Annotated in this window: 116 protein-coding genes (2 of these 116 cut by a window edge); 58 read left to right on the top strand and 58 right to left on the bottom strand. The window is 35.9% G+C overall.

Going from position 1 to position 115,343, the window contains the following annotated elements; genetic code table 11:
* The 7 genes from CHSO_RS25150 to CHSO_RS17715 form a co-directional block, all read left to right on the top strand.
* Nucleotides 1-3,178, top strand: partial view of a fibronectin type III domain-containing protein gene (locus tag CHSO_RS25150; protein WP_084221022.1) — the 3' portion only. The gene continues 1,607 nt to the left of window position 1, outside the view; 3,178 of the gene's 4,785 nt are visible here — the last part of the coding sequence; the start codon falls outside the window, past its left edge; the stop codon is at nucleotides 3,176-3,178.
* Nucleotides 3,179-3,324: 146 nt separating this feature from the next.
* Nucleotides 3,325-3,792 (top strand): hypothetical protein, encoded by a 468-nt coding sequence (locus CHSO_RS17740; RefSeq protein WP_045498912.1) that lies wholly within the window; start codon nucleotides 3,325-3,327, stop codon nucleotides 3,790-3,792.
* A gap of 51 nt (nucleotides 3,793-3,843) precedes the next feature.
* The gene (locus CHSO_RS17735) at nucleotides 3,844-4,254 is read left to right on the top strand and encodes a 5-fold beta-flower protein (RefSeq protein WP_045498909.1); all 411 of its coding nucleotides are present in this window, start codon (nucleotides 3,844-3,846) and stop codon (nucleotides 4,252-4,254) included.
* 201 nt (nucleotides 4,255-4,455) lie between these two features.
* Nucleotides 4,456-4,869 (top strand): hypothetical protein, encoded by a 414-nt coding sequence (locus CHSO_RS17730; RefSeq protein ID WP_144428964.1) that lies wholly within the window; start codon nucleotides 4,456-4,458, stop codon nucleotides 4,867-4,869.
* 137 nt (nucleotides 4,870-5,006) lie between these two features.
* Nucleotides 5,007-6,188 (top strand): hypothetical protein, encoded by a 1,182-nt coding sequence (locus CHSO_RS17725; RefSeq protein WP_045498903.1) that lies wholly within the window; start codon nucleotides 5,007-5,009, stop codon nucleotides 6,186-6,188.
* A gap of 46 nt (nucleotides 6,189-6,234) precedes the next feature.
* Nucleotides 6,235-6,492: a hypothetical protein gene (locus tag CHSO_RS17720; RefSeq protein WP_045498901.1), complete on the top strand. Its 258-nt coding sequence runs from the start codon at nucleotides 6,235-6,237 to the stop codon at nucleotides 6,490-6,492.
* A 76-nt stretch (nucleotides 6,493-6,568) separates the two neighbouring features.
* On the top strand, nucleotides 6,569-7,102 hold the full coding sequence (locus CHSO_RS17715; RefSeq protein WP_144428963.1) for a hypothetical protein: 534 nt from the start codon (nucleotides 6,569-6,571) through the stop codon (nucleotides 7,100-7,102).
* Between the two features lie 75 nt (nucleotides 7,103-7,177).
* Here CHSO_RS17715 and CHSO_RS17710 read toward each other — a convergent pair whose 3' ends face one another.
* From CHSO_RS17710 to CHSO_RS17700, 3 genes are read right to left on the bottom strand one after another with little or no spacing between them, the layout of a single operon-like run.
* Nucleotides 7,178-7,540, bottom strand: coding sequence for a hypothetical protein (locus CHSO_RS17710; RefSeq protein ID WP_144428962.1), 363 nt, complete (start codon nucleotides 7,538-7,540; stop codon nucleotides 7,178-7,180).
* Nucleotides 7,541-7,562: 22 nt separating this feature from the next.
* Nucleotides 7,563-8,186, bottom strand: coding sequence for a hypothetical protein (locus CHSO_RS17705; RefSeq protein WP_045498896.1), 624 nt, complete (start codon nucleotides 8,184-8,186; stop codon nucleotides 7,563-7,565).
* Between the two features lie 11 nt (nucleotides 8,187-8,197).
* Nucleotides 8,198-8,758 (bottom strand): pentapeptide repeat-containing protein, encoded by a 561-nt coding sequence (locus CHSO_RS17700; protein ID WP_045498893.1) that lies wholly within the window; start codon nucleotides 8,756-8,758, stop codon nucleotides 8,198-8,200.
* A gap of 605 nt (nucleotides 8,759-9,363) precedes the next feature.
* On the opposite strand from CHSO_RS17700, the gene CHSO_RS17695 reads away from it, so the two are divergent.
* Nucleotides 9,364-9,816: an ankyrin repeat domain-containing protein gene (locus tag CHSO_RS17695; protein WP_045498890.1), complete on the top strand. Its 453-nt coding sequence runs from the start codon at nucleotides 9,364-9,366 to the stop codon at nucleotides 9,814-9,816.
* A 119-nt stretch (nucleotides 9,817-9,935) separates the two neighbouring features.
* Here CHSO_RS17695 and CHSO_RS17690 read toward each other — a convergent pair whose 3' ends face one another.
* The 6 genes from CHSO_RS17690 to CHSO_RS17665 form a co-directional block, all read right to left on the bottom strand.
* Nucleotides 9,936-10,340, bottom strand: a complete 405-nt coding sequence (locus CHSO_RS17690) for a hypothetical protein (RefSeq protein ID WP_045498887.1) — start codon at nucleotides 10,338-10,340, stop codon at nucleotides 9,936-9,938.
* Nucleotides 10,341-10,508: 168 nt separating this feature from the next.
* Nucleotides 10,509-10,946 (bottom strand): hypothetical protein, encoded by a 438-nt coding sequence (locus tag CHSO_RS17685; RefSeq protein ID WP_045498884.1) that lies wholly within the window; start codon nucleotides 10,944-10,946, stop codon nucleotides 10,509-10,511.
* A 281-nt stretch (nucleotides 10,947-11,227) separates the two neighbouring features.
* A complete protein-coding gene (locus CHSO_RS25145) occupies nucleotides 11,228-11,638 on the bottom strand; it encodes an SMI1/KNR4 family protein (RefSeq protein WP_052480643.1) in 411 nt (136 codons plus the stop codon).
* A gap of 27 nt (nucleotides 11,639-11,665) precedes the next feature.
* Nucleotides 11,666-12,367 (bottom strand): hypothetical protein, encoded by a 702-nt coding sequence (locus CHSO_RS17675; protein WP_045498881.1) that lies wholly within the window; start codon nucleotides 12,365-12,367, stop codon nucleotides 11,666-11,668.
* Nucleotides 12,368-12,404: 37 nt separating this feature from the next.
* On the bottom strand, nucleotides 12,405-13,193 hold the full coding sequence (locus CHSO_RS17670) for a hypothetical protein (protein WP_045498878.1): 789 nt from the start codon (nucleotides 13,191-13,193) through the stop codon (nucleotides 12,405-12,407).
* Between the two features lie 87 nt (nucleotides 13,194-13,280).
* The gene (locus CHSO_RS17665; RefSeq protein ID WP_045498875.1) at nucleotides 13,281-13,517 is read right to left on the bottom strand and encodes a hypothetical protein; all 237 of its coding nucleotides are present in this window, start codon (nucleotides 13,515-13,517) and stop codon (nucleotides 13,281-13,283) included.
* Between the two features lie 92 nt (nucleotides 13,518-13,609).
* On the opposite strand from CHSO_RS17665, the gene CHSO_RS26665 reads away from it, so the two are divergent.
* Nucleotides 13,610-13,768, top strand: a complete 159-nt coding sequence (locus CHSO_RS26665; protein WP_410493409.1) for a 5-fold beta-flower protein — start codon at nucleotides 13,610-13,612, stop codon at nucleotides 13,766-13,768.
* A 116-nt stretch (nucleotides 13,769-13,884) separates the two neighbouring features.
* On the opposite strand, the gene CHSO_RS17660 is transcribed toward CHSO_RS26665, so the two are convergent.
* From CHSO_RS17660 to CHSO_RS17650, 3 genes are all read right to left on the bottom strand, one after another.
* Nucleotides 13,885-14,373, bottom strand: coding sequence for a hypothetical protein (locus CHSO_RS17660; protein WP_144428961.1), 489 nt, complete (start codon nucleotides 14,371-14,373; stop codon nucleotides 13,885-13,887).
* 710 nt (nucleotides 14,374-15,083) lie between these two features.
* Entirely contained in the window at nucleotides 15,084-15,554 is a 471-nt protein-coding gene (locus CHSO_RS17655; RefSeq protein WP_045498868.1) for a hypothetical protein, read from the bottom strand.
* A gap of 493 nt (nucleotides 15,555-16,047) precedes the next feature.
* Nucleotides 16,048-18,441, bottom strand: coding sequence for a hypothetical protein (locus CHSO_RS17650; protein ID WP_045498865.1), 2,394 nt, complete (start codon nucleotides 18,439-18,441; stop codon nucleotides 16,048-16,050).
* A 301-nt stretch (nucleotides 18,442-18,742) separates the two neighbouring features.
* On the opposite strand from CHSO_RS17650, the gene CHSO_RS17645 reads away from it, so the two are divergent.
* The 5 genes from CHSO_RS17645 (at nucleotide 18,743) to CHSO_RS17625 (ending at nucleotide 22,050) form a co-directional block, all read left to right on the top strand.
* The gene (locus CHSO_RS17645) at nucleotides 18,743-19,612 is read left to right on the top strand and encodes a nucleoside hydrolase (RefSeq protein WP_084221021.1); all 870 of its coding nucleotides are present in this window, start codon (nucleotides 18,743-18,745) and stop codon (nucleotides 19,610-19,612) included.
* 73 nt (nucleotides 19,613-19,685) lie between these two features.
* The gene (locus CHSO_RS17640; protein WP_045498862.1) at nucleotides 19,686-20,114 is read left to right on the top strand and encodes a hypothetical protein; all 429 of its coding nucleotides are present in this window, start codon (nucleotides 19,686-19,688) and stop codon (nucleotides 20,112-20,114) included.
* Nucleotides 20,111-20,479 carry a hypothetical protein gene (locus tag CHSO_RS17635; protein ID WP_045498859.1) on the top strand — a complete coding sequence of 123 codons (369 nt, stop codon included), beginning with the start codon at nucleotides 20,111-20,113 and terminating at the stop codon, nucleotides 20,477-20,479. Before CHSO_RS17640 ends, CHSO_RS17635 begins: the two co-directional genes overlap by 4 nt.
* 316 nt (nucleotides 20,480-20,795) lie before the next feature.
* A complete protein-coding gene (locus tag CHSO_RS17630) occupies nucleotides 20,796-21,740 on the top strand; it encodes a pentapeptide repeat-containing protein (RefSeq protein WP_045498856.1) in 945 nt (314 codons plus the stop codon).
* Between the two features lie 91 nt (nucleotides 21,741-21,831).
* On the top strand, nucleotides 21,832-22,050 hold the full coding sequence (locus CHSO_RS17625) for a DUF4287 domain-containing protein (protein ID WP_045498853.1): 219 nt from the start codon (nucleotides 21,832-21,834) through the stop codon (nucleotides 22,048-22,050).
* A 133-nt stretch (nucleotides 22,051-22,183) separates the two neighbouring features.
* Here the strand turns inward: CHSO_RS17625 and CHSO_RS17620 are convergent, their stop codons facing one another.
* Nucleotides 22,184-22,972: a PhzF family phenazine biosynthesis protein gene (locus tag CHSO_RS17620; protein ID WP_045498850.1), complete on the bottom strand. Its 789-nt coding sequence runs from the start codon at nucleotides 22,970-22,972 to the stop codon at nucleotides 22,184-22,186.
* A gap of 58 nt (nucleotides 22,973-23,030) precedes the next feature.
* Nucleotides 23,031-23,543, bottom strand: coding sequence for a hypothetical protein (locus tag CHSO_RS25700; RefSeq protein ID WP_144428960.1), 513 nt, complete (start codon nucleotides 23,541-23,543; stop codon nucleotides 23,031-23,033).
* 474 nt (nucleotides 23,544-24,017) lie between these two features.
* On the opposite strand from CHSO_RS25700, the gene gndA reads away from it, so the two are divergent.
* The 3 genes from gndA to pgl are packed head-to-tail and all read left to right on the top strand — an operon-like array spanning nucleotide 24,018 to nucleotide 27,669.
* Nucleotides 24,018-25,415, top strand: coding sequence for an NADP-dependent phosphogluconate dehydrogenase (gene gndA, locus CHSO_RS17610; protein ID WP_045498844.1), 1,398 nt, complete (start codon nucleotides 24,018-24,020; stop codon nucleotides 25,413-25,415).
* Between the two features lie 12 nt (nucleotides 25,416-25,427).
* Complete coding sequence (gene zwf / locus CHSO_RS17605) at nucleotides 25,428-26,948, top strand: glucose-6-phosphate dehydrogenase (protein ID WP_045498831.1); 1,521 nt, start codon at nucleotides 25,428-25,430, stop codon at nucleotides 26,946-26,948.
* A complete protein-coding gene (gene pgl, locus CHSO_RS17600) occupies nucleotides 26,941-27,669 on the top strand; it encodes a 6-phosphogluconolactonase (protein ID WP_045498828.1) in 729 nt (242 codons plus the stop codon). The genes zwf and pgl overlap by 8 nt, the downstream gene beginning before the upstream one ends.
* 362 nt (nucleotides 27,670-28,031) lie before the next feature.
* On the opposite strand, the gene CHSO_RS17595 is transcribed toward pgl, so the two are convergent.
* The gene (locus CHSO_RS17595; RefSeq protein WP_045498825.1) at nucleotides 28,032-28,616 is read right to left on the bottom strand and encodes a ferritin-like domain-containing protein; all 585 of its coding nucleotides are present in this window, start codon (nucleotides 28,614-28,616) and stop codon (nucleotides 28,032-28,034) included.
* Between the two features lie 57 nt (nucleotides 28,617-28,673).
* Nucleotides 28,674-29,624, bottom strand: coding sequence for a beta-1,6-N-acetylglucosaminyltransferase (locus tag CHSO_RS17590; protein ID WP_045498822.1), 951 nt, complete (start codon nucleotides 29,622-29,624; stop codon nucleotides 28,674-28,676).
* 436 nt (nucleotides 29,625-30,060) lie between these two features.
* Between CHSO_RS17590 and CHSO_RS17585 the strand changes: the two genes are divergently transcribed.
* The 3 genes from CHSO_RS17585 (at nucleotide 30,061) to CHSO_RS17575 (ending at nucleotide 32,178) form a co-directional block, all read left to right on the top strand.
* Nucleotides 30,061-31,179: a DEAD/DEAH box helicase gene (locus CHSO_RS17585; RefSeq protein WP_045498819.1), complete on the top strand. Its 1,119-nt coding sequence runs from the start codon at nucleotides 30,061-30,063 to the stop codon at nucleotides 31,177-31,179.
* 50 nt (nucleotides 31,180-31,229) lie between these two features.
* A complete protein-coding gene (locus tag CHSO_RS17580; protein ID WP_045498816.1) occupies nucleotides 31,230-31,424 on the top strand; it encodes a cold-shock protein in 195 nt (64 codons plus the stop codon).
* A 295-nt stretch (nucleotides 31,425-31,719) separates the two neighbouring features.
* Nucleotides 31,720-32,178 (top strand): MaoC family dehydratase, encoded by a 459-nt coding sequence (locus CHSO_RS17575; protein ID WP_045498813.1) that lies wholly within the window; start codon nucleotides 31,720-31,722, stop codon nucleotides 32,176-32,178.
* On the opposite strand, the gene CHSO_RS17570 is transcribed toward CHSO_RS17575, so the two are convergent.
* The 5 genes from CHSO_RS17570 to CHSO_RS17550 all read right to left on the bottom strand — a co-directional run bounded on the left by CHSO_RS17570 (nucleotide 32,171) and on the right by CHSO_RS17550 (nucleotide 34,201).
* Nucleotides 32,171-32,434, bottom strand: coding sequence for a hypothetical protein (locus tag CHSO_RS17570; protein WP_045498810.1), 264 nt, complete (start codon nucleotides 32,432-32,434; stop codon nucleotides 32,171-32,173). The genes CHSO_RS17575 and CHSO_RS17570 overlap by 8 nt on opposite strands.
* 39 nt (nucleotides 32,435-32,473) lie before the next feature.
* Complete coding sequence (locus CHSO_RS17565) at nucleotides 32,474-33,274, bottom strand: hypothetical protein (protein WP_144428959.1); 801 nt, start codon at nucleotides 33,272-33,274, stop codon at nucleotides 32,474-32,476.
* Nucleotides 33,275-33,281: 7 nt separating this feature from the next.
* A complete protein-coding gene (locus tag CHSO_RS17560) occupies nucleotides 33,282-33,512 on the bottom strand; it encodes a hypothetical protein (protein ID WP_045498804.1) in 231 nt (76 codons plus the stop codon).
* A complete protein-coding gene (locus CHSO_RS17555) occupies nucleotides 33,505-33,843 on the bottom strand; it encodes a cupin domain-containing protein (protein WP_045498792.1) in 339 nt (112 codons plus the stop codon). The genes CHSO_RS17560 and CHSO_RS17555 overlap by 8 nt, the downstream gene beginning before the upstream one ends.
* A 139-nt stretch (nucleotides 33,844-33,982) precedes the next feature.
* A complete protein-coding gene (locus CHSO_RS17550; protein WP_045498790.1) occupies nucleotides 33,983-34,201 on the bottom strand; it encodes a hypothetical protein in 219 nt (72 codons plus the stop codon).
* Nucleotides 34,202-34,650: 449 nt separating this feature from the next.
* Here CHSO_RS17550 and CHSO_RS17545 point away from each other — a divergent pair, with 449 nt between their 5' ends.
* Nucleotides 34,651-35,748, top strand: a complete 1,098-nt coding sequence (locus CHSO_RS17545; RefSeq protein ID WP_045498788.1) for a calcium:proton antiporter — start codon at nucleotides 34,651-34,653, stop codon at nucleotides 35,746-35,748.
* Nucleotides 35,749-36,024: 276 nt separating this feature from the next.
* Here CHSO_RS17545 and CHSO_RS17540 read toward each other — a convergent pair whose 3' ends face one another.
* The 3 genes from CHSO_RS17540 to CHSO_RS26445 are packed head-to-tail and all read right to left on the bottom strand — an operon-like array spanning nucleotide 36,025 to nucleotide 39,499.
* Nucleotides 36,025-38,292 (bottom strand): glycosyltransferase, encoded by a 2,268-nt coding sequence (locus CHSO_RS17540; protein WP_084221020.1) that lies wholly within the window; start codon nucleotides 38,290-38,292, stop codon nucleotides 36,025-36,027.
* Nucleotides 38,293-38,338: 46 nt separating this feature from the next.
* Complete coding sequence (locus CHSO_RS17535; RefSeq protein ID WP_045498785.1) at nucleotides 38,339-39,367, bottom strand: pesticidal protein Cry7Aa; 1,029 nt, start codon at nucleotides 39,365-39,367, stop codon at nucleotides 38,339-38,341.
* Nucleotides 39,368-39,499: a hypothetical protein gene (locus CHSO_RS26445; protein WP_260543939.1), complete on the bottom strand. Its 132-nt coding sequence runs from the start codon at nucleotides 39,497-39,499 to the stop codon at nucleotides 39,368-39,370. It lies immediately after the preceding gene.
* Between the two features lie 165 nt (nucleotides 39,500-39,664).
* Between CHSO_RS26445 and CHSO_RS17530 the strand changes: the two genes are divergently transcribed.
* From CHSO_RS17530 to CHSO_RS17520, 3 genes are all read left to right on the top strand, one after another.
* Entirely contained in the window at nucleotides 39,665-40,225 is a 561-nt protein-coding gene (locus CHSO_RS17530; protein WP_198408389.1) for a helix-turn-helix domain-containing protein, read from the top strand.
* 516 nt (nucleotides 40,226-40,741) lie between these two features.
* Nucleotides 40,742-41,011, top strand: coding sequence for a hypothetical protein (locus tag CHSO_RS17525; protein WP_045498780.1), 270 nt, complete (start codon nucleotides 40,742-40,744; stop codon nucleotides 41,009-41,011).
* Nucleotides 41,012-41,066: 55 nt separating this feature from the next.
* Nucleotides 41,067-41,561, top strand: a complete 495-nt coding sequence (locus CHSO_RS17520) for a CinA family protein (RefSeq protein ID WP_045498777.1) — start codon at nucleotides 41,067-41,069, stop codon at nucleotides 41,559-41,561.
* Between the two features lie 235 nt (nucleotides 41,562-41,796).
* Here the strand turns inward: CHSO_RS17520 and CHSO_RS17515 are convergent, their stop codons facing one another.
* The 4 genes from CHSO_RS17515 to CHSO_RS17500 form a co-directional block, all read right to left on the bottom strand.
* On the bottom strand, nucleotides 41,797-43,263 hold the full coding sequence (locus tag CHSO_RS17515) for a helix-turn-helix transcriptional regulator (RefSeq protein ID WP_045498774.1): 1,467 nt from the start codon (nucleotides 43,261-43,263) through the stop codon (nucleotides 41,797-41,799).
* Between the two features lie 421 nt (nucleotides 43,264-43,684).
* Nucleotides 43,685-44,668 carry a hypothetical protein gene (locus CHSO_RS26115; RefSeq protein WP_185114272.1) on the bottom strand — a complete coding sequence of 328 codons (984 nt, stop codon included), beginning with the start codon at nucleotides 44,666-44,668 and terminating at the stop codon, nucleotides 43,685-43,687.
* A gap of 292 nt (nucleotides 44,669-44,960) precedes the next feature.
* Nucleotides 44,961-46,157, bottom strand: coding sequence for a hypothetical protein (locus CHSO_RS17505; RefSeq protein ID WP_144428958.1), 1,197 nt, complete (start codon nucleotides 46,155-46,157; stop codon nucleotides 44,961-44,963).
* 780 nt (nucleotides 46,158-46,937) lie between these two features.
* The gene (locus tag CHSO_RS17500) at nucleotides 46,938-48,128 is read right to left on the bottom strand and encodes a hypothetical protein (RefSeq protein ID WP_045498768.1); all 1,191 of its coding nucleotides are present in this window, start codon (nucleotides 48,126-48,128) and stop codon (nucleotides 46,938-46,940) included.
* Between the two features lie 508 nt (nucleotides 48,129-48,636).
* Here CHSO_RS17500 and CHSO_RS17495 point away from each other — a divergent pair.
* The 5 genes from CHSO_RS17495 (at nucleotide 48,637) to CHSO_RS17475 (ending at nucleotide 51,843) form a co-directional block, all read left to right on the top strand.
* Entirely contained in the window at nucleotides 48,637-49,062 is a 426-nt protein-coding gene (locus CHSO_RS17495) for a transposase (protein WP_045498765.1), read from the top strand.
* Nucleotides 49,052-49,378, top strand: coding sequence for a hypothetical protein (locus CHSO_RS17490; RefSeq protein WP_045498762.1), 327 nt, complete (start codon nucleotides 49,052-49,054; stop codon nucleotides 49,376-49,378). Before CHSO_RS17495 ends, CHSO_RS17490 begins: the two co-directional genes overlap by 11 nt.
* Before the next feature lie 202 nt (nucleotides 49,379-49,580).
* A complete protein-coding gene (locus CHSO_RS17485; RefSeq protein ID WP_045498752.1) occupies nucleotides 49,581-50,072 on the top strand; it encodes a GNAT family N-acetyltransferase in 492 nt (163 codons plus the stop codon).
* 64 nt (nucleotides 50,073-50,136) lie between these two features.
* Nucleotides 50,137-50,598, top strand: coding sequence for a hypothetical protein (locus tag CHSO_RS17480; RefSeq protein WP_045498750.1), 462 nt, complete (start codon nucleotides 50,137-50,139; stop codon nucleotides 50,596-50,598).
* 90 nt (nucleotides 50,599-50,688) lie between these two features.
* On the top strand, nucleotides 50,689-51,843 hold the full coding sequence (locus CHSO_RS17475; RefSeq protein ID WP_052480640.1) for a serine hydrolase domain-containing protein: 1,155 nt from the start codon (nucleotides 50,689-50,691) through the stop codon (nucleotides 51,841-51,843).
* 370 nt (nucleotides 51,844-52,213) lie between these two features.
* On the opposite strand, the gene CHSO_RS17470 is transcribed toward CHSO_RS17475, so the two are convergent.
* The 3 genes from CHSO_RS17470 to CHSO_RS17460 all read right to left on the bottom strand — a co-directional run bounded on the left by CHSO_RS17470 (nucleotide 52,214) and on the right by CHSO_RS17460 (nucleotide 54,941).
* Complete coding sequence (locus tag CHSO_RS17470; protein ID WP_045498747.1) at nucleotides 52,214-52,750, bottom strand: DUF3575 domain-containing protein; 537 nt, start codon at nucleotides 52,748-52,750, stop codon at nucleotides 52,214-52,216.
* Between the two features lie 90 nt (nucleotides 52,751-52,840).
* Entirely contained in the window at nucleotides 52,841-53,995 is a 1,155-nt protein-coding gene (locus CHSO_RS17465) for a helix-turn-helix domain-containing protein (protein WP_045498744.1), read from the bottom strand.
* 253 nt (nucleotides 53,996-54,248) lie between these two features.
* Nucleotides 54,249-54,941 carry a DUF1003 domain-containing protein gene (locus CHSO_RS17460; protein WP_045498741.1) on the bottom strand — a complete coding sequence of 231 codons (693 nt, stop codon included), beginning with the start codon at nucleotides 54,939-54,941 and terminating at the stop codon, nucleotides 54,249-54,251.
* A gap of 413 nt (nucleotides 54,942-55,354) precedes the next feature.
* Between CHSO_RS17460 and CHSO_RS17455 the strand changes: the two genes are divergently transcribed.
* The 5 genes from CHSO_RS17455 to CHSO_RS17435 all read left to right on the top strand — a co-directional run bounded on the left by CHSO_RS17455 (nucleotide 55,355) and on the right by CHSO_RS17435 (nucleotide 60,834).
* The gene (locus tag CHSO_RS17455) at nucleotides 55,355-57,529 is read left to right on the top strand and encodes a fibrinogen-like YCDxxxxGGGW domain-containing protein (protein ID WP_144428957.1); all 2,175 of its coding nucleotides are present in this window, start codon (nucleotides 55,355-55,357) and stop codon (nucleotides 57,527-57,529) included.
* Between the two features lie 555 nt (nucleotides 57,530-58,084).
* Complete coding sequence (locus CHSO_RS17450; RefSeq protein ID WP_045498735.1) at nucleotides 58,085-58,486, top strand: GlcG/HbpS family heme-binding protein; 402 nt, start codon at nucleotides 58,085-58,087, stop codon at nucleotides 58,484-58,486.
* A gap of 15 nt (nucleotides 58,487-58,501) precedes the next feature.
* Complete coding sequence (locus CHSO_RS17445; protein WP_045498732.1) at nucleotides 58,502-59,308, top strand: helix-turn-helix domain-containing protein; 807 nt, start codon at nucleotides 58,502-58,504, stop codon at nucleotides 59,306-59,308.
* A 17-nt stretch (nucleotides 59,309-59,325) separates the two neighbouring features.
* Nucleotides 59,326-59,835 carry a hypothetical protein gene (locus CHSO_RS17440; protein WP_045498729.1) on the top strand — a complete coding sequence of 170 codons (510 nt, stop codon included), beginning with the start codon at nucleotides 59,326-59,328 and terminating at the stop codon, nucleotides 59,833-59,835.
* A gap of 207 nt (nucleotides 59,836-60,042) precedes the next feature.
* Nucleotides 60,043-60,834, top strand: a complete 792-nt coding sequence (locus CHSO_RS17435; RefSeq protein WP_045498726.1) for an SDR family oxidoreductase — start codon at nucleotides 60,043-60,045, stop codon at nucleotides 60,832-60,834.
* Between the two features lie 559 nt (nucleotides 60,835-61,393).
* Here the strand turns inward: CHSO_RS17435 and CHSO_RS17430 are convergent.
* Nucleotides 61,394-62,452, bottom strand: a complete 1,059-nt coding sequence (locus tag CHSO_RS17430; RefSeq protein WP_045498723.1) for a class I fructose-bisphosphate aldolase — start codon at nucleotides 62,450-62,452, stop codon at nucleotides 61,394-61,396.
* A 356-nt stretch (nucleotides 62,453-62,808) separates the two neighbouring features.
* A complete protein-coding gene (locus CHSO_RS17425; protein ID WP_084221019.1) occupies nucleotides 62,809-63,387 on the bottom strand; it encodes a divalent metal cation transporter in 579 nt (192 codons plus the stop codon).
* A gap of 160 nt (nucleotides 63,388-63,547) precedes the next feature.
* Between CHSO_RS17425 and CHSO_RS17420 the strand changes: the two genes are divergently transcribed.
* The 4 genes from CHSO_RS17420 to CHSO_RS17405 all read left to right on the top strand — a co-directional run bounded on the left by CHSO_RS17420 (nucleotide 63,548) and on the right by CHSO_RS17405 (nucleotide 66,529).
* Nucleotides 63,548-64,423 carry a universal stress protein gene (locus CHSO_RS17420; protein ID WP_045498720.1) on the top strand — a complete coding sequence of 292 codons (876 nt, stop codon included), beginning with the start codon at nucleotides 63,548-63,550 and terminating at the stop codon, nucleotides 64,421-64,423.
* A gap of 164 nt (nucleotides 64,424-64,587) precedes the next feature.
* Nucleotides 64,588-64,788 carry a hypothetical protein gene (locus CHSO_RS17415; RefSeq protein ID WP_045498718.1) on the top strand — a complete coding sequence of 67 codons (201 nt, stop codon included), beginning with the start codon at nucleotides 64,588-64,590 and terminating at the stop codon, nucleotides 64,786-64,788.
* A gap of 175 nt (nucleotides 64,789-64,963) precedes the next feature.
* Nucleotides 64,964-66,115 (top strand): hypothetical protein, encoded by a 1,152-nt coding sequence (locus CHSO_RS25135; RefSeq protein WP_052480639.1) that lies wholly within the window; start codon nucleotides 64,964-64,966, stop codon nucleotides 66,113-66,115.
* 189 nt (nucleotides 66,116-66,304) lie between these two features.
* Complete coding sequence (locus CHSO_RS17405; protein ID WP_045498716.1) at nucleotides 66,305-66,529, top strand: hypothetical protein; 225 nt, start codon at nucleotides 66,305-66,307, stop codon at nucleotides 66,527-66,529.
* Between the two features lie 504 nt (nucleotides 66,530-67,033).
* Here the strand turns inward: CHSO_RS17405 and CHSO_RS17400 are convergent.
* Nucleotides 67,034-67,699 (bottom strand): BON domain-containing protein, encoded by a 666-nt coding sequence (locus CHSO_RS17400; protein ID WP_045498713.1) that lies wholly within the window; start codon nucleotides 67,697-67,699, stop codon nucleotides 67,034-67,036.
* Between the two features lie 182 nt (nucleotides 67,700-67,881).
* Complete coding sequence (locus CHSO_RS17395) at nucleotides 67,882-68,133, bottom strand: hypothetical protein (RefSeq protein WP_045498711.1); 252 nt, start codon at nucleotides 68,131-68,133, stop codon at nucleotides 67,882-67,884.
* A gap of 267 nt (nucleotides 68,134-68,400) precedes the next feature.
* Here CHSO_RS17395 and CHSO_RS17390 point away from each other — a divergent pair, with 267 nt between their 5' ends.
* Nucleotides 68,401-68,961, top strand: a complete 561-nt coding sequence (locus CHSO_RS17390; protein WP_045498709.1) for an inorganic diphosphatase — start codon at nucleotides 68,401-68,403, stop codon at nucleotides 68,959-68,961.
* Nucleotides 68,962-68,999: 38 nt separating this feature from the next.
* Here the strand turns inward: CHSO_RS17390 and CHSO_RS17380 are convergent, their stop codons facing one another.
* From CHSO_RS17380 to CHSO_RS17365, 4 genes are all read right to left on the bottom strand, one after another.
* Nucleotides 69,000-70,058, bottom strand: a complete 1,059-nt coding sequence (locus CHSO_RS17380; RefSeq protein WP_084221018.1) for an MlaD family protein — start codon at nucleotides 70,056-70,058, stop codon at nucleotides 69,000-69,002.
* An 11-nt stretch (nucleotides 70,059-70,069) separates the two neighbouring features.
* Nucleotides 70,070-70,849, bottom strand: coding sequence for an ABC transporter ATP-binding protein (locus CHSO_RS17375; RefSeq protein ID WP_045498707.1), 780 nt, complete (start codon nucleotides 70,847-70,849; stop codon nucleotides 70,070-70,072).
* On the bottom strand, nucleotides 70,849-71,613 hold the full coding sequence (locus tag CHSO_RS17370; protein WP_045502822.1) for an MlaE family ABC transporter permease: 765 nt from the start codon (nucleotides 71,611-71,613) through the stop codon (nucleotides 70,849-70,851). The genes CHSO_RS17375 and CHSO_RS17370 overlap by 1 nt, the downstream gene beginning before the upstream one ends.
* A gap of 102 nt (nucleotides 71,614-71,715) precedes the next feature.
* Nucleotides 71,716-72,378 (bottom strand): BON domain-containing protein, encoded by a 663-nt coding sequence (locus CHSO_RS17365; RefSeq protein WP_045502819.1) that lies wholly within the window; start codon nucleotides 72,376-72,378, stop codon nucleotides 71,716-71,718.
* Nucleotides 72,379-72,606: 228 nt separating this feature from the next.
* Between CHSO_RS17365 and CHSO_RS17360 the strand changes: the two genes are divergently transcribed.
* Nucleotides 72,607-73,548, top strand: coding sequence for a 1-phosphofructokinase family hexose kinase (locus tag CHSO_RS17360; protein WP_045498704.1), 942 nt, complete (start codon nucleotides 72,607-72,609; stop codon nucleotides 73,546-73,548).
* Between the two features lie 28 nt (nucleotides 73,549-73,576).
* On the opposite strand, the gene CHSO_RS17355 is transcribed toward CHSO_RS17360, so the two are convergent.
* Nucleotides 73,577-74,053, bottom strand: coding sequence for a Dps family protein (locus CHSO_RS17355; RefSeq protein WP_045498701.1), 477 nt, complete (start codon nucleotides 74,051-74,053; stop codon nucleotides 73,577-73,579).
* A gap of 299 nt (nucleotides 74,054-74,352) precedes the next feature.
* Nucleotides 74,353-75,018, bottom strand: a complete 666-nt coding sequence (locus CHSO_RS17350) for a BON domain-containing protein (protein ID WP_045498698.1) — start codon at nucleotides 75,016-75,018, stop codon at nucleotides 74,353-74,355.
* A 570-nt stretch (nucleotides 75,019-75,588) separates the two neighbouring features.
* Between CHSO_RS17350 and CHSO_RS17345 the strand changes: the two genes are divergently transcribed.
* From CHSO_RS17345 to CHSO_RS17310, 8 genes are all read left to right on the top strand, one after another.
* The gene (locus CHSO_RS17345; RefSeq protein WP_045498695.1) at nucleotides 75,589-76,959 is read left to right on the top strand and encodes a L,D-transpeptidase family protein; all 1,371 of its coding nucleotides are present in this window, start codon (nucleotides 75,589-75,591) and stop codon (nucleotides 76,957-76,959) included.
* Between the two features lie 7 nt (nucleotides 76,960-76,966).
* The gene (locus CHSO_RS17340; RefSeq protein WP_045498693.1) at nucleotides 76,967-77,842 is read left to right on the top strand and encodes a universal stress protein; all 876 of its coding nucleotides are present in this window, start codon (nucleotides 76,967-76,969) and stop codon (nucleotides 77,840-77,842) included.
* A 133-nt stretch (nucleotides 77,843-77,975) separates the two neighbouring features.
* Entirely contained in the window at nucleotides 77,976-79,166 is a 1,191-nt protein-coding gene (locus CHSO_RS17335) for a PAS domain-containing sensor histidine kinase (RefSeq protein ID WP_045498690.1), read from the top strand.
* A 21-nt stretch (nucleotides 79,167-79,187) separates the two neighbouring features.
* The gene (locus CHSO_RS17330) at nucleotides 79,188-80,240 is read left to right on the top strand and encodes a response regulator (RefSeq protein ID WP_045498687.1); all 1,053 of its coding nucleotides are present in this window, start codon (nucleotides 79,188-79,190) and stop codon (nucleotides 80,238-80,240) included.
* A gap of 79 nt (nucleotides 80,241-80,319) precedes the next feature.
* On the top strand, nucleotides 80,320-80,700 hold the full coding sequence (locus tag CHSO_RS17325) for a hypothetical protein (RefSeq protein WP_052480638.1): 381 nt from the start codon (nucleotides 80,320-80,322) through the stop codon (nucleotides 80,698-80,700).
* Between the two features lie 67 nt (nucleotides 80,701-80,767).
* On the top strand, nucleotides 80,768-81,187 hold the full coding sequence (locus CHSO_RS17320) for an Hsp20/alpha crystallin family protein (RefSeq protein WP_045498684.1): 420 nt from the start codon (nucleotides 80,768-80,770) through the stop codon (nucleotides 81,185-81,187).
* A gap of 111 nt (nucleotides 81,188-81,298) precedes the next feature.
* Entirely contained in the window at nucleotides 81,299-82,666 is a 1,368-nt protein-coding gene (locus tag CHSO_RS17315; RefSeq protein WP_045498682.1) for an MBL fold metallo-hydrolase RNA specificity domain-containing protein, read from the top strand.
* A 41-nt stretch (nucleotides 82,667-82,707) separates the two neighbouring features.
* Nucleotides 82,708-84,420 carry an adenosylcobalamin-dependent ribonucleoside-diphosphate reductase gene (locus tag CHSO_RS17310; RefSeq protein WP_045498680.1) on the top strand — a complete coding sequence of 571 codons (1,713 nt, stop codon included), beginning with the start codon at nucleotides 82,708-82,710 and terminating at the stop codon, nucleotides 84,418-84,420.
* Between the two features lie 188 nt (nucleotides 84,421-84,608).
* Here CHSO_RS17310 and CHSO_RS17305 read toward each other — a convergent pair whose 3' ends face one another.
* Nucleotides 84,609-84,788: a hypothetical protein gene (locus tag CHSO_RS17305; protein WP_045498678.1), complete on the bottom strand. Its 180-nt coding sequence runs from the start codon at nucleotides 84,786-84,788 to the stop codon at nucleotides 84,609-84,611.
* 459 nt (nucleotides 84,789-85,247) lie between these two features.
* Between CHSO_RS17305 and CHSO_RS17300 the strand changes: the two genes are divergently transcribed.
* On the top strand, nucleotides 85,248-86,288 hold the full coding sequence (locus CHSO_RS17300; protein WP_045498676.1) for a terpene synthase family protein: 1,041 nt from the start codon (nucleotides 85,248-85,250) through the stop codon (nucleotides 86,286-86,288).
* Nucleotides 86,289-86,493: 205 nt separating this feature from the next.
* On the opposite strand, the gene CHSO_RS17295 is transcribed toward CHSO_RS17300, so the two are convergent.
* From CHSO_RS17295 to CHSO_RS17235, 12 genes are all read right to left on the bottom strand, one after another.
* Entirely contained in the window at nucleotides 86,494-87,315 is an 822-nt protein-coding gene (locus tag CHSO_RS17295; RefSeq protein WP_045498674.1) for an alpha/beta fold hydrolase, read from the bottom strand.
* Nucleotides 87,316-87,659: 344 nt separating this feature from the next.
* Complete coding sequence (locus CHSO_RS17290) at nucleotides 87,660-88,178, bottom strand: DsbA family protein (protein WP_045498671.1); 519 nt, start codon at nucleotides 88,176-88,178, stop codon at nucleotides 87,660-87,662.
* Between the two features lie 3 nt (nucleotides 88,179-88,181).
* Nucleotides 88,182-88,643, bottom strand: coding sequence for a redoxin domain-containing protein (locus CHSO_RS17285; protein WP_045498668.1), 462 nt, complete (start codon nucleotides 88,641-88,643; stop codon nucleotides 88,182-88,184).
* Between the two features lie 4 nt (nucleotides 88,644-88,647).
* Nucleotides 88,648-89,349 (bottom strand): YoaK family protein, encoded by a 702-nt coding sequence (locus tag CHSO_RS25130; RefSeq protein WP_052480637.1) that lies wholly within the window; start codon nucleotides 89,347-89,349, stop codon nucleotides 88,648-88,650.
* Between the two features lie 25 nt (nucleotides 89,350-89,374).
* Complete coding sequence (locus CHSO_RS17275; RefSeq protein WP_045498665.1) at nucleotides 89,375-90,421, bottom strand: cupin domain-containing protein; 1,047 nt, start codon at nucleotides 90,419-90,421, stop codon at nucleotides 89,375-89,377.
* A gap of 291 nt (nucleotides 90,422-90,712) precedes the next feature.
* A complete protein-coding gene (locus tag CHSO_RS17270; protein WP_045498662.1) occupies nucleotides 90,713-91,681 on the bottom strand; it encodes an NAD(P)H-quinone oxidoreductase in 969 nt (322 codons plus the stop codon).
* Nucleotides 91,682-91,708: 27 nt separating this feature from the next.
* Complete coding sequence (locus CHSO_RS17265) at nucleotides 91,709-92,152, bottom strand: lipocalin-like domain-containing protein (RefSeq protein ID WP_045498660.1); 444 nt, start codon at nucleotides 92,150-92,152, stop codon at nucleotides 91,709-91,711.
* Nucleotides 92,153-92,205: 53 nt separating this feature from the next.
* The gene (locus tag CHSO_RS17260) at nucleotides 92,206-92,763 is read right to left on the bottom strand and encodes a hypothetical protein (protein ID WP_034974811.1); all 558 of its coding nucleotides are present in this window, start codon (nucleotides 92,761-92,763) and stop codon (nucleotides 92,206-92,208) included.
* 269 nt (nucleotides 92,764-93,032) lie between these two features.
* Nucleotides 93,033-93,584, bottom strand: coding sequence for an antibiotic biosynthesis monooxygenase (locus CHSO_RS17255; RefSeq protein WP_045498653.1), 552 nt, complete (start codon nucleotides 93,582-93,584; stop codon nucleotides 93,033-93,035).
* Between the two features lie 24 nt (nucleotides 93,585-93,608).
* Nucleotides 93,609-95,816, bottom strand: a complete 2,208-nt coding sequence (locus CHSO_RS17250; protein ID WP_045498650.1) for an ATP-binding protein — start codon at nucleotides 95,814-95,816, stop codon at nucleotides 93,609-93,611.
* A gap of 296 nt (nucleotides 95,817-96,112) precedes the next feature.
* Nucleotides 96,113-96,808, bottom strand: coding sequence for a LytR/AlgR family response regulator transcription factor (locus CHSO_RS17240; RefSeq protein WP_045498644.1), 696 nt, complete (start codon nucleotides 96,806-96,808; stop codon nucleotides 96,113-96,115).
* A gap of 57 nt (nucleotides 96,809-96,865) precedes the next feature.
* A complete protein-coding gene (locus CHSO_RS17235) occupies nucleotides 96,866-97,339 on the bottom strand; it encodes a Dps family protein (protein WP_045502810.1) in 474 nt (157 codons plus the stop codon).
* A gap of 635 nt (nucleotides 97,340-97,974) precedes the next feature.
* On the opposite strand from CHSO_RS17235, the gene CHSO_RS17230 reads away from it, so the two are divergent.
* On the top strand, nucleotides 97,975-100,725 hold the full coding sequence (locus CHSO_RS17230; RefSeq protein WP_045498642.1) for a substrate-binding domain-containing protein: 2,751 nt from the start codon (nucleotides 97,975-97,977) through the stop codon (nucleotides 100,723-100,725).
* An 80-nt stretch (nucleotides 100,726-100,805) separates the two neighbouring features.
* Here CHSO_RS17230 and CHSO_RS26440 read toward each other — a convergent pair whose 3' ends face one another.
* Entirely contained in the window at nucleotides 100,806-100,940 is a 135-nt protein-coding gene (locus tag CHSO_RS26440; RefSeq protein ID WP_262483753.1) for a hypothetical protein, read from the bottom strand.
* Nucleotides 100,941-101,270: 330 nt separating this feature from the next.
* On the opposite strand from CHSO_RS26440, the gene CHSO_RS17225 reads away from it, so the two are divergent.
* The 8 genes from CHSO_RS17225 (at nucleotide 101,271) to CHSO_RS17195 (ending at nucleotide 112,937) form a co-directional block, all read left to right on the top strand.
* A complete protein-coding gene (locus tag CHSO_RS17225; RefSeq protein WP_045498639.1) occupies nucleotides 101,271-102,581 on the top strand; it encodes a sugar porter family MFS transporter in 1,311 nt (436 codons plus the stop codon).
* A 95-nt stretch (nucleotides 102,582-102,676) separates the two neighbouring features.
* Nucleotides 102,677-104,239 (top strand): glycoside hydrolase family 32 protein, encoded by a 1,563-nt coding sequence (locus CHSO_RS17220; RefSeq protein WP_045498637.1) that lies wholly within the window; start codon nucleotides 102,677-102,679, stop codon nucleotides 104,237-104,239.
* Nucleotides 104,240-104,249: 10 nt separating this feature from the next.
* Complete coding sequence (locus CHSO_RS26310; RefSeq protein ID WP_232509091.1) at nucleotides 104,250-104,948, top strand: TonB-dependent receptor plug domain-containing protein; 699 nt, start codon at nucleotides 104,250-104,252, stop codon at nucleotides 104,946-104,948.
* Nucleotides 104,945-107,350: a SusC/RagA family TonB-linked outer membrane protein gene (locus CHSO_RS17215; protein WP_232509090.1), complete on the top strand. Its 2,406-nt coding sequence runs from the start codon at nucleotides 104,945-104,947 to the stop codon at nucleotides 107,348-107,350. The genes CHSO_RS26310 and CHSO_RS17215 overlap by 4 nt, the downstream gene beginning before the upstream one ends.
* 17 nt (nucleotides 107,351-107,367) lie before the next feature.
* Nucleotides 107,368-109,065, top strand: a complete 1,698-nt coding sequence (locus CHSO_RS17210) for a RagB/SusD family nutrient uptake outer membrane protein (RefSeq protein ID WP_045498634.1) — start codon at nucleotides 107,368-107,370, stop codon at nucleotides 109,063-109,065.
* Between the two features lie 13 nt (nucleotides 109,066-109,078).
* The gene (locus tag CHSO_RS17205) at nucleotides 109,079-110,473 is read left to right on the top strand and encodes a DUF4960 domain-containing protein (RefSeq protein WP_084221016.1); all 1,395 of its coding nucleotides are present in this window, start codon (nucleotides 109,079-109,081) and stop codon (nucleotides 110,471-110,473) included.
* Nucleotides 110,474-110,484: 11 nt separating this feature from the next.
* Complete coding sequence (locus tag CHSO_RS17200; protein WP_045498631.1) at nucleotides 110,485-112,026, top strand: glycoside hydrolase family 32 protein; 1,542 nt, start codon at nucleotides 110,485-110,487, stop codon at nucleotides 112,024-112,026.
* Nucleotides 112,026-112,937, top strand: coding sequence for a carbohydrate kinase family protein (locus CHSO_RS17195; RefSeq protein WP_045498628.1), 912 nt, complete (start codon nucleotides 112,026-112,028; stop codon nucleotides 112,935-112,937). Before CHSO_RS17200 ends, CHSO_RS17195 begins: the two co-directional genes overlap by 1 nt.
* Nucleotides 112,938-113,367: 430 nt before the next feature.
* On the opposite strand, the gene CHSO_RS25690 is transcribed toward CHSO_RS17195, so the two are convergent.
* The 3 genes from CHSO_RS25690 to CHSO_RS17185 form a co-directional block, all read right to left on the bottom strand.
* Complete coding sequence (locus CHSO_RS25690; RefSeq protein WP_185114271.1) at nucleotides 113,368-113,544, bottom strand: hypothetical protein; 177 nt, start codon at nucleotides 113,542-113,544, stop codon at nucleotides 113,368-113,370.
* Nucleotides 113,537-114,499, bottom strand: coding sequence for an alpha/beta fold hydrolase (locus tag CHSO_RS17190; protein WP_045498625.1), 963 nt, complete (start codon nucleotides 114,497-114,499; stop codon nucleotides 113,537-113,539). The genes CHSO_RS25690 and CHSO_RS17190 overlap by 8 nt, the downstream gene beginning before the upstream one ends.
* Before the next feature lie 238 nt (nucleotides 114,500-114,737).
* Nucleotides 114,738-115,343, bottom strand: the 3' end of a protein-coding gene (locus CHSO_RS17185; protein ID WP_045498623.1) for an AAA family ATPase. The gene runs 1,773 nt beyond the window's last position; only the last 606 of its 2,379 coding nucleotides appear in the window; its start codon lies off the right edge, out of view — the gene reads right to left on this strand; its stop codon occupies nucleotides 114,738-114,740.

Here is a 115,343-nt window from a genome sequence, read left to right as displayed (position 1 = left end):
TGTAAATGGAACATTAGGACAAATTCCAGGATCCCAATCCCCTGTACAAGTAGGTTCTTTGTCAGCAAGTAAATTGATCGCTGCGGGGACTTATCATGTTCTGGAAACAAATACAAGTGGTGCTTTAAGAGTTTGTGGACGAAATGCTTCTGGAGAATTAGGAGACGGAACAATTGCTCATAAAAGTACCTTTATTTCTATTGAATGTCCTTCAAACTGTGCTCCTCCAACACAATTTTCAACCACTAATATTACCTCTTCAGCAGCTACTATTAATTGGATAGGATCAACGCCAGCTCCCAATGGAGGATATTTGTATTTTTATAGTACAAATCCAATTGTTGGAGGTATAGATGGATCCACTACTTCTTCTACGACGGTCAATTTATCTAATTTATTACCTAATACCACTTATTATTGGTGGGTGGCTTCTCATTGTGGAACCAGTAGAGGAAGCTGGATATCCGGAGGGTCCTTCAAAACACTTCCTGCAACTTCTACGGGATGCTGGAAAACAGTGTTAGCAGGAGATATTCATTCAGTAGGAATCAAGACGGATGGAACATTATGGACTTGGGGAGGTAACAATTCTGGCCAGCTAGGAGATGGAACCAGAATCGATAGAGTTACTCCAAACCAAATTGGTACTGACAAAGACTGGGCAATTATTGGTACTGGAGAAAACACAACATTCGCCATAAAATCAAACGGAACTCTTTGGGCCTGGGGAACAAATTCAGAGGGAGAATTTGGTGATGGCACTAAAATTAGTAAAATTGTTCCAACACAAATAGGAACTGCAACAGATTGGGTAAGTGTTACAGGTGGTTTTGTTCATACCGTAGCTTTAAAGTCTAACGGGACCCTTTGGGCTTGGGGGAATAATAGTGATGGTCAGCTGGGAGATGGAACTACCGTTTCAAAAATAATCCCAACACAAGTTGGAACAGACAATAACTGGCAGAGTGTTGTCAGTGGACAGTATCATAATATTGCAATCAAAACAGATGGAACATTGTGGACTTGGGGACTTAATGATAAAAGCCAGCTGGGAGATGGAACCAAAATAAATAGAAATATTCCGGTACAAATAGGTACTGCAACTGATTGGAAAAGTGCTGGCGGAGGATGGCGCCATACTGTTGCATTAAAAACAAATGGAACACTATGGGCATGGGGACTGAATGATAGTGGACAATTGGGAGATGGAACTAATACCAGTAGAAGCACTCCAATCCAAATAGGAACGGCTACTGATTGGAGGACTATTACGGCAGACAAATCTCAATCTTCAGCAGGAATTAAAACAGATGGTACCTTTTGGGCATGGGGTGATAATTACTTTGGACAATTAGGTGATGGAACTAAAGTTGATAAATGGAGCCCAACTCAAATAGGAACAGCTACTGACAGAAATATCATTTCAGCAAAGAGACTTAATCGACTTATTCTAAGTAATGATGGACTTCTATCAGCCTGTGGTGCCAATTTCTTTGGCCAGCTAGGAGATGGTACATTGATTGACAGAAAGATTTTTATTCCCGTTGCTTGTCCTACAACTTGCAACCCTCCAGGCCAACTGCAGTCTTCTAATATTACTTCTACAACAGCTGCCCTTAGCTGGACGGGAGCAGATCCTATTCCTAGTGGTGGCTATTCATATCTTTATAGTACAAACCCAGTTGTTGGGGGAATAGAGGGAAATACATCTAATACGACAGCCAATCTGACCAATTTACTGCCTAATACCACTTACTATTGGTGGGTGGCATCTAGTTGTGGATACAGCCAGGCTAATTGGATACAGGGTGGTTCTTTTACTACACTTCCTACCACTGCAACAGGTTGTTGGGAGAGTGTGAGTTCAGGTTCTTTCTATTCGGTAGGAATAAAATCAGATGGTACATTATGGACATGGGGATCTAATGGCAGTGGTCAGCTGGGTGACGGAACTACAGTTCCCAAAAATACCCCAACACAAATCGGACCTGGAAATAATTGGCTGAAAGTATCTGCGGGAGATAGTCATATTGCAGCCCTCAAAACAGATGGGACGTTATGGACATGGGGAGATAATCAGCAAGGGCAATTAGGTAATGGAACTACAGTTCTAAAAAATACCCCAACACAAATAGGAACGGCAACGGATTGGGTAAACATTTCTGGTGGAGATTCTTTTACATTAGGAATAAAGTCAGATGGTACACTATGGGCTTGGGGATATAACGGAAATGGTCAATTAGGAGATGGTACCACCATTCGTAGAACTGTGCCTGTACAAGTTGGAACAGCAAATGATTGGAAAATGGTCTCAGCAGGTTCTGCGCATACTCTTGCCATCAAAGCAAATGGAACACTATGGGGTTGGGGAAGCAACGGTTATGGACGATTAGGTGATGGAAATTCAACTTCAACTTCAGTTGTAATATCAACTCCTACTCAAATCGGAACTGCTGCAGATTGGAAAACAGCGAGTGCAGGAAATTTTCACTCTATAGCCCTAAAAACAGATGGAACGGCATGGAGCTGGGGAGATAATTTTGAAGGACAATTAGGTGATGGAACTACAATCCTAAAGAGTACTCCAACACAAATTGGAACTGCAACAGACTGGAAGGATGTAGCTACTAACCATTTTAATTCTTCTGTAGGAATTAAAGCAAATGGAACCCATTGGGCATGGGGTAGAAATACTTATGGACAGTTGGGTGATGGGACTAAAATAGCCAGACTTATCCCAACTCAGATTGGAAAAGCTACTGATAGAAAGATGATTGGTGCAGGGCCATATACAACATTTGCTATAGATAACAATGGATTTTTATCAGCCACTGGTCGTAATGATTATGGACAGATAGGAGACGGAACAATTGTTGATAAACCAATTTTTGTCCCTATTGTATGTCCTACAAGTACTTTAGCGGTTGCAGAAGTTTCAGCAAAAGAAGATAAGCTGAAAGTCTATCCAAACCCGGTGCAGGATATTCTTACAATCTCTTATGATCAAAAGATTCTTTTTGTAATGGTTTACAATGCAGCAGGACAGCTGGTTCTTACAAAAGCAATTAATGATACAAAAGGAACAATAGATGCTTCCGGATTCGTATCAGGGGTTTATTTGGTTAAAATAAATGCTGTTAATGACTTTGTAAAAACAGTAAAAGTTATCAAGCGATAAATTCAACGATTAGGAGTGTTGAGGTTTTAAACCTTGGTAACCTTAATCTTTTCTGAATAGATAGCGTCACTTATTTTTAAGTGGCGCTATTTTTTATAGATCCTTGTATTTGTATAAATTGTATATTTAATCTTTAAAATCACAGAATGAACAAGGTTGATACTCTGAAAAAATATATCGAAACTGAAAGTTTTGAAGAACTGAATGCACTTAATAATCAACATATCTTTTGGGTAGATTGGCGGGAAGAAGATGATGCCATTGTAGAATATTGCGAAAAATGCCTTCAAACAGATGCTTTAAAGGCTGAAATGGCCTACAGCGGCGAGGATATTTTCCTTACGATCCAATACAAAGACCAGACTTTTAGAGAGAAAGTTATTGACCGGGATCCTACATTGATCTTCTTAAATAGAGTATTGCAGCCTGACTATGAAATCAGATTCTGCAAGGGGAGCGATGGTTCTGATACATTAGCCTTTTTACCATTATCAAAAGAAGAATGGGAAGAATTAGAAAGGAATCACGGCAAAGAAAAATTGGATCGTTTATTTGAAGTCATTCATCAGGATACCCAGATGTTCAGTAAAGAATGGGATTTTGAGTTTGAATAGTATAGTCTACCAAATAATTTCCGAGTAACAATTCATTACAATTTTAAAACCATGAAAAAAATACTATTCATTGGTCTTCTTTTATTTAGCTTTTCTATTATAAGTGCACAAACTTTAGAGTCAGGAAGCCGTAGTACAACAGGTTATATCAAACCGGATGGAACTATTGAAAACAGCAGTCATTCTACAGTTGGTTATATTAGGTCGGACGGAACTATTGAAAATAAGAACCATTCAACAATCGGTTACATCAAAAGTGATGGAACTATAGAAAACAAAAGTCGTTCTACAGTTGGCTACGTTAAAAAAGACGGTACTATAGAAAATAGCAGTCGTTCAACCCTTGGTTACATTAAAGATGATGGAACAGTGGAAAATAGCAGCCGAAGTACCATTGGCTATGCTAAAGGCATCAAAAAAGAATGGGCGGCGGTAGTGTATTTCTTTTTTAAGTTAGATTAAAAATGAATTCCATAAACTGCTGAAATAAATATTCTCAATTTAAATATGGAAATTATCCATAAGGAGAGTGAATTATCATCATTCGACCAGGATGACTTTTTTATTTGAATGAAATAGCATTGAATAATCTTGATTGATTAGCCGATACTTTGATACCTGCAATTGGTAATAATTGCATCACTATTTTAAACATATAGCACAATGAAAGCGATAAACATGAAACATGATATTTCTTATCATCTTGAGAACGATCGTTTCCTACTTTATTTAGACATCACCAACCACAGCGGGGGAGAAAGACGGTTTTACTTCTCCAATGATACCGGAAGATTAGCCAGGAATGGGATAAGGCTCTTCAATACCAATGATGAGGAAATAGCAGTATATGGAAGATCTTTTATTTCACCTTCATATAATGCTGAGCAGGTTCCTGAAAATATACTGCCTCCCAATGAGATGCAGCGGTTCGAATTCCCCGCCAGGCTTGAAGAAGAAGACGGTGAGCTGGTCTTATCCTTCAAAGGAATCTCATTCAAGATTCCTAGAGGTGAAAGATTTTATATCACCTTTGAATTTTCCGAGATAACCTCCAATAAGCTGGAAGTAATGGTCTGATTGGGAGGATTCACATTGAAAGTAACACCCTAAGTATCAGAGATCATGTTGCCGTCATAAAGGCCAGGTCTTTAGACTTGATAACGGAAGATGTTTATGCTGTAGGGTAATCTTCACTGTAAAAATAAAAATACAAAATGTCTTTCTATATTAAAAATATAACCCGGTGTTCTCTTTGTGAAAAATTGATCGCCAATTTCAAAGAATCTCTACTGTTACCTTACCTGGCGGATCCGGATTCACCACTTGCTTCTTTTGTGAGAAACTATGTTCACCGCACGTGCTTTGATGCCTGGGAGGAGCATGATAACTTTGTTCAAGGTTCATTTGAGCTGGAAGAGAGAATGATAGAAAAAGGATACTATGAGAAGGTAATTCTATATGACCGGTATTGTATAATTGACTATAAAAAACAGGAAGATGTTTACCACATCATAGATTGTTATTCAATATTAGAAATAAGGATTACTATTGGACAGGCGAGAAAGCTAGGTGCTTTTTTTGAAAAAATAAAAACGGGTGAACATCCTCGACTGGAGGTTGAAACGTTGGTATTCACTGTAAAAGATAAGGATGTCCTGGTTGCTGATCATGATGAGGGTAGAATGAAAGATGAAATTAAAATACCTCACTCCCGAATCAATGACTATATCTTCATTCTCAATTATATTAAGCGGTATAATGAAAGCCATGACCTGTTATATCATTATAATGAAGAAGGATACGAAGGGTATGATCTGAGTGAAGTACAGCTTCTTGAGGAAAAGAATGCTGACAGGATAGAAGGACTGAAAGCGCTTCTTCATAGTTATGATCGGTATATTGCTTATCAGGCCATGCTTATTTTAGTGTCATGGGCCATACCGGAGGGATTTGAAACGCTTGATCGGTTCATGACTGAAAAATGGGAAGAGAAAGAAGATTTTGAACCCCACAGACTTTATGGTGAAGACAATGTATTTGATGTAATGGCAAATGCTTTACATATTGCGACCTTTAATGGGAAAACCGAGCAGGAATTATATCCTTATATCAAAAGATTTTTAGATCTATATGGTGAGAAGTTCTTTGAATCCAACCTCAAGATGTTTCTGTTGAAGGCAGATTGCAGACCAATTTTCAGAGAAATAGAACAGGCCATGAAAAGCGCTTTACAACATGAAAGGTATTATCAGGCCAGTCAGTTATTTCCGGTCCTTGTTCATTATGACAGGAATACCTTCAATGAATATAAGGATGTTTTTATCCCCTTAATAAGCTTTGATAACCGAATTACTTGCAATATGGAAGAAGCAGGAAAAATAGGGGGAAAGGATTAAAATCACTTAAAATTCCAACCTGCAAAAAAATAAATTTACTTAAAAGATGAATGAGAAAGATACCATAGAATCGGTTTTATTTTATCACTTTGAAATAGACATTATAGACAATAAGGAAGATTACTCCTTAATAAGAGTGGTAACCTATAAAAATAGAGGCCAACAAGGCGAAGAATACTATAACGGAGAATGGCATTCTTACAAGGGTGCATTTAGCTACTATCCGGATCCAACGCCGGGAGAGTTTATAGATGAAGCCAGAGCAAAGGAAATCATGAAAATAATCGATCAGGAAATAATATGATCTGGACAATGATAACGGCTAAAGTTATTTTCCTGATGTAGTGATAATAAAGTATAAAAAGAAAAGAAGTGAAAAAATGAGTTATTTTGATGAAACATTAATCCTGTTAAAAGAAAAAAAAGATCCTAAATCATTTATGATGGAATTTAATGAAAAATTAAGATCCATAGACGTTTTATTGAGAAGATATGGATCTGTGGTTGTTATTTTTCATGATACCCGAAATGAAGAAGAAAAAGAATATATTGAACTGGATGAACCCGTGATAGATGAGTATGTAATAGATTTGCTTTGTTCCTGGAAAGGGTTAGGGTTTCTTTCTTACAGGCATCCTGATTTTAAACTTGGATTGGGAATCAGTTATTTAACATGGGATGATGAGCATATTGATGGCCTTCTGATTTCCTTTGCAGGAAAAGATGTGATGTTTGAAGGTGCTGATAAACAGAAAGAACTTATCTTAAAAATATCTCAATGTATAGACTATGAATACATTGTAGGAGATGTTGGCGATACTTCTGAAAAATATATCAGTATGGAAGGAAGTTTAGAGAAAATAAAAGAACATATAATGAATAATTCTTTTACTATTGACAGCAGAACCTGGTGATTCGATTTTTTGACACTGTCCCATTAAGGGTGTAAGTTAAAAAGATTTGGGCAGTTGAGGGGGATAAGGTTCTCTTTATTCCTCTTTATCCCATGGTTCGTAATACCAAAGTCCTTCTAAAAACAGCATATATCTTCCTGGCTGATATTCCCCATAGGAAAACAGGTAGATCAATTCATTTCTTATCAGATAATAAACTTCTAATCCTTCTTCAGATAGGTACTTTTCATTAAAACTGTTGATCAGATTAAAGTTACCTTCCTTAATAACGGTATAATAGGTTTCATCATCTATTGATTTTTGTAATGCTCTTAGCGGATTATTATATAAATCAGTTAAAGTAATGATTTGATTTTTAATTTCAAAAACTTCTTTTAAACATTTTTCTTCATCACCATCAAATAATTTTTGTCGGGCAATTTCAGCTTTTTTAACCATATTGTATAAGTTTGCAGGTAGATTATTGATTGTTTTCTTTCGGAATGATATTTCCATGAGGGTCAATGGTATACTTTTCATAAAAGCTTTTAATGGTTTCTGGTTTTCCGGTAAAAGGATCTATTCCATATCGTAATACATATTGATCTGCATTGTCAGGTTCCCCCATATTACCCATGAAACGTGGAGTGGGGTCTGCATCATACTTATCCCACCATTCTTTTTCTTTCCTTTTTTCCTCTTCAGACATCATGGCTTTTCTTTTTGCTTCCTTCTCATTCCATACTTTCCAATTATACCGTGCAATTTGTCCTTTATGATCTTCCGATAACCAATCATATATGGCTCTTCTTGTCTCACCGTCTTTTTGATAGAGCATGATTTTCTGTAATAATTTGTCATCAAAGATTTCGGGTAAATTGCTGAAGTTTACATAAGGAAGTTGAGCATTTCGCTCTTTTCTATATTTTCCGGCTTCTTCAGAAGTTCTAAAAACAATGTACTGTTCCTGCTGCTGCGGGGTGAGTATGGTAAATACCTCATCAAAAATAATATTGTTTAAATCTTCAATATTGAGCAGTAATTTTAGATTGAACTCAGGTAGTTCATTTTTAAAAGGGGTAAAGTCGTATATGGCGAAAATCATATTTTAAATCATTATTTTAACATTGAATTTTTCAGCTGATCAATATGGGTAATATTCATATGATTGTTAATCTTCACAGGATAATTGGTATTAAATTGAGCTCCTTTAAAGGTAACGGCACTAAACTTACAATCCATAAAGCTTAAACTGTCTAATTCCACCGAATCAAAAGTTGTATCTGAAATAGAGCAGTTTCCAAAATAAGCCCAACCTAGTTTTACTGTATTGAATGTACAAAATGTTATGGAAACATCGTAAAATTCAGCTTTTGTTATTTCATTTTCTAAAAACGTACAATTGATGAACTGGCACTGGTGAAACTCACTTTTCCGCAAAGAAGAACTTTCAAAATTTACAGAAGAAAAAATGCAGTTGAAGAATGCACTGCCAGCTAAATTGAGATGACTGAGAGTAGTGGATATAAACTGGGTGTTACAAAATATAGCGGTATTTAAATCCTCATCTTTGAACACGATCGTATTGAATTCCTCATCTTTTATATCCGGTTGTTTTCCTCCGGCTTTGTTGAGCCATTTTTTATGAAGTTGTATTTTGGTCTCTATACTTTCCATAAGTGTTTAGGTTGATTTGGCTTGGTTTCTGATGACTGGCAGATGGTCAGTTCTAATCATCTCCTGTGAGAAGGGTTGGAGTAAGAAATACAGTAATTATTTTTATCAGGCTGACAGCAGCTGTTTTTGTATCTTTTTTTGTGCACTAACACTCATTGTAGAGAACAGCATCGAAGTTGCTGCTATAATTGATGTTGAGTTTTTCATGTTTTTTTTGCAATGTTAGATAAATTTATGATATAAATAAGGAAATAAGGATAAAAACTTTATAGAAAGAGCTTGTGTAAAGTAAAAATTATATTTCTATATTTAGCTTTTCCATCATAAGCGAGAAATAAAACAGGTTATTTTAAAACCTACCGGTTGTGATCTGGAATAAAAATACCCATAGAGCTTAGGCTGATTGGGTTGTGCATTATTAAAACAAAGACCATGACAAACCATGATGAAATTATAAAAATCATTTTAAACCAGGACATTAAATCTTTAAAAGTGTGGATTGATAAAGGAGGAATACAAAAACTATAATTCCTGGTTATGAAGAAAGTTTAATACAATATATCATAGATGAAACTGACGACAGAGACGAGGATATTGATGTAGAAATGATAGATATTTTGATAGAGAATGGGGCGGATGTTAATTATTTTGATGAAGAATATTATGCGCCAGTTTTTCAGACCATCTACTTAAATAAACCTAAAGTCCTGAAGTTAATTCTGGAAAAAGGAGCAAATGTACCTCTTGTTGGGGAAGAGAGAGATACGCCTTTAACAAGGGCTGCTTTAGATAACAATCTGGAGATCATAAGATTAATCCTGCCTTATTCAAATAATGATTTTATTAATAGATCGGGAACCTTTCACGCAAAAACACCTCTAGGATTGGCCTTTCATTATGGAAATTTAGAAATGATAGAACTACTGTTGCAATACAAGGCTGACCCTTTTGTAAATGATGGAGAAGGGTATTTAACCATTGAAAATATTCCGAAAGAAACTGATGAGAATCTGAAAAAGGAGATTTTTGATCTTATAGAAAAATATAAGCATCATTGATGGATCAAGATCCTTCACTGCGCATTCCCGCCTTTGAGTCGATGCATAAAATAATTCTTTTAAGTGACTCAGAAGGCGAGAGACTTAGGAGAGCAGAGGGTAGATAAGGTGCGTACTGCCTATAAATCCAATCTGTTTGTGTTGAAATTTCCTAGTCTTTTTGTAATCCATACTTTTTCGGCTTGTTTTTGGGTTAATCCGGTAAACAGGCTGGCTAGCTTTAATACTTCCTCTTTATCAAAAAAAATGCCTGATATAGCAAACCAAGGTTCACCATTTAAGAGATTAATTTTTAAGCGAAAATATTTTTCTTTTCCTTCTCTTTTGGTTATGCCATCTGTTATTCTGGCACAGGGAATTATAGTTACCTGTACGTAATCTGATGTTTCCATATATTTTCTCATGATAGCATGGCTGCCTGAATTTGATATCAAATCTTTTGGGTGTTCATGATCAGCAGTGTTGGCAAATATTTCCCATACTTCACCATTTTCCGAATGATATTCTCTCCATTCTTTTCTCATATGTAATAATTTTAATAGTCTAAGTGTATATTATCTGTATGTTTTTTCTTTAATAGTCTAAGTGTATATTATCTGTATGTTTTTTCCATGCATTATCAAGAACTTTTTCCTGCAATGATGGAATACCGGATGATAAATACAAAAGTCGTTTTCCCAAGCTAGAAGGTCTTAGCTGATTAGATCTATGATACTCTTAGGAATATAATCCGTTGGATTTCCATATCTTCCATTCCATGTTTCATCTGGTAAATATGTTTCTGCTTCGATGTAGTCAAATGCACTGATGAATATTTTTTTATCAAAATCTATAAAAAATGTAATTGCAGAATATTCTTCTGTGAAATTTTCAATCATGCTTTTTACTTCAGGTATTGAAATCTGATCTTCAGAAATAGATATGAAAAACGGATCTATTTTATCATCAGTTATATTGAATGCCCCATTTCTGAAATTTTGACGGGAAATATCCTGTAATATGGAGGGGCTGTATTGGGCATAATTTAATATCCACCATGCAATAGGCATGAGGTAGAATTGATATTCATCTTTATGTTTGATGCAGCCTGGGATATAATTTTCATCCAGTCTTTGTTGTATACTTTTCATATCATTAAATTGATAACTGTTTAACTTTCTAATTTTCCTTACAGGAGTGTTTCTTTTATTTAGCTGCTGGCAAAGTCTCCTGACTTTGAGCCGATGCATAAAATAATTCTTTTAAGTGGCTCCGAAGTCGGAAGACTTCGGAGAGTAGAGGAGGAGTCTCTTTTCAAATTCTTTCATAATTTCTTCTGCCAATGAGGCATTAAAAAATTCATCTATCTCAAATCGTTTTTTATCTATCGCATTTAAAAGTTTGAAAAGTTCCGCTAAGTATCTGGTATTACTTATAGAAATAGATCAGGATAATCAACCAGGCCTTCTAAAAATTCTGTAAAAGAAGGAGCCAATAATGCTAATTCTGCCTCTGAGTAATAAATAAAAATATTTCCATATTCTTTTTCATCCAGCGACATTGCTAAATAACCCGTTTCTGTATAACCAATGCTAAGATATTTCGGAGGCAAATAGTCTTTTTGCTCAACAAGAGAAGTCCCATATTTAATAGATTTAAAACCGGACAAGAGTATGCCCTCATCAGGCTCTCCAAAATAAAGGTCATAGCTCAGTGGAGATCCACCATTATATTTCAACATATGTTCTTTATAATCCTGAGGTAAAGATATCCCGGTTTTAACTTCAAATTCATGTAATTCATCTGAGGTAATGAGCTTATTTTCTATTTCAAAATCAATCATATGTTGTATTTCTATGTTAAAGTTCTTTTATGAATGCTGTGGAATAACAAAAGAATTGATTCTATTTTTTTTATTAAACTCTTCAAGAAACTTTGTATATACTTTTAATTGTTCTGGATTAAAAACATTTGTTGTTTCTTTATTTTCTATGATTGACATTGCCCAACAATAAGGAGGAGTATCTATGAACTGGCTAATATTTTTATACTGTCCACTGGCAGGTAAAGTATTTAATTTACCAATAAGTGTAGTATTGATCAAATTATTCTCAAGAGGCTTTCCTAAAAAATCTGTAACCAGACTGCAGACAAATTCATAATATTTTCCTCTTAAAAACAGACTTTTACCACCTTCATTATCATTGAAAATATAGGTTTTCTCATTTATTTCTTCTATAATAAATGTAACAAAATCATTTGCTGTACGGTACTTAGTATGCCATTTTTTATAATCTTCATTGGTTTTGTTTTTTATTAAATGATTATGGGTCCTTCTGTTTTCGATGATGCAGATTGCCCAGTAAAAAGGCATTTCGCTTGTTATATAATAGATATCATCGTAATCTTCAAGGGTATTTAAGACATTCAGAAAATGGGTATGAAAATCATTATCAGGTAATGGCTCTTCAAAAAAGTCTGTAATTAAGTCAGATATGTATTTATAATACTTTCCCCTAAGGAATTGACAGTCATTATTATATTCATCTTTGTATGCGTATATTTCTTTCATTTATGTTATTGGCTGGGTTCAAATTACTTTTGAAATGTCAGTGAAAGAACTTCATTTGTTCCTGAGAGTAGAAATTATCTGCAAAATCAAATAGTTTTTCTGCTAAGGTTTTCATTCCGCTATTATTTTCAGATGTGCTGTGAATATTTTTGTATAGAGATAATAATTCATGAAATGTAGGAATGTCTTCTTCTTCCATGAGACTTATTTTTTCCTGATTTATAAATTGAAAAACATCCCAAAAACTTTTCTTTAAAAGAGGAGTAATCGGGTATTTTTCAATAGGTGCTATTTTATTCACTAAAAATTGTTCAGGATGCTTTATAAGCCACGCACAATACAAATGATTCTCATTGAACAGTAAAGAAATATGTTCTGTTATTTGTAACTCTGTACATTGATTTTGACTCTTTAAAAAAATAGCTCCATATCCTAACAGAATGTTGCTTGAGGGTACACAATACCTATACTCAAATGGTTCCAGATCGAATGATGATGGTTGTACCAGTTTAGGAATGCCCACTATCTTTTTTGCATTCATTATCAAATCGAGCTTATGATCAGGTTCTTTTTCCTGTTCGCTGTAATCGAAGTAAATAGAGGTAAGCAAATGATCATTGGTATTAAATCTGAATGTATCATTATTTTCTGTAAACAGCCAGCCTTTATCGCTTCCATAAGTAGTCAATATTTCATGATCCATTTCTTTAGTACTGTTTGAGGTTGTCAGTACAATTTTCACATCATAGATTAGCATTCTGGGAATGGCAGATAATTGTTGGCCGGCAATAATTTCTATATCAACATGGTCTGTGAGTTTATACATCAGTTTATTTTTTTAGAAAGTGAACTTTTCTTCATTGTTCAAAGTCTCATAATTTTTGAGAATGGTTTTTCTGTGAATGATAGCGTATTATCTCCATGAATTCATTCTATAATTTGAAAAATTAACTTTCATATCCTGTATTCTTTCTTCAAGGGCTTTAATTCCGATGTGTAAGTACTGTTCTTTCTCAAACCCGTTCAGGATATGGATAATATCAAATCTGGGGCTTGGTTTAGGAATGGGGACAGACAATTCAATAGTACCGTTTTCCTCAAAAACATAATATTCCCATTCTTTTTTCTCAAATATTTTTCTTTTATTCATGGATAAGGTTAAAAATCAGATACATTAATTTTCTCATTTCCCACCAAACGAGGCTTCTGATGGAGAATGATTTGTTTCAAATATAATTAAATATTGTAATCAAAAAAACAAATTTCAAATACTGCATTTTTTTTGGTAATATTAAAGATGATGGAACGGTAGAAAACAGTAGCCTCAGTACTATTGGCTATGCGAAAGGCATCAAAAAAGAATGGGCGGCGGTAGTGTATTTCTTTTTTAAGCTAGATTAAGCCAATAAATTAAAACTATTAGGTAAAATAAACTCCAAAGCCAGAAGACTTCGGAGCATGGAAAAATCCGGTTAAATATCTTTTAAATGATGGACTGTATATAAGCCTGTCTGATTTTATTTTTTTTGTGTCAATGAAAAATTATCCAGGTAAACTGCCTGATGAACCCCGTTCAATAAAACTTTCAGACCCAAATGGGTATCTTTTTTTATTGAAATATTGAATGATTTTTTATCTCCTGTTATTTTGGAAGGCTTAGCGATTGAAACATATGATTTAGGATCAGAAGTATTGTTGATCGAGAAAATTTCCAAAGTGGTTTCTCCTCCATTATCAGAAATATCAAGAGTAAGCGTATAGTTTCCTTCTTTAATTTTTGGAGTCACTAAATACATATTTTCTCCCGGGCTGTTCATAGAATAAAATATAATCTTTTTGTCACTGGCATAAAGCATGGTCTTTCCACTTGCCTGAGCAGTCCAGCATTTGTTGATATCCTTCCATGTATCAAAATTTTCTACAATTGTAGATTCGGTTTTACATTGTGCTTTTGCAGTTAGAAATCCTCCCATAGTTATTAGCCCTGCTAATACGACTCTTTTCACGTGTTATTTTTATTTATTTTATGTAAAAATAAGCAAAAAAGATTACGCCTAAAACATCCGAGCCAATAGAAGATAAGAGAATTTTAGAAAATAAAGGGAATAGGGATGCCGAGAGTCATTTTGAGTTATATTAATTACAAAAACAAATTGCTTTAAAAACGCAAAGATTTTATACTGTAATTGTAATATTTTAAGGGAGCAAAGATGGAATCAATTTCATTGATTCTATCTAAGCGTACGCACAACCACATCGCTTCATCAGCGACATTGTCGCCTTCTTTTGCTTCCTTAAGATAAAACAGTTGAACCACTCATTCTTTGCGTTTCAAAAAAGAGTTATTCAATAAAGGTTGGGAGCTAGAAGAGGAAAGCTGGAGGTTGCTTTAAGTTAAAGTTAAAGTAATTGGATAGCTATTACAAAAACAAATTGCTTTAAAAACGCAAAGATTTTATACTGTAATTGTAATATTTTAAGGGAGCAAAGATGGAATCAATTTTATTGATTCTATCTAAGCGTACACATAACCACATCGCTTCATCAGCGACATTGTCGCCCTCTTTTGCTTCCTTAAGATAAAACAGTAAAATCACTCATCCTTTGCATTTCAAAAAAAGCTATACAAAGTTTCCTGATTTTGGGGCAATGCAATAAAAACAATTCCGTAAAAATACTCCAAAGCCAAAAGATTTTAATGGATACGTTTTAAAAATTAGCGAACAAGAAAATATATTCCGGCAGCAATTCCGGCATAAGCAACAACGGTAATAATATCAGCTATGGGTTGTGAAAAGCGTTTTTCCGCAATTTTATCACCATTGATCTGGTTCTTGTGGAACTTCAATGTTTTTTTAGCGTTATGAACCGGATGTGCCACGAGGCTGTCGCCTTCCCATTTGTCAACAATTATTTTATAGCTCCTGCCATCAACGTCAATTTTAACATTCTTATTAGAGGTAAGTTTCTCCTGAATATTGATGGGCATAGGTGCTTGTTGAGAATTCATACTTTTAAATTCAGTTGTTGTACTTTCCACTGGTGAAGAAGTCATATTAGCAGAAACTGCGGCCCTTTTAGGTTCTTGCCTGTTGTTGGTTGCTGCATTTGCTTGTTTTTTTACCTGGTAAGTATAGCAACTGGTAAGAGAAAATAATATGATGATGAGATAAAGATTCTTTTGCATTGGTTAAATTTAAGAATTAAACGGAATATTTAGTGTTTTCTTTTGAAATATCCTGTTTTTTTGAGAATAGAGTAGCTGTTTATTGATGTTTTAGGGCATACATTATGGCAATTTGCTTTCTTAGTTTTTTGCTTATATCACTGCTTAAATATAACGCAAAGTTTTTATAATTTAATTGTAATATTTTGAGGAGGCAAAGCAAAGAATCAACTTCATTGATTTTTTTCTAAGTGAACGCATAGCCATATCGCTTCATCAGCGACATTGTCGCTCTCTTTTGCCGCCTTAAGATAAAACGGTAGAATCACTCATTCTTTGCATCTCAAAAAACTGTTCTTTCGTGGCTAAAATATCTCATATTCTTATTCTATGAAATTGAATCATTTAAATAAAAAGATAATCAACCATTTTTTTTGACCAGCATAACTTTCTTCTTCCAGCGCCCAGCTTCAATACAAAAAAGCCTTTCAGTTTTTCTGAAAGGCTTTTTGTATTATTTAAAAATCTCGCTCTGATAAAGGAGGTTATCACTTTCATCAAAGCTTATAATGGTTACCTTATATTGTTTTGCGCTGTCGTTATTGAAGAATTTAATTCTCGGTGGAACATAATCGCTGTCAAATAAATTAGGATTCCAGTAAAGGGTTTCGCGGGTATCATTTTCAATTTTTGCACTCTCATCTATCATTTCAACAAGAAATTCTGAAGGCTTATCATAGCCTTTTATAATGGCTGAATTGTTCTTGGGAGCTTCTTTTCCTTTATTTTTAGACTTCATATTGCCTTTCATGGTATAAATGGCTACGGCATCACCTATTAATCCTGCTCCTTTAAGAATTTTTACCATAGCAATATTGTTGATGGGCAGGGTAGAAATCATACTAGGATCTGTAAGAATTTCATCTAAATAAAGTTTAGCCTGCTGTCCACGAATATAAGGTACGCTTACCCCTGAATTATTTTTTTGGAATGTTAAACCGGCAGCTCTTCCTTGTAGCCAGTCTAATATATTGATGGATCCGTCGGTATGCTGATCTTCATTCACAAAATCAAATATAGTAGAGTTCATAGAACTGAACATTCCGGTGGAAAGTTGTTGGTCCAGTTCTTCTTTGGGATCTTTCTTTTTTCCTACTAATTCAACTTCTTTAATTTGAATATCGGTACTCTCTGTTTTTTTGATATTCTTTTGAGTATTAATTGCTTTGGCAATGGCTGGCGGAAGGGTTTTATTTCCACTGGCTTTTACCAATTTATATTTTGTTTCCGGAAAATTACCGGTAAATGGTGTAGGATTTACTAATGGCTCTGCCGTTACGAATAAATTATCAGCCGTTGATTCTTTATCATCTTTTGAATTAGCAAATAAGGAGACCGTCAAAGGTTCATCATTGCTAAGATTATTTAAATAGACATAGCCGCTTTGATCGGTTTGAAACGGACTGATAATGGGTTCACTTTTCCCTGACTTCAATAATAAAATTACACTAGAATTGAGCATCATAGCATTATTTTTAACAGGCTTTACCTTATACGAAAGGAACTTCTGTGATTTGGTCTTAATGGTTGGTACAGATCCGCTCAATACAGAGTTCCAGTCAAACCTGTTCCATTTTTCAGAAATAAGTAAAGCATCTAGAGCTTCGCTATTGGCTGTTTTAGAAAAATATTGAGCCGGGTTGTCTATTTTGGTAGTAAAATCTCCTGTTAACCAAAGTCCGCTCAGAATATTGTCCTCTTCAGGTTTCTGAGTTCCATCATCCTCACTTACCAAAACCGTATAGTTTTTAAAATAGGATTCCGGAGAAAGATCAATACTATTGAAAGATCTTGGAGTCTGTTTAATGCTCTGGCCTATAATTTCAGCTTTCTCAAGCTTTAAATCGTTGGGTTTAATGAAACACAGCCTTTGGGCAACCAGATTATCCTGATCGTCAAAAATAGCTAATTGAAAAACTCCGTTAGCTCCATTGCTGATTTTAGTAGGAATAAGACTGGAAGCTTCATTGTTTAGCTGTTTAATAGTGGCTTTGTAAGCAAGATGGTTATTGATAGTGCCTACAATTTTATAATTCTGAAGCTGTTGTTTTAAATTAACGCCTTTTAAAGTATATTTAATTCCCTCTTTTGAACTGTTAACCTCTAAATGAAGACCGCTGTCTGCAACCTGTGGAAGATCTATTGTTTTACTTTTCCCGGCATTATCCTGAATGATAACCTGGTATTTTTTTCCTGAAGCAGGAGTTAGCGTAAAAGAGGCCACATTTTTATCAAAAGACTTAAAGGTCGTGATGGAAACATTGGGATTTTGTGCATCTACTATTTTTCCGGACCAGTTTTCCGGCAAAGAAGTATTGCTTGAAAGTCTTACAGCAAATTTTGTAGGCATACCATTAATGAAATTTCCTCCTTCGGGAAAGGCTTTCGCAGACCAGTCGGAACTTTTAGAAACCACTAATGATTCTGTGGAATTGGGGTTGTACACCGGAAAAGATTTAACAATCTGGAATTCTTCGCTAAAGTTGGTCATGTAAGGCGTATAAGCTCTTACAAAATACACCTGTTCCGGAAGGTCTTCTTTCAGCTGAAAGTCTCCGCTGCCTTCACCATTGGTGAGAAGTACAGTTTTCCAGTCTATTAATTTTTTATCAGAATTGTACAATTCTACAAATAGGGTAGTAGATAGTGCAGAACGGTTATATCCATCAAATACAAAGCTTTTGAACCAGATTTTGTCACCTGCAGCATATTGTGATTTGTCGGTAAGGACATATACTTTTTCTTGTTCGTAATTATCCTCAAGACTTGTAATTGCTTTTTCCAGTTTCGTTTGGGCCAATATAGGTTGCACCATGGAAAGAAGCAATACACCGAATATATTTTTCATAGAAATCTTAACGCATTTTAATTCAGCGCTAATTTAATCATTTAAAGATTTGAAAATTGATATTTAGCGGGTTATTTCAAAAGAAAGGAATTAATAATAAATATCTTCAGGATAGGGTTTGTGAACAAGAGAACATTGTTATAATAAAATGACAAATAAAAGTAGCCTATAAAATTTAATAAATATTGAGTCTTTTTATTCTTCCCTCTGTTGGAGGCGGTGCGACGATGTTGTTAGGTGTATTTTTAAATTTCCATATCTTTGACCCTGAAAACTAATATACTAAACAAAAACTCATTACATGCAACCTAAATTACCTTTCCATTTTGATATGGAAACTGCAGATCCCGACGATTCTATGACCCTGGCTATTTTAGCAACCCACCCAAAGGTTTACCTGGCAAGTGTTTCCGTACATCCGGGAGGAACAGACCAGGTTGGCTTTGTACGCCATATTTTACAAATTCTTGATAGGGAAGATGTCCGCATCGGAGCCGGAACTCCCAAGTCCTCTGCCAGCCGCGTTTCTGCGTTTCACCGGGAATGGGTTGGGAGTTTTGAACATTCAGAAGCCGACGATACTGCAGCAAACGTTATGGCAGAAACCCTTCGTCAATTTCCCGGCTGTACTTTGCTAACAGGGGCAGCCCTTACGAATCCGTACGCTTTATTTGAAACCGGGATTTTCTTTGACCGTTGGTTTTGTCAGGGAGGTTTTGCAGGAGATAATATTGTCCCAAAAGAATATCGACTGGAAAAATTTGATGGAAAGAATACTTGTGCAACTTTTAATCTTAATGGTAACCCACTTGCTGCTGAAGCACTCTTTTCGATCCCAATAAGTGAGAGGCGCATGATCAGTAAAAATGTATGCCATGGTGCCATCTTTACCAAAGCAGATGCCGAACTGCTTATTCCTTTTCGCAACCATAACAAAGGTCTTGATCTGTTTCTGGATGCGATAGAACTCAAAGAAAAGGCACTTCACGATACTGTAGCAGCTTTGCTGGCAATTGATCCTTCAAAAGCACTTTGGAAAGAAGTAATTCCCTATAGAAAACGTGGCGAATGGGGTTGTATGGACGCAAAAGAGTATCCGGAGCAGCCGTCGTCATTAATAACGATGTACATTCCGGATTTAACAGATCTTTGGATGGTCATCAAGCCTTAACTTAAGATATACGCTGCAGGAAAAACCAACTAGAGATACAGAATAGAGAAGAAATATAAAAATTATTTATACAATGAAAAATAAAGTATTGGAAGAATTTGATTCCATCATTTTAGATAGTTCTCAAATTAAATATCTTGACGACAGTATTGAGGATGGCCCTTTTTTATTGAATCAATTTCATATAAGAGCCTTTATCAACGGGTTGGAAAAAGAATATCTTTTTTATGATGTTTTGGAAGTGACACAAAATACCCATCCAAAAAACAAGTCCACAACCAACCAGCTGGCTGTAGTGGAGAATAATGATTGGATCTATTCATACAGGCAAATCCGAAGAAGGGGGTATTTAATACCAATTAAGGACTTCTCAGTGTTCAAACACTATATTTTCAATATTGAGGAGTATGAGTTCAATATATTGGCGGAGGGATACCGGATCATCGATAAGTTTTTTGAAATATTCAGAAAATACGAGAACATGAAAAAAATAATTTTATGAAAGCACAACCCGTATTTCCTTTTCTAACGGAAGGGAGTAGAATGCATAGAAACAAGACCGTAGAGTATTATCATAGTTCAAAAAAAGCTTTTACTGCATTAAGTGTATATGATACCAACCAAAAGAGAGCCGTAGAGGTGGGCTTTCTCTTTTATCAAGTTGAAGAATTAAGTCAAAGATTAAAGACCGATCTTCTGTATGATGAGTTGGGGTTGGAACATGATAATCCCATGTTTGAATGTCTGTACTATATTAAACATAGAGAAGGAATCCAAACGTTCATCTTAAGTATGGGAGATAATGTTGCCATCATAAAAGCCCGGTCCGTAGATTTGATAACGGAAGACGTGTATGCTGTAGGATAATCTTGAGTGATTAATACCAATTTCGATTTAAAAATAAATAAAGAGCTTGAAAATTTTATATTCACTGTAAAATATTAATTGGCACTAATAAAAACAGGTATAAAAAAGGGATTAATATTATTCCTCAGATTGTATGGAAGAGAAACTTTATCCTTGAAGATGAAGAATATTTGCTTTATCTCACCCAATACTACCGTAGGGTGCCAAATACAACTACAAGTAGTGTAATTACAACTAAGAGTATCTATAATTCTGATTGGTGTGGATGGAGCGGTAGCTATCTTTGTCTTGTCAAAAAAACTAAAAATACAAGAATATGGATATAAAGAAACTAGGCGATAAAATCGTTCAGGCAAGAAAAGAGAACAGAATGTCCCAGGCACAGCTGGCGCAACTCCTGTTTATCAGTCCACAGGCGGTTGGAAAATGGGAACGCGGAGAATCTGTACCTGATTTTATTACCATTAACCGTCTCTCTGAAATTTTTAATTTGGACCTTAACTATTTTTCAGAGAATACACCCGTTCAAAAAGAAGAATTGGCTATTAAAAATATGGCTAATAGTACTGACGAAACTAAGCAGAAAAATAATGCAGAGGTTGAGTCTTCACATTCTGTAAGTGAACCATTACTCACTGATTTTAGTGGTGGAGCCTTCGTAGGGACAGATTTTGCAGGGGTAAACGCTCCGGAGAGAAAATTTTGGGGAAGTGATCTGAAGGGTGTAGATTTTTCTGAAGCTGATTTAAAGGGTAGTTCTTTTAAGAATAGTGATGTGAGTAATGGTAATTTTGAAAGTGCAGATCTTACAGATTGTGTGCTGTCTAATAATAACCTCTCTGGAACAAACTTTAGCAAAGCTGTTTTGCTTCGAACAGAGTTTTCCTCATCTGATCTTACTCACGCAAGATTTACCGATAACAACTTAATTGATGTAAAGATGACGGGGGGTGATCTGAGAAAAACAATTTTTGAAAACTGCGAATTTGACGGGGTAGATTTTAGCTCTTCAGATATGAGTGGGCTTTGTCTTGATAGACAGCTTTTCATTAATGTAAAGTTTGATAATGCCTGTCTAAAAGGGGTTTCTTTTAAAGGAGCTGCGTTAAAAAATGTTTCTTTCCGATCAACATTTGCCCTTACCAATAGATATTATAAAACCCTTAAAAGTATTGATTTTGAAGGAGCAATGATGGATAAATTAACCTATGCAGCCCTCAAAGGAGCTGGCGTAGATTTGCCTAATGTAATAAAAGTATAAGGCTGTTTACTTCGCGCGATACAGAAAATGCTGATGGCATCTTTAAAAAATATACATTAGAGTAAAAAGATTAACCCAAAAATAAAAGAGTATGTCATTTCAAACCTATATTAAAAACATTGAAGAAAAAACCGGAAAGTCCCGTTCTGATTTTGAAAATTTAGCTGCGGAAAAAGGATTTACTGAAGAAGGGAAAATAAAAAAGGGAGTAAAAGCAACAGAAATAATCAATTGGTTAAAAGAGGATTTTGAACTAGGGCATGGGCATGCTACTGCTATGTATGCCTATATTAACGGAAAGCGTGAATAAAAAAATCTATTTCTATAAAAAATCATAGGCACCTATTTTCCGAAATAAGTGCCTATGATAGTTGATGAACCTGAAAAGATTATTTTCAGATCACTTTTTTATAAGATTGGATTGAAGCTGTATCAATATAATGTTATTCTATCCAAAAATGTCCTGTAGAATAGGTTCTGGCTTTCCCAGCCACAATCACTCTTTCATTTTTGTTTTCACAATAGAGCTGGCCGCCTCTTTCTGATAACTGGCGGGCAAAAAGCTTATCTTTTCCTAATCTTGAAGACCAGAACGGGATAAGAGAACAATGTGCCGAGCCGGTTACAGGATCTTCAAGAATTGAAGCCTGTGGTGTAAAATATCTTGAAACAAAATCACTATCAGTACCTGCAGCAGTTACTACAACCCCTCCCGGATCCAGATTGATAAGGTCTAAAATAGATCTTTCAACTTTAATATTTTTGATGTCTTCTTCAGACTCGTATACCAGAACGTAATCTCTTGATTTGAAAACCTCTTTAGGTTGTATATTCAAGGACTTGGCTATCGTATCCGGAAGAGTAGATGCTTCAGGCATTCTTGACGGAAAATCCATATAATAAAATCCATCTTTTACATCCACTGTCAATTCACCACTTTGGGTTTCAAAAACAATTCTGCTGTTCGGATACTTTAGGATGGAAGCTAAGCAATGTGCGGTAGCAAGGGTAGCATGTCCACATAGATCCATCTCTATTTCAGGGGTAAACCATCTCAGGTGAATGGTATCACCATTATCAATAAAGAACGCTGTTTCTGCCACAGCATTTTCACGGGCTATTTTTAAAAGGGTTTCATCGGGTAACCAATTTTTCAAGGGAACAACACATGCAGGATTTCCATGGAAAATCTCTTCTGTAAACGCATCTATTTGATATAATTCTAACTTCATAATTGAGAAATTTTAGGTTTGTATTAAAGATAATTTATTTTTCGGTGAGTGCCTGGGTCTATGATAGTTTTTGCTTTTTAAACGCTGAAAAACCCTCTGAAGATTCGCTTTTTTCTTTTGTTTTTAAAGAGAATAAGGGATGTTTATTCAATACTTTAATGGTAGGTGATTCAAAATTCCAGCCCATATTTTTCTCAAGAAAATAAAAAACGGCCCCATCATGGCTTGTAATTTCAACAAAATATGTCGGAAATTTGTTCAAAGCATGTCTTACAGGCATAAAGGCAACTTCTTCTATTTGTTCAGCAGGATAAGGCTTTTCGTTAATGATAAGGCCTTCATTGGTTAGAAAAACATGGGCAAGAGGAAGGTTTTTTCTCAGCATGCGATAGTCTGACGAACATACAAATACTAGAAATAAAAAGCATAGAACAGCTGTCATAGCCAAATAAGCAGTATCTTTTTCTTCAGTGAAAAAATAAAGTGATATCGAAACTATTTGAACAAAAATAACAATGAATCCATACCTGAAAAAGAAGAATTCGAAATAACTGGGATTTAATTTTTTCATGAATAAGAGTGTTGGATTTCTACTGCTATGATATTTACTGAGCAGAAAATATATTCCATACTATAAAAATACAAATTTTAGAGGAATTTTTAATCTGAGATTTCTCAGTAATTATACCGCTTAAAATCTTGTTAAGCTATTTGAAAGTAAACATAGGAGTTGGAAGAGGAACGTTTTGAAGTTTATAAAATATAACTGTAATATTGTCAGTGCTTTAATGGAGCTGTATAATGAGACTATGAGGAATGATATGACTAAAAGTAACTTCCAGCCTCCCGCTTCCCTTTTCAAACCTTCTCCAAGTTTTCTTTTTCTGCTATTGATTCTATAAATATCTCTTTTTTTATCTCAGACATGTCGAAAATAAGAATTAATTTTAATAAAGTATTTTAAATACAGGATTGCTGCTATTTCAATGAACTAAATTTCTTGGTAGCAATTGATATAAATTGACATTCATAAAACATTTTGAAAATGATTACATACAATTTTGGTATAGTTGGCTTAGGCGTTATGGGCCGGAATTTATTGCTTAACATGGCTGATAACGGATATGCTGTTGCAGGTTTGGATTTAGATCAGGAAAAAGCAGATTCATTACAGGCGGAAGCTCAAAAAGACCATCATATTTATGCTACTGTTCAGCCGGAAGCCTTTGTAAAATCCCTTGAACAGCCCAGAGCTATTATGCTATTGGTTCCCGCCGGAGCTCCTGTAGATGGTGCTATACAAACTTTGCTTCCATTTTTAGCTCAGGGAGATATTATTATAGATGGCGGAAACACTTATTTTACAGATACAGACAGAAGATATCAGGAACTTTCTTCAAAAGGAATCCATTTTTTCGGGATGGGAATATCAGGAGGAGAAAGTGGTGCGAGAAGAGGGCCAAGCATGATGCCTGGTGGTGATAAAATAGCGTATGAACGTTTGAGACCAATTTTCGAAGCTATTGCGGCTAAGGTAGATGGTGAGCCTTGTGTAGAGTTTTTAGGCAACGGATCTGCCGGGAACTATGTGAAAATGGTACATAATGGGATAGAATATGGAATTATGCAGCTTATTGCAGAGACCTACGATATCATGAAGAATGTTTATCATTTGGATCATGAAACCATACAGCAGTCATTTGAACAATGGAATCAAGAGGAATTAAATTCCTTCCTTATAGAGATTACGGCAGATATCTTAAAGCAAAAAGAAGGAGATAAATATTTGGTAGACCTTATTTCAGATTGGGCAAAATCCAAAGGAACAGGAAAATGGACCTCACAAAATGCTATGGATCTGCAGGTTCCGGTGCCAGTCATTGATGCAGCCGTAAACATGAGAGATATGTCCAAATATAAGCCGGAAAGAATTCAGGCTTCAAAGCTCCTGACCTGGAATAATGATAAGGAAATTAATAATGTTAGTTTAGATCAGCTGAAAAAAGCTCTTTACTTTGCTATTATAACAACCTATGCTCAGGGACTTTCCCAGCTTAAAATAGCTTCAGAGACTTATGGTTATAACCTGCATTTAGAAACGGTGTGCAAAATCTGGAGAGGAGGTTGTATCATTAGAGCTACTTTGCTCGAAGATTTTAGAAAAGCATTCGCAGCACAATCAGATTTACCAAATGTATTGCTTGATAAACAGATTGCTGAAAAGCTAAATACAACACAAAGCAGTATCCGCTATGTTCTGAAAGAGGCCATTCAAAATGGGACACCAGTTTCTGCCTGGATGAATGCATTATCCTATTTTGATGCTTATCGTTCTGAAAACTTACCTACTAACCTTATTCAGGCCCAACGCGATTTCTTTGGGGCACATACTTATGAAAGAATAGATAAAGAAGGCGTTTTCCATACTCGTTGGGAATCATAAAAAATAAATCAAATGAAAAATAATGATAAAAAGCCAACCTCTATCGTCGTTTTTGGAGGAACAGGGGATCTGGCAAAAAGAAAATTATTTCCTGCATTTTTCAATCTGTTTCTGGAAGGCTGGATGCCGGATGATTTTGAGCTTCTTTCGTTGGGAAGAACTGAGCATACACAGGAAGAATTCAGGGCCTATATCTTAGAAAATATCAAAGCTTTTTCGAGGATCAAAAACTTCTCTGAAGACAAATGGAATGCATTCAAAGAAAAAATCAAATTCATAAAGTTTGATATTACACAGGAAGAATCTTTTATCCAATTGAAAAATCAACTCGATTATATTGATACCAATTTAGGAATCAGAGCTAATCGTCTTTTTTACTTATCGGTAGCTCCTAGTTTTATTGAAAAGGTATCGAATAGCCTTAAGAAAAATGGCCTGGCAGAAAATGTAGATCAGGATCGGATGATTATTGAGAAACCTTTTGGGTACGACAAAGAATCGGCGGTGGCTCTTAATACCATGTTAGCACAAACCTTCAAAGAAGAACAGATTTATAGGATAGACCATTATTTGGGAAAAGAAAACGTACAGAATATCCTGGCTTTCCGATTTGGAAACACTATTTTTGAGCCCCTGTGGAATAATAAATATATTGATTCTGTACAGATTACCGTTGCAGAAACAGTAGGCGTTGAAGATAGAGGAGGTTATTATGACGGTTCAGGAGCTTTGCGGGATATGATCCAGAACCATTTAATGCAGATTCTTTGTATGGTAGCCATGGAAGCCCCTACAGAATTTGAATCTACAGAGATCAGAAACCGAAAAGTAGACGTACTGAAAAGTGTAAGAAGAATAAATCCGGAAGATATCAATCACTATACAGTCAGAGCACAATACACGCAGGGAGAAATTGAAGGACAACCTAAACGGGGATATCTGCAGGAACCGGGAGTTAATCCAAACTCAAACACGGAAACGTATGTTGCCATGAAGTTTTATGTTGATAATGAGAGATGGAATGGGGTTCCGTTTTATATGCGTACCGGTAAATCGATGTCAGAAAAAGCATCTTCTGTAATCATCAGTTTTAAAGAAGTTCCTTGTACCACCTTTATGAGTAAGATAAATACATTGCAGCCCAATAAATTAACGATTGATATTCAGCCTGAAATGGATATCAAATTATCATTTATGACCAAAAAATCAGGTCTTGAGATGGAGTTAAAACCTGCTGAAATGGTATTCGATTATTTTGAATGCTCACCAGATACACCGGAAGCTTACGAGACTTTATTATTGGATGCGCTTGATGGGGATTCTACTCTGTTTATGCGTTCAGATCAGGTAGAAGAGGCCTGGGATGTTATCACCAATATCCAGACAGCATGGGAAAAAGGAAACGTTTCAAAAATGTTTACTTATCCTGCGGGAAGTTCAGGGCCGGAAGCAGCAGATGAATTACTGAAGAGACAAGGTCATTACTGGCTTGCTAATTCCCAAGAAATATTGAAAAGTGAAAAAAATGCTTAATATACTACCATCAACAGACGAAATTTTTAAAGAAGCGGCAAGGCTATTTGTAGATGCTGCTAATGAAGCAATAGATCAGAAAGGTTATTTTACAGTTGCCCTAACAGGTGGCTCTTCACCGGAAGGCTTATACAGGCTGTTGTCAGAAGATCAATATAAAAGTCAAATTGATTGGGCTAAAGTTCTGGTTTTTTGGGGTGACGAAAGATGGGTACCTCTGGATAATGAGCTGAGTAATGCTAAAATGTCACAGGAAACTCTTTTGAAAAACGTCCCTGTTCTCTCATCTAATATCTTTCCAATGTTTAAGGAAGGGGTAAAACCTGAGGATTTTGCCTCAGCGTACAATGTTCTTTTGAAAGAAAAACTAGGAGATGGCGGAGTAATGGATCTAGTCCTTCTGGGAATGGGAGGCGATGGGCATACTGCTTCACTGTTTCCAGGTACTGCAGTTCTGGAGGAGAAAGAAAAATGGGTGGCTGCTTATTATCTGGATGCTCAGCAAATGTATAGGATTACCCTTACGGCTCCTTTTTTAAATAAAGCCAGGAAGATCATTGTTCTTACTTTTGGTGATGCGAAAGCTGAAGCTTTGAAGGAAGTTCTGAAAGGAGCATATAACCCTTCATTATATCCTTCACAATTATTAGCACCTGCTCAAGGTGAACTTTTATTTTTGGTTGATGGAAAAGCTGCAAAATATTTGAATGGTACTATTTAATTTTCATAAATAGCAGAGAATATAATTAATCTGAGTTTGGGTTAAGGAAACTAGAATTAAATGCCGGAAGCTGGAAGTTAGTTTCGGGTATAATAACTACATTCACAGTTATCATTAAATACCTTTAAAAAGAGAAAGAAGCTAGTATTGATGGCTTTCATTACTTCCATTTTCTGCCTTCAAACCAGTAATTCTTATTCCGAACGGAGGTTAATTATATACCGTCTAAAAGAAATATCGCAAAAATATGAAAGGGCATAATTGCCCTTTCATATTTTTATTTTGAGCAAAGAGGCATTAGAACAGTCTAGTCTAGACTTAATTTTGTGGTGAATCACCTCAAAAATAACCAATTGAAATTATTATAAGGATTTAGTATTTAGCGCTGTATCTGCAATCTTTGTAAGGAGCTTATCGCATTTTTTTTCCTCACTCAGGGTTGCCAGAAGGTTTTTGAGGGAAACATTCTCTTTTAGAACTTTTGCATAAGCAGCAAGGGTTCCATAGGTTGCAATTTCATAGTGTTCTACCTTTTGTGCAGCAGCGATGATTCCTGTATCTCTTACAGGTCCGGATTGGGTTTCTTTCATGATGTTTTTGCCCTCGTCAAGAAGACCTTGCATGGCATCGCATTTTTTGGCTTGTGCTCTTTTCTTCAGAGATTTAAAACATTCTTCAAGCCTTTTTACATGAATTTCTGTTTCTCTGAGGTGATTTTCAATAGCCATTTTAAGCTTTTTGTCTGTTGCATTCTTATACATTTTAGGTAATGCTCTTACCAATGCTTTTTCTGCCCAGTAAATGTTTTTCAGTCCATCTTCAAACAGGTCTTTCAATCCTTTGGCTGCATTTTTCTTTGCTGGGGTTTTCACTGTTTTTTTTGCAGAAACCGATTTAGCAGGTGCTTTTTTTGCTGCTGTTTTCTTTGTTACATTTTTTGTTGCCATAATACTTAGATTTAGTGTGATTGCTTTAGCAGCTATACTGCTAGACCGTTTAATAAACTAATTATTTTGCCGGTCATCTCTTTTTAATTCCCTTTCCACTTCATCAACCTCAGTTAAAGGAAGAAGAAAAGTATTTTCAATATAGCTGCGGATGCTTTCATCCGTTTTATTATTTATCTTTCTGATAAAAAGCTGATTGCTGGATTTCAGAGATTCTATATATTTCAGTATATCCTGTTTATTCTGAAAAATTGACTTCTCAAATAATAGTGCCCTTTTATCATCATTTACAATAATATCATTAAATGATGTATTCATAAGAACGGTCTGGAAAAATGATTCGGCAGGCAAAAAGGTATGAAGATAATAATCTTCAAAATCCATTACTTTTTTATTGTTTGTTAAGAAAGCACAGGTTTCTCTTGTAAATATAAACCATTTTCCTCCAATATAGGGAGTTACCCCTTTCATAAATTCTCTTTTATAAATGAATGAGGAGATGATATAGGCTAATTCGGTGAAATGATTTTGTATTCTTTTCAGGGTATCCGGTCTGTAAAATTTCTGGTCGTAATAGAACAGATAATTCCGGCCTTTATTCACTGTAAGGAATTTACGTATAATGGATTGGGATTTAAGAGGATAATCTTCACCACTAAGATTGATGAAATAATCCCATTCCCGACTTACATTTAAAAGGAATTCCATGGCATTAAGCTCTGCCTGGATCATACTGAAGCCTCCTGAAACAATATTCAGGCTATCTAAAATAAAAACATTGGGAAATTGTACTATGTAGAGCTGTATCTCTTCCGTGAAGGCCGGTTGAGCCTTTCTGTCAATATGAATAAGATAGAACTGGTCTTTTGTGTAAATTTTCTGAAACATCTCCTTGAATACATGAGGTTTATGATGTATCATAATAAAATAGGCAATCTTTATATGCGGTGTTGCATATGATTCCAGGGTTTGGGTTTGGGTCTGAGGTAGGGGAAAAGCTGTTTGCATTTTGGGAAGCTTAAAATCATCCGCATCTGCAAACAATTCGATTGACGTGCGGAAGATATGAATAATTTTTTGATAATCAGCTAATTAAATGTGGTTTTGTTTGTTTTTTTTATCGTAGGTTTGCATTTATAAAACAGGTCACTGCCTTTGCTATTCTGTAATAGTTTAAAATCACAATTTTCTTTTCCAGTTTTGCTTTTTCAGCTACCATTTATAATCTTGATTTCATGATTGAAACGCAGAAGATTATAAAAGTCCTACCATCAATAGGAGCGATATGTTATTGCTGGTCATAAACAATATTGGATAATATTGCTACAGATAAAGCAAGCAAAACGATAAACCGGAAAAGTACTCTTTATTTGTTTATCCTGATACCAACTCAAATTCTGATAAACAGATTTGCTTACCAACTACCGGAAGACCGGAATTTATAATGAGCTTTAAAAACTTAAACTTAATCAATCCCATTGTTCGTGCTGTAACGGAAGCTGGATATTCCAAGCCTACGGAAATACAGAGTGCTGCAATTCCACATATTCTGGCAGGAAGGGATATCATAGCATGTGCACAAACCGGAACCGGGAAAACTGCAGCATTTGCTATGCCTATACTACAGTTACTGAAAAGACATAATCCTGAACATCAAGAAATCCGTACCCTAATTCTCACTCCAACCCGAGAATTGGCCATACAAATAGAAGAAAATTTTAGCATTTACAGCAAATATCTGCCCTTATCCCAACTTTCTGTTTTTGGAGGAGTTTCAATAGGGGGACAGCTTGCTGCTCTGAGAAAAAGAGTAGATATTCTTGTAGCAACTCCCGGAAGATTACTGGATTTGGTGAATCAAAGACATATTGATCTTTCTAAACTTGAAATATTGGTTTTGGATGAAGCAGACAGAATGCTTGATATGGGGTTCATAAATGATGTGAAAAAAGTTTTAAATTTAATTCCCCGTAAAAGACAAACACTGTTTTTTTCTGCAACCATGCCGGTAAGTATAAAGAAATTTGCAGAAACCATTCTGAATAATCCTGTAGGGGTTACTGTAACACCAGTTTCTTCAACAGCACAAACAGTAAAGCAATCTGTATATTTTGTAGAGAAAAAAGATAAAACAGATCTGTTGATAGATATCCTGCAGGAAAAAAATACTACTAGATCATTAGTTTTCACCCGTACTAAACATGTTGCAAATAAACTTGTTCAACAGTTAGAGGATGTGGGGATTTTTGCAGCAGCTATTCATGGAAATAAATCGCAGGCAGCAAGGCAAAATGCACTGGATGATTTTAAAAGCAGCAGAATTAATGTATTGGTGGCTACAGATATTGCCGCCAGAGGAATTGATATAGATGATCTTCCTAATGTTGTTAATTATGAACTTCCTAATATCCCGGAAACCTATGTTCACCGGATTGGAAGAACAGGAAGGGCAGGAGCAGAAGGTACTGCCATTTCGTTTTGCGATACAGATGAGCGTGTGGATCTTAAAAATATTCAAAAGCTGATCGGATTTACAGTGCCGGTCAGATCATTTTATAAATAAAGTCTGTAGCGTTTACAGAACATAATATTCAAATTTTAATAATAATTACAATGCAACAAGGCACCGTAAAATTTTTCAATGAAGCAAAAGGCTTCGGATTTATTACTCCTTCAGATGGAAGTAAGGACATATTTGTACATTCTTCAGGGTTGAGCATAAGTTCAATTCGTGAAAACGATAAAGTCGTTTTTGATGTACAAAAAAGTGACAAGGGCTTAAATGCTGTCAACGTAAAATTGGCATAATTTAAACTTGATTGTAGATATTTCAAAAGATAATTTTTTGCAATTCCAGTTTCATAATTTTATATTTTTTAACAAATAATATATCCAGACAAATAGGTATGGATATATTATTTGAACGGACATTACTATAAATACATTACTTTTTATTTCCATAATGTTCATTGACCTCTTACTTGTTTGTAAGAGGTTTTTAAAGATTTTGAAAAGAAGAGATCTCATGAGTTTGGTATTGAGTTATTCAGTAACAAGATAATTAAACACCAACATATACGTTTATAAGGAAGAAGAACACCATATGATTATTATCAACAATTTTATTGAATATAAAGCTCTTGAAGGCAAAATGATTGGGGTTTCTGCCTGGCATACGATAGATCAGACTCAGATTAACAGATTTGCAGAAGCCACCTTAGATTATCAGTGGATTCACACAGATAAAGAAAAAGCAGAAAAGGAAGGCCCTTTTAAATCCACTATAGCTCATGGTTATTTAACATTATCACTGATTCCTTATCTCTGGAAACAAATTGCAGAGGTGAGAAATGTAAAAATGGAAATCAATTACGGAATTGAGAATCTTAAATTTGGACAGGCAGTTCCTGTGAATAGTGAGGTGAGACTACAAGCTACAGTAAAATCTGTGACAGATCTCAGAGGAACCGTAAAAGTAGTGGTGGAAGCAAAACTTCTAATAAAAGGCCATGCTAAACCGGCCTATGCAGGAGATGTTATTTTTCTTTACCATTTCATATAGAATCATAATGATCTAATCTTACCACAAAATAATGTTCGATTGTTTTTTGTGCTTCTTTGCACAGTAATGAAAGGTCATTCTTGGAGGTGTTCTCGAAACTAAAATCATCATGAGTTTCCACGATATATTCGGTGACGATTTCAATATTCATTATATCGAGTTCTGTTACATCGGTTTCCAGTCTATGTTCCTCTTTAAAAAAAGGAATTTTATGGAAAATAGTATCGTTAAACCGAAAAAGATGTATTGTTTTCACTGCAAAAATATTTAATAAGATGAAAATTTAGTTTGAGGTTTATTTTGGAAGCTTATCTTTCATTTTCCTACTGATCCATCTTTTAGACAAGGTACGTTTTGATGGCAGTGGGTACATACCGCCTGAAAGGATATATAATAAACTGTTCCAAAAATTATTTTTTCTGTAGAATTCATGACTATAGTTGGTTAATACTTTTAAGTATTCATGTTCATATTCCTTTGCTTCCTGTAATGTGTAATTTTTCGGAATATCTTTAATAATATCCATCGTAGTTTGGTTAAAGATTTTTGGCGAGTATTTTTCTATAAAGTCCAATTCAAGTCTGCATATACTAATAAGTGGAATCAGTAAAGAAAAAATTTCATCATAAAAATGGCAAATAGTTACTTTCCATGATAATCTTTCTTCTTTTGGTAAAACCTGAGTAGCCAGTTGGATGAGTTTTTTATGGCTCACCTCCAGCTCATGCATATAGATTTTGTTTTGCTGCCAGAATATAGATGCATTGATTTTATCTTTTTTAAGAATGTTCTCCAGTATATATTCAAACTGCATTCTAATATATTTTATGTTCTCGCTCAGGTTCTCTAAAACAGACTGCCACAGATTATGCTGGCTTAAGCTGCAATATGTACTGAATACCAATCTTGATCTGTTAGTAAGCTGCTGTAATTCTTTTAACATCCTAAGAATTTCCGTAGCATCCCTTTCTAGGGTGATATTGGTATTTCTAATATAGAATAAAACAACAAACTGTGAGTAATAGGCTCTTCTTGAAATATTTTTTTTATTTCTGAGCCCCAATTTGCTCTTTGGATGCTTAGTTAGTGTTTTCATCAGAGTTTTATTGTAAATCATTTTTTTTGATAATCCCTTTTTCAAAAGATTTTTGTTGTATGATAAGAGAAATAAGATATTGTCTTAAATCTTTGATCGTGATATTTTTTTCTGCAAAAGAAAAAAATAGTGGAGTTTCATCTAAAAGGTCATACAGTTCAGGAAATTCTTTTTGAATTTCAACTGTTTTTTTAAATATCTTTTTTGTTAGAATTGATATGGTATCTACATTATTCATAGCCGCTTTTTATTATTGTTACTATCATCTTAAAGCGTTTATTTCCTTTTACAGAGTGAGATTTATGGGCGGGAATGATAATGCATTCACCTTCTTCCATAAAATAAGAAGCTCCGTCTATAATGATTTCTGCTTTACCTTCAATGATCTGTACAACAGTATCAAAAGGAGAAATTTTTTCGGGTAATCCTTCTTTGTCATCAAACGATAAAGCACTGATATTGCCGGTTAGCTTTTCCAGTATGGTCTTGCTGACTACAGAATTCGGAATGTATTCTACAATCTGACTGGTAATATATACTTTTGATTTTTCAAGTTCTTTATGATTCATCGCAACTTTTTAAGTATAAAGACTAGACAGGTATTGTAAATAAAAGGGACAGAACTGTCTAATATCCCATCCCTTTTTCCAGTTAAAGCCTGTAATAAATATGTCTTTATCATAGATTTTAACTGTCTTTGAAAACAATTTATGAAAGATTAATTTCTTTGATAATATTGAGAACCTCTTCACGGTTTTTTCTTAATCTGTTTCCGATTCTTTCAATCATTTCCTTTTCTTTACCTTCTTCAAACTTCAGATCATAGTCCGTTAATGTTGAGAATTTTTCTTTCAGCTGTTTAGACTGTTCATTCCAGTCTCCGGGAATTTTGAAAGATTTATCGCCTTTATTGTGGTTTGTGTCCATAAGGTGGATTTTAATGTAACGTCATTGCTACAGTACAAAGTTGGGTGTTTCATCATCTATTGTATTACAGATTGTTTCTTTTATGTTGCACATATCACACTTTTACAAAATACCAGCTTGTTTTGAGCATCTGAAATACGGTTGTTCTGTTTGATGGTTCTGATGAAGTAGTGGAAGTTATTGAGCCCTAGGAAAAAAACTAACTTAAAATACTGCTATATAATTCTAAATAAGTGATTGATTATTTGTATCTTGCTGAACAACTACATTGAGCTGGTGATCCGGACTTTCAGTTCCTGCATGTTCTCTTCTTTTCATTATTTAATATTTCCGGTATATTATTATTTCTAATCTGCTTCAAATCATTAATAAGACTGTTTTGAAAAGGAAAATATAGAACTCTTGATTTCCTCCAAAGGACAATTCAATTGTAAATTATTAATGTTTTTATGAATATAAAAAAATATTTATGGATGTGGACGTTTTTGGTTCCTATCCTGGCGTGGCTCTCTTATGTTGGAAATTCTGTTTTTTCTTCAGGGTATTACTCTGTGATTCTTGCTTTATTTTTGATAGGAAGTGTGTTGGCTGCAGTATATCATTCTGAAGTCATTGCCCATCGTTTGGGGGAGCCATTCGGAACTTTACTTCTGGCATTTGCCATTACAGTTATAGAAGTAGGACTTATTATTTCTATCATGATGGGAGCAAAAGGTTTAGAAACCATCACCCTCGCCAGAGATACGGTTTTTGCAGCAGTAATGATAATTCTTACCGGAATCATTGGAAGCTGCATTATAATAGGCTCTTTAAGATATAGGGAACAAAGCTTTACACTACAAGGAGTAAGTACTGCATTGATTACACTTACCTCTGTTATTATTTTTGTACTTATTCTGCCCAATTATACGGTAAGTCATCTTGGAGGTGAATATACGTCCTTCCAATTGCTTTTTATCGCCTTAATTTCTTTAGGACTTTATCTCGGATTTACCATGATCCAAACGTTTAGACACCGAAGCTTTTTCATTTCTCCACAAAACAAACTATCTAAAAATGAGCCTGCACAAAATAGTCATGAAATGATTTCCCGAAAACAATTGTATATCAGCTGTATATTATTAATCTTGTCTCTGGGAATAGTCGTTTTACTGGCAAAGCTTCTTTCAAAGGATGTGGAACATATCGTTGTTTCGGTTGGTGCTCCAAGGTCTCTTGTAGGTATCATTATTGCTGGTATTGTTCTCCTTCCGGAAGGGTTGGCTGCATTCAGAGCTGCAAAAAGTGATGAAATTCAAACTTCATTAAATCTGGCTTTTGGTTCTGCTTTAGCAAGTATAGGGCTAAGTATTCCTGCGATTGCCATTATATCTGTAATAACCGGCATAAGAATGTCATTAGGGATAGATATCAAATCAACAATACTTTTAGGACTATCGCTTTTTATTATTACCGTCTCACTGGCAACGGGCAGAACCAATATCATGCAGGGAATTGTACTGATCGCTATTTTTTTAATTTACCTTTTTATTACGATCGTTCCATAAACTACTGTGTATTAATGTATAAATAACCCGAGTTCGGGATCATAAAATTAAGGATAATAGGCTGGAAGTTACTATCGGAGCTATAATTTCTGACGTTGCGGTAAAATTTGATGAAGCAGTCTTTAAAAAAATCATAAATTACAGGGTTGTAAGTGTTTTTTTTAACCCCGGCTCACTTCCCTCTCCCTGCTCCAGGCTTCCTTCCTTACTAAAAACAGAAATGTCTTATCCCGAACTCAGGTTAAATAATATAAAAATAACGGTAATTAAGGGTTGTTATTTTGGAAAACAGAGCCTTGCCATGAGGTAGCTTACCGTTGATTCGGCTCCCTGGTTGAGATTAACATTTTTCTCTTCAAGTCCGTCATAACATCCACCTGTTGCAGGGTTATAAATGATCTGATGTAAATGATTTTTCCCTAAAAACCAACTAAAAGCATTCGTCATCATCTGCAAATATTTTTCATCCTTAAAAACCTTGTAGAATGTAGACAAGGCCAGTATGGTGTAAGCAACATCAATAGGTTGTTCACCACCAATTGATTCTGGACTTTTCATTGTTTCTTTCTGCAGCCACCCTTTGTTGGAGATTACTTTGATGCCTCCTTTAATAAATATTTTAGAAAGTAAAAACTTGAATGATTCATTGGCAATCTGTTTATACATTTCGTCTTTGGTTGTAATCCATGCACACAATAAAGCTTCAGGGAGTACACTGTTTCCATAGGTCAGATAGCTTTCAAACCAATGCCAGTCTCTATGTTTTTCATGCTGATACATTTTTACCAGCCGATTGGCGAGCTTTTTCAATAATGGTATGTTGTTTTCAGAGTTTTGATAATGCAATCCCTTAATGATGAAAGCCATTGCTCGGGTAGAATGAATATTCTCAATAGATGAAAGACTATTTTCAATAATGGACTCCGCTTCATTAGAAAACTGTGGAGGTAAGATTGTTTTTATTGAAAGAAGATATCCCAGTGCCCAGATAGCCCTTCCATTGGAATCTTCGAGATTGGTCTCAAAATTCTGCTGGACAAATTCCTTATCTTGGTTTATATAATTGAGGAAACTTCCATCTGGCTGTTGGCAGAACTTAATAAGCTTCAGATAAGTGGAGATTAAATCAAGGTCAGATTCATCTTTGCTCAGTTCATAATGCCTGCAGGCCACAATCATCGCACGGGCATTATCATCCAAAGTATACCCTGAATTGATATCAGGTTTGTTGATTTTAGAAAACTGGATCATCCCAAAATCCGTTGTCATATTTTTGATATGGCTTAGGTTGATGATGGGGAATGTATAATGTAATGTCATTTTATCTTTGCTGTATTGTTGAAATAATAAGGCGTGCGAAATTGAAGAATTTTCCCAGGCTGTGGGAGCCATTTTTTCCAAACTATTTGATCGTAATTTTTCTTGTGCGGTTTCATTTTTTAGTAATGTATTCACGGCAGCAGCAAGCTGTTTTGGAGCTTCAAAATCAATAATAATTCCCAGGTCTTCATTTAATACTTCCAGAGCATGGGGAATAGGGGTGGACACAATAGGGCAGCCACAACTGATGGCATAGGAAAAGGTTCCACTTACTGCCTGGTTTCTGTCTTTTGAAGTGAAAAGATAGATATTGGTAAGCTGAAGATAATCTAACAACTCATCCAAAGGCAGGTATTGGTTGATAAAGTAAGTGTGTTTTTCCAAATGGAGTCTCTTAACAGTATCCTGCAAAAAATCACGATATTTTTCCCCTTCATACTTAATGATACCGGGATGCGTTTTTCCAATAATCAGAAACATTACATCCGGGTTTTGGGAAATAATTTCAGGCAGAGCTTCTAAGGTGGTTTCAATATTTTTCCCTGAACCCAGTAAACCAAATGTTGAAAGAACTTTTTTATCTTTAAATCCGTATTTCGATTTCAGTGAAGTTTTATCGATAAATGGCAGTAAATGAGTGCCGTGGGGGATCATTTTAATTTTATGAGATGGAATATCATAATCATTGGTCAGGATATCTGCCGAAATACCGGTCATCACAATAATAGATTTTACAAAACTGCTGATTTCTTTTACCTTTTCTTTTAATTCCCGATCCGGTTTCGGCAGAACGGTGTGAAAAGTAATAATGATATCTTTCTCTAGCTTTTGAAGAAAAAGCATCAATCCGTTTTTAGCTTCAGTGAAAAATCCAAACTCATGCTGAAGCATAACAAGTTGAATTTTGTCATTTTTGTTGATTTTATCAGCCAGTTCCAAATAAGAAATAGCATCGGATGTATTGAGTCGATATTGAGGATTTTCTTCGTATCGATAGCTCTCATCTTCAGTTTCCATTGGGCAGATGATGATGGTAAAGGATTCTTTGAACTTTAGCTGAAGAGATTTTATCAAATCCTGACAATATGTTGCAATACCGCACACCTTAGGAGGAAAAGTACTTATAAAGATAATTTCAGGTGTATAATTAATTGTGTTTTTTTTATGTTGGACAGATTGTCTTTTTGTCTTTTCCTCCACGTCTGAGTTTATATTTTTATTCATGATGATATCTGTTTTTAAGGTCTGATATTCTTTATAGAATAGTCAATTATGATGTGTACTGCAGTAATTCCTTCAATAATTCAGGAATGCTTAAAGAAGCAACAGCTATTCTTTTATCTGCAGCTCCGTAATAAATATGGAGTGTGCTTTCTTCTACGATGGTCCCTGTAGGGAAGCAGACATTGTTTACTTCTCCCTTCTGTTCCCATTCTTCTTCGGGTTTGAAGAGAGGGTAAGGAAGTCTTGAAATTTCTTTTTCAGGATTATCAAGATCCAGTAAGGCAGCACATGCGCTGTAAACATACCCTTCAATGGTATCATGTACTCCATGGTATATCAAAAGCCATCCATGTTCGGTTTCTATAGGGGGACATCCACCGCCGATATAGCTTACTTCATGCTCATATTGGGGAGATAATACAATATGCTCTTTAAAGTGAAGGAAATAATCTTCCCAGAAATCAGGATTCAGGTCTTCAATGTTTTCTATACCTGCAATTTGGATATCGGGTCTTATGCGATGAAGAAAATAAAGCTTACCGTTAATTCTTCTTGGGAAAAATATTACATTTTTATCCCAAAGGAAGATATCTTTATCCTTTGTATGAGTAGGAGAGAGTTTGTTGAAACGTCTGTACTTTTCTCCTATTTCACCTTGGGATTCTGATAAAAGTCTAAATTTTTTATATGGAATTTTGGGAACAATAATGCCCTGTTTTTGCCATGATGTAAGGTCCTTAGATACTGCAAGGGTTCCCAATGCATTGATCCCGTCATAACTTGTATAGGTAAGGTAAAATAAATGATCGATTTTTACGATTCTTGGATCTTCAACCCCATGCTTTTCGTATTCAAACTCGGGGATGATAACCGGATTGCTCAACCGGGTTTCTATAGTCTTATAATCTGATAATATACAGTATCCGATACTGGAGAAATTATTCTTTGCAAGGGCTCTGTAAAATAAATGTATTTTTCCGTTATCCTGAATGACTGCAGGATTTAAAACACCTTCACTCTCAAAGTCTAATGTCGTTTTTCTGAGTATAATTCCATTTTTTTTCAGGGATACCATTTAGTTGCTGGTATTTTGGGCTTCGTTTTCCCTGTCTCTCCGTTTATTCATTTTATCTTCCCGTTTCTCTTTTGCAGATTTTGCGGGTGGGGTTTTATCTGATTTCTTTTTTCCGTCTTTTTCTTTTGACATGATGAAATATTTTTTGTTAACTGTAAATTTCAATCATTAAAAAAGGAAAGCTTTGCAATTGTCTTTCAATTTGTTGTATAAATCATAGATATTTCCGATTTAATAGATTAACTTTGGGTAAATAACTGTTAATGAAATAATTGGCAGATATAAACAGTAAGGGAGATGAAGTTGTATATAAAATACATGGTAAGTTTGCGCTGCAAAATGGTTGTCCATCAGGAACTGGAAAGGCTGGGCATTAAAAATGCTATTGTAGATTTGGGAACGGTAGAATTATTGGATGATATCAGTGTCGAACTAAGACAAATTCTGAAAGAAAACTTACTGAAAACAGGACTTGAGATATTAGATGATAAAAAAAGTATCCTGATAGAAAAAATAAAAAATGTAGTCATAGAAATGATTCATTTTTCAGATGAACTTCCAAAAGAAAATTTCTCAGATTATGTAAGTGAAAAATTAGGATATGATTATACCTATCTGGCAAACACCTTTTCAGAAGTGAAAGGAATGACGCTCCAGCATTTTATCATTATTAATAAAGTAGAAAAAGTAAAAGAATTATTGTTGTATGATGAACTCAATCTTACAGAAATATCTTATAAACTCAATTATAGCAGTGTGGCCCATCTCTCTAACCAGTTTAAAAAAATCACAGGGCTTTCCCCTTCATTTTATAAGCAGTTGAAACAAAGACGTCTTGGAAATCTGGAAGACTTATAAATGTGTGATATATGTAAGATTATTCCGGATATATATAGTTTAGTATATATTGAAACAGCCATCTTTGTAGTATAATAATCAGGAATTTATCAAATCCATTAAAGTTTATGTTGCCATAAGGTAGTACAATTTTTATACAGGAAAATATAGCAAGCCGTTGAAAGTATTCATTATACAAATTACGGGTATCCGGTATTTTAAAATATTGTAGTAGTAAAGAAAGACTGGAAAAAGCCAATATACACCATGATAAAAAATTAATAGGCTTAAGGATTCTCAACTTTGATAATGAGTATATTAAAGTCCCGATAAAATAGTAGATCTGTTTTCAGAGGGTTTTAATTAATTAAGGATAGGAATCTCTATGGTTTCTGTCCTTTTTATCCATGTTGATGTGATGTAATAGGTGGATGTAGAGTAAATTCAATCACCTGAACCCACAAAAAAGAGTATGTTTAAACATCGTTTTTTACTTACCAGAGAGGCTGTTATTATAATTAACCCAATATCGGAATCATGAAAACAATACATCTTTTTCAGTTTAAGAATTCTATTTCCAGGAAGCCTCCTTTTTTTAAGGAAGAATGTAGATTAGATAATTTAAATGATTTAATGGCTTACGATCTGATGAACACCGAAAAAGTGACTGAATTCATTATCGAGGTTCATGATGATTTTATTTTTGAAGATATGAACCGAGAAGATCTTTTATTAATGTGCAAGAATGCCAAGGAAATGATTGAGCATTATTTTGCCACAACAATGAATGATTATGACGTTATCTGAGCATTGATTTCAGCAGCGTAAAAAGTTTTTAGATCAACATTAAATATTTGATGCCATGAAATTTCAGCAAAGTTTACTTGATTATATCAGTAACTCACTCATTACAATGAATGAAACGGTTTCTATAGCAGAAAGTGTAACCTCAGGATTAATACAGTTGGCCTTTTCCCAGATGCCTAATGCAAAACTGTTTTACAAAGGAGGGATCACAACGTTTACAATACCTGAAAAAGTTAATTTTTTAGATATCAATAGAATTGAAGTTCAGGAAAATGGTTTTGAAACCCAAAAAATGGCAGATACAATGGCTGTAAAGGTCGCCGAATCATTTGGAACAGATTGGGGAATTGCTTCTACGGGATATGCGGCATCGGTAAGAAATTCAGGATTTAAAGTGTATTCATTCTGTTCATTCAGTTATAAAGGAGAGATTGTGCTTTCCAAACGCATAGAACTTCATGATAAGACTCAGGCATTAGATGCACAGTTATATTATACCGAATTTATTTTAGGGTGTTATAAAAGTGCACTCAATCAGATATTGATTTAATCTCAGTTCCGGATAAAATTATGGGTTTGAAGCCAGGAGATGGAAGAAGGAAGTTATGAAAAACATCAACAATGGCTTTTTCTCTTTTTAAAGGGAGTTTAATGATAGTGGCGAATGGAGTTATTATAGCCAAAAGTAATTTCCAGCTCCCTTCTTCCAGCCTCTCTTTAGTTTCCCTTACTCCAAACCCAGGTTAATTTAATATATCTTATTTTCAGTTCAAAAGAATATATTTTTAATCTTCCAGTTCCATTAACCACTTGTGTAAATCTGTCTGGCCTTCTAGTCCTGTTTTTTTCCTTAATCTGTATTTTTTATTTTCAACACTTCGGAGAGAAAGATGTTCATAATAGGCTATTTCCTTGGTGGTGAAATTTAAATAGATGAAAGCACATAGCCTGATTTCACCAGCGGTTAAATCAGGGTGATTTTTAATTAATTTCTGATAGAAAGAAGGATACACTTCAATGAATCTCGTCAGGAAATTAGAGTCATTAGATTTGGCCAGTTCAATAACCTCAGCAAAAGCATCATTTAACTGTTCCTCCAATTCTTCAATCTTTTTTTCTTTTAAATTCTTGGTATCGCTTTCTTTTTTTAATTTAAGTTTGAAAAATAAAATGACAGCAAGAGCTAAAACAGCCAGACAAAGCAGAATCAGATAATAGATTCTCAAATTCCTTGTCCAACCCTTGTCTTTTTCAATGATCTTATTTTCATTATACTTAAGAGAGCTTACAAGCAACTTTTCATTTTTATTCAATACTCTTTTTTTGTAGGTGTTGTATTGGTCGTTATGAAAAACAAACTGATCAAAATCTTTTAATCCTTTGTAGGCTGCTGCACATCGCTTATGATAGTCTGCCAGATTTTTGTTATTGGATGTGATTTTAGCATCAGTGAGCAATTCTTTCAGTTTATCACAAAAAGGAAGAGATTTTTTGTACTCACCATCTAAATTATGAAGATCAATAAACCCCATGTAGGCATACCACAATGATCTGTAATCATTCTTTTCTAAAGAAATTTTTTCTGATTTCGAAAAATAATAAGCAGCGGAATCATAGTCTTTTTTATAGATGTAAGATTGAGCTGCATTGCTATAGCAGGTGCCCGGATGTGTAATAATACTTTTATCTTTAATTTTTTCAAATTCTTTGATAACAGCGAGTCTTAAATTTAATATTTCATTCACTGGTTTATCTTCATCACCCATAAAAAAGGATTTCATGCTAAACAGAGACATTTTGATGCTTAAAAGCTGGTCATTTTCCGGAATCTCCTTTGAAAGAGCAATTGCTTCATCAAGATACCTGTATCCCTGAGCATAAAGTCTTAATTTTTTACACATTGCAGCCTTGATATATAAGAGATTCAGAATTCCTAATTTGTCATTATTGTTTTTAGCATACTTCTCGGTTTCAACAGAATAATCAGCAAAAGATTTGTAATCGTTGAGTTCATTATATGCCGTTAGTTTTTTCAGCATACAAGTCATAATACCTTTTTTATTATCAGATTTTTTATAAACCTGAATGGTGCTGTCACATAGAAGAATAAGCTTTCTGGGATTTTTAACAACTAGTTTGTTGGCTGCCGTTTCAAATTCTACAAGTTGTATACTGTCAGTCTTACGATTGAACTGCAGAATTACAAGCAAAAAAAAGCAAACAAAAAAAAGCTTTACAATAAATTTCATCATACTTTATTTGTGAACTGTTTATAAACATACTGATATACACCATAATGAATTTCATTGTAATGTATGCTGTATGTACAAAAATGGCTTGAAAAATATATTTCAACTAGGAAGAATCTTGGCCTTTCTTATAGAGGGAGTAAGAAAGATACATTCAAAATAGGGGGAGTCTTATTTTGAGTAAGATTGGTCATCTATATTTAAATGTTCAGATTCTTGTGGAACTTTAAGGCAGTTTTCTTTATTTTTTTTCAAGTCAAATGTTTTTATTACTATTAAGCATAGTAAAGGTACAAATATTATCTTTTCATTAATATAAATAAATTATGGATGAAAATATAATTAATTATTGGGTGTTTAAAATAAAAATCCCCGACAGATTATGTACGGGGATTCTGATTTCAAGTATTTGTGTGTTTAGAATCTATAAGGTTGTAATCTGATCAATAGACATAAAAGCCTTTGTTGTACTGCATGTGCCCTCTAGACAAGTAGTGGCATCACCCACGCCGGTAGGGGAAGTAGAGCCCATCATATAATATAATTTATAAAATGTTTTATCATTTCCATCGCTGGTCATCCAGGAATAGAGGCGTTGCTCCGGCATTCCGCCGGCATACGTACCGGCATCTCCCCAATGAGGGTTGTTACTTGGAGTCTGTATCAGGTCTCCTGTTGTAGCATCTACCAGCCCTGCACTTGAAGTGGAGTTGTCTCCAGCCCATGCACCTGGCGGTAAACGTAATTGATTTTGCATATAACCACCTGCGCCTGCCCACAAATAATGTTCATTAGAAATAATCTCAACCGTTGAGCTGCTGTTGTTTCTTATCTGTAAGTTGACATCTGCAAAAGATCCTCTAGAGGGAATAAAGGTTCTTACAGAAAACTTACCATCAGGAGTAGTAACAGACAAAGCATATCCCATTCTTCCATTATCCATTGTAGCCGTGAGAGGTCCTAATACGGACGTACTTTCCGAATGAGAAGTATTACCGCTATTAGAAGAAGTCGTAAGACATTTCCATTCTGTACCATTCCAGAAGTAATAACCGGGGGTAAGGGTAGCTCCCGTATTGTAAATTAATAATCCGGTAGCATTAGGGCTGCTTCCAAGTTGCATAGTGAGGGAATGTAAGCTTATTCTTGGTCCTAAAATCCCTTTGTCAGATGAATGCACATCCAAAATAGCAGAGGATTCAGGAGTAGTAGTCCCTATACCGGTGTTTCCGTTGGCTGTAATAACGAAGTCGTTTGCTTGTTGAGCTACGGACGGTTCTCCAATCGGAGGGTTGTCTTTTGCTCCGTCTACATGGAAAGAACCCTGTGGATTTGAGGTATTAATGCCTATTTGCGCAAATGAAAGAGTTGAGGTAAGCATACAGACAAATAGTAATCTGTTTTTCATAATAAATAATTTTTAACCTGCTGTGTTATTTGTGTTTCTGCTTTCAAAAAAATTAGCAGTAGCTCAACTTGCTGATGAATGTTAAATTTCAAAAGAAATATTTCAAATTATGATGTTGCTGAATACAGCAAGTTTAAGCCTACTACTAATTATAAAATATACTAAAACATGAAAATTAATACTATAAAATTCCAATATTGGATATTAAAATCTGCTGTTGGAATAAATGTTTAGAGAATTTTTTTTGCAGAGATGAATATAATGGGCATAGCCAGAATATTGTATTCAAATATTACAGTGGCATGTTAGCAATAGGTTCGGGAGCAAATTGGTAAAATTCACATTCAATTTCTTCAACGGTTTCGATATAGCCTATCTGACGATAATTATTTCTTGTTAAGATATCCAGAAGGCTTATTGGTCTTGCAACGATTTCCTGATCTGGTCCTGCTGTTTGAGGCGGAACATATCTGGAAGCAGGAACAGGATATTTAACCCCTATAAACCCACCAAAGGTCACAGGAATCGTATACTTATATTTTTTTACTTTCTTTCTCTGTATAGCTAATACCTTTACTCTTGACATTCCAGGAACAGTTCCTGCATAGGATGACTGTGTGCCGATATTAATGGTTTTAGCCTTTTCAAAGCCTGCAGAAGCACCAAAAGTTACATTTACATGAGTTTCATTGGAACCGAGTACAGTAGTTGTTTTACCCACTGCTACATCTACAACGGGAGATTTTGTGGTAGTTGTGGTAGAATTTTCTTCCTGTTCTGTAACAATTACTTTATCACCAAATGTAACTCCGGTACTGGCTGTTACATTAAATTTTGTAGTGGTGCTCACATCATAATTCAGACTTACATTAAAGGTATTGCTTGCTGTTGAAAGGTTATTAAAAACAGAACTGTTCAGAATCAAAGGAGAAGGCTGGCTGATATCGGTTTCCTCTTCTACTAAAGGAACACCGGCATTTAAGTAAGAATACCATTTTCTTTCGGTGGCGTTAGGAGATATTTCTTCTCCATATCCCTGACTATTTATTGAAATTCCAACAGGGAAATAATCCTGACCGTTATAGGTGTACTTCAAATTAGGTGAAGAAAGTATATCATCAGTAATTCCCAACTCAAGTAAATTCTGATTGGTGATAAGCCGTTTAGTATTGACTTCCAGTCCGTCAGTAGGGGTTTCTCTTGCGTAATTGACCTTATTGCGGCTTATCTTTGTGATTAGCTTAGTGTCAATCTTTTTCCATCCGTTCTTTTCCAAATCATCAATGCTATTTATCCCTAGCTGTTCTAAAGATCTGCCTTTAAGACCTTGAAATTCTTTGTCTGATAATGAATTGATGATGTTGTTTGAAGGTCCCAACTCAGGAGATTCAGAATCGAGTTCTCTTGAACAGGATTGAACAAATAACAAAGTTCCGGCAGTTAGTAGAAAAACTGGAGACAGCATTCTTCTTGTTAATCTTTTTTCCATTTGTTTCATATTTTTAAGTTAAAATTATGTTTCACTTTGTCGTATAAAGTCTGGGGTAAGAAATCTGATTTTTATAGATGTAAAGACTTTTTATACTTGAATAATCTGTGAGCAAATGTATCGGATGATAGTATGAAAATTCAAAAAAAACAGTACTCTAAAAGTACTCCATTATATGTAATTAACTGTTAATCAGTTTGTTTTGTTTTTTTTTATTTGTTGCTGGGTTAATTATTCGCTTTTCTAAAAATAATACCATGAAATGGAAATGTTTAAATAAGCTTCATCATGACCTGGTAAAAATGAAATCAGCTACTTTGCAGTATTTCAAAAATGGTGTTTTCAGAATTAAATTATTTTCGTAAAACCGGAATATCAAAAAACAGAATGATATCATAAATAACAAGCTATAAAGACTTTATAGAAATACATTTTGAAGTTGCTAATTGACGGACAAGGTCAGTAAAATTATTTGATGCAGTATGGAAAAGATCCAATGAATTCCGGATCAAATTTGTTAATTAGAGCATTGGTAAATAGGTCTGAATGATGTTTGTTAAGTGAAATCAAGTATCTGTATTCCTTTGTAATTCAAATGTTTTAAGTCTTATTCTTAATAATTTTGACCTGAATAGGTACTCTCAATCCGGCTTAGTTTTAGTGCTCATCTCCTGAAAACTGGTAAAATATCATTTTAGAAAACAGATGATTTGTATAAAAAATAAAAAGCTGAACAATGGAGTACAAGGTTCAGCTTTTATAAAAGAATATTGTTTAGGATTAATCCATAACATCAGCGTTACAGAATGTTAAGGCAGACAGAATATCATTATAATTGGTTTCGGTAGTAAGGGTAAGCTCAGTAAAATAGTTTTGTGCAGAGAGAATGTATGCCGCTCCGCTTGCATCAGTTCCATAGAGCTGGGCTCTGGATACAAGCTTTGATCCTGACGTTACTTCTGCTAAATTAGAAGGGCTACCCTGAAGGCCTACCATTTTTAAAGTTCCTCCGGTATTGGTAGAAACAAGCTGCGAATCTCTAAGGGTATCAGATACATAGGCATACCACGTAGATTTAATCCCTACGAAATTGATGGGTTTACTGAAGACCAAAACTACTTTACTGTAAGCCCCGGTTCCAAGATCACCGTAGGTTCCGATTCTGTAATAGTTTCTGTTCATCTGGATGGTACCTTGTGTAGCGGAAAGAGCAAAAGCAGCATAGGGATCACTTACGGAAGATAAGCTGCCTTGCGTTACAATAGCATATACATTTACAGTCTTGCCTGAGGGTAATGAAATTGTTGTAGGCTTATCCGGATTAGTACTAATATTAAACCCATATTCAAGGTTCGTACAGATGGCATTCCAGTTGGCTGTTTGGGTTATATTTACAACAAAGCTACAGGATTTTCCTCCAATCTGAATATTAAAATTTGCAAATCCGGTTCCATTGGGAACTCCTTTGATACTTAGGGTTATACTTCCTGAACCATCACTCAGAGTACCTGCAGGAGCCGAAGCTGTAAGCCCTGTGATTCCGGTGGAAGGAATACTTATTGCCGGATATTGAGCTCCATTACCATCCGTATAGTTGATGATCTTGGAACCGGTAGAAAAAGCTGAAGCAGTAAAAGTTCCGCTAAGAGAACCGCTGCAGTCTATACTTAATGCAGCCTGTTGTGGTTGTTCCGACAAACAGCCGGACCATCCGGTAGATCTGTGAACTTTTACGCAGTCTTCCGATAGATCATACATAAGAGTACCCGTTGCTACTGTTCCACCCAAAGGATTGATTATATTTTGAGCGGAAGTATTGGAAGGAAGAACCAACCCCATCGTATTATTTCCGGAGTCCAGATTGATATCAAGAGCTCCTCTTGGATTGGCGTTACCAATACCTACCTGACTATAAAAAAGGCTTAAAAAAAATACACTGAATAAAAAGGAAGAAATAATTTTAATTGTCATCACTTAATAATTTTTTTGTTTTACTTATTGTTGAATATTCCAGCGATGTAAATAGGAAATATTATATGCTGAAATACGAAGCAAAACAATACAAATTGACTCTAAAAGGCAAATTTAGCGCTACTCTTTTTCTACTTCTTTACTTGTATTTAGTTGAATTTCAAATATTTGAATTTTTGATTTGAATTATAGATGATGAGATTGATTATTTATCTATAAAAAGAAATGTATTGGAAAAATAAAGTAAATAATTATTCAGATCATATTCAATTTTTGTTAGAAAATAATACCGTTAAGTTTTAAAATTTTCAACATAAATGTGATGAGAATAGTTTGTTTTTTTATAGTATGCGGTATATATGCAGTACTGAACTTTTCTTTTTTTTTAATAAATATCTTTTTATTTGCTCAATCTATAATCTCTTATTGCTATAAGATTGGCAGCAGATGAAATGGAAGAATTCTTATACATCATATTCTTTACAATACTAAACTTACTATACGTCATATGAATTTTGAGAATATACACATTGGAGAGCTGATTAAACAGCGGGTTAATGAATTAGGCATTCCGGTAGAACGGATCTGTAACTTTATGAATACAAGTGAAATTGAAATTGAACAGATGTATGAAGAGAAGTTTTTGAATTCCGGAGTCATACTCAGATGGAGTAAATTATTGGAATACGACTTTTTCCGAATCTATTCACAACATCTTATACTATATTCGCCTCCATCAGGTAATTATGCAATACAAAAATCAACCGTACTACCGGTTTTCCGAAAAAATATTTACACCAAAGAGATTATTGAATTTATCCTTGAACTTTTAAAAACCGGTAAAAAGACTATCCAACAGGTACTTGATGATTACAAAATTCCCAGATCTACTCTTCATAAATGGATGGCAAAATATAATTCCCATGAAAAATAAAAAGCAACCTGATTATCAACGGATTTTCACTGATATTATTGATTGTAAATATCCTGACAAAAAAGAGATCTGCAGTCGATTATTGAAAAAAGAAATACTTTCAACGCTGGATGTACTGAAACTGAATGAATTAATATTTGGACAGGAGACTAAAGAGGTCGTGAAATTTAATCAAAGTCACAAAGTATATGATAAAAACACCATTCATTATATCCTTAAGTATCAGAAAGAAAATACGTTGAGCGACAGTCATATTGCAATCCGGTTTAAGCTCAGCAGATGTACCATTGCTAAATGGAAAAAAGAAAATAAGTAGTTGTTTATTCCGCATTATAATTACCCTATTTAATATAGAAATTTAAATGGATTTCAGATCCGCCTGCAAAATCACTCTTACAATGTAGCTGGTATATTTGATTATATCATTACCTTTATCAAATCAGAGATCAGATATAGTTGACTGGAAAGATTATATTATGATAAAGTTTATTTTTCAGAAAACTATAATTTAACAAACCATGAACCTATTTGAACACCACAATTTCCCAAATGTAAAGGGTAGCAGAGTATCATTAAGACAAATTCTGGATACGGATCTGGATGATCTTGTCGAGATTTCATTTTACGATGCTATTCCGGCGAAAACTGTTCAGCAGGCAGCTGAAATGCAGGCAAAAATCAATCAGGATTATAGGGATGGAAATTCTATTCATTGGGGAATTGTAGATAATGCAACCCACAAAATTGTTGGAACTTGTGGCTATTACCGTGGGTTGGATAAAGGAGAAGGCGAATTAGGCTGTGTTTTATTATCAAAATATTATGGACAGGGATATATGACAGAGGGAATGTTATTGGCCATTGATTTTGGACTAAATCAAATGAAATTAGAGCGAATCTGGGCTGCAACAAGCCAACAAAACGGAGCTGCCATTAAACTTCTCGAACGGCTTAATTTTGTAAAAGTGAAAGAGACGGATGATGACGAAATTGAATATGAACTAAGGTGATTTTATTCTAACTATTTTGTTTGTAGCTTATAGTAGACGTTTGAAGAAGACAAATATTTACAGTATGGGAGAATTAATCACTGAAGAAGTGTTTGCAGCACCACAATGGCAGAAAATAACCTATCGGATAGTAAGTCTTTTAGTATTTGCATTAGGAATTAACATTCTCATGATAAAAAATGGGGGATGGCTGCCTTTTTTAGCTCCTGTGATTTTCTTCATTGCTGTTTCCATGTTTCTATACACCCGTCAAAAACTTATTATTTCGAATAGTGATATCCGTTTTGTAGGTGGTTTTAAGAGGTATTCTATTTCCTGGAGTGATATTACAAAGGTTGATATGGTAAGACTTGGAAAATATAAAACACCAACAGTTACCATTTATTATTCCGGCGGAAAGCTGAATTTGAACAAAAGTTACTATCTCGAACCTCAATTCACAAGAATCTTATCACTAATGGAAACCAGAATCAATCCGGAATTATATACAAAAGGATACTGGGAAGTTCGTAACCAATTTACTTAGAAATTGTTTTAGAAAAATAACAGAAACTTACTTTACATTCATTACTGCTTGTAGTCTTTTGAAGCTGCAGGTATTATAAATACATAAAAAATGATCAAAAACAGTATACAATGGCTCGTTGTTTTTTCTTTTTCCTTATTTCTTTTTTCCTGCTCAGCCACAAAACAGGGGGTTGAGACTGGTACTGGAAAGGCAGCTGATAAATCTGATTCGCTTTATTTGGAAATCCATCGTGTAGCTTTAGAAGCTACCAAAAATAATCATGTTCCGGGGGTAGCTATAGCAGTTATTCAAAATGGAAAAGTGGCCTGGACTCAATGTATTGGATTGGCTAATGTGGAAAGTAAAAAACCAATTACTACGGAAACTATTTTTAATGTGGGATCAGTATCGAAAATGGTATCTGCATGGGGATTGATGCAGTTGACTGAAAAAAGGCTTGTAACATTGGATGAACCAGTTGCTCCGTTCTTGGTACGCTGGAAGCTGCCGGTATCTCAATATGATATCTCAAAAGTTACGTTGAGACGTATTCTCAGTCATACAGCAGGGCTTTCGGTACATGGATATGGAGGATCGGAGCAAGGAGCTCCATTGTTAAGTTTAGAAGAGTCGCTTTCAGGAAAGACAAAAAGAAATGGAGAAAGTGTACGTTTGATCAGTGAGCCCGGAACAAAATGGGAATATTCAGGTGGAGGTTACACTCTTGCACAATTACTGCTCGAAGAACGAACGAAAGAAAAGTTTGCAGACTACATGAAAAAGAATGTTTTTGAGCCTCTAGGATTGAATAATACCCATTATGAATGGACAGAAGAAATGATGGCAAACTCTGCAACGGCTTATGACACTTCAGGGAAACCCATAAAGAACAGGATATTTACAGAACAGGCTGCAGCCGGCTTACAAACTACAATTTTGGATTTGGCCCATTTTGTTGAGCTATCAATAACCCCTGATTCAAAACCGTTGAATAAAGTTTTGAAATCAACAACCCTACAATTAATGGAGAAACCTGTTTTACCATTTTCTGAGCAGGGAAAAAGTGGTCTAGGCTATCGGTTTATGAATTATGAAGGGTTTGAAACCATTGGGCATACCGGAGAAAATGAGGGTTGGAGTGCAGGTGTGTTTATGCATATGCCCACAAAAAGCGGTATTGTTATACTCTGTAATGGTTCTAATGGAGACCGCGTCTGGTATCCTATTTACCAGAGTTGGGTAAAAAGCATCAAGGTAGATTAAAAGTAGCTGATGCACTACATCATCTAAAAAGTATTTAGAAAGTTAAATAGAGTTGCTGGGATATAGTAATGAAAAGAACTCCCAATACGTGTTTAGTGTTTAGAAATACCCCAATTCATAAAAAATTATCATCCATGATATTATGATTGTAAAAAGAGACAACTATTGGTTGGCTGTCTCTTTAAGTGATAGATAGGATGATTTTCAATACGTTTATAGATAATTTGGTTCGTTTGAGTCCGATTAAAGAAGGACTACAGAGCTCTTTGTTTTGCCCTTAAGGTTCTTTTATGGTATTGATCCTAGACTTTTGCTTCTTTGTAGAAGACGAAAATCCTTACTAGGCTTTATTTTTTTAATATATTCGATATTAAAACCGGTAGCCAATACTCAATCCGTATTTTGCGACCACATCATGATCTGTTTTGTTTGCATTGAACAAAAGTTTTCCGTAGCCTACGTTGGCTTCAACAACAAATCCTTTTTTTGTAATCAACTTCCAGCCAAGACCAGCACCCAATGCAAGATCATAAACATCTTTATTCTCAGTGAATGTCACGTTGTCTGGTGCGTATATTTTTTTTCCATCAATGGAAGTGAACATTCCAAATCCTTCGACAAAAAAACCGGAAGCATATTTTTTTCCAAAATAATATCTGTAATAGGGGGAGACGTTGTAATTCATATCCTCATTTTTTGTCTGATCATAAACAATAAATGTAGAGATCCCCAGTGATGAACGTTTGTTGAGATGTCGTTCAAAAGCTACTTCTACAGAACCGGATAACGGCGCAAATAAATTCAGTTTAATTTCATTGTTTTTCTGATAAGGATCACCCGTTTCACTTTGAGCATTAACAGAATAAAAAGCAAACAAAATGATGAGCAGTAAAAAGTTCTTTTTCATAAAAAAGTTAATTTAAATTATTTAAGGGCAAAACTCAAATAATTCAAATTAGAACAGGTTTCAAAAGCTTAAAAATGGAGAAAATGGTACTTATTTAACAGTGTTTTTATATTCATTGGGAGTCTGACCCGTCACTTTTTTAAAGGCTTTAAAAAAAGTTGTTTTTGAAGTAAACCCAGCTTCTAATCCCATTGTCAGTAGATTATAGTTGTCATATTCCGGATCTGATATCATTTCCTTGACTGCCTCCACCCGATATTGATTGATATAATGAGCAAAATTGTCTCCTGTGATCGTATTGACAATTTGTGAAACATATCCTGCACTTATGCCTAGTTTTTCAGCTACTTTTTCCCTGTTTAATGTACTGTCTGTATAAATGTGCTCGTCTTTGCAAAGAAGTTCCAGTTTTTGAAAATAAAGATTGTCAGCCGTTATAGATTCTCTGGATTCTTCGGCAGTGTTATTTTCTTGCGTTATACTGTTTTCTGCAGCTTGCAGATCGGGATGTATAATAACCAAATCGTTGTTTAGAAAATGGTAGACAGCATCTTTGTTTTTGGCAAGCTTATATTTGTAAATGCCTATATAAGCTGTCCAGTGCATGATAAATGTTGCCGATAAAGCCAGCCCACTCATGGTAGAGGAAATGTCTATCCCAAAAAAGAAGCCGGTCATATACGTAATTAGCCAGGTAGATAATAGTAAATAGAGAGTAGTTAATAAGGTAATTACCCATTTTTTCTCTTGTGGGTCTTTTAAGTGCCTTATCATAAAATAAGAGTAAAACGGTGGAAACAGGATGATGATAAAGGCAAATAAAAGCTGAATCAGCATAAGTATATTGATGATAAAAATGGCTGAATCTGTGATTTTATAAATCCCTAAAATATCATTAAGATGGTATATAATAACAAAAGTAGAGGAATAGACAAACGGAATGTAATACAAATAAGCTCTTTGTCTGTTCTTTACAGTATCATCAATTCGGTTTATTATAAAAAGGAAGATGAAGACGGGTAGTAAAAATATCCACTCAATATAATCCAGAAAACGTAGCAAGGGATAGGACTTAAATGTACCTTCAATTTCAAAAACATAATTCAGTAAAACCATGGAAAGTGCAAATAATAAGTAGGCTAAATACTTATTTGATTGACTATTGAATAGGGAAGATTTTAAAATAACTACGCCTAAGACTATTCCCTGGAAAATTGCAATATTTAAAAGTGTTGTATAGATCAATTTTTTATAAAAGTTGTTGTAACAATTTGCCTTGGTATATCCTGAGAATTATTGTTTAAATATACTTCTTTCATATCAATTGATAAAACAAATTGATATCAATCCTGATGACTGTTTATTTTTTATTTTACATTAAGGTCATCATACAGGTTATCAACTACTTTTTCGATACTGTCCCATTAAGTGTGTAAGTTAAAAAGGTGGGGCTTAAATTTATAATCTGAGCCTATTTTCAAAAATAAACAGAAATGGCTTACTTCGTTTTAAGAGTATTTGTCAGATCCTCAAGATAATCTGTCTGTATTTCTTGTATTTCCAATAGTTTTTTGTTCTGACTTACAAGGAGATGGTCTATTTTTTCACTTAACAGTTTTATTTCCAGTTCGGCTTTTAAATTAATCTTATAGTCATGTTCAGCTCTTATTCGGTCTTTTTGTTCTAGCCGGTTTTGGCTCATCATTATAATAGGAGCCTGAATAGCAGCCAAACAGGAAAGAATTAGATTGAGCAGTATAAATGGGTATGGATCAAATGACTCAAATTTTAAAAACCAGATGTTTACCGCAATCCAAACTAATATGAATGAAAAGAAAATCAGTATAAATGCCCAGCTTCCCCCAAAAGACGCGACATTATCTGCTAGTTTTTGAGAAAAACTAATCTTTGCTTCCATTTCTTCCTGTATATTTTCTGAGAGGATCGAATTATTTTTGATAGCATTTATCACATCAAGATCTATACTTTCAAGTTCTCCTTTTTCCTCAATAATTAAAGAGGTAAGATACAGCCTTCTGTAAAGGTTGAGTTCTGTGACGGATATGTAGTCAGTTTTACTCATATCAGGGAAATTATGCCTTATAAAGGAAAATATCCCTTCTCTTATATCTTCCCCCTTTATTTGTTCTCCTTCCGGTATCGTCTCATGACTGATATGGCTTATTTTCATTTTGCATCTTTTTCAATAAGGTGGATTTAGATAATTTCATAGATATAATACAAAGTTGAGTATTTTAAAATTTATGTAATTGCAAATTGCTTTTTTTATGTTGTACATATCACACTTTTACAAAGGTTCCGGATTATTTTCGGTTTTCAGAACATAGTTGTTCATAAAAAGCATGAAAAGTTCTTGGGATTTGATGAGACAAGGGAAATTGAAAGTTTCCTGTAGATTAAGGGCCAAATAGAAATATTAATTCGGTCTTTTTAATAATATAAAGATAATACAGCAATTCTAAATTTGCTGATTGATTTATAAATAAAGAATTGCCTTATTAACTCCTTCAGTAGAAATAATAAGGTGCTTAGACGTAAAAAGGTAAAAACACAACAAGAGACAATTTTAATTAAACCTCAAATATGAAAAAAAAGACATTTTGTATGGCGCTCATTCTAGGAGTGACAATGCTTTATGGCCAAGTTGGGATAAATACCGCTAATCCTCAGGCGACCCTTGATGTCAAAAAGACAAACAAAGGCAATACCGCTGAAGGGCTATTGATTCCCAGTTTTACGGTCACAGAATTAGCTACAAAAGACAGTGACTATGGGAATAATCAAAATGGTACAATGGTATTTATTACCGAAGGTACCGGAAGTTCTGGGAAAACAGCACAAATCAACGGATCTGGTTATTATTACTATGATTCGCCCAGTCATTTATGGATTCCCACAGGAAGTAAAGAGCCTTGGATATCAAAGGGTACCGGATATGGAGCTACTTTGAGCACAGAAAACATCTATCAAACGGGCCAGATTGGCATAGGTAGTTCCACTATTGATCCCAGTGCACAACTGGATATCACTGCTTCAAACAGAGGTCTACTGGTTCCCCGAATGTCGAAGAATGAACGCTCTGCCATTGTTTCTCCTGCCAATGGTTTATTGATATATAATACTACAACCAACTGTTTTAATTATTACATCACCAGCACTTCCAGATGGCAGAGTTTATGTGGAACCTATGAACCGGCTTCATTTAATATTGTCAGCTGTGCTCCTCCTACTGGTCCTTCTGGAACATTCACAGCAGGGGCCGCACTTAACAGTAATAATACTTATACCATAGTTGTTAACGTAACAGAGATTGGGACTTATCAGATTATTGCAAACACTTCCAATGGATTTTCTTTCAATAAATCAGGCGTGTTTTCTCAAACCGGAACTCAAACTGTAGTTCTGGATGGACAGGGAATTCCTGTGAATGGCCCTCAGAGTACTACTGTGTCGTTAAATTTCAATGGAATAGCGGTTAATCCGGATTGCGTGCTCCCGACAGTGAATGTGGGCGGATCATCAACGAATTTTAATCTTAATTGTAGTGCTGCAACAGTAAACGGAACATATTCTACATCAATCGCCTTAGATGGAACAAATTATATTGATGTACCGGTTACCTCTGTTTCCACACCAGGAACTGCTGTAGTGGAAACTGCTATGATTAACGGAATTAAATTTTCATCAGGCTCCATCAACATTACATCATCCACAACAAGCATTAGATTATTTGGTCAAGGTGTACCCAGCAATCCTGGAACCAACGTTTATTCCTTTACTTCGCCTGGAGGCAGTTCTTCCTGTTCGGTAGCAATTACGGCAAAAACTTCAATAGGAACCTTTGCTAACCCTGCCAACCGATGTACCGATATTTTATCTTCTGCTTCATCTTCTACAGATGGATATTATTGGATAAAAGATGCTTCAGGAAACAAATATAAAACCTATTGCGATATGAGCAACGGCGGCTGGACATTGATAAGGTCACTTTCAGAAAGGCAGATTCTGGTGGTTGAGCAAAGCTATAATCAGCCCATAGGGAATCAACCCTCAAGAAATCTGGTGACAACTCAGACAGGCGTCTTCAATGAATATGCTTTTTCATTACCTTCCGCAGTTGTCAATAATATTGGAAGTACAAGTACAACTAAGCAATACAGGTTTAGCATTAAAGAGAAAGGGCACAATACAGTAGCAGGTGCCACTGCAGTTCAGGTGGAAAATACAACCGTAGCTCCTATAAATGATGTATGGGTTCCTAATAATTATCTAAATGTTGAAATTACAGATGGAAATCCGGCAACAGGAAATTACGGTACAAGGGGGAATACATCCACTGGGAAACTTTTTGGTTTTAATTTTGGAAAGCCTACAAGCGGTGATACATTTTATCAAATCAACAATCAGAACTTTACCTATCTCATACCCGGTTTATACAGTCTTTCCGGAGATTATACCGGAATATGGGGCGGCGTGGGTTACGCAGGAGCCAATACGCCTGCTAATAATTTAACCTACACTTCAATTAATGGAAGCCAGATAACTTTCAATAAGTACGATCTTAATGATACATTTGGAATCTGGATGAGCGTTGAAGCACAGCTTAATCACCACATTGGTACATGTTCAAACAGTACGGATGATTATGGAGGAGCCAGCGCATGTGCTGCCGGGTGGGCCAACTGGAGGCCCCATAGATTTAATCAAAGACCCGATAGCAATTATGAAGGAAGAATCCTTCAATATTGGGCAAAATAATTGATTGATCAATAAATGTTTAGAAGTACCCGAAAGGGCTTATATAATAGTGTTTGTCATTTTTTTTAAAATTAAGTTAACCGTTCAAAAAGAACGGTTAACTTAATTTTATAATAGTTGATACAACCAAAAAGGTCTTCTCATAAAAAACTTTTTGATAGAATCTTATTGAAAATAAAATGACTGGTTGGTCCATAGGGCAATTATGTTTAATAAAGAATTTTTTATTAATCCGGTTATGTATTTGAAAAAATGGACTTTCTGGAAATATAAAATTGAACCAAATGCGAATATAATCTCCTTTTTAAGTGTTGTAATTTTACTTTGTCATTAGGACAAAAAAGAATTGAAGTGGAAATTAGGGCTTCTTAAAATAAATAATTCCCGGCAATTTCAAATATGCAAAGGGTTTCGGCTGAAGCATTAGAAAACGGAAAAGCACAGCATAATGAATCAGGCAGAAGTAGTTTACTTGAGAAGATATATTTGGAAAAATATGCTGTTGTATAAGCTTAATAATAAAGAATAATTCAGAAAAATAAAATATAAATAAAAATGAATATCAATTACGAACAATCAAATTTGATTTTAAATGCAGCAATCGAAAAAGCAAAAAGCTTAAATTTACCTGTAAGTATTGCAGTTGTGGACACAGGAGGTCATTTGGTCGCTTTTGCGAGACTGGACAGTGTGTATGGAGTTATTGATTTTGCGATAAAAAAAGCAAGGACAGCTGTAATGTTTGGTGTGGGCAGTGATATTATGGGGACCATTATTGCAGGAGCAGAACTTCACTCATATGGGATGATTAATTCCAATGATGGGCTTTTGACAATTGCAGGGGGTGTTGTAATTAAAAATAAGGATGGCGTTGTTATCGGTGCCATAGGATGCTCAGGCGGAACGACTGATCAGGATAAAGAAGTTGCAAGTTCCGGAGCTTCTGCAATCGTGTAACTAAAAAAGTTTATTATGGAATCTTCACGAGAAATGATTTTTGACAAGTTGGTGTATTCATGCATTTATGAAACACAGCGCGGGACAGAGGAATTCTATCCTGACCATTTTTTGGGGTTTCAGCTGGCCGGTGAGACGCAGGCATTCCATGAACAGGGCTCAATAACGATCAAGGAAAATACTGTGGTGCTGGTTAGGAAAAACCAGTTGATCCGTACCATTAAATACCCTTCAAAATCTGGGAACTATAAATTTATTGCGATTACATTGGATAAAGAAACTTTACAGCAGTATGCCTTAGAAAATAAGATTGCGATTAAGGAGCGTTATAATGGGAAACAGAAATTATTTTTTGAACCCAATGAATTTTTACATAGTTACTTTATGTCATTGGCTCCGTATATCAATAAAACAAAGCAGGCTACACCCAAATTGGCCGATTTAAAGATCAGGGAAGCCATCGAGTTGCTTTTTGACAGTAATCCAGATTTTAAATATATTCTGTTTGATTTTTCAAAGCCCTATGCAATTGATCTGGAAGAATTTATGACCAATAATTATATGTTCAATGTTCCTCTGGAAACTTTTGCCAAGCTAACAGGAAGGAGTATTTCTGTCTTTAAGCGTGACTTTGCAAAAGTATTCAATTGTCCGCCAAAACAATGGATCAAAGATAAGCGTTTAGAGGAAGCATACCATCTCATTAAATATAAGAAGCAGAAACCAACCCATTTTTACCTTGATCTGGGATTTGAAAATCTATCTCACTTCTATTCTTCGTTCAAGCTGAAATATGGAACTACAACTTCTGAAATTGCTTAAATAAACCCATTACCTTGATGGAAAAAATAGAACTGATTCAGTATTTCCAATTATGGACAAGAGGCGAAATTGAACAGGGTAAATGGATGATTGTGGCAGCTGTACTGCTTATCCCCATTGTAGTGCTGCTTTTCAAAAGTGGCGAGATGGGCCTTGGACAGGGGATGGCTATTCCGATCTCTTTTCTTCTTGCAGTCAACTTATGTTATGGTACCTATCTTCTAGCAGCAAGAGGTACTGGTGCTCAAAAATTGCAGGAGCAGATCAATGAGCATCCGGCACAGGTACTTAAGGTAGAATACAAGAAAGCTCAGAAAGACAACAATATTTATAAAATATTGCGATTAACATGGGTTTCTCTGGGGGCAATCTGTGCCATGGCATCTTTGTTTTTTCTAAAGGAATATTCTAAAGGAATCAGCCTCGGATTTGCGGTCTTATTTATGGGACTGTTGGTTGTCGATACCTTCTTGCATAACAGGAACATCCATTTGTTAAATAGCCTCGAGTATACTATACAACGGTAATTTGAATATTTGACCAGTAGATGAAGATGTTAGATATTTTACATTTTTAAAGTAGACCTAATACTTTCATAAATAGGAATTACTTCTTTCCAAAATTCAAAGTGGACCATCCGGTAATATAAAAATGAGCTTTCCGGCGATATTGGTTGTCATTTGAAATTTTGACCTTTACATATAGATAATTAATCACATTTAAACAATACAGAAATGAGCAAAACTATTTTAATTACAGGGGCAGCCAGTGGATTTGGTAAACTTGTAGCTTTTGATCTAGCAAAAAAAGGACATAAGGTAATTGCAACAGCGCAGGTTTATCCACAGGTAAGTAACCTTAAAAGAGAGGCGGGTGAGCAGGGAATTGATCTTATTGTTGATAAACTGGATGTAACTGATGCGCGTGATCTGGCGTATATTCATCAGAAATATGATATTGATATTTTGGTAAGTAATGCAGGTATTATGCAAGGAGGACCAATAGCAGAACAACCTCTTGATTTGATCCGAGACATGTTTGATGTTAATGTGTTCGGAGGTCTTCAGGTTGCACAAGGCTTTATCAAAAAATGGGTAGAGCAGAAGAAAACTGCAAAGATTGTATTTACAACTTCAATGGGTGAACTATGGACAGTACCATATGTTGCAGCATACTGTTCATCTAAGCATGCTATGGGAGCAATAGCAGAAGGTTTAAAGACAGAGCTGGCACAATTCAATATCAAAATTGCGACGTGTAACCCAGGAGTTTTCGGTACAGGATTTAATGACCGTGGTGTTGATTCTATTTTCCGTTGGTATAACCCTGAATCTAATTTTACCCCACTGTCCGCATTTGATGGTGCTGCAGAATCCTTAGCCAATCAATTAGACCCTCAATCAATGGCTGACCGTATGGTTGAAGTAATTTTAGATGACAACTCCAATTTTAGAAATGTTCATCCAAAAGAAACTGAAGATTTCGTGAAGCAGCTTCAAGCGGAAGCTTGGACTGCAAAAAGCTAATCTAAGTTAACTTTATTGATGCCGGGGTGATTATATATTATCGCCCCGTTTTTTTTATATGGGAAGGACTAATTTTATTTTTTCTTAAAGCATTTCTGAGCTGTATTTATTGTAAATAACCCGAGTTCAGGATAATAAAATTAAGGATAATAGGCTGGAAGTTACTATCGGAGCTACAATTTCTGACGTTGCCGTAAAATTTGATGAAGCAATCTTTAAAGAAATAATACATTACAGGGTTGTAAGTGTTTTTTTAACCTCAACTCACTTTCCTCTCCCAGATCCAGGCTTCCTTCCTTACTAAAAACAAAAATGTCTTATTCAGAACTCAGGTTAAATAATATTTGTTAAGTTTCACAACCAAAATAGGATGAATTTTAGCAGAGAATTTGTAGGAGAAGGCGGAGATAAATACTCTCTCAGCGTATTGACAAAACGATCTACGGAAACGATCTTTAATCCAAATAATCCGAAAAGATGTTTTTAAACGATAAAATTAGCTAATTGGATTATTTAACCATTTTTGCAATAACAGAAGTATTTTTCTAGCTGATACATACTATGCTATTGTAATTGTTTTATCAAGGTAAATATCCTGTATGGCTCTAAGAAGTTCAACACCTTCTTTAAAAGGACGTTGAAAAGCTTTCCTGCCTAATATTAACCCTGTACCTCCTGCTCGTTTGTTTATTAGGGCTGTTCTGATTGATTCTGTAAGATCACTTTTACCTTTTGATTCCCCTCCGGAGTTAATAAGTCCAATTCTGCCCATAAAACAATTTGCAACCTGATAACGGCATAGATCGATCGGATGGATAGAAGAGAGTTCAGTATACATTTTTGGATCACTCTTCGCAAAATTGATTGTTGTAAAACCACCATTATTTTCAGGTAGTTTTTGCTTAATAATATCGGCTTGTATGGTAACACCTAAATAGTTGGCCTGGCCTGTAATGTCGGCAGCAACTTCATAATTAATAGCATCTTTTTTAAAACTATTATTACGGGTATAGCACCATAAAATACAGGGCATTCCCAACTCATGTGCTCTTTCAAACGCTTCAGCTACTTCCACAATTTGTCTATTTGAATTTTCCGAACCAAAGTAAATGGTAGCGCCTACTGCACTAGCTCCCAGATTCCAGGCATCTTTTATACTCCCAAACATAATTTGGTCATATTTTGTTGGATAGGTGAGTAGTTCATTGTGGTTTATTTTTACAATGAAGGGAATTTTATGAGCATATTTCCGGGACATTATAGCCAGGTTCCCAAAGGTTGTAGCAATGGCATTACAACCTCCTTCAATGGCAAGTTTTATAATATTTTCAGGATCAAAATATAGGGGATTCGTAGAAAACGAAGCCCCAGCCGTATGTTCTACTCCTTGGTCTACCGGTAATATGGATAAATAACCGGTATTTTTTAAGTGGCCGTGGTTATAGAGAGCTGCAAGGTTTTTAAGTAGCTGCGGACTACGGTTACTCTGGAGAAATATTTGATCGATAAATTCCGGAGATGGAATATGGAGCTGCTCTTTTACAATTTTAGGGGTACTAAAATTCAGGAGATTTTCAGCTTCAGCCCCTAAGTCTGATAAAATATCTTTGTAGTTCATGGGATGTGTTGTTTTATGTAAAGTTAAACATTATGCTCGCTTACTTGATTCTGATTTTTTCGATATTTTATCCCTATATAAGAAGTCTTCCAAAAAGCTTATGATAGAGCTAAGAGCGGTCTCTATAAATTTCCTGCTTAGCTTTTGATTGGTTTATCATAAGACCATTGCTATTGAATGTTGAGCGTATAAAGATCATTCTTTCAATGGCTTTTGACTATACTTTCCCATCATGTAATTTGTTTGTGTCCGCTGTTCTTTCTGTATTATGTTTTGAAATTTATCACCTTATTAAGAATATTCGGAGTACCTCATAAGTGCTAAGTATTGTTATTTTTGTCATGGATTATTTGATCTTAAATAGTGAAAAACATAGCAATAGAGGCGGAAGCCATGAAGATAAAAGTTGCCCACAGTAACCCTTTAGAAAGCCAGCCTCCTTTGAACTCACCCATGATCTTTTCATTTGTAGATAGTCTTACGATAAGAAACAACAACGGTACTGAAGCAACTCCGTTTAGTACAACATTATAAACAAGAGTCTTTACCTGATCAATACCAATGAAATTTATGGTAAGACCAATAAGGGTAGAAATAATTATAACCATATAAAAACCTTCTGCCTTTTTAAATTTGAACCCTAAGCCTGCATTCCAGTTGAGGGCTTCGGAAACAGCGTATGATGCAGAGGCTGAGAGTGCTGGTACGGCTAGTATATCCAGACCAATTATCCCTGTTACAAATATAATTTTTGAGATGAGTCCGGAATTTGGAAAAGAATATACCAGAGGTTCCAGTGCTTTTGCTGCATCTGCCGCACTGCCAATGTCTGTTATGCCGCTTGTATGCAGTACAGTTCCGCTAACTATCAATGTACCATACTGACTGGGAATATGCCGCTTAATTAAGTCATTTTTTTTTGTGACTTTGATCATTATCTATACTTATTATAATTAGGAAATTTACAGTATTAAATTACAGATCATGAAAGTCTTTCGGACATTTTTAATAAAAAAGGAAATTGTATTTTATAAAAATAGGGATCATTTTGATAATGTTTTGGAAGAGAAAATTAATATAAAATAAGATACAGCAATGAAAACAATTTTGGTGCCCACCGATTTTTCAAAACCATCCAAAAATGCGGCATATTATGCCTTACATTTGGGTAATACTCTGAAAGCGAATATTGAATTATGTCATGCCTTTACGCTGCCGGCAGAAGACCCGATGTTTGGTCAGGTTTCTTGGCCATTAGATGCTTATCCTGAACTTATGGAAGGAAATACCAGAGAACTAAAAAAGCTGGCTAACGCACTGGAAGATAAAGGAAGGGTTTTATGGAGAGAAGATACATTTTCTTTTCATCCTTCAATATCTTATTCATGCAAAGCAGGTGATGCTGTTTATGTAATTAATAATACAGCAGACAATAATAACACTTTACTTATCGTGATGGGCATGCAGGGATCGGGAACAATTACCCGTTTTATCTTTGGCAGCAACAGTGTTAGAATGATTAAAAATACAAAATATCCGCTTCTTTTAATTCCATCAGACCATCAATATAAAGGGTTGAAAAAAATTGCTTTTTCTACGGATATGAATAAAAAAGACGTCAGAACAGCTCAATCATTAATAGAATTTGCCAAGTATTTTAATGCTGAACTTTTGATTACTTATATTTCGTTGAATGCCAATGATAGTATAGAAGACCAATCGTATGAGCATAAAAAAGAATTTTTTTTTAAAAATCTAGACGGGAACATCTGTTATAACTGTATTTACAGTGAGAATATAGATGATGGTTTAGACATATTGAAAGAAAAAGATATTGATATGTTAATAATGGGGCATCAGCACAGAGGTTTTTTTGATCGTTTAATGAATAGCAGCCATGCAGCCAGACAAGCCGATCAGTTGCAAATTCCCTTATTAATAATTCCTGAAAATGGAAACTTGCCTTTTTAAAGATTCAAATCATTGAAATAAAAAGGATTTAGTGGTTACAAGCATTTTAAAATGAAATCACTGCCATAGTCTTAAAATTTATCCTCTTTATGCCTTTGTGGTATTAATTTTAATAATTTTCCTTAGCAAAACTCACCCCTGTTCCATTTCTAAAATTCTTAATTGTGGGAACAAGTAAAGATAGGGAGCAAGCCATTGTATTTGCCTTCCACCGGAAAGTAAAGGCAACCGTTAAAGCGGTCCGGCCTGAAGATCCCAATGCCGTATTTGAAGAGACGAAAGAAGGAGCATATCAACGGAAGAATAGTGCTGGAAATAACAAAACCTTACATGGTTTAGTTTATTATTCATTTCTTGGTGAATAATTGATGGAGATCATGTTCATCAATGATCTGTATCATTTTCTGGTCATCAGCTCACTAATAAATTTGTCATGTATTTAAAATAGAAGCAGTCACTGTATGAACTATTGTATTCGCAATAAGTGATTTAATACTAGTGAATTATGCTGTGTATTAATTTAACCATAAAAAAACAACCATGAAAAGATTTAATTTATTTATCGGGATCATTTTCTCTAGTTTGTATTTTTCCCAAGTTGGAATAAATACAACAACACCAAATCCTAATTCAGATCTTGAATTAGCATCAACCAATAAAGGTCTTCTGTTGAATAGAGTTGCCTTAAACTCTACAAGTTCGGGAGTATTTAATGCCGGAATGCTAGTGTACAACACGGCGACGGCTAATGATGTAACTCCAGGTGTTTATATCAGTAATGGTACTATTTGGACTAAGCTAACAGATTCACAGACATTGAATTCATCCTTATCTCCGGTCTGGAAAACAAACGGGAATTCTATTTCTTCTACAGACTTTATCGGAACTACTAATCTGCAGCCTTTGGTTTTTAAAACAAATGCCACGGAAATAGCGAGAATAGATACTAATGGTAAAATTGGAATAGGAACAACAACGCCGCAAGGTATTCTTGATGTTTCATCTGCTAACTCTACCATTGTATTGCCCAGAAATGCAAACCCTCCGGCTAATGTAAACTCACCTGTGAGCGGAATGATTATTTATGACTCTACCAATAAAACGTTGAGATACTTTAATGGGATTCAGTGGAGTACCGTTATTTCTTCACAAACATTAACAACAGCTAATGAAGGAGTTGTTAAGATGAATAGCGGAGCCGGAGTAAAACCTACATTTGCATTTAAAACCTCTGGTGGGGTTCCTCTGAATACGTATGAAAATATTGCCTATCAGGGCCCTGTAAATATTCTGACGGATTTTTCCTCTTCTCCTACAACCAGCTGGCCAGAAAATATTGGAACTCCTGTTGTAGGAGATATATATAATCAGACGAATGGCCGATTTTTAGAAAATCCTATTGCAGGGCAAGTTCATACATGGCGGGTTATTGCAAGTTACAGCAATAAAAATAATGGTTCTGTAGGATTTGTTACAATTAATTTATTAAACCCGGTTCCTCCTTCAACATTTTCTATTGACCAAACAGCTATTGCGCCAAACGGTGTAACTACGGGAAATCTAGTTTTTTATCTGGTTACTGTTGCTGATTCTTTATCTATAGGCAGTGGATACACTTTTAAAATAAAATCTGATACAGCAATGGATATAACGATAGACAGCATAACGCGGATTTCTCAGGCAAAAGATTAATTCTGCTGCATTGAAGCCTATATTACTCTGTGTATGGTAGTGCGAAATTGTTGATGTACTAGCCTGCAATGGGTAACAATACAGTATGACTTTTTTGGATACCTTTTATTTAATTAATTATACCTTCAGCCAGTTAGTAGTTTGTAAGGGTCTATTTACAGATCTAGTCTGGCTGTCGTTTTTCATATTATGAAGAAAATATATAACCATCTTGCCGGCAAAACCAAAAAAGAGGTTTTAGAAATAGTAAAAAAAGATTTAAAATACGATTTTAATTCTGATGAATGGTTTTTATATCTGGGCAGAAGTTATCGCTGGCAAAGAAAATACCAATATCTGCTTTTTGAAGACAATGTTGTTATACGTTCAAGTATAATTTTTAAAAACTTATGGGATGAAAGAATCCTTTATTAATAGATATCTTGTTCAAAAATCTAAATTGATCTATTCTATCTTGATTTAGAATTCAAGATTTCATAATCGGCCACTCACCAAAAATGTGTTCAAAACCTTTATAGCTGCTATGAATGCCGCTAAGAGGTTGTCTGAAAAGCCTTGCTAGGTTTTAAGAAACCTTTATATGATTGCATTTGTTGGTTATACAATAGATGAGACTTTAAAAAGACTGTCTGAAAAGGACAGTCTTTTGTTTTTATTCGATATTCATGTCACGATTTGTATAAACAGACAAATAAATGAACTATTTAACCTGAGTTCTGGATAAGACATTTCTGTTTTTAGTAAGTAAGCCTGGAGCTGGAAGAGGGAAGTGAGTTGAGGTTAAAAAAACACTTACAACCCTGTAATATATTATTCCTTTAAAGACTGCTTCATCAAATTTTACGGCAACGTCAGAAATTGTAGCTCCGATAGTAACTTCCAGCCTATTATCCTTAATTTTATGATCCCGAACTCGGGTTATTTAGAATATTCATAATCAACAAATAAATTATTTTCCACATGTTGTATTCCCGGAGTTTTCCAGGCAATATGACCAGCTTCTTCTTTCTGATGCCAGGAATTTACAGTTCCTGTTAAAGTAACGGTGGTGCCGGCTACTTTTATATGGATATCACTATCATACACCACCCAGTTCATTTTCATTGCATTTTCAACATCTTTTTGTTTAATAGCATCTATTATTTCTGATTTGATTTTAATATTATTGATGATGGCCTTCACTCCTGGAAGATAGTAGAGTGCGTTTTTTGTCATTTCCCTTTGATAATCCCACAGCACTTCACCCTCTAAAGTTACTTGCCCGTCTTCAACAATTACTTTGATCATATTTTCAGGAATTAATACATTTGATTTAAAAACTTTAACAATTTCATCAGCAATTTCAATATCGGTCTTTGATGAGGAATTTGGAATTTTTACCTTAATATTATCTACTAATACTTTTACTCCAATTACTTTTTTTGCAGCTTTCTCCGCCTCAATTTTTTTGGCATAATTGTCAACAATTCCTGTAAGAGAAACCACACCGTCTTTTGCGGTAACTCCAATTTCTGCAGCGTGTAATAATGGTTCCCATGTAATGGCATCCTGAACACTTTTTTGTAGCTGGGCATTTGTTTTCATAATATGTTATTTCTTATCCAAAATTCCAGAAACTTTGTAGAAAATACTATGATATGCATCACGATGAAATTTGATACTGATCAGATATGAAAATTTAATCTTTATTGGTTTTAGATTCAATGATATAATGTTTATTTTTAATAGTCTATTTACCCTGAGTTCGGGATAAGACATTTCTGTTTTTAGTAAGTAAGGAAGCCTGGAACTGGGAGAGGAAAGTGAGCTGAGGTTAAAAAAACACTTACAACTCTGTAATGTATTATTCCTTTAAAGACTGCTTCATCAAATTTTACGGCAACGTCAGAAATTGTAGTTCCGATAGTAACTTCCAGCCTCTCTCTTCCAGCTTCCAGCCTATTATCCTTAATTTTATGATCCCGAACTCGGGTTATATTAATAAAAAGAAATAGGAGAGTTAAGACATAATTAAGCATCAAATAATTTTACAGAAAAGGGTAGTGGCTGATAACTCATTTTTATCTGATTTAGCAATATCATGTTTTTAAATGATCAAAGTCATTATTTATCAATAAGATATTTTGGAAATTTACAGTAATAAATTCAGAACCAGGAAAACTTCACTGAATATGTAATCTTTGTTTGAAACATTTTTCTTACAAAAAAGGGTACTCTCTTGAGGGGTACCCTTCATTTAACTGAAAAGTAATGAAAGATCAATTTAACCATATAATATAGAAATAATGATTGGAAACCAGCACCCATGGCATGATGTTTCTCCAGGAGACGATATTCCTCGAATAGTAACGGCTGTTATTGAAATACCCAGCGGTAGTCATACGAAATATGAAATTGATAAGGTCTCAGGATTCATCAGATTAGATAGAATTCTTTTTTCTTCCATGTATTATCCTGCCAATTATGGTATTATCCCGCAGACTTATTACACTGATGGAGACCCATTAGATATTCTTGTTTTATGTTCAGAAAGTCTCGTACCGTTAACTGTGGTGAATGCGAGAGTTGTTGGGATCATGGAAATGACCGATGAAGACAAAAAGGATCATAAAATACTGGCGGTGGCCGAAAATGATTCATCCTTGAAGCATATCAAAGATATTGAAAACATTCCTGTTTATACCAGAAATGAGATTCAGAATTTTTTTGAAGAATATAAAAAATTGGAGGGAAAAACCGTAAAGGTATTTGGGATCAAAGGCAAAAAGGAAGCTTTTTCTTGTATTGAAGAAAGTCTATCGATGTATATGAATGAAATTAAGCCTAAAATAAAAAATAACGAGTAAGTTCATTTCGTTTATATAAAATTTATATCTGCTATTAACTATCTTTTTTGTTTTTCGGCTTCTTTTTTCTTTTTATTGAAATAACCTCTCAGTAAAAAATTATTTTTGGCGGCGGCTTCTATTTCTCTCAATTCACCGACCCCTTTTTCAATATTAACGATGGTAGAATCCACAGATTTTCCAAGTTTAGGATTGTTAATGAGTTTAGATAAAACATTCTCGTCATTATTTATTTTTGACGTGAATTTTATGAGCTCATCGGAGCTTTTTTCAAGGTTGCGGATGGTTTTATCCAATGAAATTGCCAGCGTGTCGTTGGATGATAATTGAGAGAGTATATTATTCTTGTTATTGAGTTTTGAAGTGAAAATACTTATCTCACCAGAGCTTTTTTGTAGGTTAGAAATGCTTTTTTCAATATTGTCCGCCCATTTTGTATCGGTAAATATTTTTGCAACAGTTCCGTTTTTATTATTCAATTTTGTGGTGAACTGTACCAGTTCGTTGGAACCCGTTTGCAGATTTTCTATTGTTTTGTCTATTCTTGCCGCAAAATCCTGATCGGTCATTATTTTTGTCAACAGGCTATTTTTGTTATTCATTTTTGCACTGAACTCAACAAGCTGATCGGTAATTGCTTTTGTATTATCAGCACTTTTCTTTACACTGGAAAAGATATCGTCTATTTCAATAGTTTTATAAGAGGCAATCATATCATTATCCTTCACGATGGTAGTGGAAGTGGTACCGGGAGAAATAATAAGAATTTTATCGCCCATTAACCCGTCTGATGCTATACTGGCAACAGCATCAGTTTTTATATATTTCTGAACATCCTTTTCGATTAATAGCTTTACCAGAACCAATGAATCTGAAACAAAATCTATTTTGCTGACTGTTCCGATGTTAATTCCGGATAGACGAACCGTACTGCCTTGCTTTAGCCCGCTGACATTTTTAAACTCTGAACGCAGAACGAAATTAGAGCCAAACAGGTTTCTGTTCACCCCAATAAAATAGACGGTAATTATAAAAAGGAGAACACCTATTGTGACAAAAATTCCCAATTTCCAGTTGTTTGATGATTCATTACTCATGGCTGTTATGTTTATTTTTCAAAAAAAGATTTTACCCAATTATCAGTATTGTTTTCTATGTCATTATAACTGCCTTCAGCTTTAATGATGCCATCTTTCAGTACTATAATCCTGTCACCGGTGTACTTTGCACAAATCAGATCATGGGTTATGATAATAGAGGCAGTATTGTATTTAATTTTGATGTTTCGGATAAGATCAATGATTTCACGAGCTGTAATAGGATCTAATCCTCCTGTAGGCTCATCATAAATGATGATTTCCGGTTTAATAATTAATGCTCTTGCCAATCCTATTCTTTTTCTCATTCCGCCGGACAGTTCTGCCGGCAATTGATCGATAACCTCTTCTAATCCTACATTTTGCAATGCTTCTATAACGGCAGCTTCCATTTCCTGATCTGTGAGATTCTTATTATTATGCTGTAATGTAAAGATTAAATTTTCTCTCACAGTCATGGAGTCATATAAGGCTCCGTTTTGAAATAGGAAGCCAATTTTCATTCGGATCTGGTTAAGCTCATCCTCATTGAGTTTTGTGATATCTTTTCCCTTTATGATTATATTTCCTTTGTCAACTTTAGTGAGTCCTACCAGGCATTTAACAGCTACAGATTTACCCGAACCCGATCTTCCCAATAGGATAAGATTTTCTCCTTTTTCAATCGTAAAACTTATGCCGTTCAAAACCTTATTGTTTCCATAAGATTTATAGACATTTTTAAATTCTATCAGGGGTGCAACAGCTGCCGGCTGATCATTCACGGCAGGCAAATTTTCAGTATTCTTCATTATAATTCAAAAAATAGGTCGGTTATCTGTACTGCTATCAAATCAATGATAAATATCATAAGTGAGGCTAAAACAACTGCTGAATTTGCTGCTTTTCCTACACTTTTTGTCCCGCTTGAAGCATTAAATCCTTCATAGCATCCAATAATCCCGATGAAGAAACCGAAAAAAAAAGTTTTTATAATAGCCGGCAGTATATCTACATATTCGAGGGATTCAAAAACATGAGAAAAATAATGCACTAAATTACTTTCGCTATGCATATTAAGCCCAATAAAACCGCCAATTATTCCGATCAAATCAGTATAAATTACTAAGAGAGGGATCATTAATGTTGTGGCCAGGGTTCTGCTTACCACGAGATAGCGATAGGGATTGATGGCAGATACTTCCATGGCATCAATTTGTTCGGTGACTTTCATAGAACCCAGTTCTGCTCCAATACCTGATGAGACTCTTCCTGCACAGATCAATGCTGTGATTACCGGGGCGATCTCTCTTATTAATGACAAAGAAACCATACTGGGGATTAAGGATTCGGCTCCAAACCTTGCCATAGTAGGGCGTGATTGTATAGTAAGTACCAGTCCCATGATGAATCCTGTTATCGTAACCAGCGGTAAAGACTGGTAGCCAACAGTAAAGCATTGTCTTATAAACTCTTTAAACTCAAACCCCGGCTTAAAAATTTCTTTAAAAAAACGGAGAGAGAATGAAGTTATACTACCTACAAGAGTAAGCTGCTTTTTTAAATATCTTTCCACACTGTGATGTTTTATATAGTTCAACTATCCACTATTTTTTAGAAATATTCACAAAATGATAAGTGAAAATTTATAGCCCGGAACTTTAAAAATTAGTAGCGATTACAGATTGTACTCATAATCTACCTGTAATTCATTTTTCACTTTTTGTATGCCCGGTGTTTTCCAGACAATACGTTCTGCCTCTTCTCTTTGTTGCCAAGTATGTACTGTTCCGGTTAATGTCACTATGGCTCCCGATACTGATACATTAATGTCACTATCATCTATGGCGCTCCTCTTCAGTGCTTTTTTAATATCACTTTTTTCAACGGTGTTTTCGATTTCGGGATTGATGATGATATTATTATAAATACCCTTAACCCCTGGAAGATACTTTACTGCATTTTCTGTAATATCACTCAGATAGTTCCAGGCTACTTCACCATCCAGATCTACCCATCCCTTTTCTACTTTTGCGATTATTTTATCTTCAGGAATAAATGTGTTTGATTTGAATGCGGCAATAATCTCTTGGCCTATTTCAATATCAGTTTTTACCCGGGGATCGGGTAATTTTACTTCGATATTTTCTATCAGTACTCTTACTCCCAAAACATTTTTTGCGGTATGTTCAGCCTGTATTTTTTTTGCGTAACTGTCAACAGTACCCGTTAATGAAACAATCCCATCCTTTACAATAACTCCAATTTCTGCTGATTGTAACATAGGTTCCCACTTGATGGCATCCTGAACATCTTTTTGTAATTCTTCATTTGTTTTCATTTTGCTGTACATTTATATCTCAAAGTTCCAAAAACCATAGAGAATATAATATGATGCATATCACGGTGAAATATGATGTACATCAGAGTGAATATTTGGTAAACTGTCCTTTATTATGGAAATTTGAATAGGTAAGAGTATTGTTTTCGGATTGGAATAAACATAATCTCTAAAACGGGGGTCGGTAAACTTATAATGCTGAAATTTGGTAATTTTAAAATAATAAAAATGAAAAAATCTATTCTAACAATCACATTGAACCCGTCGGTAGATAAAAGCAGCAGTGTTCAAAATATAGTTTCTGAAAAAAAAATGCGTTGTAACTCTCCTAAGTATGAAGCCGGTGGTGGTGGAATTAATGTATCCAGAGGATTAAAGAGGTTGGGGATATCATCAGATGCTTTTTTTACTTCGGGTGGAAGAACCGGCAAGTTGCTGGAAGATTTACTTCAAGTAGAGCAACTGAATGTATTGCCTTTCTATGTTGAGGCTGAAACGCGGGAAAATTTTACTGTTTCAGATATTTCAGATAAAAAACAATACAGGTTTGTATTCCCTGGAGAGCCTTTAACAGAAGGCGAGCAAAAGAAAATTTTAAATAGCATCGAGGTAATGGATCAATTGGCTGATTTTGTAGTAATCAGCGGCAGTCTTCCTGTTGGGGTTGATCGGATGTTTATGAAACAACTTATTAACCGGTGCAAGACAAAAGGCAGTAAGTTAATTGTGGACTCTTCTGGGGAGGTTCTCAAAATAGCTGCGGAAGAAGGTGTGTTTTTATTAAAGCCCAATATAGGAGAGCTAGCTTCTTTAGCAGGAAAAGAAAAGCTGGAAGAAATTGATATAGATAAAACTGCCCAACTGATCATTTCTCAGGGTAAAGCTGAGGTTGTGGTAGTATCATTAGGGGCTCAGGGAGCCGTTTTATTTTCAGCAACTGAAAAAATTCAAATTGCGGCACCAGATGTAGAAGTGAAAAGCACTGTTGGTGCCGGGGATAGTATGGTAGCCGGAATGATTTCCGTTTTAATACAAGGTGGAAATTATAAAGAAGTTCTGTCAATGGGTATAGCTTGTGGATCTGCCACTACAATGGTGGAAGGAACAGGACTTTTTACAAAGGAAAATACAGAGCACTTACTTATTGAAATAAAGCACTCCTCAGAATAGTTATTCTTATAACCTGTAATAACATCCTTTAATCTGTTATAAATGAACGTAAATGCCAGGCCATTTTCTGATGGGTTTCTAAGAGACGAGTTATAAAATGACTTGTTGCTATGTCATGTAAGTCGTCCTTACAGTTTATGATATGTCTACAAAGTATAAGAATAAGACTTTCATGATCTTCCAACAACTCTGTGATAAAAACCTCACTGTTGTTTTCCTCTCTATTTTTTTCTGTTAGATGCGCTAAACTCAGGTAGGTTTGTAAAGTTGCAGGTACAACGTGGCCAATAGAACGTATTCTTTTGGCAATACTGTTTATGATTTTATCTAATTGCTTAGACTGATTTTTAAAAAATTTATACTTATCATTAAAATCAGATCCTTCAATATTCCAATGGGCATTTTTTGTTTTCATCAATAAGATGTTTTCATCTGCCAATATTTTTATCAGTTTATCAGCAACTGCTTTACGATGATTTTCATCGATTCCTATTTGTATTTTCATTTTTTGATTAGAGGTATTGGTTTCTTAATATCTGATATTTTACAGACTGATATTTCTTTATCGATTATCTCCGTCGCAATTGTTCCAGAGTAAGAGTAATTATAAACGGTAATAAGGGCATATTTGTGTTTCGTAGTCATATAAAACCTGCAAATAGTAATATTCCCGTGTTATAGAAAGCTATAATAATACTATCTGAGCTAACCATTGCATTAGCCATCTTATTTTTCGAATTTTATAGAGCTGATTCTTGACCTGTGGAGGGAATTATCTTCCACAGGTCAAGAATTAATCAGAGATTAATAAAAATCATACTCATAGTTAACTTCTAATTCATTTTTTACATTCCATATACCACGAGTTTTCCAGGCAATGCGGCCTGCCTCTTCTTTTTGATATAAAGAATTTGCTGTTCCGGTTAAAGTTACTGTAGTTCCTAAAACAGATACTTTAATTTCACTATCATAAATTGAGCTTCTTTTCAGTGCATCTTCAATATCTTTTTTTTGTATTGCATCGTCTAATTCTGATTTGACTTTAATTTTGTCGATCAAGCCCTTTACGCCGGTAAGATATTTTACTACCTTTTCTACCTCTTCTTTTTGGTAATGCCAAGGTAATTCACCTTCTAAAGTAACCCAGCCATCCTCAACTTTTACCATTATTTTGTCATCAGGAATAGAATAATTGGATTTTAAGGCGTCCAATACTTCTTTTGCGACTTCGGCATCAGCTTTTGTCCATGAACTTGGAAGCTTTACTTCAATGTTTTCAACTATTGCTTTAACCCCGCCAACTTTTTTTGCGGCATTTTCCGCCTCAACTTTTTTTGCATAACTGTCGACTATGCCGGTAAGGGAAACTACACCATCTTTTGCGATCACGCCAATTTCAGCAGCGTCTAATAAAGGCTCCCATTTAATGGCATTTTGAACATCCTTTTGTAATCTTGAGTTTGTTTTCATTTTAATTTTTTTTGGATTAATAAATATTTAAAGTTTGTTAATTGGAAGAATTTTATAATTGCATCAAATTCTTATATCATTTTTTACTGAAGCGACTTTGTATTGTTGTCTGCGGATGTTCTTCCGCTGATATACAAGTTTTTTCCATGGTCAGCCTTGCCATTAAATAACTGATGGTAGATTCAGCGCCTTGATTGGGATTAATGTAGCTGTCTTCTATGAGCTTCCAGTACAAGGATTAATGAAGTAAATTTTAGTTTCAACTATAAATTTTTTAATGATGGTGATATTGTAATTTATTCATGATTATGTTTTAGATTAATTCATCCCAAAGGTCGCCCAACTGCATGAGAAATAATATGATAGGCATCACTGCGAAAAATGATGCTGGTCAGTTCATCAATTCAAATTCTTAGAAGCGCGAAATTTTTAATTAATTTACCTGTAGTAAGTGTTTAGGGAGCTTTGACCAAAAACAGATTAAAGTATAGCTGTATCATTATTTTTAGTGATGGCAGTCATTATTTAACAGTAAGGTAATTTGGAAATTTGTGGTATAAATTTCAGATTATGAAAGCTTTTTTAACATTTACCATTATTCTTTGCTTTGCAGTAATCACACAAGCTCAGGATTTGAAAACAACGCAGGAGATTGCTTCTTCACTTAAAGACAATGTTACACTCTCAAAACTTCATTACCCCAAATCGGTCATGAGGTTTTATGCCAGAAATAACTCTGAATGTGCATGGATAAATGCACAAAAATCAGATCAGTCTGAAATTGCAATGTTACTGCTGGAGTATTCCGATCAATTTGGACTGTCTTTATCTGATTATCATTGGGATGCCATTTCTCTTCAGAAATTAAGGAATTTGCGGGATACTCCTGCAGAAAAGAATCCAAACGAAAAAGCCGTTTTCGATATTCTGATGACGGATGCTCTTATCTCTTTCATCAATAATCTGCATTTTGGAAAATACAACCCTTTGTATGATTCATCATATATTGATACAAATGATGTTAATGGATTCCGATCCGAAGATATATTAACGAATGCAAGGCAGCAGAAAGATTTCCTCAAGACAATCCTCGAGGTTCAGCCTAAAATAAAAGCTTACACGGACTTTCAGAACTATTTAAGTGCTCTCTATGCGGAAAATGACTGTATAGCCTCACAAACGGAAATGGAAAAAATCATGATCAATATGGAGCGATTACGATGGATTGATACAAAAGATACAACCTATATTCTGGTAAATATTCCTTCCTATACCTTGAAACTTTATCATCAGGATACTGTGTTTGATTTTAAGGTGATTATAGGGAAACCAACTACCAGAACGCCAGTTTTGAGGAGCAGTATTAATTATTTTACAACAGCGCCAGACTGGAAGGTCCCCCAAAGCATTTTCGTAAAAGAAATGTTGCCTAAAATCTTAAAAAGTCCTCAATATTTAGAGAGCCATCATTATTCGATTTATGATAAGAGTGGTCATCAAGTTGAAATAAGTTCATCAAAACTGAAAGAGATCCGTCAAAATCCTTATCGATATAGTGTAAGGCAATCATCCGGTTGTGATAATGCATTAGGAGCGGTGGTTTTTAGATTTGAAAACTCTTATGGAATATATCTCCATGATACTTCTCAGAAACAATTGTTTAATAAAGAAGAAAGAGCTTTGAGCCACGGGTGCATTCGGGTTGAGAATGCTGAAAAGCTTGCCTCTCTCATGTTAAAGAACGATGGCTCTGCAAATAAGATCCCTATTTTAGAAAATGCAATGGCAGAGTATAAAAGGAAAGATTTTGTTCTGAAGCAACCTGTTCCTATTATTATAACCTATCTGACCTGTCTTATAATAGATGGAAAGCCTGTATTATATAAAGATATTTACCATTTAGATGATTCATTAGAAAATATGTTTAATCAAAATAAATAATCAGATTATGAGAACGATTTTAGTACCCACAGACTACTCAAAGCCAGCTAAGAATGCTGCTTTTTATGCTCTGCATCTAGCCAATGCCCTGAAATCCAATATTGAGTTGTGCCATGCCTTTGGTTTACCGATTGAAAGTCCAATGCTTGGGCAGACTGCCTGGTCTTTGTATGAATATCCGGCTTTAAAGGATGAAAATACAAAAGAACTTAAAAAGCTGGTAAAAGTGCTGGAAGACAGAGAAAAAAAATTATGGGGTGATGAGGCCTTTCCCTTTCATCCTTCAATACACTATGGATGCGAGGGAGGTGATGCTATTCATGTGATCAACAATATGGCAGCCGATAAAAAGCCGCTTCTTATTGTAATGGGGATGCAGGGTGCAGGGATGCTTACCCGTTTTATTTTCGGAAGCAACAGCATACAGATGATAGAAAACACAAAGTATCCGCTTCTATTAATTCCCTTAAACCATAAATACAAAGGGTTGAAGAAGATCGCTTTCGCTACGGATCTGAATAAAAAAGACATAAAAACAGCTCAGTTATTAATTAAATTTGCCAAATATTTTGATGCCGAGCTTTTAATTACCCATATTGTTCAGAGCGATAATGATGTGATTCAGGATGCTGATTATGAGCATAAAAAAGAGGCGTTTTTAAAGAACCTGGATGGTAAAATTTGCTACAACTGTATATACAGCGAAAATATAGATTACGGTTTGGAAATATTAAAACACAAAGACATCGACATGCTGGTGATGGGACATCATGAGAAAAGTTTTTTCAAAAGACTATTTCTGGGAAGTCATGCCACAAGACAGGCTTCCGAATTAGAGATTCCATTATTAACCATTCCTGAAAATGGTACTGTTAATTTTTAAATCTTTGAAATGAATTATTGAAAATAGTTGTCTAAAATACAGCTAATGTTGAATATGAAAACATTTTTCATAGATTATATATGTTCATTATGCTAAAATTTATACCTTTATATAGATGCATAATACGATAACTATGGAAAGTGCCAAACTGTTACAAGCCATTATTGAAACGGCTATTGACGGTATTATAACTATTGATGACAGAGGGAGAATAGAACAACTGAATCCCTCTGCCCTAAAAATATTTGGCTACAAAGAAGAAGAATTAATTGGAAAAAATATTTCAGTATTAATGCCAGAGCCAGACAGAAGCCAGCACGATGGTTATTTACTTAATTATCAGAATACCGGCGAAAAAAAAATCATTGGAAAAGGAAGAGAAGTAAAAGGTTTAAGAAAAGATGGCACACAGTTTCCTTTCAGGCTTGCTGTAAGTGAGGTTCAGTTTCAGGAAAGGATTATTTACACAGGATTTATCCATGATCTTTCTAAAGAAAAAGAAGCAGAAGAGTTTCTTAAAAATTATACGATGGAACTGGAAGAATTAGTCGAAGACCGTACAAAATCGCTTAAAAAAATGTTGTATGAGCTGGAAGCGGCAAAGGAAGAATCGAATGTATCTCTGGAAAAAGAAAAAGAACTTAACCGTATGAAAAGCCGTTTCGTATCAATGGCATCCCATGAGTTTCGTACTCCTCTAAGTTCCATGCAGCTGTCTGTTATTTTGATAGAGAAATATCTTCAGGTTTCGGACAGTGTTCATATTGTAAAACACCTTCAAAAAATAAAAACAGCTATTGGGAGTCTGAACGGTATTCTCAATGATTTTCTTTCATTGGAAAGGCTGGAGGCAGGGATTGTAAAACCCAATCATTGCTTATTTGATGTCATTAAATTTTCAGAAGAACTTACGGAAGAAATGCAGCTGGTCACCAAAGAAGACCAAATTATAATTTACCAGCACTCAGGATCAGAAAGTGAAATAAATTTGGATCAAAACTTATTAAAGAATTGTCTGATTAACCTGATGAGTAATGCTATAAAATATTCCGGAGAACATACACTGATTGAATTTTCCACAGAAATAAAAGAAAATCAATATCTCTTTTCAGTAAAAGATAATGGAATAGGAATACCTGAACATGATCATTCGGCTCTTTTTCAGCCATTTTTCCGGGCTCATAATATAGGGAATATTCCCGGAACCGGCCTAGGCCTTAATATTGTGCATCGGTATGTAAGTCTTATGAATGGAAGCATACATTTTGAAAGTAAATTTGGTAAAGGAACTGAGTTTACTTTATCATTTCCTAAAAATTTATAATAATATTCCAATTAAGTTGAGATGAAAAAAACACAGATACTGATCATAGAGGATAATGAAGACATCCGTGAAAGTACTTCTGAGATCCTTGAGCTTGCCAACTACGAAGTATATCAGGCTGCTAACGGTAAACAAGGCATAGATCTGGCCATAAAACATATTCCGGATATTATACTCTGTGATATTATGATGCCGGAGCTTGATGGTTATGGTGTACTGCATCTTTTGAGTAAAAGAGAGGATACTGCACTTATTCCTTTTATTTTTATAACGGCAAAAGCGGATAGGATAGAGATAAGAAAAGGGATAGAAATGGGGGCAGATGATTATCTTACAAAACCCTATGACGATATAGAACTTCTGAGTGCCATAGAAAGCCGTCTGAAAAAAAGAGAACGTCAGAGAAGTATTTATAGTTCCAATCTTACTCAAATTACCAATTTATTTCAGGCATCACACGGACTGGATGAACTGCAAAAAGCTTTTAATGAAAGAAAAATTAAGTCTTTTAAAAAAAAGCAGGTTATATATTATGAAGGAGATGTGGCCAATACAGCGTATTTAATGATATCCGGTTCTGTAAAAACAACAAAAATGACAGAAGACGGAAAGGAATTTATGACAGGAGTATATGGCGCTGAAGATTATTTTGGCATTACTTCATTATTTGCCGGAAAAGAATACAAAGAAACAGCAGAAGTTTTGGAAGAAGCCACCCTATGCTCAGTTCCCAGAGAAGTTATTGATCAATTGTTTTACAAATACCCGGATGTAGCAGAAAAATTTATTAAAATTCTTGCCGGGAATGTTATTAGTCATGAGGAGCAGCTATTGCAGCTTGCCTATTTTTCAGTACGAAAAAGGATGGCAGAGATACTGCTTAAACTCCATAGTAAATATAGAGATTCTGAAAATTTTGAGATTTCCAGAGAAAACCTTGCTTCCATGGCGGGGATGGCTATTGAAACGGTAAGCAGGATTCTCAGTGATTTTAAAGAAGAAAATTTAATAGATAGAAATGCAGGCAGGATTACGATACTGGATGTTTCACGTCTTCAGAAATTAAAAAACTAATATCTATCACTTTTTATAATGATTTTATACATTGAATAGTTCTATTGAGTTCAATACATTTGATTATTCAACAGACATTATGAAAGTGATAGTTTATAACATAAATCAAGAAGAAAAAGAACTTCTTGCGTTGGCTAATCGTAAAACACATACGATTACCATCATAACAGATCATTTGAATGAAAATACAGTTCATTTTGCAAAGGCAAAAGATGCTGTCATTATCATGAGTCAGGAAAATCAGCTTTCACATAGTTTTATCCTGAAACTTATTTCATTGGGAATACAATACATCATTCTAAGATCGGTAGAAGAGTTTTTTACTGATTTATCAACTATTATAAATTCAGGAATACAATATAATATTATTACATGTGCCGATTCAAGACTGGCGGTTTCCTTGATTATTGAAACCTTAAATGGTTGGGAAAAAAGTGACCATGATCATATCAAAACCTAACTGAGATCATGGTCTGCATGCTGGGTCAATAATACCTTTGGAGTATCAAACTAAAATAATTTTTATTATGAAAACTTTAGAAAAAACCAATCAGTCTCCACTGGAGAATGTGATAGAAGATTTCTGGAAAAATGACGGATTCTTAGATGAATCAATGAAAATGGAACCAACCATTAATATCATTGACAGAAATGGTGTCTATAAGCTTAAAGTATCAGCTCCGGGATTCAAGAAAAAAGATTTTAAGGTAGCAGTGGAAAACGGATCACTTATTATCAGCGCTGAAAAAAGTGTGGAGAAAAAAGAAGAAAAAGAAAATTTTGTAAGAAGAGAGTTTTCTGCTTCCTCATTTTCCCGCAGTTTTCGTTTACCGGAAAACATCACTTTGGGGCATATAAAAGCCAATTATAAAAACGGATTGTTAAATATTACGATCAGTAAAACTAATCTGGATAAAAAGGAAGTAAAAGAAATTAAAATACGTTGATTTCTTTCGCTATTAATTCATAAAACCTGTTATTCATTTTAAAATTTATTTAAATGTCGTTTCATCAAGATTATTTTCAAATGAGCAACAGGTTTATAAAAAAATAAAGAGATGGATACTATGATTATAAAATCCCTTGGAGGAGCGGAAACCGTTACCGGGTCCAAGCATTTGCTAAAAACTTCCGAGCTTACCATATTAGTCGATTGCGGATTGTTTCAAGGGGTAAAATCGCTGCGTGAACAAAACTGGGAATCTTTAAATATCGATTTAGCAGAAATAGATATTGTCATTCTTACCCATGCCCATCTGGATCATTGCGGATATATTCCCCTTCTTGTAAAAAACGGGTTTAAAGGTAAAATTTATATGACTGAACCCACGAAGGAACTGGCAAAATTAATCTTGCTTGACAGTGCAAAATTACAGGAAGAGGATGCAGAAAAAGCAAACTATCATCATTATACCAAGCATAATCCTGCAAAACCCCTATACACGATAAATGATACTGAAAAATCTTTTAAACAATTTTTTACTGTTAAGGAAAATATCAGCATACAATTAAGCAATCACATACAGTGCAGATTCAAGCCCTGTGGTCATATCATTGGAGCTTGTTCCGTAGAAATTGTATGTTTTGATAAAACTATTATTTTTTCAGGTGATATAGGGCGAAGCCACAGTGCTATTCTCCCACCACCCGATTTTTTCACTAAAGCAGACTTTCTAGTGATGGAATCAACATACGGAGACAGGCTTCATGACAATACAAATTTGTATGATACTTTGGAGCATTGGATCAATCTTACTGTTAAAAACCATGGAAATATAATTATTCCAAGTTTTGCCGTTGGCAGAGCACAGGAAGTTATTTATATTCTTTCCCAGCTAAAGGAACAAAACAAAATTCCATATAATCTTCCCATAATATTGGATAGCCCTATGGCTGCTTCTGCAACAGATATTATGGTTGAATACGCAGAATATACCACTGTAACTAAAGAAAAATGGTTGGATATTATTGAGCATGTCAATATTAATAGAGAGTATATGAATACTCAGGAAATCGTTTATGATAAGCAAAGTAAAATAATAATTGCAGGAAGCGGTATGTTGACAGGAGGACGCGTGCTTGAATATTTAAAACATGATATAGGAAACAGCCGGAATACAGTACTGATTGTTGGATTTCAAGCAGAAGGTACTCGCGGAAGAGCATTGCTTAATGAATCTCATGAGTTAAAAATTCATGGAAAATATTATCCGGTAAAAGCAAATATAGTAGAATTAACGGGATTATCTGCCCATGCGGATCAATCTGAACTGATGGAATGGATAAAAAAATATGAGAATCCCCCTAAACAAATCATGCTGGTTCATGGCGAACCCTCTGCACAAGAAGCATTACGAGTTAAAATTCAAACAGATTTGAAAATACCTGTTAAAATTTTGATGAAAGATAGGGAAGTGATCTGTTGAGATAAAGGATGATATTGTTTAATTGATTTAAAATTTACTTTATGGAACTTCTTACCAAAAATGCCATACAAATTCTGGAAGACCGTTATCTTCTGAAAAATGATAAAGGTATGGTAATAGAAACTCCAGATGCCCTCTTCAAACGGGTTGCAGAATATATTTCCGGTTGCGAAAAAAAAGATACCGCCAAATGGAGCCAAGCTTTCTATAAAGTAATGAGTGAACTGAAATTTCTTCCTAATTCACCAACACTTATGAATGCGGGCTGTGGCCATGCTCAATTAAGTGCGTGCTTTGTATTGCCCATAGAAGATAGTTTGGAAAGTATTTTTACGACCCTTAAAAATACGGCTTTAATCCACCAAAGTGGAGGAGGTACTGGGTTTAATTTTTCAGCTCTTCGTCCCAAAGGAGATCTGATCAGTTCTACCCAAGGGGAATCTTCCGGTCCGGTTTCTTTTATGAAAATTTACGATGCTGCAACTGAATATGTAAAACAGGGAGGTAAAAGAAGGGGAGCTAACATGGGGATCTTAAATGTTGACCATCCGGATATCGAAGAATTCATCATGTCAAAATCGGATAAGAAATCCATAGAAAACTTTAATCTTTCGGTAGGGATCAGCAATGCTTTTATGAAAGCAGTAGAAGAGGATTCGGATTGGCAGCTCATTAATCCGCATACTGAAAAAGTAACCCGAATCATCTCTGCAAAATCACTCTGGGAATTGATGGTAGGGGAAGCTTGGAAAACAGGTGATCCCGGATTAATTTTTCTCGATGCCATTAACAATTCCAATACAACACCTGATCTCGGTAGAATACAGGCAACTAATCCTTGCGGCGAAGTTCCCTTATTTGATAATGAAAGCTGTAATCTGGGCTCAGTTAATCTTTCAAAAATAACAATATGTAATAATGGGAAAAATGAAATAAATTGGGCTGAATTATCCCGGATTATTCATATTGGAATCCGTTTTCTGGATAATGTCATTACACTCAATCATTATCCACTGCCGGAAATTAAGATCACTACTTTACACTCCAGAAGGATAGGGTTAGGATTGATGGGCTGGGCAGAATTGCTTATTCTATTAAATATTCCATACGCATCTGAAAAAGCCTTGGTATTAGCAGAAAAACTCATGAAGTTTTTTCAGAAAGAAAGTTATAATGCTTCAGAGAAACTGGCACTGGAACGAGGTACTTTTCCAGGCTGGGAACTCAGTAAATTTGGAATTTCCAATAGAAAGATGAGAAATGCCACCTGCAACAGTATTGCCCCTACTGGAACTATTTCGGTTATCGCTAATACTTCTTATTCAATAGAGCCTTTATTTGCATTGGCTTATAAACGAATGGGTATTTTAGGAGGTAAAACCCAAACTGAGATCAATAATGTATTTATTCAAAAAATGAAAGATTTGGATTTATGGAATAAAGAAACGGAGCAGGTTGTTATAGAAACGGGAAATTTAAATGAGGTGAAGGCTATTCCTAAGAAAATAGCTGCTGTTTTTAAGACAGGTTTAGATATTCCGTGGCAATATCATTTATTACATCAAAAAGCCTTTCAAAAATATACTGACAATGCTGTTTCTAAGACCATTAACCTCCCTGAAAAGACTACGGTACAGGATATTTCAGATATTTATAAAACTGCTTATAAATACGGACTTAAAGGGATAACGGTGTATCGTTATGGTAGCAGAGCAGGTCAGGTACTACAGAAATGCAATGTTACAGGGTGTTGAATAGATGCTGTACGATAATTTAAAAATTATTTTTTATTACTTCAAAATGGATTCAATATTGTAGACTTCCTATTTTCACTACTAATCAAAAGTAGTCATTTCTGTTTTTAGTAAGTAAGGAAGCCTGGAGCTGGGAGAGGGAAGTGAGTTGAGGTTAAAAAAACACTTACAACCCTGTAATGTATTATTCATTTAAAGGCTGCTTCATCAAATTTTACGGCAACGTCAGAAATTGTAGCTCTGATAGTAATTTCCGACCTCACTCTTCCAGTTTCCAGCCTATTATCCTTAATTTTATGATCCCGAATTCGGGTTATTAAAGATTCCGATCTTTTTCCGTTTTTCAACGTATCATTCATAAAATCCATACTCCAGCTGTGGGGAAAATCTTACGGAATCATCACTGTTCCTCCGTTATTATGCCAGAACTCTTGTGTGATATAAGTCTGTAAATTATTTCATAAGGAATCGTGAATCAGTGAAAATATTTTTTCACTTAAAAGTGTTAAAGTTTTAAATTGTATTCAATAATTTTTTACTTTAGTAATAGAAACTAATATCACAAAAAGTTAACCACCAAGTTGTTAAATATAAAAAATATCCTCTTCAATAGAATTGAAAATTGAAATCATCTTATGATTTATTAGTTTACTAGTATTGTCCAAACAGACAATTGAGTTATCCCCCTGAGTAAAGTACCGTTATTGACCAATTACCAAATTAAAGATTATGTTTTCTATAATAATTAGCTTGGGATTGAAATTATTTATGCAATTTTTAAAAAGTAAACCAACACCATATCCTTTATTAATTTAAAAACTAAACCTATGAACATAAGAGAAGAACTAGTGATCCCCAGATGTAAATATCCATGGGAAACAATTGAAAGTCCTATTGCCAATGCCTTTGATGAAGAGGAAAAAGACTGGTATGATAATGATTACACTTTTATTTCTGAAGAAGGAATAAAAAGATGTAAGCCGCAATTCTTATCCAGAGTTGCCACCTATATGAATCCAACCTGTGATAGTGTTGCACGGATGCGTCCCTGTGCAAGATTAATGATCTACATTACGATTTTTGATGATTTTTTTGGATTAACACCTGCTGCTGAACTACAAGCTCAAGCTAACCGTGTTTATGAAATAATGATGGGCAATGATCCTGCTCCTAGTGAAATCGGCATTCTGAGACAAATGGCACAGGCAAGGAAAGAATGGATTGCCAATGGCATGCCTCAGTTTTGGTTAGAACGAGTATCCAAAAATTTCTATGAATTTATTGTATATGGTATGATGGAGGAAATACCTTTCAAACAATCAGAAAGAGTAATTTATCCTTCACTTGCGCATTATTTTTCTTTTAGAAAATATTCAATCGGTATGTGGCCTTATGGTGATTTAATAGATCCGGCTACTAATTCGCCTCTACCTGTGCATATTTATAATCATCCTCTTATACAGCGCTGCAGAGAATTGCTTTCCCTAGTTATTGTCATTCAAAATGATTTTGCATCTTTAATGAAAGAAATTGAAATTGAAAAAGAATGTTTAAATATTATTTTCATTTTAAGACATCATGAAAATATTTCTTATCAGGAAGCCTGTGATAAAGCCATGAAGCTGCATGATGAATATTGCCAGGAACTGGATGATCTGCACAAATCTATCCAGTATCTGAACTTTGGAGAATTTCAAAACATGGCCTATGATCACGTATATCACATTAAATTACAGATAAGCGGCTGTGCTAACTGGTATTATAATTCCGGAACTAAAAGATATGAACACAAGGCTTTTATTATACCACAATATGGTAGAGAAGGAGAGGATATTCATATTCCACACAGTGGTTTTGTGAAAAAATAATTCCTTAAGACCTAATAATAGAATAAGAAAATGAACTTTTATTTTCAATTTTCCTGTTTACTTGTTCCAAGCTGAAAAAGACAATAATACTAAAAATGTATTTATAGAATTAATATATTGCAAATGTTACTGAGATAGAATCAGTAACATTTGTAATATAAATACTTCCATGCTAACAGGTCCAGTTCTGGAGCAGCAAAAGTTTCTAAGCCTCAATAAACTCTAAAAGATCTTTATTAATTGTTTCGTGTTCCGTAGTAGGCATTCCGTGAGGGAAGCCCGGATATGTGATTAATTTTCCGTTTTTCAATAGTTTTGCAGATTTTATTGCAGAATTTTCGATAGGAACAATCTGGTCATCTTCACCGTGAAGAACTAAAACCGGAATATCCACCGCTTTCAAATCTTCAGTAAAATCAGTCTCAGAAAACGCTTTGATTCCGTCATAGTGAGCCACGATTCCGCCCATCATTCCTTGTCTCCACCAGTTTCTTTGGATACCTTCTTTCACCTCTGCGCCTTCTCTGTTGTAGCCGTAAAAAGGGATAGTCAAATCAATATAAAACTGGTTTCTGTTGTTCAAAGTCTGGTCTCTGATATTGTCGAAAACCTCCATTGGTACACCATCAGGATTAGTTTCGCTTTTCACCATAATCGGAGGAACCGCGCTGATTAAAACCGCTTTCTTAGCTCTTCCATTAGCATATTTGTTAACATAACGGATAACTTCACCACCACCAGTTGAATGACCGATATGGATAACATCTGTCAATCCTAAGAAATCTACCAGTTCCGACGCATCAGAAGCATATTGTTCAATTGTGTGATTATAAATATTCTGGCTGGAACGGCCGTGACCTCTTCTGTCATGAGTAATTACTCTGTAACCTCTCTGTAAGAAGAAAATTACCTGTGCATCCCAATCGTCTGATGATAAAGGCCATCCGTGGTGAAACATCAATACCGGTCCTTGTCCTTGGTCTTTGTAAAAAATCTCTGTTCCGTCTTTTAATTGTAGTGTGCTCATAATTTAATTTTTTGAATGTTGTGATTAATTTATTTTAATATTTTGTTGTCTTAATTCTTTAGCAAATGTAGGATGGTTCAATCTGTTTCTCGTTAATCTAGTTTAATATCGTACATTTTTTGATATTTTTTTATTTTGGGCAGCTTTATCCGCCTTCCACTCCCGCTATTTTTCCCATTGCAAACGAAGTGAAGCAATCTGTATAACTTTCCCGCATTCGCAATGATAAAAATGAGCTCCGTTCAAGTCGGGCTGCAGATTCGGTGTAAAATAAGGTTCAACTTTAAAAGAAAACTTAAGTGTTCTTCTTTGTCTTTTGACACCGTCGAATCTTTGATTTGTGGTTAGCTCTCAGTATTCTCCCTCAAAAGTTCAAACAAATCTTCCGCACCACCATCGAATTTCTTTCCATTCACGAAGAAAGAAGGTGTTCCGTTCACACCGCTCATAATGCCGCTTTCGAAATCTGCATCTACTTTCGCTTCTAACTCAGATTTCTGAATGTCCTCTTTGAATTTAGCGAGGTCTAAACCTGCTTTCTCTGCCAGTTTAAATAAAAACAGTTCGTTCAAGTATTGTTGATTTTCATAGATCGCATCGTGCATTTCCCAGAATTTCCCCTGTAGATTGGCTGCTTCCGCTGCGATGGCTGCTGGTCTAGCATATGGATGCATTTCAGACAATGGAAAGTTTCTGAAAACAAATTTGATTTGACTTCCATATTCCTTCATCAATTCTTTCAGAACCGGATAAGCAGCACCACAATATGGACATTGATAATCACCGTATTCTACAATAATGAGGTCGGCTTCTAAGTTGCCTTGTGCGTGGTCAGTCTGGCTGACGGCTGGTTTTAGTGACATAATTTATTTTGTGTTAAGGGTTTCTAAAGCGTCTAAAATTCCGTCTGCTCCTGGATTAATTGCCGTTGGAGACAGATAACTCCATTCGATAATACCATCTTTATTAATCACGAAAAGAGCTCGTTTACATTCACCTTCTTCCTCATCATAAACACCATATTTTTTAGCAGTTTCTCCTTTAGCTTCAAAATCTGCTAATAATGGAAAATGTAAATTTCTGGATTGTGCAAATGCCAGGTGACACCATTTGCTGTCTACAGAAATTCCGAAGATCTCTGCATCGTATTTTTTGAAGAACTTCAAAGTTTCATTGTACAAAGCCATCTGGTCGCTGCAAACCGGACTCCAGTCGGCAGGATAAAAAGCGAGAATGACATTCCTTCCTTTGAATTCTGAAAGTGTAATTTTCTGGTCGGGTGTTGCATACAATGTGAAATCAGGGGCAACATCGTTTTTTTGTAACATAATATTAGTTTTTAGTGTTAATTTTTGAGAGCAATAATCCGCAAGTCATCAGTAATAAAGCAGGAAAAATCAATGTCCATTTTCCCAAATAATCGAGTAGGAAAGGAGCGATAGATGCACCTGATAAAAAGCCAATCCACAACAGCAAAAGATGAACAGTATTGGATGTATATTCTTTTTTTTCTTTTTTATTTTCAGTCATCATCAGCATGGCAGTGTTCCTTGCCAGGCTGTTCAAAGTTCCGGTCACGAAATCTGTGTTCACTTTTTGATTTCCGACAGAAGTCACAATCGTGTTCATTATTCCCATTGAAAATCCGATGATCGCAATAGATGATACATTATTAATATCATAAAAATAAACAATTATTGAATAGAAAATGAAAATTCCTGAAACAATATAAAATGTTAATATTGGGTTCTTAATTCTCTTCCATAATGAAAGACAGGTTCCTGCATAAATTCCTAATAAAAAACAACTTATGACTGTAATTGATGTAATAATGATTCCAGATTTCTCAGTGGAAATGGCCGTTCCCAATGAAGTCGTATTTCCACTCATAAAAGAGACGTACGTTTTCCATTGTATAAAACCTGTGGCATCGATATATCCGGCAATAAAAGCTAAAAATAGGGCTAATTTCTCTTGCACCTTAATCGATTCAGATGAAACGGAAGAGTTTGTTTTGACGACAGAATTATCCATTATTTCGAGAAATTGCGTTCAAATCTTATTTCTTAGGCTGAATGAAAACTTTCTCAGTTGGTAATTTTTCAATTTCACCCTCTTTTAAACCAAAATTAGTAATGACAACATCTTTCGGATTTCCGGAAAGCCATTCGCTCAAATCAATCGACTCATATTTTCCGCTGTTAAAGCCTATCAGAATCCGGCAAACCGTATCGCTCGTATTTTTGATGTAATGCCCTGCTCCCATTGGAACGTAACCCACATCTCCTGCACTGAACTGCTCCGTTACGCAGGTAGATTCAGCTAAGAAAACCGACATTTCTGCCTGTCCTGAAATAAAGTATTGCCATTCGTCCGCATTCGGATGCCAGTGCATTTCTCTCAAAGCACCCGGCTGCAATTCCAAAATAGAACCCGACATTGTGCTGCTGATGGGGAATTCTTTACTCGTTACCAATCTCTGCAAACCTCCGCCCGGAACAATTCTCGGTTGTTGAGAATGCAAGGGATAACGGTGAAAACTTGTTAATTCAATATCCGATTCATCAGGTCTTGCAGCGGCAGCGAAAGACATTTCATCCGGAACAATTCCCGATGCGAAATATGCTTCTTTCTGAGGTAAAGCCGCCACTTCTTCTAAAGTTAAGCCTAAATTCTGAGCCACGATTTCAGCGGGTACACTTGAAACAAAATCGGTTACGCTGAAGGTGTGGTCTTCAGAAAAATTACCATTATCAAAAATTAAAATAAAATGGCATTCTTCCGTTCCTGTGGCTTGAATCGAGTGGCCGTACCCTTTTGGAAAATACCATACATCACCCGGTTCAAAATTATCGGTATAGCTGTGTCCGTCCGGATGAATAATCGTTGTACGTACCGTTCCTGAAATGACATAAGCCCATTCTGCAGCGTTCGCATGCCAGTGCAGTTCTCTCATACTTCCGGGTTGCAGTCTCATAGAAACTCCCGCAATGCCAATAGAAGCAGGGAAATCTTTTACAGAGGCACCTCTTGTAGTTCCGCCGTCATTGGTTCTTGGTTCTTTTTTCTCTAATTCGTATTTGAAACTTAATGATGTAGTATTCATAATGAGAAGTTTTTGTAATTAATGATCGTTTGTCTTTATTTCTACTGTAAAGCTACTTCGGAATGATGCGGTTTTGAAGTGATTTTCGGTGAATGGGCAAAAAGGGTCGGTGGAAATTTGAAAGAAGTAGTTGGTGTCTGTAGAGTAGAGAAAATAGATGAAAGACTTTCGATTTGAATTTTATTAATTGGAAAAATCTTAATGACATTGTTTTTAATAAAAATCCTTCACAATTTCGGATTGCGAAGGATTAAAATTCGGTTTAGATTTTTAAATAATCTATGTATTGCTTTATCTCACAAGAATAATTTTGCCTGTATGCGAACCGTCTTCAAGCAATCGGTGCGCTTCAGCAGCTTCCGAGAAAGGAAATGTTTTAAAAATCACAGGTCTGAACTGTTTAGATGCAATCAAAGGCCATACTTTTTTCTGAATCTCTTTGGCCAATTGTTTTTTGAACTCATATTCCCGGCTTCTCAAGGTACTTCCGGTGATCGTAAGCCTTTTTATCATCACTTTCCAAATGTCCAGGTCAACCCGACTGCCACTTACCGCATTAATGTGAACCAATCTGCCTTCAGGTTTTAGAATATTGATGTTTTTAGCCAGGTAATCACCCCCAATCATATCCAAAATAACATCTACACCTTCACTCTGAAGTTCGGTTTCAAAATTCTGAGTTTTATAATTAATGTATGAATCTGCGCCGAGTTGAAGACATTTCTGGCCTTTTTCATCAGAACCTACGGTGACAATTACTTTTGAACCCAAAGCGTGAGCAATCTGAATTCCCGTAATTCCAATTCCGCTGTTTCCACCGTGGAGTAAAAAGGTTTCTCCTGGTTGAAGATTTCCTCTCTGAAAAACATTAGACCAAACTGTAAAGATGGTTTCCGGTAAACTTGCTGCCTCAGCAAAAGTAAGATTCGCAGGAATGGGTAAACATTGACCTTCTCTCACAGCGACATATTCTGCGTAACCTCCACCTGCAAGAAGTGCACAAACTTTGTCTCCAACGGTGAAATCTACAACATCAGGTCCACATTTTACAATGGTTCCAGCCACTTCCAGGCCAGGAATATCGGCCACAATTCCATCTGGAGGAGGATAATTGCCTTCACGCTGGAAAACATCGGGTCGGTTGATTCCTGCGGCTTTCACTTCGATTAAGACTTCGTCTCCGGATATTTCGGGAGTAGGGTATTCCTGTAATTTCAATACTTCAGGAGCGCCATATTGTGTAATAACGATTGCTTTCATTTTTTTAATTCTAATATCAGATTAATTTCAAACTCTTTTCCAGGTCAGTTGGTGAGTCACCAATCGGGAATTGCTGATGAACGGTTTCTCACTTTCAAGATGTAGAAAACCATCTTTAAAGATAACGATTCTATTCTGAGTTTGCCCCGTCCAGTTGGGAAAGAGTGAGAGGTACATCGTGTGGCTCACCCATTGTTTTTCATCATCCGTTTTGAACGGCCCTGAATACGCAAGATAAGTTGAACCTTCCTGTGTATATTCTTCCGGCGTAGCATTGGTCCAATGTTCCTGATGAAAGTTTTCCCGGTGCGTATCCATAATTTGTGCCGACATATAACCATCAGGATTATACATAATCAGTCCTTTCGGATTTTTGCCCATTGGATGGGTGATTTCACCGCCGTTTACAGGCACTTCGATGAGTTCTACCAAAGTCCAGGTCCCCAGAAGTTTGTTAAATAATGTTTCCATAATCTTAAATGAAATGAGCGTACCGGAATACGCTCATTATCTTTTATTTGGGATTAAAATGGCTGATTATATTTTCCCGTCAATGCTTTATTTTCTATACTTTTTGCAAAGTTGGGGGTTTCTTCGTGGTTGTGGGCATCAGAAGCAGCTTGTCTGGAAGCGGCGGCATCAGCAAGATTCACGTTGTGTTCTTTCAGATATTCAAACATTTCCGGTGTAGCAGTTGCGTGAATTTCGTTGGTATACAATGTCGTGTTGTCATCAATTTTTGTTGCTTTCAATTCCCATAAAACCTGAACTTTGGTACGGCCGCCTTTGGTAATAGAATCTGAGATGGATAACATTCTGCAGTAATCAGGACGGTGCTCTACGGCTACATAATGCTGAACCATTAAAGCATCTCCGATGGTTTCAACGTTTAAAGAAACCGGTTCGCCATCATACGTGGTAGAAATAGCTGCTCCGATGTGCTGCGTAGAGCATCTCTGATATTCTGCATCGGGAAGATTGAGCAACCAATCTGCGATGTTAACTTTTTCGATTGGGGCATTGATAATCGCTGTAACTGTAGAGTGAGACAATGCGTTTTCTGGGGTTTGAATAATTTCCATAATGTTTAAAGTTTAATTGTTTGTATGTTTTAATTTGATGAGGTAAAGCTACATTCAACAAATTTCAAAATCAATTGATGCTCGATGAACAGGCGGAAAGTGTCGTTGGATCAGAAAAAATAAGATTGCAATAGTAGTTTGTACACAAGAAAAAATTATTTCAAACAAGTTGTTTTAGAGAAAAATAAAATGGGTTTTGAAGAACGTTTTAAAACAAAAATCCGTCTCAATATTTTTTGAGACGGATTGTATTTTATATCATTTTTCTTTCATTGATAAAGCCATTTCCTGATTAATTTAGTGTAATTCGGCATCACCACATAAATCACTAAGAAAACCAGAAAACCCGTACTCACCAAAGTGTCAAAATATCGATTGGCAGGGATATTCATTAATCGTAAGGAGGGCAATAAAAGCAATTGCATCAGCAATGATAAAGGATAAATGGCAGACCAGGTGGCCAGATATTGCTTCCAGCGAACGGGAACTTTGTTGTCCGATTTTTCTCCGTAAAACAGAAAATCAAGTCCCGATTTGATTTCGTAATTGTCTTCTTTTGTAAATAACGGATGAGCTTTGTCAATAAGCTTTTTTCTGGTATCAGATTCCATCCAGTTTCTGAGATTATCAATCGTATCAAAGCGGATAATCACGGTGTAAACAAATGTGAGATTTGGGATCGGGCGAACGATTTGCCAATCGATAAAACCTTTGGCGCTTTTGGAAATGGGCAGGATTTCATCCAGCCATTTTTCATATTCGGCTTGTTTTCCGTCGAGAACGTGATGGGTGATGACTACAGATGCGCCTTGAGTTTCCATAATGAAATAGGTTTTTTAATTAATTCAATGGGTGATGGATTTCATAAATAATTTGGTTTCGGAGAAAGATTTCAGCAAAATATCTTTCACCCCTTCCAAAGCTTTTTCTGAGGCCGGATTTTCTTCGACTGTTAATTCCAAAATATCTAATTTTTCCTCTAATAAAGGAAGCAGACCCATGATGGCAACACTTGATTTTAAATCGTGCGCTTTCAATTTCAGCCATTTAAAATCTTTGTTTTCATAAGTGAGTTTCAGTTCCTGTAATTGATGAGGCGTGAGGTCTAAGAACTGTTGGGTCACTATTTTTTCAAAATCTTTGTCGCCGTTGCTGATGGACTTCATATAAGTAAGGTCGATGAACTGGTAGACAGAAGTGATTTCTTCGGTTTCCGTTTTTTCGTTTTCTTTCAAACCGAAATTGGAGATCAATTTAAACAATTCGTCTTCTTTTATCGGTTTTGAAATGTATTCGTTCATTCCGCGGCTCATGCATCTTTCGCGTTCGCCTGCCAAAGCGTGTGCGGTCATTGCGATGATTGGAATGTTCAGTTTCAGTTCTTCACGAATTGTTTGCGTGGCAACATAACCGTCCATTTGTGGCATTTGAATATCCATTAAGACCAAATCACAGTCGTTATTTCTGAGAAATTTTACTGCTTCCAGACCGTTGTTTGCAGTATCAAAATCGATGTTCCATTGTGACAGAAGATGTTTCATCAAACTTTGATTGATAGCGTTGTCATCCACGATTAACACTCTTAAAGGTGCATTCGATTTATCTTTAAAATAATTTGTATCAACTGTAGGAATCACATTAAGTTGTTCTTGCGCAATCGCATAAGGAATGTAAAAGTGGAAAGTAGTGCCTTTTCCCTGTTCGCTCATCACTTCAATATCGCCGTTCTGCAACTGAATCAGGCTTTTCACAATCGATAAACCAAGTCCGGTTCCTCCGTAATTTCGGGTCGTTGAATCTTCTCCCTGATTAAATCTTTCAAAAACTTCGGTGAGTTTTTCTTGATCAATCCCGATTCCTGTGTCCGAAACTTTAAAGCCGACAACAACTTCGTTTTCGGTCTGTTGTTTATTATAAATTTCGATATGGATAGTTCCCTGATGTGTAAATTTGATGGCATTTCCGATAAGGTTGACCAAAATCTGAGTCAGTCTTGTGGCATCTCCATTTAAAGTATCAGGAATGGAGGAATCTATTTTGCTGGAAATCGTTAATCCTTTTTCTTTAGCCCGTTCCACAAAAAATGTTTCGACAGAATTCACCAATCCATTGATGCTGAATATGCCTTTGGTAATGCGCATCATTCCGGCTTCGATTTTTGATAGATCCAGAATGTCGTTGATAATTGCCATCAGATTTTCTCCCGAACGCTGAATGGAGGACACAAATTCTTTTGAAGTTTCGTCCAAAGGTCTTTTCTGTAAAAGATTGGTAAAACCTAAAATTCCGCTCAATGGCGTTCTTATTTCGTGGCTCATATTGGCTAGAAAATTTTCTTTGGTCTGTGCAGCGACCGATGCTTTTTTCTCTGCTATATCCAATTCCTGAATCAGCAACTGCTGACGTTTGAACTGACGAAGAATGTGATAACCAACAATTGAACCGCTTAAAATCAAAAGAATAAGCAACGAAATATCATACAGTCTCGCTTTTTTTCCCATCTCTTCAGTTTCTTTGCTGAGGTCAACCATATGATGTTTTCTGCTTTCATAGATTTTTGCAGTAATGGAAGTGATTTCGTTCGAAATTTTCCTCGCCCTGGGATTGGCAATGGAAGTATTGTCATCCATATTTCCAAGGGTGTGATAACGGAGCAATAATTTATCCTTCGTTGTTTTCTTTTCCATTGCAAGAACGCTCAATCTGTAAATCAACTTTTCTTCAACGTTGTCTGAATTGTCTTTGGAAAGTGAATCCAGGAAGTTTTCTATCTGACTGATTTTTTGGTCTATTCCTTCTAGATGAGTTGTGTCGTTGGTTGCAATAGAAGCCCGGATTCTGCTTTCAACGCCGAGAATATCGCGGTCGATTTCACGCAAATGATTACTCGAACGTAACTCGCTCAAAAGCCGGTTGTTATTTTTGATGAGTTCTTTGGTATTTTTAGCTGAATTGATTTGAACCGCTATCAATAGGAGAGAACCCGCAATAAATGTGAGGATGATGAAATAACTGAACCGTCTGTTTCCCATTACTGAAGATATTTTTTTCATAAGTGTTTGTGCCTATTTTAATTGTTAAACCACCCCGTTAAAAATTCTTTGAATTTTCGCCACCAGTGCCTCAATATTTTTTATTTATTTAATTGATTCGGCGAATCTCATTCCTGGATTTTCAGAGGAGGGGAATTTTGCGTTCGAATAAGAACGGTAAATTGTCGCAGCCCGGCTTGAACGGAGCTCTTTTTTGTCATTGCAATTGCTGTAAAGTTCAACAAATTGCTCAAGTTTCTCCGCAATGACAAAAAAAGCGGGAGTGGAAGACGGATAAAGCTGCCCCAAATTATTTCTTAAAAAACATTCATACGTGAGTTGAGTGCCTTTCTGTAAGCATCTGCAACGGGAATGAATTTTCCGTTTATCATAATTCCGCCGTCCTGAAGCGTGTCTATCTTGCCCACAGAAACGATGTAAGAACGATGAACTCTGATGAAATCGTCTTTCGGTAAGCGTTCTTCAGCCGTTTTCATCTTGCCGTGAATGGCGAACATTTTTTCTCTTGTGTAAAATTTAACATAATCGCCCATTGCCTCCGCATAAAAAATATCATCGAGCTTCAAACGCCTTGTGATATTGGAATCTCTAACGAAAAGGAACTCATCTTTGGTGACTTCTACATCTTCTTTTCTGCTATCAAGAATTGCCTGGGCCTTGCTTACCGCCTGTAAAAATCTTGCAGTCATCACAGGTTTCAGAAGGTAATCTGCGATGTTGAGCTCGAAAGCTTCCAGTGCATATTCTTTGTTCGACGTTGTGAAAATAATGATGGTGTCTTTCCCGGAAAGGTTTTTGGTGAGTTCTATACCGCTCATTTCCGGCATTTCGATATCGAGAAAAATCAAATCGACGGAATTGCTCTGCAAGAAGTTGTAAGCCTCAATTGCGTTGGAAAATTCATTGATAATCGTGAGGTTGGGGACTTGTTTTGCCAAGTGCGCCAAAGTTGTTCTTGCGATATCATTGTCATCGACAATTAAGGCTTTCATAGGGATAGTTTATTATGGTTGCCACAAATATAATTATTCCTTGACTTATTTACTCAATTATCTGAAGTAAGAACGAATCAACCAGGCCATTTCTTCGTGCGTTTCTATCAGGCTTGTGATAAAGTCGCTGGAACCGTAATCTTTGTATTTTTCCGCAAAAGGCGTAACGTTTCCTCTAAGAAAATCGATGATGCTTTCGTGGTCGCTTAACAAATCTTTCATATAGCCGAGCCCGTCGTTGGTTCTGTCGCTGTATTCTGTAAGATGGGTGAGTTCCAGATAGATTTTCATGGTTGCAGGAGCATAATGGCCGATTTTTCGCATACGTTCTGCCACGCTGTCAATCAGTTCATCCAATTGTTTGTATTGCTCTTCAAAGAAAATGTGGTTGGCGTGGAAATTATCGCCGGTGACGTTCCAATGGGCGTTTCGGGTTTTAATGTAAAGTACAGTTTCATCCGCTAATAATTGGGCTAATTGTTCTGCAACAGCTTCTGTGTTTTGTTGGGTAAGTCCGATGTTTGTTTTCATAATAATAGAATTTAAATTGTTCTTTTTAATGATGTAAAGTTCGGCTGGAGATCTGTTGTTTTGAGAATTTTTTCGTTGAACGGGCACAATGAGTCGTTAAATTCGGGATAGAAAATATTTTATCTGAATTTGATTTAAAACTCATTTATTAAATTGATGACAGAAATAATAAATATAGTAGGGGAAATAGTCTAATGCGGTTCAACGATCCGGGAAAGGTGGTTTTCTGACATAGTTTTACGTTTTGGGATGGTTATGATCATCTGGTGAAACCACACTTCAATACCGATGAAATTTCTGATAGAATACTTTAAATGACCTATTTCTGACAGACTGAGCATGTAACGTGAAAAAATAAAATCATCAAATATAAAACTGTAAGTTTTTGATAAATAATCTTTTATAGGGGTGGAAAAGGCAATAATCAACTGATTATCTCCTTAAGTGGGAAGCAGAGTCTGTCTTCAAACACTTTTATAGATGACTTAGTTCGTTTCTGTTGTTATAGCAAATATAAACTGTAGATTATTAAAAATATATACACCTAATCAATAGAGCAGATTTAATGCAAAATATTATCATTAAAAATTGCCTGTCTGCAACATCTTTATTAATATTGTGTTAATATGTTAATAATGAAATTTTACGGTTTTCCTAAGGCTTATAGAATGTTATTCCTTCTGTTTTTCCTTGTTTTTTCTTCTTGTAAAAAGTCTCAGAAAACGTCAGATAAAATTAGTATCGGATTTTCCCAGGGCCTGGGAAATCATCCCTGGAGATTGGCCATGAACCATTCGATGGAAATACAGGCCTCGCTTCATTCCGAAGTAGAACTGAATATACAGAAAGCAGAAAGTTCTGTTAATAAGCAGGTTCAGGATATACAAAAAATGATTGATCATAAGGTGGATGTGATTATCATTTCACCCATTGATCCCGAATCCTTGGTTCCTGTGGTGGAAAAAGCAGCTGCCAAACATATTCCCGTTATTTTGCTCGACAGGAAGATCAATTCAGAAAAATATACGACCTACATAGGCGCCGACAACTTGGAGATTGGTAAAGAAGCGGCCAATTACATTCTTTCAGATTCCAAAAATTATAAAAAAATAATCGAAATAAAAGGGGATGACCAATCTTCCCCAACCATAGAAAGAAGTCTTGGCTTTCAGGAAATCATTAAAAACAATCCCAACACAGAGCTGATAAAAACCTTTAAAGGTCTTCCGGCAGAGGCTTTCAGGAGAACACTGGATTCCTTGGGAAATCAAAGTCTGTATGTTTTTGCTTTTAATGATGAGCTTGCCGCCATTGCGTGGCAGGCTGCAAGGAATAAAGGTTTGGAAAATCAAATCAAATTTATTGGCGTTGACGGGCTGAATACAAAAGACGGCGGAATACAATTGGTGTTAGATGGAAAGCTGAACGCCACTTTACTGTATCCGACTGGTGGAGCAGAAGCCATAGAGACTGCGATTAAGATTCATAATGGTGTTGCTGTTCCGAAACGAATTAAGCTCAACACAACGATCATTGACCGGATGAATGCAGAAATTATGCGCAATCAGTTTGATAAAATCATCGAGCAGCAGGGGGTTATAGAAAGTCAGGTACAGGCGGTTAAAAAGCAGATCGAGCTATATTCTTCGCAAAAAGAATTGTTCCGATGGTCTATCATATTGTTGGTATTGATGTTTTGTCTGGTTGCCTATGCTATTTACCTTATTTATGCAATTAAGATCAAAAATAAGCAGCTTATGCTTACCAATGAGAGAATTACTATTCAAAGAAATCAGATTGAAACCATTGCGAATGAGTTGAAAGACAGCAATGAAGCGAGGGTTAATTTTTTTACGGGATTGTCTCACGAATTTAAAACACCCATTACGCTTATTCTCAGTTCATTAGAATCTTTGATGGATTCCGGTAAAACCAAAGGTACAAAACCATCCTATGAGCTGGAGCTGATTAATAAAAACTCCAACCGATTATTACGATTGGTGGATAACTTGTTGGATTTTAGGAAAATAGAAAATCAGACTTTTAACCTGAGGGTTTCCAAAACCAATATTTATGATTTTACCTATGCCATTTTTCGTGATTTTGAAAATGAAGCTAAGAAAAGAAATATCAAATTCGAAATTCATTCACAGAATAAAAATCTTGAGCTCTACATAGACAGAAACCTTATGGATAAAGTCTATTTCAACCTTTTGTCCAATGCTTTCAAATTTACGCCGGATAATGGAAAAATTGAAATTACGATTCAGGAAAATGGCAATCAGGCAGTCATCAGATTCAAAGATAATGGAATCGGGATCCCCGAAAAAGAGATTATCAATGTCTTCGAAGCATATTTCAAAGGTTCCAACAACAGAAAAAACAGTTCAGGAATCGGGCTTCATCTTAGCAAGCAGTTCATTCAGCTTCATCTTGGGAAGATAGACGTGAGCTCTTTTCAAGGAACGGAATTTATCATCAGTCTTTACAAGGGAAACAAACATTTCAACGAAGACCAGATGGTAAAAGAGCCCAGTCTCGCAGATACAGAAAGCTTTGTAAACGATGCCATTTTTACTGGAGTTGAAGATGAGACTATTACCCAAATGCATGAATCTGATAGGGAACGGTATTCGCTGCTTTTGGTCGAAGATAATTCAGATTTGTCCTTCTTTTTAAGCAAAAAGCTTAAAAATGAGTTTGAGGTGATGGTTTCTGACGGTACGGATGCAATTGATAAAGCTTTGAGTGAAATTCCGGATATTATCGTCTGCGACGTTAATCTTCCGGATAAAAATGGTTTTGAAATCTGTGAAATCCTGAAAAATGACCTTCGTACATCACATATTCCTGTTATTCTTCTGACTGCTTTGGACAATAAAGAATCGTACCTGCAGGGACTGAAATCAGGTGTTGATCTTTATCTCACAAAACCCTTCAGTTACCCGATTCTGATACAATCGCTGCGTGCATTGCTTTACAACCGTGAAAAGCTACGTTATTACTATACCAACAATATCGGCAGGATTGTAGACAGCAAGTCGTTTGGAAGCATAGAACAGACCTTTGTGAACAATCTGAACCAGCTTATCAAAACCAATATCGACAATCCGGACTTTTCAGTAGAAAATCTTGCAGACCTGCTCAATATTTCCAGAATTCAGCTTTATAGAAAGATAAAAGCGATGTTTGATGTGAACGTGAGCGATTATATCAACAATTTCCGTCTGGAACAGGCCAAATCAATGCTGCAAAATCCTGAACTGACGATTTCTGAGATTGCATACAAAACCGGTTTTTCTTCCCCGAATTATTTCTCCACTGTTTTTAAAAATAAGTTTGGTATATCCCCGAATGCCTTTAGAAAGTCTGCAGGGAAAGAGTGATAAAAATATACAATCAAAATGATCACCTATTTGAATGTAACAAGGTAATAACAAACCTGAAGCATATTCTATAGGGAAGATTAATTTTCACATCTGCTATTTACCATATTCAGCAGCCCATCAAACGGCTGCTTTTTATGATACTTTTTCAACAATGCAGCTTCATCCGGACGAGTAAACAGCTTTCCGGACCATTGATGATAGTACTTGTACATATTACGGACTATCTATACATGAAATTCTTAAAAGTTCCTGACTCAAATACCATACATCTTGACCCGTTTTTCGGTTAACATTTTCATAACACTACTTATTCCTGAATCTTACATACACTAAAATCCATGTAACATTTTTATAAAACCATGTTACATGTTTGTAACCTGATAAAACTTTAATAAAATTAATATTCAATAAATTATTGATTTTCAGTTTGTTGGATTTGTTTAACAAATAATTAATCTTGCTGAAATATTTAGTTACATAATTAAACCTTCGGATTGCCGCCCCGGGATATATTAGCCACAAACAAATAAATATTTTAACAGATGAATAAAATTCTTATGTGGTCTATCACGGCAGCTTTGGCAGGATTTCTTTTCGGGTTTGATGTGGTCGTGATTTCCGGCGCAGACAAAAAATTGCAGACGCTTTGGAACAGTTCAGATGCATTTCACGGAGCAGTCGTAATGGGAATGGCATTATGGGGTACAGTGATAGGTGCCATTTTCGGAGGGATCCCGACTAATACATTAGGACGGAAAAAAACACTCTTGGTCATTGGTGTCTTATATGCGTTTTCTGCCATAGGCACGGCACTTTCCAATGATCCTTATCTGTTTGCGTTTTTCAGGTTTATGGGCGGTTTGGGTGTTGGTGCTTCTACGATTGCTGCACCGGCCTATATTTCAGAGATTGCGCCTGCAAAAGATCGTGGCAGAATGGTTTCCCTGTATCAGTTCAATATTGTTCTGGGGATTTTAATTGCCTTTTTATCAAATTATTTATTAAGCGGTATTGGCGACAACGACTGGCGATGGATGCTTGGTGTACAGGCAATTCCAGCAGCGATCTATACATTATGTGTGCTTACCATTCCGGAAAGTCCAAGATGGCTGGTTTCCCATTCCAGAATAGAAGAAGCGAAAAAAGTGATGAAAATTCTGAATCCGGATCAGGATTCTGAAAGCTTGATCGCACAGATGGAAGATGACCACGCCGAATCGCCAAAGGAAAATATCTTTATGAAAAAATACCGTTTTCCGCTGATGTTGGCTTTTCTCGTAGCCTTTTTTAATCAGATGTCAGGGATCAACGCATTCCTGTATTATGCACCAAGGATTTTTGGTGAGGCAGGTTTGGGTGAGAAAACAGCACTGCTCAGCAGTATCGGAATTGGTGTTGTGAATATGGTTTTCACTTTGGTTGGCGTTAATCTCATTGATAAAGTCGGGAGAAGAACACTAATGTATTTAGGTTCCGTAGGGTATATCATTTCTTTAGGATTGGTTTCTATGGCGTTTTATTTCCATTGGTCGGGATTGGCGATTCCTATTTTCCTGTTCCTCTTTATTGCTTCACACGCCATTGGTCAGGGAACCGTGATTTGGGTATTTATTTCGGAGATTTTTCCAAATCATCTCCGGGCATCGGGACAGGCTTTCGGAAGTTCCACACACTGGCTTCTGGCAGCAATCATTCCATCACTGATTCCTACATTGTTTTCCACCATCGGAGCTGGAACCGTGTTTTTGGTCTTTACTGTTGCAATGGTATTCCAATTATTATTCGTGATGTTTATGATGCCGGAAACGAAGGGTATCTCTCTGGAAAAATTAAGCAAAACACTGACGAAATAGATTTAAAAAATCGATGTAATCATGAAGAAAAACACCTCTATAAATTGAATAAAATGTTTTTAAATAATTCAAAAAACTCCTATTAAATAATCATAATGAAGAAAATCATATCAACTTTAATCATTGCTGCCACGTTTTATTCCGGGCTCAATGCACAGTCGGATTCGAAAGCGTCTGAAGAGCAGCTTTACAGGCCCAACTATCACTTCACTCCTCAAAAAGGCTGGATGAATGACCCAAACGGACTTTTTTATTTTAACGGAACTTATCACTTATTTTTCCAGTATACGCCGTTTCAGAGTGTGCCGGATTTTGGTAAGATGCATTGGGGACACGCCATCAGCAAAGATCTTATCAAATGGGAAGAACTGGCTCCTGCCATTGCTTATGACGAGAATGGCGCCATATTCTCAGGAAGTGCAGTTGTGGATAAGGATAATACATCAGGTTTTGGCGATGGAAAGAATGTTCCGTTGGTAGCAATTTTTACCTATCACAATATGAAAAAAGAGCAAGCCGGAGAGATTGACGCGCAGTCTCAGGCAATCGCTTATTCTTTGGATAATGGAAAAACCTGGACCAAATACAGCAATAATCCTGTATTGAAAAATCCAGGAATAAAAGATTTCCGGGATCCGAAAGTTTTCTGGGATGCGAAAAGAAAACAATGGGTAATGGGATTGGCGGTACAGGACAGGCAGCATTTTTATGCCTCAAAAAACCTGAAAGACTGGACTTTTCTTTCAGAATTTGGTAAAGATTTCGGGGGACACGGCGGCGTTTGGGAATGTCCGGATCTTTTCCCGATAAAGGTAGAAGGGACCAATGAAGAAAAATGGGTCCTTATCGTCAACATCAATCCGGGTGGACCGAACGGTGGTTCTGCTGCCCAGTATTTTGTAGGTGATTTTGACGGGAAAACCTTCAAAATGGATGATGTTTTTACAAAGCAGCTCGAAAAAGAAAAAATAGTCTGGCTGGATTGGGGACGTGATAATTATGCGAGTGTCTCTTTTGATAACGTTCCCGATAACAAAAGAGTAATTATAGGCTGGATGTCAAACTGGGATTATTCACCGAATGTGCCGACGGAAAAATGGAGAGGAAGTTCCACTATTCCTCGTGAAATAACATTGAAAAGGACCAAAGATGGTTACATTCTGAAAAATATTCCTGTTTCTCAGCTTAAAAATTACGAAGGAAAGGCCGTTAAAAAAGAAATTAATCTTGTTTCGGATAAAAAGCTCATCAGTAAAGGAGAAATAGACCTTTCCAAAGCTGTTTTAGATATTGATTTCAAAAAAATGACCAAAGGAGTTTACTCTTTTGCTTTGAAAAATTCATTGGGAGAACGTGTGGTTTTCGGAATTGATAATAACAAGCAGGAACTGTTTATTGATCGTACCCAATCCGGGAAAACCGATTTTAAGAACAATTTTGCAGACAGGGTTTCAAAAGCACCATTGGCAAAAAACTACCAAAACGCAACGTTCAAAATTGTGTTGGATAAAACTTCCATTGAAATTTTCTTCAATGACGGCGAAAAGGTAATGACCGAAATCTTCTTCCCTAATGAAATCTTCTCGGAACTGAGCTTATCCACCGATACCAAAGGAAGTACTGTGAACTTCAATGCTCATCAGATTAATATCAAATAAAAACTATACTATGAAGAAATACAAAATAGCCATTGCCTTTTGCCTCCTGCCTTTTTCGTATGTATTTGCGCAGGAAGTCATTAAAGGTAAAGTAGTTTCCTCAAATCAGAAACCGTTGAGCGGAGTGATCGTAACCGTTTCGGAAACAGGAGCCAATACCACAACAGACAGCAGCGGTGCATTTCAGATCAATGACCTGCAAAAAGGAAATACTTTAGTTTTCACGTATCCGGATTATTCTACCCGTGAAGTTGTGGTGGATGAAAAGACAGTTCTTAACATCGTTTTAGCTGCAGAGAAAATAAAAAGCATAGATGAGGTCATTGTAACCGGATATACCAAGCAGAAAAAAGCAGACATTACCGGTGCGGTTTCCGTGGTGGATATGAAAGACCTGAACAAGCAGGCCGAACCCAATCCGATCAAATCTTTGCAGGGAAGGGTAGCGGGTGTTAACATCACAGCCGACGGATCTCCTTCCGGCAGTAATACAAAAGTGCTGATCCGTGGGGTGGGAACCCTTAATAATACAGATCCACTATACGTAATAGACGGAGTTCCGACAAAAGCGGGAATGCACGAACTTAATCCGAGTGATATTGAATCGATGCAGGTGCTGAAAGATGCATCCTCGGCAAGCATCTATGGTTCCAGGGCTGCCAATGGAGTGATCATCATCACGACCAAAAAAGGAAAAAAGGGAAGATGAGAATCGACCTCAATTATTATACGGCCTATTCACAATATGCAAAAAAAACAGAGGTTCTGAACGCAAAACAATTCGGACAGGTGCTTTGGCAGGCGAATATTAATGACGGACTGAACCCGAATAGCAACAATCTGAGCTACAGTTTTGACTGGGGTGTTCAGAATGGCACTCCGACTTTATACAACAGCTATGTTCCGGAATACCTGGATGCCGGAAAAACGATTAAATCAGTTAATACCAACTGGTACGATGAGGTTTCGCAGACCGGAATTGCCAACTCGCTGGATGTTTCTGCTTCGAGTGCTTCGGACAAAGGTTCTTATTTTTTCTCTCTGGGATATTATGACAATAATGGAATCGTGAAACTGACCAATTTCAAAAGATTGTCTGCCCGTGTCAATACCTCTTATAACTTTTTTGATGGAAAACTAAAAATCGGGGAAAATTTCACCTTCAATAAAACCAATGAACTGATGGATCCCGGAGTTCTAGATCCTGCTTTACGTGCTTTGCCCATCATTCCGGTTCATACGGTAGACGGAATCGGGTGGGGCGGACCAGTTGGCGGAATGAATGACAGGCAAAATCCAGTCCGACTTTTGGAATATAATAAAGACAACGGCTATCAGTACCAAAGATTCTTCGGAAACGTTTATGCCGAATTGCAGCCTGTGAAAAATCTGACCTTAAAATCCAGCTTCGGAATCGATCTTTCCAATTATTACAAAAGAATGCTGCAAAGAAGCTATGTTTCGGGCTATCTGCAAAACAAAACCAATGCAGTGAACATTGATCAGTCAGACACCGAAAAATGGACTTGGTCCAATACTGCACAATACACTGCAAAAGCAGGAAAACATCATTTTGATGTTTTGGGCGGAATGGAAATGTACAAGGATACGTTTAAAAATACCTGGCTGAGAAAAGAAGGATTTCTGATAGAAACACCAGATTATATGTATCCCGATGCGGGAACAGGAGATGCTTTCAATGGTGGAAGTTCTACCTATTACAGCCTATTGTCCTACTTCGGGAAATTCTCTTATGATTATGACAACCGTTATCTTTTCTCTGCAACAATACGTTATGACGGCTCTTCAAGGTTCGGTAAAAACAACCGTTTTGGAACTTTTCCTGCATTCTCGGCAGGATGGAGAATCAATAAAGAACATTTTGCAGAAAATCTGATTCCGTTTTTCTCAGATTTGAGATTAAGAGCAGGTTGGGGGCAGACTGGGAACCAGGAAATCAGCAATTCAGCGGTTTATTCGCTGTATATCGCCAATTATGCAGGAGGAAATCCAACGTGGGCAACATCTTACGGGACGGCTTACGATATTTCCGGTGTCGGAAGCGGATTACTGCCATCAGGATTTATCGCAACGCAGACAAAAAATGACGACCTGAGATGGGAAACGACCACGCAGACCAATCTTGGTCTGGATTTCGGATTCTTTAATCAAAAACTGACAGGTAGTATCGATGTTTATAAAAAAGCAACAAAAGACATCCTGGTACTACCGCCTTATCTGGGGGTGATCGGAGAAGGAGGAGACCGATGGATTAATGGTGCATCGATGGAGAATAAAGGGATTGAAATTGCATTGTCTTATCAGAATGAAACTGCTGGTGGTTTCCGCTACGAAATTTCTGGGAACATCTCGATGAACCGCAACAAAATTACTGCACTTCCACAATCCGTTATCAACAATTACGGTGGAAACGGAACAACAGATAATATTCTGGGACGCCCGGTCAACTCAATGTACGGTTATATTGCCGACGGACTTTTCAGGACGCAGGCAGAGGTGGATAATTCTGCAAGCCAGTCGGGTAAAGGCTTGGGAAGAATTCGTTATGCAGATCTAAATGGTGATGGAATGATTGACGACAAAGACAGAACGTGGATTGGCAATCCGAATCCGGGATTTATGTATGGTATCAACCTCAACTTTTCCTATAAGAACTTTGATCTTTCAACATTCTGGCAGGGCATTGGTGATGTAGATGTCATCAATTCAAAAAAATACCAGACTGATTTCTGGAGCGTGGATGATGTAGGTTCCAATAAAGGGACAAGGCTCCTGAATGCGTGGTCTCCACAGAATCCCAATTCGGATATTCCTGCGCTTACGACAGTGGACAGCAATGCAGAATCCAGATTCTCATCGTATTATGTGGAAAGCGGAAGTTATCTGAAGCTGAGGGTTTTACAGTTGGGTTATACTTTCCCGAAATCTTTAACGGAGCATTATAACATTGCTAATTTCAGGATGTATGCAAGTGTTCAGAATCTTTGGACGATAAAATCCAAAAGCTTTACAGGAATAGATCCTGAAACGCCGGCATTCGGTTACCCGTTACCGCTGACGTTTAATTTTGGAGTTAATTTTTCCCTATAATTTTTAAATAATAAAAAATGAAAAAGAATATACTTTTAACAATAGCTTTTGCCTTTTTGCTGGGAACTACTTCCTGCAACGATTTTCTGGACAATGAGCCGAGAGGTGTCCTGTCGGAAGCCGATGTGGTAACCCCTCAGAATGTGGATGGTTTTGTGGTTGCAGCCTACGCATCTCTTGGAAACGACCATTATGATACTCCTTTCAGTCTTTGGCCCTATGGAAACGTCCGTTCTGATGATGCATACAAAGGAGGAAGCGGAACCAATGATATCCAGACCTTTCACTTTTTTGAAATTTCAAATAATATCCGGTCAGACTTCGGTGAGTTAGACAGATTATGGTATCTCAATTATGTAGGGATTTCCAGATGTAACAAAGCTATTGCCGCACTTAAGCAGCTTTCAGATTCCGACTATCCTAACAAGCAGAGGAGGATTGCCGAGATGAATTTTGTAAGAGGACATTACTATTTTTTGCTGAAGACATTATTTAAATATGTGCCTTATGTGGATGAAAATACACCAATTGATGATTATCCGAAAATCTCAAACAGGGCAAAGACAGACCAGCAGTTATGGGAGGCTATTGCTTCTAATTTTGAATTCGCAGCGGCTAATCTTCCTGTAACACAGTCGGAAGTCGGAAGACCAAAGAAAAGTGCTGCTTATGCTTATCTTGCTAAAGTAAGGCTGTATCAGGCGTATGAGCAGGATGATAACTATACGGTAACCCAGGTAAATCCTGCCACCCTTCAGAAATCTATTGATGCTGCCAATCAGGTGATCGGAAATTACACTTTGGAGCCTGACTTTGGGTATAATTTCCTGCCGGGAACACATGAGAACGGCCCGGAGGCAGTCTTTTCCATTCAATATTCCGACAATGACGGAACGCTTTTCGGAAGACTCAATTACGGTGATATGCTTTCTATGCCGCAAGGTTTGGGATGCTGTGATTTTCATAAGCCAAGTCAGAATCTGGTAAACGCATTCAAAACGACACCGCAGGGACTGCCAATGTTCGATACTTTTAACGATGTAGATCTGAATTACAACCAGCTGAACAGCTATAAAGTAGATCCTAGATTATATCACACGGTTGCATTGCCCGGACTGCCCTGGAAATACGACGAAAACAAAATCTTTCAGGAAAGCTGGAGCAGAAGTCCGGGAACTTATGGGTATTATTCTTCATTGAAGGAAAATGTACCTGTAGGATGTGGCTGTACCGTGAATGTAGACCCTTTCTACGGTAATTCCAAAAACAGAATCATCATAAGATATTCCGATGTTTTGCTGATGAAAGCCGAAGCGCTGATAGAACTGGGGCAATATAATGAGGCTTTACCACTGATCAATCAGGTGAGACAGAGAGCTGCCAATAGTACTGTTCTGACTGGAAGTTACACCACCAACAATTTGATCAGCAAGTATGAGCCGGGCGTGAACTGCACCTGGAACCAGGATTTTGCAAGAAAAGCGTTGCGATGGGAGAGAAGAATGGAGTTTGCCATGGAAGGAAGCCGTTTCTTTGACCTTGTGAGATGGGGCGTTACCGCTGGAACGATGAACAGTTATTATTCTGTTGAGAAAACCAAAAGGTCTTACTATTCGCAGGCGGGATTTGATCACGGAATTGAGGAATACTGCCCGATTCCATTGGCACAGATCAATTTCAGCCAGGGACTGTACAAACAAAATAACGGATATTAAAAACAAGATAGGAATGAAAACGATATTTAAAAAAACTCATACTATCATCATTCTGCTGATGTCTGCGGCTTTTATCTGGTCTTGCGACAGTCAGATGGAAAATGGCCTTGTTACGGATGTTTCAGTCAATATTTCTTCTTTCAGGGTGAATGGTGTTTCTGGGGAAATTGACCATAAGAATGATAAAATCACACTAACACTTCCTTATGGAACAAATGTTAAGACATTGGCTCCGGTTATTGAAATTCCTCAGGATGCCGTAGTTTCGCCGGTATCAGGAGCAACGATTGATTTTTCACAGCCGGTTACATTCAAAGTGAAAAATGGTAATATCTACAAAAATTATCAGGTAACTGTAAAAGCTCAGGATCCAATTCTCAGCTTTAAAATTAACGGATTATCAGCTACCATCAATAATTCGGGCAAAACCATTTCTCTTACAATGCCGGAGGGAACAAATCTTACCGCATTGCAGCCAATCATAGAAACAGGAAATGGTGTCAGCATCAATCCTGCATCGGGAACAGCTATTAACTTTACCAGTCCGGTTTCGTTTACTGTTTCTAATGGCAGTCTTACGGAAGTGTATACGGCTAAAATAACAACACCTGTTTCCGGACCGTCCGTTGCATTCCTTGGAACGGCTGCTACAAGAACAGGATTGACAAATCCGGATGAGATTGCAGCTTCTGACTGGCTTTTCGGGAAATTTTCAGGGGCAGTATACGTTTCGATTGCTGATGTTGCAGGCGGGGCGGCGAACCTTAGCAATATTGATGTAATCTGGTGGCATTTTGACTCTGCGACCACTTTACCGGCAGAAGCGATGAGCCAGAATGTGACTTCTAAAATCAAGACGTATCTTAACGGCGGCGGAAATATATTGCTTACAAGCTTTGCGGCACAATATGTTGACGCATTGGGAATCGTTCCTGCAGGAAAAGGACCGAATAATGTTTTCGGAGATTTTCTTCCCAACGGATTTATAGATACAGGAAGCGATTGGGGAATCTCTTTCAAAGGATATGAGAATCATCCGGTTTTCGATGGTGTTCAGACGTACGAATCCGGGAAAGCGAATCTGCTTCAGAAAGGTACATTCCGTCTGAATCATACAGCCTGGTGGTTCCTTCCGGATTGGGGTGGGTACGTAAATGGTGCCGGATGGAGAAACCAGACAGGCGGTAATAATCTTGCCAGTGAAGCCTGGGACAATACTTTGGACGGACGTGTTGCCATCGCTGAATTTCCTGACGGAACGGTCAACAAAAAATGTATGGTCATTTGTACGGGTGCTTACGACTGGTATAATGAAACCGTAAACGGAAACCCAAGCCAGCCTAATTCGTTTCAGGATAACATCAAAAAGATGACGGAGAACAGTCTCAATTATCTTGTAACCCATTAATATCAGAACCCATGTCAATTAAAAAAATATATGCAGCAGCCATACTTGCGCTGGCTACATTCTCCTGTCAGAATCACGATTCGGATACGGAGGTTAATCCGGAAGATATTTACAGCAAAACCAATATCTTTCCTCAGCCACCGAACCAGTGGATGGGAGAGAGCAATCCTTATTATACAGAAGGGTATGCAGGCGATGTAATGCCTTATTATGAAAACGGAAAGTTCCATCTTTTCTTTCTCCATGATGCGAAAACAAAACCCGCAGGAGAAGGATTCCACGATATTCATAGCTTTGAGACCAGTAATTTTACGGATTTTACGTATCAGGGAAGACAGATTCCTTACGGAACGTCATCAGAAGCTGATTTTGGAGTAGGAACAGGAAGCCTTGTAAAGGCGGGAAATACTTATTATTACTATTATACCGGTCATAATGAAGCCGCTTCGTTTCTTTCAGGCAATCCCCGGGAGAGTGTTCTGCTGGCAACAAGTACGGATATGAAAAACTGGACGAAGATCAGGAATTTTAAAATCACTGCTCCGGCAGGATATTATGATTATGAATTCCGTGATCCGCACGTTTTCTTTAATTCTGAAGACGGAAAATACTGGATGCTGGTTTCTGCTCAGACTTCTGACAGGAAAGCGGTCGTACTGAAATTTACCACCACCAATCCGTCAACAGGAAACTGGACTGTAGAAAATCCGATTTATACGACCAGTTCTTCAGAAAATTATATAATGCTGGAATGTCCGGATCTTTTCAAAATGGACAATTATTGGTATCTTGTTTTTTCTGAAAACTGGAGCAGCAATCCCGGAACGCATTACCGCATTTCGACTTCACCAAACGGACCCTGGACTACACCTCAGAATGACCGTCTTGACGGCTCTTATCTGTATGCTGCCAAAACGGTTTCGGATAATACAAACCGTTATCTGGTAGGATGGACAGCAAGAAAAACTCCTGAAAATAATACCGGTGGAAAAGACTGGGCAGGAAATATTGTTACGCACAGGCTGGTTCAGAATTCAGACGGAACGCTGGCTGTGAAACCGGTTTCAGGATTACCCTCTGTATTTGGTCAGAATGCTGTGCTGGCTGTTGATAGAATCACAGGAAATGCATCTCAGAATGGAAGTAGCTTTACTTTATCTGCTAATTCTCAGGTTACTTTTTCAAAACTTCAGAAGGCCAATCAGATTACCTTTACCTTGAATGCATCTGCCGGAAAAGCAGGAATGATTCTGGCACACGATACCAATGCCGAAAGCGGAGTTAAGATTGCAGTTGAACCTGGAAATAACAGAATGGCAGCGTATGTCATGAATTCCGGTTCGGAAGATCTTATGAATTCTTATTCGTTAAGTTCGGTTTCAGGAACATCCTATACTGTAACGGCTTCCATAAGCAATGATGTTTGTGTGATCTATATTAATGATAAGATCGCTTTTACCAACAGAATTTATACTATAGTTAATAAAAAATGGAGTATTTTTAGTTCTTCAGAGAGTTCATTCAGTAATATCAATATCAAAAATCCCAATTAATGTTTATCAATAAGAAAATTAATGTAATAAGTTTTGGAGAAGTTCTTTTCGATGTTTTTGGAGAAGAGAAAAAAATTGGCGGTGCCCCTCTCAATCTGGCTCTCAGAACAGCTTCGTATGGCTTTCCCGTGACAATGATCAGTGCCGTAGGAAATGATGAAGACGGAAAGATAATTCTGGATTACACCAAAGAAAATGCTCTTGAAACCGCCGGAATCATTGTTTCTCCGGAATACGAGACAGGAATTGTTCAGGTTTCCTTAAATGAACGTGGCTCTGCAACCTACGAGATCAGGTTTCCTTCTGCGTGGGATTTTATCAGTGTTGATGAAAAAATAATGGATATCGTAAAAGAGACCGATGTATTCTTCTATGGAAGTCTTGCCTGCAGAAATGAGGTTTCCCAAAAGACGCTTTTCTCCCTGTTAGATTCCAACAATAAAATGTTTAAAGTTTTCGATGTGAATTTAAGAAAACCCTTTTATAGTATTCAGCTTCTGGAAAAGCTTATGAGCAGGGCAGACTTTATCAAATTTAATGATGAGGAAATACTGGAAATTGCTGCCGGAATGGGATTTGAATCTGAGAATCTGGAATCAAACATCAAATTTATATCAGAAAAGACAAGCACGCCTGCAATCTGTGTAACTCTAGGAAAACATGGTTCTATCCTGCTGTGGAATGATCAGTTGTACAGACACGAAGGTTATCCTGTGAAAGTAGCAGATACAGTGGGAGCAGGAGATTCTTTTTTAGCCAGCCTGATTGCGAAACTGCTTTCAGATCAAAATCCGGATGAGGCCTTAAACTTTGCAAGTGCCGTGGGTGCTTTGGTAGCGAGCTATTCCGGTGCAAATCCTAAATTAGAAAGTTCTGAAATAGAGACATTTCTGAAACAGAACGCTTATTGATTTAATAATAATCTCCAATATTCCCGATAATAAAGAAAAAACTCCATAAAAACAATGGAGTTTTCTTTATTTTACCCGAGTTCGGGATCATAAAATTAAGGATAGTAGGCTGGAAGCTGGAAGAGAGAGACTGAAAATTACCATCGGAGCTACAATTTCTGACGTTGCCGTAAAATTTGAGGAAGCAGTATGATTATCCATACGGTTCAACGAATCAACGTTGTTGATTCTACCTTTGCCCTCTAAAAATCAGCGGTTTCAGAAATGAAATCTTTGCATCAGAAAAATACGTCATTAGCCCATCATCTTTTTAATCAATAAAATCCTTAAAACTAAGAAGGCTCTGCTGCACAAAGTCTCCCGACTTTGAGCTCGTAAAATAAAATCAATTGCTTTTAAACTTGCTCCAAAGTCAGGAGACTTCGGAGAGCTAGGGTTTGTTTCCTTTTCGAATGGTTAATTCTCCAAAATGTTTGATGGTGGATGTTCCATCTTTAAGCACTGCAATAGAAACAGAATGAAATCTTTTGTCCTCTAATAACTGAAGAGCATTTTCCAACCATTGTTCCAACCTGTTTGGCTTTGAGGACACTATATTTCTAAGCATTCTGTTGTTCTAACCATTTTAAAATTGCTTGGGTAGTTTCTTCTGGCTTTTCTTGTTGAATCCAATGGCCACAATCCAGACTCACAATATCCAGATTAGGAACAATATTTTTTAGGTTTTCGGATTTGGGAATCGTGTCCTGTTCACCATATATCATCAGGGTCGGTTGATGAATGATTGGGGGTACATCCGCTATTAAGTGCCAGTTTCTATCAAGGTTTCTGTACCAATTTATACTTCCTGTAAACCCTGATGATTCGAAAGCAGAAACAAATACGGATAGTTCGTTGTCTTCCATTAGGGGTTCCCCCAGTGGATTTTCTGCTCTTGCAAGATTGATCATTAGCATTCCGGGCTCTGGCGGTGTTAGAGGTACATTTTTGCGGAATATATTACGGAGGAACTGAGCGGTGTTTTCATTCATTATAGTATCTGCTACTCCTGCTTGTCGATTGAAGTGAACAAAATAAAAGTCTCCTCCAAATATGGCTTCCATCAACTCAATCCATGGTTGTTCTCCGCGCTCTTGATAAGGCAAAGCCAAATTTATTATTTTATTTACCCGCTTAGGATGCAATAGTGCCAGGCTCCAAACAACATTGGCTCCCCAATCGTGACCAACAAAAGTGGCATCTTCATATCCAAAGTAATCGAGTAGTGCGACCAGGTCACCTGTCAAGTGTACAATATCATATTCAGTGACTTCGGTCGGGCTGGAAGAGTTGCCATAACCTCTCTGATTGGGAATGATCACATGATACCCAGCTGCAACCAATCCTGACACCTGATGACGCCAGGAAAAAGCATGTTCCGGAAAGCCGTGGCAGAGTACAATAGGTTTTCCAGTATTCTGTTTACCTGCTTCAAAGACTTCCAGTTCCACACCATTGACTGAAATAAGAGTGGGGTTGGGAAAATGGGTTGAGTGAAGCACTGAATTAATTTCGTTTGTCATTTTTATTCTTTTAAAGATTAATTAATGATGCAAACTTACAGCAGCAACGTGACAGCAGTGTGTCAGTAGTCAAAAATAAATTAGATCTATTACCTGCTGCGCAAAATCTCCCGACTTTGAGCTGGTACATAAGATTATTTCCTTTTAAACTTGCTTGAAAGTTGGGAGAATTCGGAGAGCTAGGATTGGATTCAATTGATGAATTTTCTAATTTTTGATCTATTTGTTATTGTAATTATTAATTAATAGATGATTCTAATACAATTTGTTGAATGTTTTTAATGTCAGTACTCATGTTAAATTTATCGAATTTATATTTTATATATCTTGAGGTAAAGTCATCATGTGTAGATAGTAGAATTTGGTAGTCTATGAAATCATTTCTTACAAGTTCAATGAAAGTGTGAATATTTAAATCATCCATTGTTTGAACCGGATCGTCAATAGATAAAAATTTAAAATTATCATTAGTATTGTACACTTTATTTAGTGATAAACAAAATGCTAATGATACAACTGCCATTTGGCCAGAACTGAGATGATATACTATGTCATGATCTGAATAATTTCCTGTCTTAAATCTAACATTGTTACTTTGACCTGTTGAATGTATCTCGACAAATATACCTAGCCCCTGTTGGTAACTCTGAAGAATTTTTCCAGAATAAATATAGAAGGGAACTTTTATTCTTTCAATCATTTCAGCTTTATGGTCTTGGATAGTTTTATGTATTTTATTATAAATACGATGAATTTTATTTAACAACTCTGATAGTTTATCCAGCCTTGTCTGTAGGAAAGTAAGTCTTGTATTTACCATTAAAGCATAGGATCCCGATAAATA

Origin of the sequence: Chryseobacterium sp. StRB126 (genome assembly GCF_000829375.1) — a bacterium.
In the GTDB taxonomy this organism is placed as follows: Bacteria; Bacteroidota; Bacteroidia; order Flavobacteriales; family Weeksellaceae; genus Chryseobacterium.
The sequence above is the reverse complement of the archived record's forward strand: the minus strand, read 5'-3'. Positions and strand labels throughout refer to the sequence as shown.

Excerpts from the sequence above, each read along its gene's own strand:
- CHSO_RS17310 (WP_045498680.1), top strand. The coding sequence starts at position 82,708 with ATGGAACTTCTTACCAAAAATGCCATACAAATTCTGGAAGACCGTTAT.
- CHSO_RS17655 (WP_045498868.1), bottom strand. The coding sequence starts at position 15,554 with ATGCAAAAGAATCTTTATCTCATCATCATATTATTTTCTCTTACCAGT.
- CHSO_RS17285 (WP_045498668.1), bottom strand. The coding sequence starts at position 88,643 with ATGTTACAAAAAAACGATGTTGCCCCTGATTTCACATTGTATGCAACA.
- CHSO_RS17420 (WP_045498720.1), top strand. The coding sequence starts at position 63,548 with ATGAAAACAATTTTGGTGCCCACCGATTTTTCAAAACCATCCAAAAAT.
- CHSO_RS17530 (WP_198408389.1), top strand. The coding sequence starts at position 39,665 with ATGAAGTTGTATATAAAATACATGGTAAGTTTGCGCTGCAAAATGGTT.
- CHSO_RS17225 (WP_045498639.1), top strand. The coding sequence starts at position 101,271 with ATGAATAAAATTCTTATGTGGTCTATCACGGCAGCTTTGGCAGGATTT.
- CHSO_RS17395 (WP_045498711.1), bottom strand. The coding sequence starts at position 68,133 with ATGCTTAATTATGTCTTAACTCTCCTATTTCTTTTTATTAATATAACC.
- CHSO_RS17375 (WP_045498707.1), bottom strand. The coding sequence starts at position 70,849 with ATGAAGAATACTGAAAATTTGCCTGCCGTGAATGATCAGCCGGCAGCT.
- CHSO_RS17725 (WP_045498903.1), top strand. The coding sequence starts at position 5,007 with ATGTCTTTCTATATTAAAAATATAACCCGGTGTTCTCTTTGTGAAAAA.
- CHSO_RS17240 (WP_045498644.1), bottom strand. The coding sequence starts at position 96,808 with ATGAAAGCCTTAATTGTCGATGACAATGATATCGCAAGAACAACTTTG.
- CHSO_RS17565 (WP_144428959.1), bottom strand. The coding sequence starts at position 33,274 with ATGAAAACACTAACTAAGCATCCAAAGAGCAAATTGGGGCTCAGAAAT.
- CHSO_RS26310 (WP_232509091.1), top strand. The coding sequence starts at position 104,250 with ATGAAGAAATACAAAATAGCCATTGCCTTTTGCCTCCTGCCTTTTTCG.
- CHSO_RS17190 (WP_045498625.1), bottom strand. The coding sequence starts at position 114,499 with ATGACAAACGAAATTAATTCAGTGCTTCACTCAACCCATTTTCCCAAC.
- CHSO_RS17620 (WP_045498850.1), bottom strand. The coding sequence starts at position 22,972 with ATGAAGTTAGAATTATATCAAATAGATGCGTTTACAGAAGAGATTTTC.
- CHSO_RS17275 (WP_045498665.1), bottom strand. The coding sequence starts at position 90,421 with ATGAATACTACATCATTAAGTTTCAAATACGAATTAGAGAAAAAAGAA.
- CHSO_RS17480 (WP_045498750.1), top strand. The coding sequence starts at position 50,137 with ATGGGAGAATTAATCACTGAAGAAGTGTTTGCAGCACCACAATGGCAG.
- CHSO_RS17330 (WP_045498687.1), top strand. The coding sequence starts at position 79,188 with ATGAAAAAAACACAGATACTGATCATAGAGGATAATGAAGACATCCGT.
- CHSO_RS17495 (WP_045498765.1), top strand. The coding sequence starts at position 48,637 with ATGAATTTTGAGAATATACACATTGGAGAGCTGATTAAACAGCGGGTT.
- CHSO_RS17580 (WP_045498816.1), top strand. The coding sequence starts at position 31,230 with ATGCAACAAGGCACCGTAAAATTTTTCAATGAAGCAAAAGGCTTCGGA.
- CHSO_RS25145 (WP_052480643.1), bottom strand. The coding sequence starts at position 11,638 with ATGATTGATTTTGAAATAGAAAATAAGCTCATTACCTCAGATGAATTA.
- CHSO_RS17475 (WP_052480640.1), top strand. The coding sequence starts at position 50,689 with ATGATCAAAAACAGTATACAATGGCTCGTTGTTTTTTCTTTTTCCTTA.
- CHSO_RS17645 (WP_084221021.1), top strand. The coding sequence starts at position 18,743 with ATGCAACCTAAATTACCTTTCCATTTTGATATGGAAACTGCAGATCCC.
- CHSO_RS17430 (WP_045498723.1), bottom strand. The coding sequence starts at position 62,452 with ATGAACTACAAAGATATTTTATCAGACTTAGGGGCTGAAGCTGAAAAT.
- CHSO_RS17735 (WP_045498909.1), top strand. The coding sequence starts at position 3,844 with ATGAAAAAAATACTATTCATTGGTCTTCTTTTATTTAGCTTTTCTATT.
- CHSO_RS17710 (WP_144428962.1), bottom strand. The coding sequence starts at position 7,540 with ATGGTTAAAAAAGCTGAAATTGCCCGACAAAAATTATTTGATGGTGAT.
- CHSO_RS17365 (WP_045502819.1), bottom strand. The coding sequence starts at position 72,378 with ATGAAAACAAATGAAGAATTACAAAAAGATGTTCAGGATGCCATCAAG.
- CHSO_RS17490 (WP_045498762.1), top strand. The coding sequence starts at position 49,052 with ATGAAAAATAAAAAGCAACCTGATTATCAACGGATTTTCACTGATATT.
- CHSO_RS17675 (WP_045498881.1), bottom strand. The coding sequence starts at position 12,367 with ATGAAAGAAATATACGCATACAAAGATGAATATAATAATGACTGTCAA.
- CHSO_RS17260 (WP_034974811.1), bottom strand. The coding sequence starts at position 92,763 with ATGGAAATTATTCAAACCCCAGAAAACGCATTGTCTCACTCTACAGTT.
- CHSO_RS25135 (WP_052480639.1), top strand. The coding sequence starts at position 64,964 with ATGAAAAGATTTAATTTATTTATCGGGATCATTTTCTCTAGTTTGTAT.
- CHSO_RS17250 (WP_045498650.1), bottom strand. The coding sequence starts at position 95,816 with ATGAAAAAAATATCTTCAGTAATGGGAAACAGACGGTTCAGTTATTTC.
- CHSO_RS17320 (WP_045498684.1), top strand. The coding sequence starts at position 80,768 with ATGAAAACTTTAGAAAAAACCAATCAGTCTCCACTGGAGAATGTGATA.
- CHSO_RS17195 (WP_045498628.1), top strand. The coding sequence starts at position 112,026 with ATGTTTATCAATAAGAAAATTAATGTAATAAGTTTTGGAGAAGTTCTT.
- CHSO_RS17640 (WP_045498862.1), top strand. The coding sequence starts at position 19,686 with ATGAAAAATAAAGTATTGGAAGAATTTGATTCCATCATTTTAGATAGT.
- CHSO_RS17355 (WP_045498701.1), bottom strand. The coding sequence starts at position 74,053 with ATGAAAATACAAATAGGAATCGATGAAAATCATCGTAAAGCAGTTGCT.
- CHSO_RS17520 (WP_045498777.1), top strand. The coding sequence starts at position 41,067 with ATGAAATTTCAGCAAAGTTTACTTGATTATATCAGTAACTCACTCATT.
- CHSO_RS17540 (WP_084221020.1), bottom strand. The coding sequence starts at position 38,292 with ATGAATAAAAATATAAACTCAGACGTGGAGGAAAAGACAAAAAGACAA.
- CHSO_RS17440 (WP_045498729.1), top strand. The coding sequence starts at position 59,326 with ATGGAAAAAATAGAACTGATTCAGTATTTCCAATTATGGACAAGAGGC.
- CHSO_RS17630 (WP_045498856.1), top strand. The coding sequence starts at position 20,796 with ATGGATATAAAGAAACTAGGCGATAAAATCGTTCAGGCAAGAAAAGAG.
- CHSO_RS17545 (WP_045498788.1), top strand. The coding sequence starts at position 34,651 with ATGAATATAAAAAAATATTTATGGATGTGGACGTTTTTGGTTCCTATC.
- CHSO_RS17205 (WP_084221016.1), top strand. The coding sequence starts at position 109,079 with ATGAAAACGATATTTAAAAAAACTCATACTATCATCATTCTGCTGATG.
- CHSO_RS17550 (WP_045498790.1), bottom strand. The coding sequence starts at position 34,201 with ATGGACACAAACCACAATAAAGGCGATAAATCTTTCAAAATTCCCGGA.
- CHSO_RS17380 (WP_084221018.1), bottom strand. The coding sequence starts at position 70,058 with ATGAGTAATGAATCATCAAACAACTGGAAATTGGGAATTTTTGTCACA.
- CHSO_RS17435 (WP_045498726.1), top strand. The coding sequence starts at position 60,043 with ATGAGCAAAACTATTTTAATTACAGGGGCAGCCAGTGGATTTGGTAAA.
- CHSO_RS17635 (WP_045498859.1), top strand. The coding sequence starts at position 20,111 with ATGAAAGCACAACCCGTATTTCCTTTTCTAACGGAAGGGAGTAGAATG.
- CHSO_RS17720 (WP_045498901.1), top strand. The coding sequence starts at position 6,235 with ATGAATGAGAAAGATACCATAGAATCGGTTTTATTTTATCACTTTGAA.
- CHSO_RS26115 (WP_185114272.1), bottom strand. The coding sequence starts at position 44,668 with ATGAAAAACAGATTACTATTTGTCTGTATGCTTACCTCAACTCTTTCA.
- CHSO_RS17715 (WP_144428963.1), top strand. The coding sequence starts at position 6,569 with ATGAGTTATTTTGATGAAACATTAATCCTGTTAAAAGAAAAAAAAGAT.
- CHSO_RS17210 (WP_045498634.1), top strand. The coding sequence starts at position 107,368 with ATGAAAAAGAATATACTTTTAACAATAGCTTTTGCCTTTTTGCTGGGA.
- CHSO_RS17350 (WP_045498698.1), bottom strand. The coding sequence starts at position 75,018 with ATGAAAACAAACTCAAGATTACAAAAGGATGTTCAAAATGCCATTAAA.
- CHSO_RS17535 (WP_045498785.1), bottom strand. The coding sequence starts at position 39,367 with ATGGTATCCCTGAAAAAAAATGGAATTATACTCAGAAAAACGACATTA.
- CHSO_RS17695 (WP_045498890.1), top strand. The coding sequence starts at position 9,364 with ATGATAGATATTTTGATAGAGAATGGGGCGGATGTTAATTATTTTGAT.
- CHSO_RS17200 (WP_045498631.1), top strand. The coding sequence starts at position 110,485 with ATGTCAATTAAAAAAATATATGCAGCAGCCATACTTGCGCTGGCTACA.
- CHSO_RS17265 (WP_045498660.1), bottom strand. The coding sequence starts at position 92,152 with ATGGAAACATTATTTAACAAACTTCTGGGGACCTGGACTTTGGTAGAA.
- CHSO_RS26445 (WP_260543939.1), bottom strand. The coding sequence starts at position 39,499 with ATGTCAAAAGAAAAAGACGGAAAAAAGAAATCAGATAAAACCCCACCC.
- CHSO_RS17335 (WP_045498690.1), top strand. The coding sequence starts at position 77,976 with ATGGAAAGTGCCAAACTGTTACAAGCCATTATTGAAACGGCTATTGAC.
- CHSO_RS17325 (WP_052480638.1), top strand. The coding sequence starts at position 80,320 with ATGAAAGTGATAGTTTATAACATAAATCAAGAAGAAAAAGAACTTCTT.
- gndA (WP_045498844.1), top strand. The coding sequence starts at position 24,018 with ATGATTACATACAATTTTGGTATAGTTGGCTTAGGCGTTATGGGCCGG.
- CHSO_RS17700 (WP_045498893.1), bottom strand. The coding sequence starts at position 8,758 with ATGGAAAGTATAGAGACCAAAATACAACTTCATAAAAAATGGCTCAAC.
- CHSO_RS17345 (WP_045498695.1), top strand. The coding sequence starts at position 75,589 with ATGAAAGCTTTTTTAACATTTACCATTATTCTTTGCTTTGCAGTAATC.
- CHSO_RS17215 (WP_232509090.1), top strand. The coding sequence starts at position 104,945 with ATGAGAATCGACCTCAATTATTATACGGCCTATTCACAATATGCAAAA.
- CHSO_RS26440 (WP_262483753.1), bottom strand. The coding sequence starts at position 100,940 with ATGTACAAGTACTATCATCAATGGTCCGGAAAGCTGTTTACTCGTCCG.
- CHSO_RS17690 (WP_045498887.1), bottom strand. The coding sequence starts at position 10,340 with ATGAGAAAAGAATGGAGAGAATATCATTCGGAAAATGGTGAAGTATGG.
- CHSO_RS17470 (WP_045498747.1), bottom strand. The coding sequence starts at position 52,750 with ATGAAAAAGAACTTTTTACTGCTCATCATTTTGTTTGCTTTTTATTCT.
- CHSO_RS17485 (WP_045498752.1), top strand. The coding sequence starts at position 49,581 with ATGAACCTATTTGAACACCACAATTTCCCAAATGTAAAGGGTAGCAGA.
- CHSO_RS17445 (WP_045498732.1), top strand. The coding sequence starts at position 58,502 with ATGGAATCTTCACGAGAAATGATTTTTGACAAGTTGGTGTATTCATGC.
- CHSO_RS17595 (WP_045498825.1), bottom strand. The coding sequence starts at position 28,616 with ATGGCAACAAAAAATGTAACAAAGAAAACAGCAGCAAAAAAAGCACCT.
- CHSO_RS17670 (WP_045498878.1), bottom strand. The coding sequence starts at position 13,193 with ATGTATAAACTCACAGACCATGTTGATATAGAAATTATTGCCGGCCAA.
- CHSO_RS17460 (WP_045498741.1), bottom strand. The coding sequence starts at position 54,941 with ATGAAAATAAGCCATATCAGTCATGAGACGATACCGGAAGGAGAACAA.
- CHSO_RS17425 (WP_084221019.1), bottom strand. The coding sequence starts at position 63,387 with ATGATCAAAGTCACAAAAAAAAATGACTTAATTAAGCGGCATATTCCC.
- CHSO_RS25700 (WP_144428960.1), bottom strand. The coding sequence starts at position 23,543 with ATGAAAAAATTAAATCCCAGTTATTTCGAATTCTTCTTTTTCAGGTAT.
- CHSO_RS17740 (WP_045498912.1), top strand. The coding sequence starts at position 3,325 with ATGAACAAGGTTGATACTCTGAAAAAATATATCGAAACTGAAAGTTTT.
- CHSO_RS17305 (WP_045498678.1), bottom strand. The coding sequence starts at position 84,788 with ATGGATTTTATGAATGATACGTTGAAAAACGGAAAAAGATCGGAATCT.
- CHSO_RS17390 (WP_045498709.1), top strand. The coding sequence starts at position 68,401 with ATGATTGGAAACCAGCACCCATGGCATGATGTTTCTCCAGGAGACGAT.
- CHSO_RS17235 (WP_045502810.1), bottom strand. The coding sequence starts at position 97,339 with ATGAAAACAAACATCGGACTTACCCAACAAAACACAGAAGCTGTTGCA.
- CHSO_RS17525 (WP_045498780.1), top strand. The coding sequence starts at position 40,742 with ATGAAAACAATACATCTTTTTCAGTTTAAGAATTCTATTTCCAGGAAG.
- CHSO_RS17665 (WP_045498875.1), bottom strand. The coding sequence starts at position 13,517 with ATGAATAAAAGAAAAATATTTGAGAAAAAAGAATGGGAATATTATGTT.
- CHSO_RS17360 (WP_045498704.1), top strand. The coding sequence starts at position 72,607 with ATGAAAAAATCTATTCTAACAATCACATTGAACCCGTCGGTAGATAAA.
- CHSO_RS17555 (WP_045498792.1), bottom strand. The coding sequence starts at position 33,843 with ATGAATCATAAAGAACTTGAAAAATCAAAAGTATATATTACCAGTCAG.
- CHSO_RS17315 (WP_045498682.1), top strand. The coding sequence starts at position 81,299 with ATGGATACTATGATTATAAAATCCCTTGGAGGAGCGGAAACCGTTACC.
- CHSO_RS17400 (WP_045498713.1), bottom strand. The coding sequence starts at position 67,699 with ATGAAAACAAATGCCCAGCTACAAAAAAGTGTTCAGGATGCCATTACA.
- CHSO_RS17290 (WP_045498671.1), bottom strand. The coding sequence starts at position 88,178 with ATGTCACTAAAACCAGCCGTCAGCCAGACTGACCACGCACAAGGCAAC.
- CHSO_RS17685 (WP_045498884.1), bottom strand. The coding sequence starts at position 10,946 with ATGAAAAGTATACAACAAAGACTGGATGAAAATTATATCCCAGGCTGC.
- CHSO_RS25690 (WP_185114271.1), bottom strand. The coding sequence starts at position 113,544 with ATGCTTAGAAATATAGTGTCCTCAAAGCCAAACAGGTTGGAACAATGG.
- CHSO_RS17500 (WP_045498768.1), bottom strand. The coding sequence starts at position 48,128 with ATGACAATTAAAATTATTTCTTCCTTTTTATTCAGTGTATTTTTTTTA.
- CHSO_RS17625 (WP_045498853.1), top strand. The coding sequence starts at position 21,832 with ATGTCATTTCAAACCTATATTAAAAACATTGAAGAAAAAACCGGAAAG.
- CHSO_RS17575 (WP_045498813.1), top strand. The coding sequence starts at position 31,720 with ATGATTATTATCAACAATTTTATTGAATATAAAGCTCTTGAAGGCAAA.
- CHSO_RS17560 (WP_045498804.1), bottom strand. The coding sequence starts at position 33,512 with ATGAATAATGTAGATACCATATCAATTCTAACAAAAAAGATATTTAAA.
- CHSO_RS17255 (WP_045498653.1), bottom strand. The coding sequence starts at position 93,584 with ATGGAAACTCAAGGCGCATCTGTAGTCATCACCCATCACGTTCTCGAC.
- pgl (WP_045498828.1), top strand. The coding sequence starts at position 26,941 with ATGCTTAATATACTACCATCAACAGACGAAATTTTTAAAGAAGCGGCA.
- CHSO_RS17730 (WP_144428964.1), top strand. The coding sequence starts at position 4,456 with ATGAAAGCGATAAACATGAAACATGATATTTCTTATCATCTTGAGAAC.
- CHSO_RS17585 (WP_045498819.1), top strand. The coding sequence starts at position 30,061 with ATGAGCTTTAAAAACTTAAACTTAATCAATCCCATTGTTCGTGCTGTA.
- CHSO_RS17515 (WP_045498774.1), bottom strand. The coding sequence starts at position 43,263 with ATGATGAAATTTATTGTAAAGCTTTTTTTTGTTTGCTTTTTTTTGCTT.
- CHSO_RS17590 (WP_045498822.1), bottom strand. The coding sequence starts at position 29,624 with ATGCAAACAGCTTTTCCCCTACCTCAGACCCAAACCCAAACCCTGGAA.
- CHSO_RS17220 (WP_045498637.1), top strand. The coding sequence starts at position 102,677 with ATGAAGAAAATCATATCAACTTTAATCATTGCTGCCACGTTTTATTCC.
- zwf (WP_045498831.1), top strand. The coding sequence starts at position 25,428 with ATGAAAAATAATGATAAAAAGCCAACCTCTATCGTCGTTTTTGGAGGA.
- CHSO_RS17650 (WP_045498865.1), bottom strand. The coding sequence starts at position 18,441 with ATGAAAAATATATTCGGTGTATTGCTTCTTTCCATGGTGCAACCTATA.
- CHSO_RS17705 (WP_045498896.1), bottom strand. The coding sequence starts at position 8,186 with ATGATTTTCGCCATATACGACTTTACCCCTTTTAAAAATGAACTACCT.
- CHSO_RS17340 (WP_045498693.1), top strand. The coding sequence starts at position 76,967 with ATGAGAACGATTTTAGTACCCACAGACTACTCAAAGCCAGCTAAGAAT.
- CHSO_RS17295 (WP_045498674.1), bottom strand. The coding sequence starts at position 87,315 with ATGAGCACACTACAATTAAAAGACGGAACAGAGATTTTTTACAAAGAC.
- CHSO_RS17300 (WP_045498676.1), top strand. The coding sequence starts at position 85,248 with ATGAACATAAGAGAAGAACTAGTGATCCCCAGATGTAAATATCCATGG.
- CHSO_RS17230 (WP_045498642.1), top strand. The coding sequence starts at position 97,975 with ATGAAATTTTACGGTTTTCCTAAGGCTTATAGAATGTTATTCCTTCTG.
- CHSO_RS25130 (WP_052480637.1), bottom strand. The coding sequence starts at position 89,349 with ATGGATAATTCTGTCGTCAAAACAAACTCTTCCGTTTCATCTGAATCG.
- CHSO_RS17450 (WP_045498735.1), top strand. The coding sequence starts at position 58,085 with ATGAATATCAATTACGAACAATCAAATTTGATTTTAAATGCAGCAATC.
- CHSO_RS17505 (WP_144428958.1), bottom strand. The coding sequence starts at position 46,157 with ATGGAAAAAAGATTAACAAGAAGAATGCTGTCTCCAGTTTTTCTACTA.
- CHSO_RS17270 (WP_045498662.1), bottom strand. The coding sequence starts at position 91,681 with ATGAAAGCAATCGTTATTACACAATATGGCGCTCCTGAAGTATTGAAA.
- CHSO_RS17405 (WP_045498716.1), top strand. The coding sequence starts at position 66,305 with ATGAAGAAAATATATAACCATCTTGCCGGCAAAACCAAAAAAGAGGTT.
- CHSO_RS17455 (WP_144428957.1), top strand. The coding sequence starts at position 55,355 with ATGAAAAAAAAGACATTTTGTATGGCGCTCATTCTAGGAGTGACAATG.